The 115,343-nt window shown below is 42.5% G+C and carries 104 protein-coding genes and 1 pseudogene (2 of these 105 only partly in view); 59 read left to right on the top strand and 46 right to left on the bottom strand.

Annotated elements, in window-relative coordinates:
* Positions 1 to 11, top strand: partial view of an acetate/propionate family kinase gene (locus VIM89_RS05570; protein ID WP_488155146.1) — the 3' end only. It extends 1,198 nt beyond the left edge of the window; 11 of the gene's 1,209 nt are visible here — the last part of the coding sequence; the start codon falls outside the window, past its left edge; its stop codon occupies positions 9 to 11.
* On the top strand, positions 1 to 2,418 hold the 3' portion of the coding sequence (locus tag VIM89_RS05565) for a phosphoketolase family protein (protein WP_488155145.1). 6 nt of this gene lie to the left of the window's left edge; only the last 2,418 of its 2,424 coding nucleotides appear in the window; its start codon lies off the left edge, out of view; it ends in the stop codon at positions 2,416 to 2,418. The genes VIM89_RS05570 and VIM89_RS05565 overlap by 17 nt, the downstream gene beginning before the upstream one ends.
* Positions 2,419 to 2,497: 79 nt before the next feature.
* A complete protein-coding gene (locus tag VIM89_RS05560; RefSeq protein WP_488155144.1) occupies positions 2,498 to 2,932 on the top strand; it encodes a hypothetical protein in 435 nt (144 codons plus the stop codon).
* A 163-nt stretch (positions 2,933 to 3,095) separates the two neighbouring features.
* Positions 3,096 to 4,580, top strand: a complete 1,485-nt coding sequence (locus VIM89_RS05555; RefSeq protein ID WP_488155143.1) for a L,D-transpeptidase scaffold domain-containing protein — start codon at positions 3,096 to 3,098, stop codon at positions 4,578 to 4,580.
* Positions 4,581 to 4,600: 20 nt separating this feature from the next.
* Positions 4,601 to 5,455 (top strand): universal stress protein, encoded by an 855-nt coding sequence (locus VIM89_RS05550; RefSeq protein WP_488155142.1) that lies wholly within the window; start codon positions 4,601 to 4,603, stop codon positions 5,453 to 5,455.
* Between the two features lie 81 nt (positions 5,456 to 5,536).
* Entirely contained in the window at positions 5,537 to 7,930 is a 2,394-nt protein-coding gene (locus tag VIM89_RS05545) for a heavy metal translocating P-type ATPase (RefSeq protein ID WP_488155141.1), read from the top strand.
* Positions 7,927 to 8,091 carry a cbb3-type cytochrome oxidase assembly protein CcoS gene (gene ccoS, locus VIM89_RS05540; protein ID WP_488155140.1) on the top strand — a complete coding sequence of 55 codons (165 nt, stop codon included), beginning with the start codon at positions 7,927 to 7,929 and terminating at the stop codon, positions 8,089 to 8,091. The genes VIM89_RS05545 and ccoS overlap by 4 nt, the downstream gene beginning before the upstream one ends.
* A gap of 89 nt (positions 8,092 to 8,180) precedes the next feature.
* Positions 8,181 to 10,307 (top strand): cytochrome-c oxidase, cbb3-type subunit I, encoded by a 2,127-nt coding sequence (gene ccoN, locus VIM89_RS05535; RefSeq protein ID WP_488155139.1) that lies wholly within the window; start codon positions 8,181 to 8,183, stop codon positions 10,305 to 10,307.
* Between the two features lie 4 nt (positions 10,308 to 10,311).
* On the top strand, positions 10,312 to 10,503 hold the full coding sequence (locus tag VIM89_RS05530; RefSeq protein WP_488155138.1) for a hypothetical protein: 192 nt from the start codon (positions 10,312 to 10,314) through the stop codon (positions 10,501 to 10,503).
* Positions 10,500 to 11,426: a cbb3-type cytochrome c oxidase N-terminal domain-containing protein gene (locus VIM89_RS05525; RefSeq protein ID WP_488155137.1), complete on the top strand. Its 927-nt coding sequence runs from the start codon at positions 10,500 to 10,502 to the stop codon at positions 11,424 to 11,426. Before VIM89_RS05530 ends, VIM89_RS05525 begins: the two co-directional genes overlap by 4 nt.
* Positions 11,427 to 11,611: 185 nt before the next feature.
* Positions 11,612 to 12,997: a cytochrome c oxidase accessory protein CcoG gene (gene ccoG, locus VIM89_RS05520; protein WP_488155136.1), complete on the top strand. Its 1,386-nt coding sequence runs from the start codon at positions 11,612 to 11,614 to the stop codon at positions 12,995 to 12,997.
* A complete protein-coding gene (locus VIM89_RS05515; protein ID WP_488155135.1) occupies positions 12,984 to 13,421 on the top strand; it encodes a FixH family protein in 438 nt (145 codons plus the stop codon). Before ccoG ends, VIM89_RS05515 begins: the two co-directional genes overlap by 14 nt.
* Complete coding sequence (locus tag VIM89_RS05510) at positions 13,418 to 14,104, top strand: sulfite exporter TauE/SafE family protein (protein ID WP_488155134.1); 687 nt, start codon at positions 13,418 to 13,420, stop codon at positions 14,102 to 14,104. Before VIM89_RS05515 ends, VIM89_RS05510 begins: the two co-directional genes overlap by 4 nt.
* Positions 14,105 to 14,197: 93 nt before the next feature.
* A complete protein-coding gene (locus VIM89_RS05505) occupies positions 14,198 to 14,548 on the top strand; it encodes a hypothetical protein (RefSeq protein ID WP_488155133.1) in 351 nt (116 codons plus the stop codon).
* 71 nt (positions 14,549 to 14,619) lie between these two features.
* Positions 14,620 to 16,398 (top strand): hypothetical protein, encoded by a 1,779-nt coding sequence (locus VIM89_RS05500; RefSeq protein ID WP_488155132.1) that lies wholly within the window; start codon positions 14,620 to 14,622, stop codon positions 16,396 to 16,398.
* 12 nt (positions 16,399 to 16,410) lie between these two features.
* Positions 16,411 to 17,172 carry a YoaK family protein gene (locus tag VIM89_RS05495; protein WP_488155131.1) on the top strand — a complete coding sequence of 254 codons (762 nt, stop codon included), beginning with the start codon at positions 16,411 to 16,413 and terminating at the stop codon, positions 17,170 to 17,172.
* On the opposite strand, the gene hemN is transcribed toward VIM89_RS05495, so the two are convergent.
* From hemN to VIM89_RS05450, 9 genes are all read right to left on the bottom strand, one after another.
* The gene (hemN, locus tag VIM89_RS05490; protein WP_488155130.1) at positions 17,152 to 18,516 is read right to left on the bottom strand and encodes an oxygen-independent coproporphyrinogen III oxidase; all 1,365 of its coding nucleotides are present in this window, start codon (positions 18,514 to 18,516) and stop codon (positions 17,152 to 17,154) included. The genes VIM89_RS05495 and hemN overlap by 21 nt on opposite strands.
* Complete coding sequence (locus VIM89_RS05485; RefSeq protein ID WP_488155129.1) at positions 18,516 to 19,565, bottom strand: 2-hydroxyacid dehydrogenase; 1,050 nt, start codon at positions 19,563 to 19,565, stop codon at positions 18,516 to 18,518. Before VIM89_RS05485 ends, hemN begins: the two co-directional genes overlap by 1 nt.
* 83 nt (positions 19,566 to 19,648) lie before the next feature.
* On the bottom strand, positions 19,649 to 20,698 hold the full coding sequence (locus VIM89_RS05480; RefSeq protein WP_488155128.1) for a response regulator: 1,050 nt from the start codon (positions 20,696 to 20,698) through the stop codon (positions 19,649 to 19,651).
* A complete protein-coding gene (locus tag VIM89_RS05475; RefSeq protein WP_488155127.1) occupies positions 20,676 to 21,884 on the bottom strand; it encodes a PAS domain-containing sensor histidine kinase in 1,209 nt (402 codons plus the stop codon). The genes VIM89_RS05480 and VIM89_RS05475 overlap by 23 nt, the downstream gene beginning before the upstream one ends.
* Positions 21,885 to 22,010: 126 nt before the next feature.
* On the bottom strand, positions 22,011 to 22,685 hold the full coding sequence (locus VIM89_RS05470; RefSeq protein ID WP_488155126.1) for an ABC transporter ATP-binding protein: 675 nt from the start codon (positions 22,683 to 22,685) through the stop codon (positions 22,011 to 22,013).
* A 2-nt stretch (positions 22,686 to 22,687) separates the two neighbouring features.
* On the bottom strand, positions 22,688 to 23,905 hold the full coding sequence (locus VIM89_RS05465; protein WP_488155125.1) for an ABC transporter permease: 1,218 nt from the start codon (positions 23,903 to 23,905) through the stop codon (positions 22,688 to 22,690).
* A 37-nt stretch (positions 23,906 to 23,942) separates the two neighbouring features.
* Positions 23,943 to 25,049, bottom strand: a complete 1,107-nt coding sequence (locus VIM89_RS05460; RefSeq protein WP_488155124.1) for an efflux RND transporter periplasmic adaptor subunit — start codon at positions 25,047 to 25,049, stop codon at positions 23,943 to 23,945.
* Between the two features lie 214 nt (positions 25,050 to 25,263).
* On the bottom strand, positions 25,264 to 26,196 hold the full coding sequence (locus VIM89_RS05455) for a hypothetical protein (protein WP_488155123.1): 933 nt from the start codon (positions 26,194 to 26,196) through the stop codon (positions 25,264 to 25,266).
* Positions 26,197 to 26,279: 83 nt separating this feature from the next.
* The gene (locus VIM89_RS05450; RefSeq protein WP_488155122.1) at positions 26,280 to 26,495 is read right to left on the bottom strand and encodes a hypothetical protein; all 216 of its coding nucleotides are present in this window, start codon (positions 26,493 to 26,495) and stop codon (positions 26,280 to 26,282) included.
* 468 nt (positions 26,496 to 26,963) lie between these two features.
* On the opposite strand from VIM89_RS05450, the gene VIM89_RS05445 reads away from it, so the two are divergent.
* Genes VIM89_RS05445 through VIM89_RS05415 form a run of 7 tightly spaced genes read left to right on the top strand, consistent with a single transcriptional unit; the run spans position 26,964 to position 33,246 of the window.
* A complete protein-coding gene (locus VIM89_RS05445; RefSeq protein WP_488155121.1) occupies positions 26,964 to 27,446 on the top strand; it encodes a c-type cytochrome in 483 nt (160 codons plus the stop codon).
* A gap of 31 nt (positions 27,447 to 27,477) precedes the next feature.
* A complete protein-coding gene (nosZ, locus tag VIM89_RS05440) occupies positions 27,478 to 29,460 on the top strand; it encodes a Sec-dependent nitrous-oxide reductase (protein ID WP_488155120.1) in 1,983 nt (660 codons plus the stop codon).
* 55 nt (positions 29,461 to 29,515) lie between these two features.
* Positions 29,516 to 30,094, top strand: coding sequence for a hypothetical protein (locus tag VIM89_RS05435; protein WP_488155119.1), 579 nt, complete (start codon positions 29,516 to 29,518; stop codon positions 30,092 to 30,094).
* Positions 30,091 to 30,510, top strand: a complete 420-nt coding sequence (locus tag VIM89_RS05430) for a nitrous oxide reductase accessory protein NosL (RefSeq protein ID WP_488155118.1) — start codon at positions 30,091 to 30,093, stop codon at positions 30,508 to 30,510. The genes VIM89_RS05435 and VIM89_RS05430 overlap by 4 nt, the downstream gene beginning before the upstream one ends.
* Positions 30,511 to 30,513: 3 nt before the next feature.
* Positions 30,514 to 31,755: a nitrous oxide reductase family maturation protein NosD gene (gene nosD, locus VIM89_RS05425; RefSeq protein ID WP_488155117.1), complete on the top strand. Its 1,242-nt coding sequence runs from the start codon at positions 30,514 to 30,516 to the stop codon at positions 31,753 to 31,755.
* The gene (locus VIM89_RS05420; protein WP_488155116.1) at positions 31,752 to 32,477 is read left to right on the top strand and encodes an ABC transporter ATP-binding protein; all 726 of its coding nucleotides are present in this window, start codon (positions 31,752 to 31,754) and stop codon (positions 32,475 to 32,477) included. The genes nosD and VIM89_RS05420 overlap by 4 nt, the downstream gene beginning before the upstream one ends.
* Position 32,478: 1 nt before the next feature.
* Positions 32,479 to 33,246 (top strand): ABC transporter permease subunit, encoded by a 768-nt coding sequence (locus VIM89_RS05415; RefSeq protein ID WP_488155115.1) that lies wholly within the window; start codon positions 32,479 to 32,481, stop codon positions 33,244 to 33,246.
* Between the two features lie 33 nt (positions 33,247 to 33,279).
* Here VIM89_RS05415 and queD read toward each other — a convergent pair whose 3' ends face one another.
* From queD to hemA, 9 genes are all read right to left on the bottom strand, one after another.
* Entirely contained in the window at positions 33,280 to 33,636 is a 357-nt protein-coding gene (gene queD, locus VIM89_RS05410) for a 6-carboxytetrahydropterin synthase QueD (RefSeq protein WP_488155114.1), read from the bottom strand.
* 28 nt (positions 33,637 to 33,664) lie between these two features.
* A complete protein-coding gene (locus VIM89_RS05405; protein ID WP_488155113.1) occupies positions 33,665 to 33,997 on the bottom strand; it encodes a metal-sulfur cluster assembly factor in 333 nt (110 codons plus the stop codon).
* The gene (locus VIM89_RS05400; protein WP_488155112.1) at positions 33,975 to 35,249 is read right to left on the bottom strand and encodes a hypothetical protein; all 1,275 of its coding nucleotides are present in this window, start codon (positions 35,247 to 35,249) and stop codon (positions 33,975 to 33,977) included. Before VIM89_RS05400 ends, VIM89_RS05405 begins: the two co-directional genes overlap by 23 nt.
* On the bottom strand, positions 35,236 to 36,069 hold the full coding sequence (locus VIM89_RS05395) for a DUF2249 domain-containing protein (protein WP_488155111.1): 834 nt from the start codon (positions 36,067 to 36,069) through the stop codon (positions 35,236 to 35,238). Before VIM89_RS05395 ends, VIM89_RS05400 begins: the two co-directional genes overlap by 14 nt.
* Positions 36,070 to 36,115: 46 nt before the next feature.
* The gene (gene ric / locus VIM89_RS05390; RefSeq protein WP_488155110.1) at positions 36,116 to 37,069 is read right to left on the bottom strand and encodes an iron-sulfur cluster repair di-iron protein; all 954 of its coding nucleotides are present in this window, start codon (positions 37,067 to 37,069) and stop codon (positions 36,116 to 36,118) included.
* Positions 37,070 to 37,075: 6 nt separating this feature from the next.
* Entirely contained in the window at positions 37,076 to 38,299 is a 1,224-nt protein-coding gene (locus VIM89_RS05385; protein WP_488155109.1) for a hypothetical protein, read from the bottom strand.
* A 105-nt stretch (positions 38,300 to 38,404) separates the two neighbouring features.
* Positions 38,405 to 38,839: an RrF2 family transcriptional regulator gene (locus VIM89_RS05380; protein ID WP_488155108.1), complete on the bottom strand. Its 435-nt coding sequence runs from the start codon at positions 38,837 to 38,839 to the stop codon at positions 38,405 to 38,407.
* 264 nt (positions 38,840 to 39,103) lie between these two features.
* Positions 39,104 to 39,301, bottom strand: coding sequence for a hypothetical protein (locus tag VIM89_RS05375; protein ID WP_488155107.1), 198 nt, complete (start codon positions 39,299 to 39,301; stop codon positions 39,104 to 39,106).
* 68 nt (positions 39,302 to 39,369) lie between these two features.
* Positions 39,370 to 40,608: a glutamyl-tRNA reductase gene (gene hemA / locus VIM89_RS05370; RefSeq protein ID WP_488155106.1), complete on the bottom strand. Its 1,239-nt coding sequence runs from the start codon at positions 40,606 to 40,608 to the stop codon at positions 39,370 to 39,372.
* 307 nt (positions 40,609 to 40,915) lie between these two features.
* Between hemA and hemH the strand changes: the two genes are divergently transcribed.
* The gene (gene hemH / locus VIM89_RS05365; protein WP_488155105.1) at positions 40,916 to 41,977 is read left to right on the top strand and encodes a ferrochelatase; all 1,062 of its coding nucleotides are present in this window, start codon (positions 40,916 to 40,918) and stop codon (positions 41,975 to 41,977) included.
* 68 nt (positions 41,978 to 42,045) lie between these two features.
* On the top strand, positions 42,046 to 42,438 hold the full coding sequence (locus VIM89_RS05360; protein ID WP_488155104.1) for a cytochrome c maturation protein CcmE domain-containing protein: 393 nt from the start codon (positions 42,046 to 42,048) through the stop codon (positions 42,436 to 42,438).
* Between the two features lie 47 nt (positions 42,439 to 42,485).
* Here the strand turns inward: VIM89_RS05360 and VIM89_RS05355 are convergent, their stop codons facing one another.
* The 6 genes from VIM89_RS05355 to ppsA form a co-directional block, all read right to left on the bottom strand.
* On the bottom strand, positions 42,486 to 43,739 hold the full coding sequence (locus VIM89_RS05355) for a sensor histidine kinase (protein ID WP_488155103.1): 1,254 nt from the start codon (positions 43,737 to 43,739) through the stop codon (positions 42,486 to 42,488).
* Entirely contained in the window at positions 43,739 to 44,206 is a 468-nt protein-coding gene (locus VIM89_RS05350; protein WP_488155102.1) for a response regulator transcription factor, read from the bottom strand. The genes VIM89_RS05355 and VIM89_RS05350 overlap by 1 nt, the downstream gene beginning before the upstream one ends.
* A gap of 5 nt (positions 44,207 to 44,211) precedes the next feature.
* Positions 44,212 to 44,409 (bottom strand): response regulator, encoded by a 198-nt coding sequence (locus tag VIM89_RS05345; protein WP_488155101.1) that lies wholly within the window; start codon positions 44,407 to 44,409, stop codon positions 44,212 to 44,214.
* A 145-nt stretch (positions 44,410 to 44,554) separates the two neighbouring features.
* Positions 44,555 to 45,313, bottom strand: coding sequence for a glucose 1-dehydrogenase (locus VIM89_RS05340; protein WP_488155100.1), 759 nt, complete (start codon positions 45,311 to 45,313; stop codon positions 44,555 to 44,557).
* 28 nt (positions 45,314 to 45,341) lie between these two features.
* A complete protein-coding gene (locus VIM89_RS05335; RefSeq protein WP_488155099.1) occupies positions 45,342 to 45,863 on the bottom strand; it encodes a flavodoxin domain-containing protein in 522 nt (173 codons plus the stop codon).
* A gap of 13 nt (positions 45,864 to 45,876) precedes the next feature.
* Positions 45,877 to 48,306, bottom strand: a complete 2,430-nt coding sequence (gene ppsA, locus VIM89_RS05330) for a phosphoenolpyruvate synthase (RefSeq protein ID WP_488155098.1) — start codon at positions 48,304 to 48,306, stop codon at positions 45,877 to 45,879.
* 146 nt (positions 48,307 to 48,452) lie between these two features.
* Between ppsA and VIM89_RS05325 the strand changes: the two genes are divergently transcribed.
* From VIM89_RS05325 to VIM89_RS05315, 3 genes are read left to right on the top strand one after another with little or no spacing between them, the layout of a single operon-like run.
* Positions 48,453 to 48,833: a hypothetical protein gene (locus VIM89_RS05325; protein ID WP_488155097.1), complete on the top strand. Its 381-nt coding sequence runs from the start codon at positions 48,453 to 48,455 to the stop codon at positions 48,831 to 48,833.
* Between the two features lie 18 nt (positions 48,834 to 48,851).
* Complete coding sequence (locus tag VIM89_RS05320; protein ID WP_488155096.1) at positions 48,852 to 50,315, top strand: MBL fold metallo-hydrolase RNA specificity domain-containing protein; 1,464 nt, start codon at positions 48,852 to 48,854, stop codon at positions 50,313 to 50,315.
* Positions 50,287 to 51,243 carry a 1-phosphofructokinase family hexose kinase gene (locus VIM89_RS05315; protein ID WP_488155095.1) on the top strand — a complete coding sequence of 319 codons (957 nt, stop codon included), beginning with the start codon at positions 50,287 to 50,289 and terminating at the stop codon, positions 51,241 to 51,243. The genes VIM89_RS05320 and VIM89_RS05315 overlap by 29 nt, the downstream gene beginning before the upstream one ends.
* 73 nt (positions 51,244 to 51,316) lie before the next feature.
* On the opposite strand, the gene VIM89_RS05310 is transcribed toward VIM89_RS05315, so the two are convergent.
* Entirely contained in the window at positions 51,317 to 51,682 is a 366-nt protein-coding gene (locus VIM89_RS05310) for a response regulator (RefSeq protein WP_488155094.1), read from the bottom strand.
* A 201-nt stretch (positions 51,683 to 51,883) separates the two neighbouring features.
* Here VIM89_RS05310 and VIM89_RS05305 point away from each other — a divergent pair, with 201 nt between their 5' ends.
* Both VIM89_RS05305 and VIM89_RS05300 read left to right on the top strand, forming a co-directional pair.
* Positions 51,884 to 52,741 carry a universal stress protein gene (locus VIM89_RS05305; protein WP_488155093.1) on the top strand — a complete coding sequence of 286 codons (858 nt, stop codon included), beginning with the start codon at positions 51,884 to 51,886 and terminating at the stop codon, positions 52,739 to 52,741.
* 12 nt (positions 52,742 to 52,753) lie between these two features.
* Positions 52,754 to 53,617, top strand: coding sequence for a universal stress protein (locus tag VIM89_RS05300; RefSeq protein WP_488155092.1), 864 nt, complete (start codon positions 52,754 to 52,756; stop codon positions 53,615 to 53,617).
* Positions 53,618 to 53,890: 273 nt separating this feature from the next.
* Here VIM89_RS05300 and VIM89_RS05295 read toward each other — a convergent pair whose 3' ends face one another.
* The 5 genes from VIM89_RS05295 to VIM89_RS05275 are packed head-to-tail and all read right to left on the bottom strand — an operon-like array spanning position 53,891 to position 58,221.
* Positions 53,891 to 54,295, bottom strand: a complete 405-nt coding sequence (locus VIM89_RS05295) for a hypothetical protein (protein WP_488155091.1) — start codon at positions 54,293 to 54,295, stop codon at positions 53,891 to 53,893.
* 40 nt (positions 54,296 to 54,335) lie between these two features.
* Positions 54,336 to 55,322, bottom strand: coding sequence for a zinc-dependent alcohol dehydrogenase family protein (locus tag VIM89_RS05290; RefSeq protein ID WP_488155090.1), 987 nt, complete (start codon positions 55,320 to 55,322; stop codon positions 54,336 to 54,338).
* 21 nt (positions 55,323 to 55,343) lie between these two features.
* Complete coding sequence (locus VIM89_RS05285) at positions 55,344 to 56,642, bottom strand: L,D-transpeptidase scaffold domain-containing protein (RefSeq protein WP_488155089.1); 1,299 nt, start codon at positions 56,640 to 56,642, stop codon at positions 55,344 to 55,346.
* Positions 56,643 to 56,689: 47 nt separating this feature from the next.
* Positions 56,690 to 57,487: a sensor histidine kinase gene (locus tag VIM89_RS05280; protein WP_488155088.1), complete on the bottom strand. Its 798-nt coding sequence runs from the start codon at positions 57,485 to 57,487 to the stop codon at positions 56,690 to 56,692.
* Between the two features lie 14 nt (positions 57,488 to 57,501).
* Positions 57,502 to 58,221, bottom strand: coding sequence for an LOG family protein (locus tag VIM89_RS05275; RefSeq protein ID WP_488155087.1), 720 nt, complete (start codon positions 58,219 to 58,221; stop codon positions 57,502 to 57,504).
* Positions 58,222 to 58,386: 165 nt separating this feature from the next.
* On the opposite strand from VIM89_RS05275, the gene VIM89_RS05270 reads away from it, so the two are divergent.
* Positions 58,387 to 60,906 (top strand): cation-translocating P-type ATPase, encoded by a 2,520-nt coding sequence (locus VIM89_RS05270; RefSeq protein ID WP_488155086.1) that lies wholly within the window; start codon positions 58,387 to 58,389, stop codon positions 60,904 to 60,906.
* A 57-nt stretch (positions 60,907 to 60,963) separates the two neighbouring features.
* Here the strand turns inward: VIM89_RS05270 and VIM89_RS05265 are convergent, their stop codons facing one another.
* From VIM89_RS05265 to VIM89_RS05255, 3 genes are all read right to left on the bottom strand, one after another.
* On the bottom strand, positions 60,964 to 61,755 hold the full coding sequence (locus tag VIM89_RS05265; protein WP_488155085.1) for a S1 family serine peptidase: 792 nt from the start codon (positions 61,753 to 61,755) through the stop codon (positions 60,964 to 60,966).
* 49 nt (positions 61,756 to 61,804) lie between these two features.
* On the bottom strand, positions 61,805 to 62,419 hold the full coding sequence (locus tag VIM89_RS05260; protein ID WP_488155084.1) for a chemotaxis protein CheB: 615 nt from the start codon (positions 62,417 to 62,419) through the stop codon (positions 61,805 to 61,807).
* An 89-nt stretch (positions 62,420 to 62,508) separates the two neighbouring features.
* Positions 62,509 to 63,330 carry a universal stress protein gene (locus tag VIM89_RS05255; protein WP_488155083.1) on the bottom strand — a complete coding sequence of 274 codons (822 nt, stop codon included), beginning with the start codon at positions 63,328 to 63,330 and terminating at the stop codon, positions 62,509 to 62,511.
* A gap of 282 nt (positions 63,331 to 63,612) precedes the next feature.
* Here VIM89_RS05255 and VIM89_RS05250 point away from each other — a divergent pair, with 282 nt between their 5' ends.
* From VIM89_RS05250 to VIM89_RS05240, 3 genes are all read left to right on the top strand, one after another.
* Positions 63,613 to 63,999 (top strand): hypothetical protein, encoded by a 387-nt coding sequence (locus VIM89_RS05250; protein ID WP_488155082.1) that lies wholly within the window; start codon positions 63,613 to 63,615, stop codon positions 63,997 to 63,999.
* A 397-nt stretch (positions 64,000 to 64,396) separates the two neighbouring features.
* Complete coding sequence (locus tag VIM89_RS05245) at positions 64,397 to 65,233, top strand: universal stress protein (protein ID WP_488155081.1); 837 nt, start codon at positions 64,397 to 64,399, stop codon at positions 65,231 to 65,233.
* A gap of 43 nt (positions 65,234 to 65,276) precedes the next feature.
* Positions 65,277 to 65,771 (top strand): P-loop nucleotide/nucleoside kinase family protein, encoded by a 495-nt coding sequence (locus VIM89_RS05240; protein ID WP_488155080.1) that lies wholly within the window; start codon positions 65,277 to 65,279, stop codon positions 65,769 to 65,771.
* A gap of 112 nt (positions 65,772 to 65,883) precedes the next feature.
* Here VIM89_RS05240 and VIM89_RS05235 read toward each other — a convergent pair whose 3' ends face one another.
* Positions 65,884 to 66,483: a CDP-alcohol phosphatidyltransferase family protein gene (locus VIM89_RS05235; RefSeq protein WP_488155079.1), complete on the bottom strand. Its 600-nt coding sequence runs from the start codon at positions 66,481 to 66,483 to the stop codon at positions 65,884 to 65,886.
* A 343-nt stretch (positions 66,484 to 66,826) separates the two neighbouring features.
* On the opposite strand from VIM89_RS05235, the gene VIM89_RS05230 reads away from it, so the two are divergent.
* On the top strand, positions 66,827 to 67,675 hold the full coding sequence (locus VIM89_RS05230) for a universal stress protein (protein ID WP_488155078.1): 849 nt from the start codon (positions 66,827 to 66,829) through the stop codon (positions 67,673 to 67,675).
* Positions 67,676 to 67,770: 95 nt separating this feature from the next.
* On the opposite strand, the gene VIM89_RS05225 is transcribed toward VIM89_RS05230, so the two are convergent.
* The 3 genes from VIM89_RS05225 to VIM89_RS05215 all read right to left on the bottom strand — a co-directional run bounded on the left by VIM89_RS05225 (position 67,771) and on the right by VIM89_RS05215 (position 69,463).
* Entirely contained in the window at positions 67,771 to 68,190 is a 420-nt protein-coding gene (locus VIM89_RS05225) for a hypothetical protein (RefSeq protein ID WP_488155077.1), read from the bottom strand.
* A 60-nt stretch (positions 68,191 to 68,250) separates the two neighbouring features.
* Positions 68,251 to 68,685, bottom strand: a complete 435-nt coding sequence (locus VIM89_RS05220; RefSeq protein WP_488155076.1) for an Hsp20/alpha crystallin family protein — start codon at positions 68,683 to 68,685, stop codon at positions 68,251 to 68,253.
* Positions 68,686 to 68,809: 124 nt separating this feature from the next.
* The gene (locus tag VIM89_RS05215) at positions 68,810 to 69,463 is read right to left on the bottom strand and encodes a BON domain-containing protein (protein WP_488155075.1); all 654 of its coding nucleotides are present in this window, start codon (positions 69,461 to 69,463) and stop codon (positions 68,810 to 68,812) included.
* A gap of 229 nt (positions 69,464 to 69,692) precedes the next feature.
* Here VIM89_RS05215 and VIM89_RS05210 point away from each other — a divergent pair, with 229 nt between their 5' ends.
* The 17 genes from VIM89_RS05210 to VIM89_RS05130 all read left to right on the top strand — a co-directional run bounded on the left by VIM89_RS05210 (position 69,693) and on the right by VIM89_RS05130 (position 87,458).
* A complete protein-coding gene (locus VIM89_RS05210) occupies positions 69,693 to 70,148 on the top strand; it encodes a pyridoxamine 5'-phosphate oxidase family protein (protein WP_488155074.1) in 456 nt (151 codons plus the stop codon).
* A 25-nt stretch (positions 70,149 to 70,173) separates the two neighbouring features.
* Positions 70,174 to 70,359, top strand: a complete 186-nt coding sequence (locus VIM89_RS05205; protein WP_488155073.1) for a hypothetical protein — start codon at positions 70,174 to 70,176, stop codon at positions 70,357 to 70,359.
* 118 nt (positions 70,360 to 70,477) lie between these two features.
* Complete coding sequence (locus VIM89_RS05200) at positions 70,478 to 71,518, top strand: zinc-dependent alcohol dehydrogenase family protein (RefSeq protein ID WP_488155072.1); 1,041 nt, start codon at positions 70,478 to 70,480, stop codon at positions 71,516 to 71,518.
* Positions 71,519 to 71,529: 11 nt separating this feature from the next.
* A complete protein-coding gene (pta, locus tag VIM89_RS05195) occupies positions 71,530 to 73,692 on the top strand; it encodes a phosphate acetyltransferase (RefSeq protein ID WP_488155071.1) in 2,163 nt (720 codons plus the stop codon).
* An 811-nt stretch (positions 73,693 to 74,503) separates the two neighbouring features.
* Positions 74,504 to 75,049, top strand: coding sequence for a hypothetical protein (locus VIM89_RS05190; protein WP_488155070.1), 546 nt, complete (start codon positions 74,504 to 74,506; stop codon positions 75,047 to 75,049).
* A gap of 248 nt (positions 75,050 to 75,297) precedes the next feature.
* Positions 75,298 to 75,876 (top strand): carboxymuconolactone decarboxylase family protein, encoded by a 579-nt coding sequence (locus tag VIM89_RS05185; protein ID WP_488155069.1) that lies wholly within the window; start codon positions 75,298 to 75,300, stop codon positions 75,874 to 75,876.
* Between the two features lie 36 nt (positions 75,877 to 75,912).
* Positions 75,913 to 78,846, top strand: coding sequence for a SusC/RagA family TonB-linked outer membrane protein (locus VIM89_RS05180; protein WP_488155068.1), 2,934 nt, complete (start codon positions 75,913 to 75,915; stop codon positions 78,844 to 78,846).
* A gap of 17 nt (positions 78,847 to 78,863) precedes the next feature.
* Positions 78,864 to 80,165: a RagB/SusD family nutrient uptake outer membrane protein gene (locus VIM89_RS05175; RefSeq protein ID WP_488155067.1), complete on the top strand. Its 1,302-nt coding sequence runs from the start codon at positions 78,864 to 78,866 to the stop codon at positions 80,163 to 80,165.
* 7 nt (positions 80,166 to 80,172) lie between these two features.
* Positions 80,173 to 81,639 (top strand): alpha/beta hydrolase-fold protein, encoded by a 1,467-nt coding sequence (locus tag VIM89_RS05170; RefSeq protein WP_488155066.1) that lies wholly within the window; start codon positions 80,173 to 80,175, stop codon positions 81,637 to 81,639.
* A gap of 18 nt (positions 81,640 to 81,657) precedes the next feature.
* The gene (locus VIM89_RS05165; RefSeq protein WP_488155065.1) at positions 81,658 to 82,710 is read left to right on the top strand and encodes a cobalamin-independent methionine synthase II family protein; all 1,053 of its coding nucleotides are present in this window, start codon (positions 81,658 to 81,660) and stop codon (positions 82,708 to 82,710) included.
* Positions 82,711 to 82,756: 46 nt separating this feature from the next.
* On the top strand, positions 82,757 to 83,317 hold the full coding sequence (locus VIM89_RS05160) for a carboxymuconolactone decarboxylase family protein (RefSeq protein WP_488155064.1): 561 nt from the start codon (positions 82,757 to 82,759) through the stop codon (positions 83,315 to 83,317).
* A gap of 5 nt (positions 83,318 to 83,322) precedes the next feature.
* Positions 83,323 to 84,582: an MFS transporter gene (locus tag VIM89_RS05155; protein WP_488155063.1), complete on the top strand. Its 1,260-nt coding sequence runs from the start codon at positions 83,323 to 83,325 to the stop codon at positions 84,580 to 84,582.
* A gap of 2 nt (positions 84,583 to 84,584) precedes the next feature.
* On the top strand, positions 84,585 to 85,133 hold the full coding sequence (locus tag VIM89_RS05150; protein WP_488155062.1) for a carboxymuconolactone decarboxylase family protein: 549 nt from the start codon (positions 84,585 to 84,587) through the stop codon (positions 85,131 to 85,133).
* A 10-nt stretch (positions 85,134 to 85,143) separates the two neighbouring features.
* Positions 85,144 to 85,722, top strand: coding sequence for a carboxymuconolactone decarboxylase family protein (locus tag VIM89_RS05145; protein ID WP_488155061.1), 579 nt, complete (start codon positions 85,144 to 85,146; stop codon positions 85,720 to 85,722).
* Between the two features lie 2 nt (positions 85,723 to 85,724).
* A complete protein-coding gene (locus VIM89_RS05140) occupies positions 85,725 to 86,267 on the top strand; it encodes a carboxymuconolactone decarboxylase family protein (RefSeq protein ID WP_488155060.1) in 543 nt (180 codons plus the stop codon).
* A 541-nt stretch (positions 86,268 to 86,808) separates the two neighbouring features.
* Entirely contained in the window at positions 86,809 to 87,063 is a 255-nt protein-coding gene (locus VIM89_RS05135; protein WP_488155059.1) for a hypothetical protein, read from the top strand.
* A 77-nt stretch (positions 87,064 to 87,140) separates the two neighbouring features.
* Entirely contained in the window at positions 87,141 to 87,458 is a 318-nt protein-coding gene (locus VIM89_RS05130) for an ABC transporter permease (RefSeq protein WP_488155058.1), read from the top strand.
* A 78-nt stretch (positions 87,459 to 87,536) separates the two neighbouring features.
* Here VIM89_RS05130 and VIM89_RS05125 read toward each other — a convergent pair whose 3' ends face one another.
* The 7 genes and pseudogenes from VIM89_RS05125 to VIM89_RS05095 form a co-directional block, all read right to left on the bottom strand.
* Positions 87,537 to 91,103, bottom strand: a complete 3,567-nt coding sequence (locus tag VIM89_RS05125; protein WP_488155057.1) for a VCBS repeat-containing protein — start codon at positions 91,101 to 91,103, stop codon at positions 87,537 to 87,539.
* A gap of 39 nt (positions 91,104 to 91,142) precedes the next feature.
* Entirely contained in the window at positions 91,143 to 92,366 is a 1,224-nt protein-coding gene (locus VIM89_RS05120; protein WP_488155056.1) for a multiheme c-type cytochrome, read from the bottom strand.
* Between the two features lie 157 nt (positions 92,367 to 92,523).
* Positions 92,524 to 94,257, bottom strand: a complete 1,734-nt coding sequence (locus VIM89_RS05115; RefSeq protein ID WP_488155055.1) for a RagB/SusD family nutrient uptake outer membrane protein — start codon at positions 94,255 to 94,257, stop codon at positions 92,524 to 92,526.
* Between the two features lie 32 nt (positions 94,258 to 94,289).
* Positions 94,290 to 97,544, bottom strand: coding sequence for a SusC/RagA family TonB-linked outer membrane protein (locus VIM89_RS05110; protein WP_488155054.1), 3,255 nt, complete (start codon positions 97,542 to 97,544; stop codon positions 94,290 to 94,292).
* Positions 97,545 to 97,913: 369 nt separating this feature from the next.
* Positions 97,914 to 102,086 (bottom strand): hybrid sensor histidine kinase/response regulator transcription factor, encoded by a 4,173-nt coding sequence (locus VIM89_RS05105; RefSeq protein ID WP_488155053.1) that lies wholly within the window; start codon positions 102,084 to 102,086, stop codon positions 97,914 to 97,916.
* A gap of 411 nt (positions 102,087 to 102,497) precedes the next feature.
* Positions 102,498 to 102,752: pseudogene (locus VIM89_RS05100) on the bottom strand (phage integrase SAM-like domain-containing protein); the annotation flags it as partial.
* A gap of 14 nt (positions 102,753 to 102,766) precedes the next feature.
* Positions 102,767 to 102,931 carry a hypothetical protein gene (locus VIM89_RS05095; protein ID WP_488155052.1) on the bottom strand — a complete coding sequence of 55 codons (165 nt, stop codon included), beginning with the start codon at positions 102,929 to 102,931 and terminating at the stop codon, positions 102,767 to 102,769.
* A 1,150-nt stretch (positions 102,932 to 104,081) separates the two neighbouring features.
* Here VIM89_RS05095 and VIM89_RS05090 point away from each other — a divergent pair.
* Genes VIM89_RS05090 through VIM89_RS05060 form a run of 7 tightly spaced genes read left to right on the top strand, consistent with a single transcriptional unit; the run spans position 104,082 to position 109,264 of the window.
* Positions 104,082 to 105,041: a fibronectin type III domain-containing protein gene (locus VIM89_RS05090; RefSeq protein WP_488155051.1), complete on the top strand. Its 960-nt coding sequence runs from the start codon at positions 104,082 to 104,084 to the stop codon at positions 105,039 to 105,041.
* A 6-nt stretch (positions 105,042 to 105,047) separates the two neighbouring features.
* Positions 105,048 to 105,545, top strand: a complete 498-nt coding sequence (locus tag VIM89_RS05085; RefSeq protein WP_488155050.1) for a hypothetical protein — start codon at positions 105,048 to 105,050, stop codon at positions 105,543 to 105,545.
* The gene (locus tag VIM89_RS05080) at positions 105,542 to 106,009 is read left to right on the top strand and encodes a toxin-antitoxin system YwqK family antitoxin (RefSeq protein ID WP_488155049.1); all 468 of its coding nucleotides are present in this window, start codon (positions 105,542 to 105,544) and stop codon (positions 106,007 to 106,009) included. Before VIM89_RS05085 ends, VIM89_RS05080 begins: the two co-directional genes overlap by 4 nt.
* Positions 106,010 to 106,013: 4 nt before the next feature.
* Positions 106,014 to 107,279 (top strand): hypothetical protein, encoded by a 1,266-nt coding sequence (locus VIM89_RS05075; RefSeq protein WP_488155048.1) that lies wholly within the window; start codon positions 106,014 to 106,016, stop codon positions 107,277 to 107,279.
* Positions 107,267 to 107,626: a hypothetical protein gene (locus VIM89_RS05070; protein WP_488155047.1), complete on the top strand. Its 360-nt coding sequence runs from the start codon at positions 107,267 to 107,269 to the stop codon at positions 107,624 to 107,626. Before VIM89_RS05075 ends, VIM89_RS05070 begins: the two co-directional genes overlap by 13 nt.
* Positions 107,623 to 108,132: a PulJ/GspJ family protein gene (locus VIM89_RS05065; protein ID WP_488155046.1), complete on the top strand. Its 510-nt coding sequence runs from the start codon at positions 107,623 to 107,625 to the stop codon at positions 108,130 to 108,132. The genes VIM89_RS05070 and VIM89_RS05065 overlap by 4 nt, the downstream gene beginning before the upstream one ends.
* Positions 108,119 to 109,264, top strand: a complete 1,146-nt coding sequence (locus VIM89_RS05060; protein ID WP_488155045.1) for a type II secretion system F family protein — start codon at positions 108,119 to 108,121, stop codon at positions 109,262 to 109,264. Before VIM89_RS05065 ends, VIM89_RS05060 begins: the two co-directional genes overlap by 14 nt.
* Before the next feature lie 140 nt (positions 109,265 to 109,404).
* On the opposite strand, the gene VIM89_RS05055 is transcribed toward VIM89_RS05060, so the two are convergent.
* The gene (locus VIM89_RS05055; protein WP_488155044.1) at positions 109,405 to 109,800 is read right to left on the bottom strand and encodes a hypothetical protein; all 396 of its coding nucleotides are present in this window, start codon (positions 109,798 to 109,800) and stop codon (positions 109,405 to 109,407) included.
* Between the two features lie 43 nt (positions 109,801 to 109,843).
* The coding region (locus VIM89_RS05050; protein ID WP_488155043.1) for a putative Ig domain-containing protein at positions 109,844 to 115,343 on the bottom strand (5,500 nt) is incomplete at its 5' end.

The raw sequence follows: 115,343 nt of genomic DNA, 5'->3' as shown, positions 1-115,343 counted from the left end.
AATCTATCTGAAAAAGAATTAGAGCTGATCAATGCTTATTGGATGGCAACCAACTACCTGGCTGCCGGTCAGATTTATTTGCAGGACAACCCCTTGCTCAAGGAGCCTTTAACACCCGAACACATCAAGCCACGTCTCTTAGGGCATTGGGGCACTTCGCCGGGTTTGAACCTCATCTACGTACACCTGAACAGGCTGATCAATGACACAGGAGCGGATGTACTTTACATCTGCGGTCCAGGGCATGGCGCACCGGCAATTGTAGCAAATACCTATCTTGAAGGCACCTATTCAGAAATATATCCTTCGATAACGGAAAATGAGGCAGGCATCAAACATTTATTCCGCCAGTTTTCAACGCCGGGCGGAGTACCCAGCCACGTAAGCGCTCATACGCCGGGATCGATGCACGAAGGTGGCGAATTGGGTTATTCGCTCGTCCATGCTTTTGGGGCCGTTTTTGATAACCCTGATCTGATAGCGGCTTGTGTGATCGGTGATGGCGAAGCCGAAACTGCTCCCCTGGCCGGGAGCTGGGAATCAGTAGCATTTCTGAACCCGGCCCGTGATGGCGCTGTATTGCCTATTCTGCACCTGAATGGTTACAAAATATCGGGGCCGACAGTTTTGGCCCGCATGTCAGACGATGACTTGTTTAGATTGTTTACCAGTTACGGTTATGATGTACGTTTTGTTGAGGGTAGTGATCCAATGTACGTACACGAGGTAATGTCCTGGGCTTTGGATGATGCTTATTGTAAAATTAAAGCAATACAACATGCCGCCAGGGAGGAAGAAGGGTCATCAAGATGTATTAAATGGCCGATGATCATCCTGCGCACACCAAAAGGCTGGACAGGCCCGAAAGAGTGGAATGGCATTCCGATAGAGGGCACATTCAGGGCGCACCAGGTGCCGCTTGCGGGAGTAAAAGAAGACCCTGCCAAATTAAAGCTCTTGGAGCAATGGATGCGCAGTTATCATCCTGAAGATTTGTTTGACGAGAATGGTAAATTAATTCCTGAATTAAAGGCACTGGCACCTAAAGGCGACAAACGCATGAGTGCTTTGCCTTATGCTAACGGAGGCTTGTTGCTGAAAGACCTGGTGTTGCCGGACTTTAAAGATTATGCACTCGAAGTACTTGAACCTGGTGTGAAAGAAGCCGAAAGTACCCGCAACCTGGGGCACTATTTACGCGATGTATTTAAGCTGAATGACGAAAATAAAAACTTTCGGTTGTTTTGCCCGGATGAAACAAGCTCCAACCGTCTTGAATCAGTTTTTGAAGTGACCAATCGTTGCTTCATGGAGCAAATCGAAATCAAAGACGATTGCCTGTCACCCGATGGACGCGTGATGGAGGTATTAAGTGAGCATTTGTGCGAAGGCTGGCTCGAAGGGTATCTGCTTACAGGCAGGCATGGATTGTTCCCTTGCTATGAAGCATTTATTACCATCGTAGATTCTATGTTTAGTCAATATGCTAAATGGATAAAAACCGCCCGCGAACTGCCATGGCGCAAACCAGTAGCGTCATTAAACTACCTGTTAACGTCGCATGCCTGGCGACAGGACCATAACGGTTACAGTCACCAGGGACCTGGTTTTATTGATACTGTAGTGAATAAGAAAAGCTCGATGGTACGGATTTATCTTCCTCCTGATGCCAATACCCTGCTATCGGTAACCGATCACTGTCTGCGCAGCAAAAATTATGTAAACCTGATCGTTGCCGGCAAACAGCCGGAGCTACAATGGCTGAATATGGACGAGGCTGTAGAGCATTGTGAAAAAGGAGCTTCGGTATGGAAATGGGCAAGCACAGATCATGGCCGCGAACCCGATGTGGTATTGGCATGCGCAGGGGACGTACCGACTTTAGAAACTATTGCGGCCGCGTGGTTGTTAAAACACCACCTGCCTGAGTTAAAGGTCCGGGTCGTCAACGTGATCGACCTGATGTCATTATCTCCTCAGCAATATCATCCACACGGAATGAGTAATGAACAATTTCATGAATTGTTTACTGATGCCGCCCCTGTCATCTTTGCATTTCACGGTTATGTGCGTATCATCCACGACCTTGTTCATGGCCGGCCTTATCCTGCCCGTTTTCATGTGAGGGGCTTTATGGAAGAAGGCACTACCACAACGCCTTTTGATATGACTGTACTTAATCAAATGAGCCGCTATCACTTGGCAATCGAGGCAGTAAAAAGAGTATATCAAATGCATAATGGCATTGGTGCATTGATTGCTTATTGCCAGGAAAAACTGAAACAGCATCACGATTACATCTGCACTAACCTGGACGATATGCCTGAAATAAAAAACTGGAACTGGAAAAGCGAACCTGAGACAATTATCTCCAACCCACTTTTGTCCCAATTATCTGAGCAATTAGGTTTGGAGTGATGAAGATCATTTTTAAAAATGATCTTCATCACATGGATATAAGTATAATAGAAGGAGATTTACTCCATAAACAAAAAATATGGAAACCCTGAATAGTTTATCTGCCCGTTCATTACAATATTTTGTGATCGCCAAAAAGTGGAGTTCGGACCTGGAATTTTATAAAATCGAAATAAAATTTCTGCGTTCATTGCTCGAAAACAATTATTTAATCCTTCAAAATAACGGCGAAAAGGATACTGTAAAACGGATCAATAGCGACCTGATGCAGCTAGATGTGGAAAAGAACCAACTAGAACAGGCCTTAGATGAACAGATAAAACAACTGGAACTAATGTCGGAAGATGTGATCCCGGAAGATGCCACCCAGGTTGCCGGCAAACAGATCAGGCTCGAATATATGGTTACCGATTTGTTTACAGAATATAAAGATTTGAAAAGAGAGATATTTTACCTGGTCCAGGAAGCGTCAGCACAAAACAACCAGTTAGGCCAGTTTGCATTTCCCAACTAATAAATCAATCATATACACAGATCGAAGCGCCACATGTAAGTGTGAGCGCTTTTTTATTGACGGTAATGGCAACCCATCATGCTTTAAATCAGGTCAATAAGTGACATTGGTCATTATTTAAAAGCGAGCTGTCGCCCAACTTTACATTATAAAAACGACAGCTATGGAAAGGTTTTTTAAATATATAAAAGGCAGTAAGACAGGGCGCATCCTGCTTACCATTTTCGGAATTTTTGCGGTTTTGCAAAGCACCGCTTCATGTAATACCGATCGGGTCAGAAGTATTAATAAAATTGTTGAACGCGATACCTCGGTTGCGGCTTTTATTCAGCAATACCTGTCTGACAATAATGCTAAAGCATTGGGCTTATATTTCCCTAATTCTGTAAAGCGCTTTTACGAAGCTAATAATGGAGAGGCAGCCTGGGTAAAAGAACAAAGCAATCCAAAGCAAACCTGGGAAACTATGCTCTTGCTTGATTGCGTTCTGCAATATGGTTTATCGCATGATGACTATCACCCGAAAGAATTATTGTATAAACCGCTCCACGAGATGCTGGAAGAGCCGGGAAAAATCAGTAATAGCGACAAAGCAAAGTTCGACATCCTGCTAAGCGATGCCATAATCACCTTTATGAACAATCTGCATTATGGTAAACTCAACCCTATATATTATACTGATAAGATTGATGCCGGTTTGATGCTGCCCTTTCATGCCGAAGACGCACTGACTGATGCCCGCAAACAAAGCAATTTTATGAATGCTGTATTAAGTGTTCAACCAAAATCAAAACAATACGCAGCCATGCAAGACCGTATGCGCCTGTTGAAAGGCGTGTACCAGGATGATTGTTACGAAGTGCCTGAAAGCGAGGTGCGAAAGATCGCTATTAATATGGAACGCCTGCGCTGGGCTGAGACTGATGAAGATGCTTATATACAGATAAATATCCCTTCCTATAATCTGAAGTTTGTTCAGCCTGATAGCACCTATGAATTTAAGGTAGTAGTGGGTAAAACTACAGCACAAACCCCGTCTTTAAACAGCGAGATCACCTATTTTACAACCTATCCTGAATGGAGGATACCGCAAAGCATATTTGTGAAAGAACTGCTGCCAAAAGCATTAAAGGATACCGCTTACCTGGATAATAACCATTTTACAATTTACGATAAGGCGGGCAATTATGTAAAACCAACAAAGGTCAATCTCAGGAATGTAAAACGCAATACAAAGGCTTACTATGCACGTCAGTCATCAGGCTGCGACAATGCCCTGGGGAATGTGGTGTTCCGTTTTCAAAATATTTACGACATCTATTTGCATGACACACCCGAGCAGCAGCTGTTCAAAAAAGAAGAAAGAGCATTCAGCCATAGTTGTGTGAGAGTGGAAAATGCATTGCACCTGGCCGAATTAATGTTGAAATTCAGCGGGGATGCAAATAAGATAGCCGTTCTGCATAAGGCCTATAATGCACACTTAACCAGGAATATCTCGCTGAAAAAGCATGTGCCCATAAAGATCACTTACCTCACCTGCGAGGTCAAAGAAGGTCTGGTAATAACTTATAAAGACATCTATAACCTGGATAAAAGCCTGGAAATGGCTCTTTACAACACCACGCAAACATTAACCTTAAAGTAGATCTTAAAATTCCTACAGATATGAAAAAGATATTAATAGCAACCGATTTTTCAGCCAATGCAGCCCATGCTGCTAAATATGGGTATGCCATAGCATCGCAGGTACAAGCCGATGTGATTTTATGCAATGCTTTTATAGTTCCGGCGGAAATGCCACAGGCCGGCACACTGGTTTGGCCCCAGATAGAGTACGATGAATTGCTGGAGAGCTCCGCTTCTGAATTGCGGCAATTAAAGGAAGATCTTCAACAAAATCACAATAGCAGCTTTAAACCATATATCACCAGTACATCTGAAGTTGGCGCCGTGGTAGATGTAATAACCGAAATTACCGGAAAAACAGCGATAGAACTGACTGTTATGGGTACACATGGAGCGAGCAAATTGGATACCTTTTTAGTCGGCAATCATAGCCATCGGATGATAAATAACACAAAAACACCGCTGTTATTAGTACCGGCATCAGCCTCCCTTAAACCGATCAAAAAAGTAGCTTTTGCTACTGATCTGAAAGATCCGGATGCAGATCTGAAAGCGATTTATGAACTTATACCTTTATTAAAAAGGCTCAACGCCGAATTACTGCTAACCCATATTTATAACGGTGATGATCCCACCTATAAATTCAAAAAGCATATACAGCAACTGCTTGTTGAACTGTCAAACAAGGCCGATTACCCTAACATATTTTACCGGATCGTGAGCAGCAATAAAGCTGAACGCGGTCTGGATTGGTTGTGCGATCACGGTCATATCGACGTGTTGGCAATGGTTCACCGCAAGCACGACCTGTTAGACAAAATATTATTGGGCAGTCATACCCAGAAAATGGCTGATCACATTACTATTCCATTATTAATTATACCGCAAAAGTGATAAAGATCACTTTTATACATTTTTCAGATCATTCTTTAGCGGCCGACTAGCCTTCATCTTTGAGTAATCAAGAAATTAAAGATGAAACAAGCGGAGATTGATCACAAAACCACTTGCTACCATTGCGGCAATGACTGTGCCGATGAATGTATTGAACAGGACGAAAAAGTTTTTTGCTGCAATGGGTGCAGGGAGGTTTATTCCATCCTGTCGCAAAACGGATTATGTGGCTATTATGCTTACAACGAATATCCGGGCGTAAGCCAGGTGAAAGCAGGCAAACGCCTGGATTATCTGAAAGAACCCTCTATTATCAGGGAACTCACCGATTATTCAGACGAAAAATTTACCATCGTCACCTTTTATGTTCCCGATATCCATTGCAGTTCATGTATCTGGCTGCTGGAACATTTGAACAAGATCAATCCGGCTATTTATCATAGCAGGGTTGATTTTTTGCGTAAACAAGTAAATATCCGTTTTGATACTCAACTGATCACCCTGCATGAAGTGGTTAGCCTGCTGGATAAAATAGGGTACGAACCGCTCATTAGTTTGCAGGATGTGGTGAAAAAGCAGGCCTTTGACAAAAAGGACAACCTGGTAAAAAAGATAGCTGTTGCAGGTTTTTGTTTCGGAAATGTGATGCTGCTGAGTTTCCCTGAATACTTAGGCATTTCAGTTTATGAGCAATCTTTCAGGCAATTCTTTGGCTGGCTTAACCTGGCTTTTTGCTTGCCCGTTCTCTTATATAGCAGCACCGGCTATTTTAAATCAGCATGGACAAATCTTAAAAACAAGGTACTCAATATTGATTTTCCACTGGCTTTGGGTATTACAGTATTATTTGTGCGTACAGCGGTTGAAATATTGACACATACCGGCCCGGGATTTGCCGATACGTTATGCGGCTTAGTGTTCTTCTTATTAGTCGGCAAATTTGTACAACGCAAAACATACTATCACCTTTCATTCGAACGCGATTACCGTTCATTCTTTCCTGTTGCCGTACAAGTAATAGATGGGGCAAATGAACGGCCGGTTCCTTTATCTGATATTCAGGTTGGTCAACGTATACTGATCCGCAATAACGAGATCATCCCTGCGGATGCTATATTATTAAAAGGCGACGCACGTGTAGATTTTAGCTTCGTTACCGGAGAGTCTGTGCCTGTCAGTAAGGTATTGGGCGAGGTAGTTTATGCAGGCGGCAGGCAAACCGGCGAGGCTATTGAATTAGAGGTAGTAAAACCAGTATCACAAAGTTATCTTACACGCCTTTGGAACAACGAAGCCTTTACCCGCACACAGGAAAACCGGGTGCAAACATTCAGCGATAAAGTAAGTAAGTATTTCACTTTCGCTTTATTACTGATCGCATTTGGTTCTTTGTTTTTCTGGCTTCCTTTCGATTTGCCAAGGGCCATTTCAGCCTTTACTGCTGTGCTTATTATCGCCTGCCCATGTGCACTGGCTTTGAGTACGCCGTTCACCATGTCGGCCGCTTTGAGCATTTTCGACAAGAACTTTTTTTACCTGAAAAATACTGCAGTTGTTGAGCAGTTAGCTCGTATTGATACTATCGTTCTTGACAAGACAGGTACTATAACTATTAATGGCGAAACATCAATAACAGCACATATCGCTGCCACTGAAACCGAAAGGCAAATGATCTATTCGGTATGCGCCAATTCAACCCATCCACTAAGTCGGTTGATATGCCAATATCTTGATAACTATATTAAAATCAGCACCAACAACTATTATGAAGCACCGGGCCGGGGCATCACAGCAGATGTGGATGGCCATTTCATAAAAGTTGGGAGTGCAAAGTTTGTTAATGTGATGCAGGCCGAAACCTCATCAGCTAAGAAGACAGAGGTACATATCTCGATAGATGAAAAATATATCGGCTATTTTACTATTCAGCAACGCTATCGCGATGGTGTTACATCTGTCCATTCTCTTTCCCTTGCTTATAAGCTATTTCTTTTATCAGGTGATCATGGCCATGAACGTGAGGCTCTTTCATCTGTGTTTCCGAAAGAAGATATGTTCTTTGAGCGCACCCCGCAGGAAAAGCTCGACTTTATTAAACAACTGCAGCAAAACGGGCATAAAGTTATGATGATGGGCGACGGCCTTAATGACGCGGGTGCCTTAAAACAAAGCGACCTGGGGATTGCTATCACTGATAACGTAAACAACTTTTCACCCGGCAGCGATGCGATCCTGGACGGCCGTTCACTTAAAAAACTGCCCGCGTTCCTCAAATTTTCAAAAGATGCTTTGCACGTGGTTTATATCTCATTCTGCATCTCGCTTACCTATAATGTTATTGGCCTGAGCTATGCAGTTAGCGGGAAGCTATCGCCACTAATTGCGGCTATCCTGATGCCCTTGAGCACATTCACCATCATATCGTTCACCAGCATTGCCACTCACCTGGCGGCAAAAAGAAGAAAATTAATATGAGTATCATTTATTTCCTGATCGGCTGCAGTGTATTGCTGGCGCTGGTTTTCCTTGGAGCCTTTTTTTGGGCTCAGCGTAACGGTCAGCACGATGACCTTTATACACCCTCGGTACGCATCCTGCTGGATGATGACCCCGATGAAAACGATTCAAAAAAGTGACGAATGTCATGTTTCTGTCAAACCAATGTCATTCGGCAGGCAGAAACCTCCCAATAATTTTACACCCGATAAAACAACACTAAATAATTATGCAACCCGACAAATTTTACTACGATAACAAGATCGTCCGGAATTTTGGTATTGCGACGGTAATATGGGGCATCATCGGCATGTTGGTGGGCCTGATAGTTGCAATCCAATTGTACAAACCCGAAATGAACATGCACAACCAGTACACCACGTTTGGTCGTGTACGCCCATTACACACTAATGCAGTGATATTCGCATTTGTGGGTAACGCCATCTTTATGGGCATTTATTACTCGCTGCAAAGGCTTATGAAAGCACGCATGTTCAGCGATGTATTAAGCAAGATTCACTTTTGGGGATGGCAGCTGATCATCGTTTCAGCGGTCATCACCTTACCGCTCGGGCTTACCACTTCGCACGAGTATGCTGAATTGGAATGGCCGATCGATATCCTGATCACCATCGTTTGGGTGGTGTTTGGTATCAATATGTTCGGTACCATCATCAAACGCCGCGAGCGTCATATCTACGTAGCAGTTTGGTTTTACATCGCAACATTTGTTACCATCGCCGTATTGCATATTGTTAACTCGGTTGAGATACCTGTTAGCTTCTTCAAAAGCTATATGGTATTTGCCGGTGTACAGGACGCCCTGGTGCAGTGGTGGTATGGACATAACGCGGTTGCATTCTTCTTAACCACGCCATACCTGGGCATGATGTATTACTTCCTGCCTAAAATGGCGAACAGGCCGATATATTCCTATAAACTGAGTATCCTGCACTTTTGGGCGTTGATATTTATTTATATCTGGGCCGGCCCACACCATCTTCTATATACTACGCTACCTGGTTGGGCGCAATCACTAGGTGTCGTATTTTCTGTAATGCTTATTGCTCCAAGCTGGGGTGGTATGATCAACGGTTTGCTTACCCTGCGTGGCGCCTGGGATAAGGTGCGTGATGACGTGACACTCAAATTCATGGTGGTTGGTCTGACGGCTTATGGTATGGCCACTTTTGAGGGCCCAATGCTATCCTTAAAACAGGTAAACGCTATCGGTCACTTTACCGACTGGATCATCGCACACGTTCATGTTGGCGCTTTAGGCTGGAATGGTTTCTTAACCTTCGCTATCCTCTACTGGCTGGTACCGCGCATTTATAAAACAGAACTGTATTCCAAAAAGATGGCATCCTTCCACTTCTGGATCGGTACGCTGGGTATCTTGTTTTATGCCATACCGATGTACTGGGCCGGTTTCACTCAGGGGTTGATGTTGAAAGAGTTTACGCCAGAGGGTATCCTTAAATACCCAAGTTTCCTCGAAACAACCATGCGTATCCTGCCAATGCATGTAATGCGTTCAGTTGGCGGTGCATTATACCTGACAGGCGTTATCGTAATGGCTTATAACCTGTACAAAACCGCCGTTCAGGGCAAGTTGGTTGCTAATGAAGCTGCAGAAGCAATGCCATTACCAAAACTTAATCCTGAAGCAGGCACCGAACGCTGGCACCGCAGACTGGAACGCAAACCTATATGGTTCCTAATTGCCTCATTGATCGTGATCCTGATCGGAACGTTTGTGGAGCTGATGCCTACGCTCACAATATCATCTAATATCCCAACCATAGCCAGTGTAAAACCTTATACTCCGCTAGAGTTACAGGGACGCGATATCTATATACGTGAGGGTTGTGTTAATTGCCACTCACAAACTGTACGCCCATTTCGGTCTGAAACGGAGCGATACGGTGAGTACAGTAAAGCGGGCGAGTTTGTTTATGATCACCCGTTTTTGTGGGGATCGAAACGTACAGGGCCAGATCTGCAGCGCGAAGGGGGCAAATATGGCAACTCCTGGCACTACAATCACTTGATGGACCCACGCCTGATGTCGCCGGGAAGCATCATGCCAAATTACGACTGGCTGATCACCCAAAAGCTGGATACAACGTCCACAGCCGCCAAAATACGGGCTATGCAAAAATTAGGCGTTCCGTATCCTGCAGGTTATGATAAAATAGCCAACCAAGATTTGGACAAACAAGCCAAAGGCATATCCGCTGATCTGGCTAAGGACCATATTAAAGTAAAAAGTAATAAAGAGATCGTAGCCATTATTGCCTATTTGCAAAGGCTCGGTACAGATATTAAAGCAGGTAAAACAGCAAATAATTAAAATCATGTTCAGACAATTCACAGAGCATATTCAGGGTAACCAGGTTTACCTCTTGTTCTCACTATTTATATTCCTTGTATTCTTTATCGTTGTAACGCTACTGCTGTTCAGGTTACGCAAACAGCATGTGGATTACATGAGCGATATCCCTTTACAAGATTGTACAGAAGAAAACATTAATCTTTTAGAGCCATGAAACCGATCCGTTTAATATTCTTATCACTTTTGGTTCTCGCTATCACCCCGGCATTTGCCGAAGAAGGCAGCTTGCTATCGGGCGATACCATGAATTATATAGGCTTTGGAGCCATTATGTTCGCCCTGATCACATTGTGCATAGCTATGTATGTCGTGTTAAAAGCATTCAGAGTTGTTGCCAAAATCTTACTTGGCCCTGAAGCCCTTGAAGAAAAGAAAGTCGATAAATCGGTACTAAAAGCTGAAAAGAAAGCAGCCAGGGCACAACGTATCAACAAGATATTCTCGCTAAAACCGATGTCGGAAGAGCAATCCCTGATCATACCGCATGAGTATGACGGCATACAGGAATTAAATAATCCGACGCCTGCCTGGTTCATGTACCTGTTTTACGCGACGATAATTTTTGCAGTAGGTTACTTATTGGTATACCACGTGTTTGGCGTTGGTCAATTGCAATATGATGAATATAAAACCGAAATGGCCGTTGCCGCTAAAGAAAAAGCAGCATTTCTAGCCAAGTCAGCCGATAAGGTGGATGAAAACACGGTAAAACTTACGACCGATGCGGGAGTACTTACTGCCGGGAAATCTATTTTCCAGGAAAGGTGCGCGGCCTGCCATGGCAATAACGCACAAGGCATGGTTGGACCGAACCTGACCGACGACTACTGGCTGCACGGCAATAGGATCAATGACATTTTCAAGACTATTAAATATGGCGTGCAAAGCAAAGGCATGCCAACCTGGGAAAGCCAGCTGACGCCAAAGCAGATATCGGATGTGGCCAATTTTATCAAATCATTACATGGCAGTAACCCGGCTAATCCGAAAGAACCGCAGGGCACTAAAATGGCAGATGATAATAGCTCTTCTCCTGTAAAAGAAGTAAAAGCCAAAACGGCCATGGTAGTTAAATAACATTTAAAAAATATGTCATTTCGAACGAACATGGGTAGGGAACAGCAGGGTATGAGGAGAAAACTTATAAATCATGCAAAGACATGTCAGGCGTATAAGTTCTCTCCTCGTTACCCAAACCACAGTCGGGGAGAACTCGTCGAGATGACATTATTTTATAATAATTTTTTTAAGAAAAAAAAGGAATGTCGAATACAGAATTAGCGGAGCAGCCACAAACCACGGAAAAGGGAAAGCGCAGGTGGATGTATCCTATCATCAGGAAAGGGAAGTTCTATAATTACCGTAACTGGTTGAGCTATGTTTATCTTATTCTGTTTTTTTCAGGGCCGTTTTTGCGGATAAACGGCGAACCTTTGTTGCTGATTAATGTGATGGAGAGGCGATTTGTCCTGCTGGGCCAGGTATTCTGGCCGCAGGACTTTTTCCTCTTCATGCTGGGTATGCTGGTCTTTATAGTCTGTATTGTATTCTTTACTATGGCGTTTGGCCGCATATTTTGCGGTTGGATCTGTCCTCAGACCATATTTATGGAAATGGTCTTCCGCAAAATAGAGATATGGATAGAGGGTGACGCCAAATATCGCCGCAAGCTGGATGAAGGTCCGCTGACAAGGGAAAAGATTATTAAGAAAACTGCTAAGCACAGCATTTTCGTGATTCTGTCTTTCATGATCGCTAATACATTTCTTGCTTATATTATCGGCAGTGAGAATTTGATAAAAATTGCTACCGAGCCCGTAAGTCAACATATTGTGGGATTTATCAGCATCTGGGTATTTACAACTATGTTTTACTTAGTTTACAGCCGGGTGCGGGAGCTGGTTTGTACTGTGATCTGTCCCTATGGCCGCTTACAAGGTGTCCTTACTGATAAACATACTTTGATGGTCGCCTACAATTACAAACGCGGCGAGCCTCGTGGAAAACTATCAAGAAAAGATCCGGCACCTAAAGGCGATTGCGTAGACTGTGGCTTATGTGTAGATGTTTGCCCTACCGGTATTGATATACGCAAAGGCGCGCAACTTGAATGTGTTAACTGCACTATGTGTATAGACGCCTGTAACCAGGTGATGGAGAAAATACACCGCGATCTGAACCTGATCGGCTTCTATTCTGAAGAGATGATTGAAGAAAACAAGAAGCCATCGTTTACCGGTCGGATGAAAGCCTATAGTGTCATTATTGTAGTATTATTTGGTGTATTAGCTTATTTTATTTACCAGCGCCAGGATGTGGATGTAACCGTAATGCGCTCTGCCGGGATGCTATACCAGGAGCAGCCGGGAAATTATATCAGCAATATTTACAATGCCGACATCATCAATAAAACCGACAAAGCACAGAATATTAAATTGGTAGCTGATGATCCGCAGGTAAAAATTAAATACATACAAGCGCCAGGAACATTAAATAAAGAAAGCGCTACAAAGACAGTTTTTTTCCTGATGTTGCCTGCAACAAGCATCCGTGCTGTCAAAACAGATATCAAATTAAAAGTAGTTAAGGACGGTAAAGTACTTAACACTATCAGTACAACTTTTATTGGGCCATATGATGAAGATTAAATTAAACTGGGGTAGCGGCATTGCTATCGGGATGTCCGCATTCGTCGCTTTCATAGTTATTTTAGGGGTACAAATGTTCCGGGATTCTCCCGGCGACTATGACCATCAGTACTATGAAAAAGGGCTGGCATATGATTCGGTCTATGCCAAAGAAAAGCAGGTGATCACTGATAAAGTAACACCGCATTTCAAACTTGAAAACAAGAGCATGCTGATACAATTTGCCATGGCCTCTGCCGGGCACATCCGTTTTGAGAGGCCTTCTGATCCGAATCAAGATAAGTTGCTTACGTTTCAGTCAAGTGGTTCTGATCAGGCTGTTATTCCGCTCGAAAAATTTGGTGCAGGCCAGTGGCAGATAACGCTCGACTGGGAAAGCAACGGTAAAAAATATCTGTATCAACGCGAAATGTTTTTGCCATGAATGTTAACGAGATTGCATTTTTTGTAGGATTATTTGGCAGTTTGCATTGCATCGGTATGTGCGGACCATTAGCCTTTGCCATCCCTGTTTCACAAAAAGGCTGGCTCTCCCTATTAACGGATAAATTTATTTACAACCTGGGCCGGGTGCTTTCTTACGCCACACTTGGATTTATAATTGGCTTTATCGGCAGGCAGCTTTGGATATCTGGTTTGCAGCAGGGAATCAGCCTGGCCAGTGGTCTTTTGATAGTTCTGGCAGGTTTTTCGCGGATGTTCAAGATCAGGCTGTTCAATGGCAAAGCATCTTCTAAATTTCTTACGCCAATAAGTAAAGCCATCAACTACGCTATACAACACCGTGCAGGCAATTTTGCTGTTGGCGTACTTAATGGCTTTTTACCCTGTGGATTTGTCTACCTCGCATTAGTTGGAGCAATTAACACAGCATCTCCCTTATCGGCAGTTGAGTACATGTTTTGGTTTGGGGCAGGTACATTCCCACTGATGCTGGCTGCAACTGTCAGCTCGGGCTTTATGAACGCTACTTTTCGCAGGCGCGTAAATAAAGCATTACCCTATCTTATGGTTTGCCTGGGCTTTTGGTTCATCCTTCGAGGGATGGATCTGAATATTCCTTACCTGAGTCCATCGGTCAAAACGGCTACCGGCATTTGCAAATAATATTTGTGATCAAGATCACCTTTTAGGCTGACCATAATCAAGGTTTAACCGCATTCAAACCGGGAAATTTGTATCAGAATAAAATAACTCATTATGGCAACTTTAAAAACACATGCACCGGCCACATGGGCCACAGCTGCACATACCAGCAATACTCATGTTAGTTTATGGAATAAATTCATTGCTTTTGCAGATAGCCAACACGAAAGAAAAATCCTGTGGTATTTCCTGGCCCTTGTGGTTCAAGGTATATTCTTTTTACCGCTTCCGGCATTTTTAATGTATTACTATAATGCCCCTATTATAGTGCTGCTGATCACCTTAACCTGCTTCTTCACCACGATCATTGCTTGTATGGGGGGTGCCGGTATCAGAAGCATTTTATTTTTATCAGCTGCCAGCGTATTCATCCAGGTATTAATGACCATTGCTGTGTTGATTTGACAAATCGTATCTGGATAATTGGAAAGCGGCCTGTGCCGCTTTTTTTATACAACTCTCTTAAACAATAAATTATGTCACACACTTTTCATATACCCGTTTTAGGACTTGCTTATTCTATAGATACACCATTAAAAGTGGCCCGGTATGGTATCTCATCAGTAGTTTCTATTGTGGACGATGAATTAATAGAACGGATGCGCGAATATCATTGCGCACAAAATGATTTGGAATACATCCCGATTAAAAAATCTGAGCACGACAGCAGGGCCAGACGTATTACAGCCTATCTGAACCTCTTAAATAGTTTGGTTGACAATCAGTTTTTAAGACTTAAAGAAGAACAATTTGAAACGGGAAGTGACATTGAACGTTATTTTAATTTATTACCTGAACAATCAGTGCTTAAACAAGGCTTCGATTTGCTGGAGGAATGTGACGCAAATAGCGAGCGGAGATTATTTGAACATGTTCTGAAAAGCAGGTTGATAAAGGGAACAATCGATGTCAATATTATGGCTAAAGTAGATAAGCTGAATTACAACAAGGATGGTAAATATAGCGGAGATGAGAATACTGATGCGCTTGCCGCACTAAGGGGGTTTGCCGAAAGCGACCTGGAATCATCTGTGGTTATTTCAGCCGGCATGAACCCCAAATTATTTAGCTATCTGGAGTCGTTTAATGATTTTTACCCTGATGCAAATGGAAAGTTTCGTAAGAAGGTCATCCTTAAAGTGAGTAATTATCGTTCTGCGATCATACAAGCCAAAGTATTGGCAAAGAAAGGTCTCTGGGTTTCCGAGTTCCGTATTGAATCCGGCCTGAATTGTGGAGGCCACGCATTTGCCACTGATGGCTTGTTATTAGGTCCGATACTTGAAGAATTTAAGATAAACCGCTCGGCTATGGCAACGGAATTATATGAAATATATCGTGCTGCTTTGAACGCGAAGGGGCGGAGTATACCAGAAATTCCTCAGCAAAAAATTAGTGTACAAGGTGGTATCGGAACCGCCGATGAAGATAATTTTCTTCGAAGATATTATCATCTGGATAGTACAGGCTGGGGCAGTCCGTTTTTATTAGTACCCGAAGCGACTAACGTAGACGCAGATACCTTGCATCAATTAACAAACGCCTGTGAAGAAGATTTTTATTTAAGCAACGTTTCGCCGCTTGGTGTGCTGTTTAATAATTTTAAAGGGGGTAGTATTGAAAAACAACGGCTGCATCGCATAGCTCAGAACCGCCCGGGCAGCCCATGTACCAAAAAATACCTTGTCAGTAATACTGAATTCACTGAACAGCCTATTTGCACCGCATCCAGGGAATATCAGCGCTTAAAGATAAAACAACTAGATAGCTATCAACTAACCGATGAGGAGTATCAAAAAGAATTTAACAAGATTACCGAAAAAGTTTGTTTATGTGAAGGACTGACTGCCTCCGTATATATTAAAAACGATATGCTGAGGCCGAAGGAAAAAACCGGGGTTTCAATCTGCCCCGGGCCTAACCTGGCTTATTTTTCGGGAATATATTCCCTCAATGAACTAGTAGGTCATATTTATGGAAAGAATGATCTCCTGAAAAAATCTGACCGAAGCAACATTTTTATTAATGAGCTTAATCTATACATTGATTATTTAGCCAAAGAAATCTCGAATTATAAGTTAGCCATTAATGAAAAGAAGGCTAAGTATATTGAAAGTTTTAAACAGCAATTAAGGCAGGGCATTGATTATTACAGGCTATTAATTCCTAAAATGAAAAGCTTCAGTAAAGAGTATCGTGATAAGATGCTTCATGACTTGTCAATTTCTGAGATAAGGTTTAGTATATTAGTTTGACAGACCAAAACAATGCTCAGACATATCGGTCATAAGCGCACTAATAAACACAATGTACGGCTGGCTTGTATGTTGTCGCTTACTGCCGGATTTGTAAATGGCGCCGGATTCTTATCATTCATGGTATTTACTACCAACGTCACAGGGCATGTTGCCACATTTGCAGAAAAATTAGCTGCCGGCGATTTGCATACTGCATTCGTTATAGGTATGTGGATGCTGTTATTTCTGGCAGGTGCGTTTACTTCCAGTATTATTATCAATATGATCGGGCCAAATCAGCGCTTTGCCTATGTTATACCTATCATTGTCGAGATACTTATTTTACTCATGGTGGCAAATAATATTGATTGGTGGTTACCTGTGCCTGTGCAAAATTTGCGGTTTAAAGCAGGCAGCCTGCTCTTTGCTATGGGGCTGCAAAATGCCATGGTATCAATGATCTCCGGGTCGGTGGTCCGTACCACACATCTCACCGGAATGTTTACCGATCTGGGCATTGAACTTGCAGGGAAAATTTATGATATAAAAGCGGCCAAAAGCGCCACGCTGAACAGCCGCATATTATTAAGGCTGATTATCATTGTCTCTTTTTTTTCAGGCTGTATTATTTCTGCTCTTTTATATAAAGCACTAAAATTGCAGGTTTTTTATATACCTGCGATGCTGCTTTTGGCAGGAATGTTTTACGATATTTTCAGGATAAAAACGGTGCGATATTACCGGAAAATCAAATCAAAATATGGCGCTACTTTATCCGGCCATACTGAATAACTGTGTAGAAGGCTGATCGGCCCACAGGCGGGCATCCAGCGCCATGCATATATTCCGAAGAAAGCGTTTGCCTGTTGGCGTTACGATCAGGTAGTATGAACCCAGTTCAACCAGGTCGTCACCAACTAAATCGCGCATGCGCTCTAATCCCTCCATCAGGCCATTACAAGGTTCAATGTGATGATTCCATTCTGTTTCGCCTTTACACATGATGTTTAATATATGTCTTCGGATAATTATGTCTTCGGCAGATAAGAAATGCCCTTTTATTACAGGCAGTTCACCATCATTTACTATTGCAATGTACTCTTCGACCGTCTTCACATTCTGCGCATAAGCATCCCATGTATCACTTATAGACGAAACACCAAGTCCAACCAATAAACGTGTATATTGATGAGTATATCCCATAAAATTACGGTGAAGCTTTTTATTCTGTTCGGCTATGTAAAGAGTATCTTCCGGCAGCGAAAAATGATCCATTCCTATATCATAATAACCGAGTGCGGTCAGCATGTTATGCCCCAGGTCGTATAAGGCACGTTTCTCTTCTGCTGAAGGTAAGTGTTTTTCAGTAAATTTTCTTTGTCCTGGTTTTATCCAGGGCACATGAGCGTAGCTGTAAAATGCGATGCGGTCAGGCATCAGCAAACCAACTTTTTCTATTGTGTCGGTTAAACTCTCTAAAGTTTGTAATGGCAGGCCATAAATAAGATCGTAATTTACCGAAGTGTAACCTATCTGACGTGCCCATTCAGTCACTTCCTTTACCTGTTCAAAAGTTTGTATCCGGTTGATGATGAACTGCACTTTGGGGTCAAAATCCTGTATACCGAGGCTTAATCTACGGAAGCCCAGGTCATATAAAACCTTCAGGTGCTCATAAGTTGTGTTGGCCGGATGCCCTTCAAAACCAAAATCGGCTTCAGGGTGGACTTCGGCGTTCAGTAAAATGCTTTTGATCAGATATTTCAGATTTGCGGGACTAAAGAATGTTGGTGTACCACCCCCTAAGTGAATTTCGCGTATCACAGGGCGATCGGTAAACAGGTTGCAATACATAGCCCATTCAATCAGCAACGCATCAATATAAGGTTCTTCAACCGCATGATTTTTGGTAATACGCGTATTACATCCGCAATAAGTACAAAGGCTTTCACAAAACGGGAGGTGAATATACAAGCTTATGCCATCCTTTTGATTGCTGATCTCAAAGGCTGATTTTACATGCTCAGCCCACAATTGCTTATCAAAAGTATTTTTGCTCCAGTACGGAACAGTGGGGTAACTGGTATAACGCGGCGCTGCCACATTATATTTATCGATCAGGTATTTCGAAAGCATTATGGTAAGTGATTAAAATTATCCTGAACTATCGGGGTCGGTACCGTTTTTGAGCGGCAATTATTATTGCAAGCGCAAGCATCCCCCACGCATCTCTCTTCCTGCCACAAGTCGAGGTTTTTAATAGTTTGATTAGCTATCTCCTGCAAGGCTTCTCTTGTTAGAAATGCCTGGTGAGGGGTAATGAGCACATTAGGGTAAGCGATCAGCTTTTTCAACAGCGTGTCCTTATCCTTGTCATGCTCATGATCCTCAAAGAACAAGCCTTTCTCAAACTCATATACATCTAAACCCAAATAGCCTACCTTGCCACTCTCAATGGCATTCAATACTTCTTTTGTGTCAATCAGTCCACCACGTGACGTGTTGAGCACCATTACGTTTGGTTTCATGAGCCTAATGGCATTTTTATTAATGAGATGTTTGGTATGTTCGGTTAACGGTACATGAAGCGATATAATATCCGATTGCCTCAGTAAGTCATCAAACTCAGCCATTTCTATATCGATCACATTTTGGGGCAGTTGAATATCATGCCCTATTACTTTACATCCCAGGCCTTTAAAGATATTTGCAACAGCTAAGCCAACCTCACCCAAGCCAATTATACCAACAGTCTTGCCACTGAAATTGAACCCGACAAGCTCATTTAGCCTGAAGTCGAAATCGTGCGCACGTTCATTCGCTTTAATAAGATGCCTGCCCAATGCCAGCGCCAGCGCCACTGTATGTTCAGCGATAGCTTGCGGCGAATAGGAAGGAACATTGGCCAGTTTGATGCCCTTTTTTTCCGATGCTTTTTTATTGATATGATCTGTGCCTTTTGATCTCGTTGCAATAAATTTCACTCCAAGGTCGGCCAGTTTGTTTATCACCTTTTCTGAGACATCATCATTGGTAAACACCAATACTGCATCCTTGCCTTTGGCATATGCTGCCGTTTCTATACTCAATGCATTTGATATCAGTGTAATATCATGCTTTTTTTGATTAGCCCTGATCAGGAATTCCTTCTCAAACGGATTTATACTATAGGCTACAACCTTCATTATCAACAGAATTTATAAGAACAAAAATACCCTCGCCGCTTCTCACAGCCTATGAGGGTAGTCATCAGGAAAAGTGATTGTTGTCAGTTTTTCATCTTCGCCAGTCGGTTCAGATCGAGTATTTGGATGTGGCTACCTTTTTTCTCTATCAGTTTTTCGTCTTTGAAATCGCTCAATGTGCGGCTCACTGTTTCGGTGGCCATACCAGCCATTGAGGCCAGTTCATCGCGTGAAATTTTAAATTGTGAAGGATCAGGCAACTGTTTGCTTAGCCGTACCAACACCTGGGCTAATCTTTTGCGTACAGAATTATAGGCAAGCTCCAATAGTTGATCCTCTTTCTCTTTGATGTTATTTGCCAGTATCTTGATAAATTGCATCGAAATATCTGAGTACTTATTTACGAGGCTGATGATGGCTTCTTTTGGTAAAAGACAAATCGCGGTATCTTCCACTGCTTCGGCAGTTTCGGTAAAGGTTTCATCCAGCAACAGCGCATTAACGCCAATGTAGTCATCAGCCTTATGCAAACCCATCATTAGCTCACGGCCATCTTCAGCCAGCTTAAAAGTTCTGATAGCGCCATCTATAATCAGGTACAAGCCTTGCGGATGATCACCTTCATAATACAACACTTGTTTCTTTTTTATCTGCCTGATCTTACGCCCTGCAATAATGCTTTTCAACTCAGCTGCACCTTGCCCGTTTGCATTCGATAGTTTTTCTATACTTTGCAGCGCCTTACTGTAATATTCTTCCTGGCGGCGCTTTTTTTCTAAGCGACTTTCAATAGCATTCAGGAGTTCAATATCATCAAAGGGCTTGGTCAGGTAATCGTCAGCTCCCATCTCCATTCCTTTTCTAAAATCTACCCGCTCCGCTTTAGCTGTGAGGAAGATGAACGGAATCGACGCCGTTTCAACATTCTTGCTTAGCATGTATAATACGCCATACCCATCCAGCTCAGGCATCATGATATCGCATAAGATGAGCTCGGGTTTATGCTGATAGGCCAGATCGACCCCCTGCTTGCCATTTTCGGCTTGATGAACTGTATAACCGGCTAATTCCAATATCTCGGTTGTACTTTCGCGGATGTCGTTATTGTCTTCAATGATCAGGATCGTTTTCATGATGGTTTGGAAATGAAAGTGTGAATGAAGTACCTTTATTTACTTCGCTTTTAAAGCTGATTTTACCGTTCATGAGGTTGGTATACCGTGTTACGATATTCAGCCCTAAGCCGGTGCCGGGTATGTTGCCGGTATTGTGTGCCCTGAAAAATGCCTCAAACAAATGTTTATGATCGCTTTCCGGTATACCTATGCCGTTATCTCTTATGCTAATGACCAGCTGTTTTTTACTGATCTCTGTATTAAATTCAATAAAAGTATTTTCACCAGAATATTTTATGGCATTGCCAATCAGGTTAAGTATGCAATTTTTTAGCAAGGCCGAATCGAGCAGTACATTGCTATCCGCGCCTGTGTGCTGATACACGATCATCTGGTTTTGTTTAGCCACCAGCTGCATTTCCTCAGTTATTTCTTCAGCAAATTTTACGATGTCAAATTTTGTATAAACAGGCTCCACCTTATCTGCCTCGAGCTTTTCCAACGACAGAAAATCATTTAATATAGATGTAAGGTTACTTACTGCAGCCTTTATCTTAGCGATGTGCTTGGCAATATTCGGGTTATCCTGTTGTGCGGAATACTTTTCGATGAGGACAGCTGAAAGTTGTATCGCGCTTAACGGAGTCCTGAACTCATGTGATGCCATCGACACAAAGCGGCTTTTTAACTGGCTCAGCTCTTTTTCTTTTTCAAGCGAAATGCTGACCTCTTCCTTCGCCTGACGTAATGCTTTTACCGTTTCCTGTAGTGAGAGTGTCCTTTCTTCGACCAGTTCTTCCAGCTTGGCTGCATAGTCCCTTAGCTTTTCTTCGGCATCCTTTTCGCGCGACAAGTCGTGAATAAAGCCGGTATAAATCTTCCGTTCAAGGTATTGTACTTCGCTTACCGCCAGCCGAAAAGGAAATATCGTTCCATCTTTTTTTAGCCCCTGAACCTCGCGTCCGATGCCAATAATGTGAGGATCATTCGTACGCTGATAGCGGGCGATGTAGCCATCATGATTTTCACGATAAGGCGACGGCATAAGTACATTGACATTTTTGCCAATAACCTCGGCAGGCGTATACTGGAAAAGCTCACAGGCCGCGGGGTTTATACTTTCTACCCTGCCACGTTCATCAATTGTAAGTATTCCATCGATGGCAGTTTCAATTATTGCTTTTAATAATGCGGCGCTTTCCATATAAAATGATATTGATCACAAATATCAAATATGGCATAAATTAAGAAAATGCTTGTTGTTAAATAAAAAAGTGATAAAGGTCACTTTTTTATTTAGTCCTGTTTCCTAAAAAAGTTTGTCTTTTAATTAATTCTTGATCCTCCCGTCCACCATTTCTATTACCCTGTCTGCATTTTTTGCAAAATCAAGATCGTGGGTTACTGTGAGTATTGTGATACCCTTTTGATGTGACAGCTCTTTAAATATGTCAAATACCAAACCTGTATTTATGCTATCTAAATTTCCTGTAGGCTCATCAGCCATAATAATGGTCGGATTGTTAATCAATGCCCGTGCAATGGCCACTCTTTGTTGTTGCCCACCGGAAAGCCGTGACGACAACTTTTGGGCAAACTTATCCATTTGCAACTGGCGTAATTTATCAATTGCTTGTTCTTCAATTTCTTTATGGCTCAGTTTGCCAAGCTTTAATGCTGGCAACATGACGTTTTCAAGTACGGTAAATTCAGGTAATAAAAAGTGAAATTGAAAAACGAAGCCTATATTTTCATTACGAAAACGAGCAAGATTATTCTGGCTTTCACCCGTTAGCACCCGATCGTTAATAAAGATTTTCCCATGGTAATCTGTGTCAAGCGTGCTCAACAAGTAAAGCAGTGTGGATTTGCCGCAGCCCGACTTTCCTATAACAGGAACGAATTCGCCTTTATTTACGGAGAACGAGATGTCAAACAGGACCTGAAAGTCTTCTGGTTCATGAAAGAATTTATTCAGATTTTCAACTCTTAGCGCTGTACTCATTTTTAACCTCGCAATATAACTACAGGATCTATCCTGGATGCTTTGATGGATGGCATAAGTCCCGCAATGAAAGGCGTGATGACCCCAAAGACGAGACCAAACAAATAATGCGCCGGGTTAAATATTACCGGGAAATATTTGAGTGAAATAAAATCATTATGAGGAAAGGGCACACGCGATAAGGCATATGAAAGTAAAAAACCCAATATCTCTCCCATCAAGGCTCCAAAAAAACCAATAAACAACGATTGACTTAAAAAAATTCTCACAATATCCTGGCCGGAAAAACCCTGCGCTTTTAATATAGCGATGTCTTTCATTTTATTTTGAATGGTCATATTCATTATATTATAAATTCCGAACCCAGCAACAGTAAGTAAGGTAATGCTGACCACATAGGTAAGCACATCGCGTACAATGTTGGACGCCATGACCGAGGAGTTTGCCGTCTGCCAGTCGTCTGATTTGTAATTGTATTTTTTATACAGTTCACCCGCTTTAGAGGGCGCAAGTTTATTGTTGGTCAATTTAACATTGATGTCCGTTATATAGCTTCTGTCTTTCCCCATTAGCTGCTGAACGTTCGCCAGGTTAATATAGCTCCGGGTATCGTCGATGGTGCCTATGCCGATAGCAAATATTCCCACCACCCTAAAGCTCATAGAGGTGCCGGCAGGAGTAGTTAAAGTGACCATATCACCCACGCCGAGATTCAGCTTATTGGCAAGACCCCTGCCCATGATGATCCCTTTGTCTGTATTTAATAAATCTTCGGGCTGTCCCACAATCATTTTACTCCTTAAATCGAAAATCTTTGATTCGTCGATGATATTTACGCCATTGATGTAGCCATTAATTTGCACCGGGCCGTAGTTGTAAAACACCTGGGTGCTAAGGAAAGGCGACACACGCGTTATTTCCGGGTCATTTCGGAGGTCATTAATAATACCGCTTGCATTTTTAATGTTCAGATTGACTTGCTTGGGTTTAGGGTGACGGACTGACACCAGCAGTTTTTTGTCCTTGAAATAATCCCCGGCTATAGAAACGGTATAGTCGGTTTTTATATCATTGTAAATATGTATATCGGGAGTGGATGATAGCATGGTATCTTCCATAAACTGGTTAACCCCTATCATAAAGCTGATCATCAGGATAAACATTGCTATGCCGAACGTAACGCCCAGCATGGCCACAAGCGTTTGTTTCTTGTTGGCCATTAGGTGGCGTTTTGCTATGAGCGTATCTACCATCATATTATTTGTCCGATGAAGATTCAACTACCTCAGAATGTTCGTCAAGGCCGCTCAATATCTCCGCTTCATCCAGTGTGTGGATGCCAACCTTTACCGGCACAGCCTTTACCTTGTTGCCATCTTTTATTTTTACACTATCTCCATTCAAAATCGACTTCACGGGAATAACCAATGCCTGTTGTTTCTTTTGAATTACAATGTTCGCTTCAACAGAAGTATGGATATAAGGCTGCTTATCCTGGCCCGTAAAAACCGCGTCTACCCTAAAGGTCTGATCTGCCTCGTTCATCGCCGGGTAAATTCTGACTACTTTGGCATTATAAATTTTGTCACCGGTGGCGTCGGTCTTAAGTAATACCTGTTGGCGGGGTTGCACCAAATTGATATCCTGCTGGTCAACAGATAATCTTATTATCCGATCTGCAGATTTCCCAATTAAGATTATCGCTTCATTCGCCCTTACGGCTTCACCTTTTTCTTTCATCATCTGGTAGATCATGCCATTACTTTCCGAGCGGATCATATAATTGCTCAAATCATTACGGGCACTGGCTACACCGCTTTGTGCATTCTTTAATGAAACGTTGAGGTCATTAACCGTTGAATAGTACTTTTCCTGTGCGGATTTTTTTTCATTAAGTGATATGCGATATTGCGTTTCAGCATTATCAAGAGCGCTTTTTGTGCCGACATTTTCGTTCCACAAATTCTTAAGCCGGAAATATTGCAGGGAATCATTACTGTATTTCATGTTAGCATTTTGCATGGCTAATTTCAGATCGTTCAATATTGCCGATCCCTGGGACACGTTTTCCCTGGCCTTTTCATACGTAATGTTTGCAGCATCTAACCTCGCCGCGGGCGCAGTATTGTTAATTACATACAATAACTGGCCTTTCTTAACAACATCGCCTTCTTTGACTAACTTTTTTACAACAGTACCCGGGCTCAAAGCATAAACCGTATATTCGCTATCAGCCATTACTTTCCCTGATGCATAAACTGTTTCAACGATATCCTTACGGACAGGGCGAATAGTATGAGTGTTGCTGCAGCTAAGTAAAAATGCGGATGATATCAGGTAACAAATAACTCGGGCTGTTCTCATTGTGATCAGGGTGTACTGGTATAAATTTATGCAAATTTCTCGAGTGCTGCGATTTCAATTAAACTGGGTTTTGTACAAAATTATAGTGAAGCTAATGCTGACCGACTGATTTAAATCATGAGATAAAATGACATATATCATCCCTACCTTACATATAGCATAGCAATTTCTCAAATCAGCCTGTTGCCTATCTTCAATTTTTTTCAGTATGAAATTAAAAAGACCTAACGATACCAACCTTGATCCTAAATCCTGCTTCATTCTGGTCGCCGTTGAGGTGTTGAACTACCGGCAACGAAAAACTAACGGGGATTCCCCATTTTTTGTAGAACATGTTTGCACCAAGATTGACAAAACCGAGGTAGTAGCCTGAGTTGTCGTCCGGAATACCATCCTCGACTATTTTATCAAGCAATTCGCCGTAATAACCGGCAAATACATTAAGGCCGAAATTGTTTTTGGCAGCAAGCTTTGGGTCTTTAGTGCAGAAAGCAGTTTGTCCACCGGCCAGGCGATAGGATAAGCTTAGATTTTGGACGAAAACGCTACTATAATAATTACCCTCGAATCCTTTTGTTGTATATTTATAAAACAGGTTACCCTGGAGTGAAAACTTTCCCCAGCGATAAGCAGCCAATACGCCGCCTGCCGGGTCATAAGAACCCGAGCCAACAACGACCGTGGTGTTGTCGAAATTGGAACTTTTTTGTACCCCGGTAGGTAGTTCTACACCGGCTTGAAATGCTACGCGGGTATTTCCGTGACTAAGCACCTCAAAAGTGCCTAGTAGCATTGCGTCACCTAATCCCCGGTCATTACCATAGTTGGTATGCAAAAAAGCATAAGGTAGCAGAGCTGAAAGTGTGATCCTGTCGCTCAGTCCATAACGTACGCCCAGCGAAGCAATCAGCATATTTTTCAATGGTGCTTCCTCATCGCCCAGCGGCGCGATGCTGTTTCCGCTTTTTATTGTGCGGAAGTCAGCGTAAGTTTCTAATACAAATTGTTTTTGAGGCAGCGTAAAGATGCCATTATTAAAGTCGCCACTTGCTGAAGCGGCTCCGGCGCAGCACGCGCATTGGCTGTAGGCGATATGTGAGAACAGTATGATAAGGCCCATAGTCAGGACCGTAAGTTTTATATTCATGGTTTTTTTTTATAAAATGAACAGATTATCTGCACTACTTATGGTAATGCGTTTTTGAAGTCAGACAGGTAAAAAAGGAAGGCTTACGATGCTTTTGGCGGTTGGAATATCCGGCCGCAGAAGCTGTCCCGATATCGATCATCAACCATTTGAGAAAGCTTTGATCCGATTACTATGACGGCATTGCAGGTTGCATTGTATTTGACAGGCTCTTCATAGAAGAAGCTTCCGATATCCGATAAATTATCTTTAACAGTCTTGTTGCGCTCGTTCTCCTCTGCTTGCCGAAGTTTCTTCATCAGGTAGCACTTGCCATTGCAGTGTAGCCAGGGCCGGCCCCTGTTTTCACAAAAAGATGCAGCAATATATTTCTGATTAACCCGAAATGCTGCACAAATAATATACCTGGAACAGGTGGAACCTATCAGCGCAATTAAAAGCATATGAGCAATCATTCGGTTAAACATAATCCTGGTTATTAACAGCGACAAAATTATTGGCACCCGGAAAGCCTTGCCATGAGTGCCGTCACTTATCAATATGACTTAGATCATATTATATGATAACAAAAAAAGATATACATGTCATTAATTGTGACCTCAATCATATTTTGCTATGACAGCAGTCATACCACAGTCATTTAATTAAGGACAACTTTGTCTGCAATAAAACATGAAAGGTTTTAGAGGTTAAGTCGCTTGTGAGCATAAAAGCTCTAAACTGCCTATCCAAGAGCCTAAAAAAATTAAAAATTAAAAATCGTAACGATGAAAAAAAATGACTTTTTAGCAGCACTGGCTATCACTATTGTATCCAGTCTTTTTATTTACGGTTGCGGAGGCGGGCATTCCCAGGCATCCTCAACCGACACGGCAAAATCCGTAAGTACTTCGGCGCCTGCTAATGACGATGCAAAAGGGACGGGAAAATTCACCGATGTAAAATTAACCCATCCGCTTGACCAATCAATGGTAAAACAGGGGAGTGCTATTTATGATGTAAAATGCAACGCCTGTCACAAACTTACTTCGGATAAATTGGTTGGCCCGGGTTGGAAAGGCGTAACCGATCGTCGGAAGCCTGAATGGATCATGAATTTTGTGACCAATACCGATGCGATGCTGGAAAAAGACACCGCAGCCAAGTCAATGGTTGAAACGTGTATGGTTCGCATGCCTAACCAACACCTTTCTGATGACGATGCGCGCCATGTATTGGAATTCATGCGGAATAACGACGGCAAAAATTAATTTTTCTCTTTATCTCAATTCAATAATTATCATGAACAAGTTTTTAATAACGCTTAGCTCGCTTGCAGTAATTGCAACTGTCCAAAGCTGTAAAATGAAAAATGCGGATTCGGTCGTTTCCGGGGACGCAGCTGCTAAAGTATATGTGGCGCCGGGTAAATACGATGAATTTTACAACTTCGTATCCGGAGGATTTAGTGGCAACGTAACTGTATATGGTTTGCCATCAGGACGCCTTCTTAAAACCATTCCCGTATTTTCAGTATATCCTGAGAACGGGTACGGCTATAGCGAAGAAACAAAACCTATGCTGAACACCAGCAATGGACCTGTAGCATGGGATGACCAGCACCACCTTGAATTATCACAAACTGATGGCAAACAGGACGGCAGGTGGATATTTGCCAATGCCAATAATACACCAAGGATCGCAAGGATAGACCTGACCACCTTCAGGACAGCAGAAATCATTCAGATCCCTAACAGTGCCGGTAACCACTCGTCACCATTTGCCACTGAAAATACAGAATATGTGGTGGCAGGCACCCGTTTTTCGGTACCGCTTGGTGATGCCGATGTGCCGATCAGTTCTTTCAAAAAGAATTTTAGAAGTACTGCTTCCTTCATTAAAGTCGATAAGGCTACCGGGAATATGAACATCGCTTTCCAGATCGTTCTGCCAGGTATGAACCTGGACCTTAGCCACGCAGGGAAAGGACCTTCACACGATTGGTTCTTCTTCTCCTGCTATAATACTGAACAGGCTTATACCATGCTTGAAGTAAATGCTTCGCAAAAAGACAAAGACTTTATTGTCGCAGTAAACTGGAAAAAAGCGGAAGAATACGCTAATTCAGGAAAGGGCCACAAAATGCCTGCCTCTTATGCGCACAATACTTACGACGAAACCACCCATACCGCAAAGTCAGTGATTGAAAAAGATGTATTGGTGCTAGATCCCAAAGATTGTCCTGACATGGTTTACATGATCCCTTGTCCAAAATCGCCGCATGGTGCCGATGTTGACCCAACGGGTGAATATATTGTAGGTAGCGGTAAACTGGCTGCATTGATACCTGTTTTTTCATTTGAAAAGATCACCAAAGCGATTCAGGACAAACAATTTGAAGGTAGTTTTTATGGCATACCTGTTATTAAATATGAAGCTGCTTTACACGGCGAGGTTAAAAAACCAGGCCTTGGCCCTCTGCATACTGAATTTGACGGACGGGGTAATGCTTATACATCTATGTTCCTGTCTTCTGAAGTGGTAAAATGGAGGCTAAGCGACCTGCAGGTACTTGACCGCGCACCAACCTATTATTCAGTTGGTCACCTGATGATCCCTGGTGGCGATACTAAAAATCCGACAGGGAAATACCTGGTTGCCTATAATAAAATTACCAAAGACAGGTACCTGCCTACCGGTCCCGAATTATGCCAGTCTGCACAGTTGTACGATATATCCGGTGATAAAATGCAGTTATTGCTCGACTTTCCGACTACAGGTGAGCCACATTACGGACAGGCTTGCCCTGCTGCACTGATCAAAGACAAGCAGGTTAAATTCTATGATATCGCTAAAAATAAAAATGATTTCGTAACAATGGGTGAAAAGAAGGCTAACGTAATCCGCAAAGGAAATCGTGTTGATGTTTATATGACCGCGATCAGATCACACCTTGTTCCGGATAATATTGAAGGTGTGTATGTAGGGGATGATGTTTATTTCCACGTAACCAACCTGGAACAGGACTGGGATATCCCACACGGTTTTGCTGTTAAAAACTCCAGTTCTGTCGATCTGCTGATCATGCCGGGCGAAACCCAGACCGTGAAGTTTACTGCGCAAAAACAAGGCATCTATCCATTCTATTGCACAGACTTCTGCTCTGCTCTTCACCAGGAAATGTCAGGCTACATGAGAGTGTCTCCAAAAGGAAGTAATGTTCCTTTGAAATTCGGCACCAATGTAATTGCACCTGACCCAACAGCAGTTGCAGCTACAAAATAATTAAAATCAATTCGGCAGTGCTGCCAATGCGGCACTGTCTTTAAGCTGATTCAATATGAAAAAGTTAACCATACCCGGCAAAGCAAGTATCATTTTAGTGATACTCTTCCTGGCTACATTATGGATATTGCCGATGTGGAGAATCGATCTGCGTGCCCCTCAATACCCGGGCGGCCTGTCTATGAAAATCTGGATCAATGATGTAAAAGGTGATGTGGATATTATTAACGGATTAAACCATTATATCGGGATGAGCACCATCCATAAAAAGGACTTTCCGGAGTTTATATTCCTGCCGACAACGATGATCGTATTTATGCTATTGGGGGTAGTTGTACTATTAATAAACAAGAAAATCGGTTATTATATCTGGACTTTGCTATTTGCTTTTATCGGCACTTTTTCCTTTTATGATTTTTATAAATGGGAATATAACTATGGACACAACCTTAACCCTGCGGCCCCTATAAAGGTACCAGGCATGTCTTACCAGCCGCCGTTATTCGGCTATAAGAAGCTATTGAATTTCGAGGTTCTTTCACAGCCGGATGTTGCTGGATGGTTTTACATCGGCGCAGGGGTGCTTCTAGTAGCAATAACCATTTATGAAATCAAAAAAAGCTTTGCAAAATGAAAAAGACCATACTCCTTTTCCTCGTACTGGGAATTACAGCATGCAAACGACAATTTGAACCTATCAATTATGGCCATGAAGCATGTGCATATTGTAAAATGACCATTATGGACAAGCATTTTGCCGCAGAGATCCTGACAAGCAAAGGTAGAGCCATAAAGTTCGATGACCTGGGATGCTTGTTGAGCTACATAAAGGACGAGCACTTTACAGATGATGACGCCAGCATTTTTGTAGCAGACTACCATAACCCTGACGGAGAGTTTTTGGATGCACACAAAGCTGTGTACATAAAAAGCGATCAGTTGAAGTCACCAATGAGTGGTAATTATGCGTCTTCGGCCACAACAGCAGCGGCGAATAAACTGAATGCTGCATTTAACAGCCCCCTGTTAAACTGGGATAATCTAAAATAGACCATGAAACGCACTTTTGGCCAGATAGCTTTCTTATTTGCCGCATTGCTGATAGCAAGCCAGTGCCGGGCTTCGATAATTAAGGTGAAGCCTGCTCCAAACGCTATTCATAATGCCATCGCAAAAGCTCACACCGGGGACACGGTTGTCATTATGAAGGGCACTTATAAAGAGCACGAAATCACGGTACGAAAGAGGTTGGTGCTAACCGGCGATTCATTCCCAGTCATCGATGGAGAGAATAAATACCAGCTATTTTTGATCCAATGTGACTCGGTCATTATAAAGGGGCTTCAGATCCAAAACGTTGGCAAAGCCAGCATGACAGATATGGCCGGCATAAAAGTCATCAACGCCAAAGATGTAATTGTCGATCATAACAAATTGATCAATAACACTTTTGGGGTTTATCTTCAAAATGCGGCTTTTTGTAGCGTTTCCAATAACATCATCCATAGTGATTTTAAGGATGAGATTAACGGAGGTAATGGAATTCACGCCTGGCGGTCGGATCATTTATCCATCAGCGGGAACATTATTTCAGGTCAAAGGGATGGTATCTATTTCGAGTTTGTAACTGAGTCGAAGATCATCTCGAACCGCTCGTTCGGGAACGCCAGGTATGGACTCCATTTTATGTTCTCACATAACGATACTTATACTAAAAATACATTTAATGATAACGGCGCCGGGGTTGCGGTTATGTACTCGCACGGGGTGAACATGTACGACAATGAATTTATTCATAACTGGGGCGATGCTTCATACGGCTTGTTGTTAAAAGAAATCACTGACAGCAGGATCACTCGTAACCGTTTTATAAAGAATACTATCGGGTTACATATGGAAGGCACAACCCGGGTAGATGTAAGGCAAAATCTGTTTCAGGATAACGGGTGGGCGGCAAGGGTGCAGGCAAGCTGCAGCGGAAGTAATTTTATACAAAATAATTTTATCGGCAACTCATTCGATGTAGCTACAAACGGAACCATGATGCTGAATAATTTCGACAGCAATTACTGGGATAAGTATGATGGCTACGACCTGAATAAGAACAACATCGGAGATGTACCTTATTACCCTGTCAGTGTTTATTCTGTAGTAACTGAAAAGATACCATCAGCGATGATCCTTTATCATAGCCTATTGACGGATATAATGGACCAGGTTGAAAAAGTGCTGCCGACCATTATTCCCGATAAACTAAGAGACGATCATCCATTGATGAAAAAAATTAAATTATGATCTCAATAACTCACCTCACCAAGTCATTTGGAAAGTTCAAAGCGTTGGACGATGTGACCCTGAACTTCGAAAGGGGAACCACCATTTCCCTCCTCGGGCCAAACGGTTCGGGTAAAACAACCTTGATCAAGTCTATCCTTGGGCTTGTCATACCTGAAAAAGGGTCGATAATAATTGACGGCGATGAGATCCGGTCGAATGTCTCCTACCGGTCACGGATTGGTTATATGCCACAAATTGGCAGATATCCTGAAAATATGACTATAAAACAGGTGATTGATATGATTAAGGAAATGCGAAAAGACTGCACTGTGTATGACGATGAGTTGATTAATGGTTTCGGAATAACCGCAATTCAGCATAAAACTATGCGCAGCCTTTCCGGAGGTACCCGCCAAAAAGTTAGCGCTTGCCTTGCATTTCTTTTTTCGCCTGATATCTACATTTTGGATGAGCCTACAGCGGGACTAGACCCATTGTCCAGTGAATTGCTCAAAGAAAAAATACGCAAAGAACGGGCTAAAGGGAAATTGTTCCTGATCACTTCGCATGTTTTAAGCGACCTGGATGATATCACCAGCCATATCGTCTACTTACAGGACGGAAAAGTTATGTTTTATAATGAGGTGGATGAATTGAAGCGCTCAACAGGTGAAAATAAATTAAATAAGGTGATTGCAACCATTATGCAGGAAGATTTATTAATTGATGCTACATACTGATATGAAAACAATTATCAAATACATATTACTGGATCTTTTTAAGAATAAAACGATCCTGGTGTACACTTTTATATTAGCAGTTTTAGCAGTTAGTGTACTGAGCATGAGTGGAAATTCGTCTAAGGGATTGCTGAGCTTACTTAATATTACGTTATTATTTGTTCCCATTATCAGCATTCTTTTTGCCACGATCTACTTTTTTAACTCAATGGAGTTTATTGAGTTGCTACTGGCTCAACCAGTCAGACGCAAAACCATGATCCTGGCTGAGTACTGCGGGGTAGCCTCTGCCCTGTGTATCCCCTATTTGCTGGGTGTCGGTTTGCCATCAGTTTTGCTGAATTATAGCATGGCATCTGTAACATTAATCTTTAGCGGCATATTCCTCACGCTTATCTTCACAGCGATAGCGCTTCTTATTTTTGTATTATTTAAAGACAAAACCAAGGGAATAGGAGCAGCAATCATAACTGCCCTCTTTTTCACCCTTTTGTTTGATGGGTTATTACTCTCTTTTATCTATTCATTTAGCGAATATCCTATTGATAAACCATTAATTGGCCTGATCTCATTTAACCCGGTCGATCTCGGCAGAATACTGGTATTGTTACAGCTTGATGTCGCTGTTATGATGGGTTATTCCGGAGCTTTGTTTAAAGAATTCATGGGGTCGGTCATTGGGAGTGTCTATACAGTTGGTTGCATGTCCATTTGGATTCTTATTCCCCTGGCCGCGTCGGTGGGGAAATTCAGAAGAAAGGACTTGTAATTGCCGTCATTTATAAAAAGGTAAAATCCTTGATTAAATGCCTTCATAAATAACCCCGGAGGTTGGTGTTTCTTTTAATTCAATCTTCTTCAGCATAGGCAAGTTTGGCTTGACCTTGTTCCAAATCCATATCGCCAGCAGCTCGGCCGTCGGATTCTCTAATCCGGGAATATCATTTAACAGATGATGGTCAAGCATGTCGATCACAGGACGCATTATTTTTTTGATATCTCCAAAATCCACAACCCATCCTTCATGTTCGTGAACAGCACCTTCAGCATAAAGTGTCAGGCGATAAGTGTGCCCATGCATCTCCCGGCACTTGTGACTATAGGGTACATTTGGAAGGAAATGGGCCGAGTCAAAAGAAAACTGTTTGTAAATAATCATAAATGTATAAAAAATTAAATGTTCGGCATTACCAGCCCAATTCCTGCCTGCCTGCTTCGCTGATATGATCAGCCGACCATTGAGGTTCAAACGTTAGATTGATGCGAATTTCAAATCCGGGGCAGGCTTCTTTAGCCATTAACTCGACACCGCCTTTAATATAATCGCCCGCCGGACATGCGGGAGTAGACAGCGTCATGGTGATCTCGGTTAGTTTTTTCTCCTTATCAATTTCAATTTCGTAGATCAGACCGAGGTCAACAATATTCAATTCCAGTTCCGGGTCTCTTACAAGTGACAACAATTGCAGTAACCGGGCCTTTTCCTCGTAGCAGGGGTCAGTAATTTTTATATCTTTCATTTTTAAGCTGAAAAACAACGTGAACGGAGTGAGCGCAATAAATTACCGAAGCTACAATCATCATGACGCAACCTGGATACATCAGATATGGCGAGTGAATTAAAATGCCGCTTAAAAAAAACAGGAACCCCGGAAGATATAAACCAAGCTGTAGCATGACCAGGTGCTCATTATACAAATCCTTTGGCTGCAGTTCCTGTAACCTGTCGGGTTTTGTCAAATGCATCCACACAATAAACGGCAGCGTTTTAAAGGTTTGTCCCATGATGAGTGTAGTGATGAAACCACCGAAGAATGAATACCCGTAAGCTGTGATCATAGAAACCGGCGCACCGCGCGAGTGTAAAAGGTAAGCCATCATAATAATGCCCGGAATCGATATTGAACTGATAGCAATGAAGGTAGTCTTCATCCCCGAATCCATTTTTTTCCGGATTGCGCTTTTATAACATTGCCATATATAAAATAAGTAGCATAGTATGCCGCCGGCAATCAGCGATATGAACCATATATAACCACTATTTGTCCGCAATATCATTCCCTCTATCAAAAACAAAATAAGCCCAGCATTAATCAAGTAATAAGCAATCGTCAAAAAGATATTTACTTCCTTCCTGCTAAGCAGGAACATCGGAACCAGTCGAGCGCTGACGCCGATGATGAGCAATAAAAACCAACCAGCCATCCCGATGCTTGCATGAACTTTAAGATAATGCAGGTGATCAACAGGCAAAAAACCGAACCGGAAATTGAACAGCAGGGTTATACCAATCAGCGCCGTCACTATAAGCCACAAATGGGCCGTCATGATAAAATCAATGATGATATTTTTGACCGAAGACCGTTTTACCGTTACAAAAATGTTTATTGAGTGGAGCACGAGCGCTGTTAAGATCAAAAATGCACCAACAAAAATTGGCCATGTTAATTCAAAATTCCAAAAAGAATGGACAAGCACACAGGTCCCTGCTACCAAAAGCAAAAAAACAGCCACGGGTAATCTTTCACTGTAGAGTTTTTTGTCGGCAATTACAGGCATCAGTTGGTTGCTGGCCCCCAGGATGACCATTGTACCCCAGCCAAACACAGTAAGGTGCGTAATGGCCAGCAGATGCGGTTGAAAAAAATGACCATCAAAATCCTTTACTGTGAACAAAACCATCAGGCTGATAATAACCAGGCAAGCGGCCGCAGTTAGATAATAAGGCAGTACAGTTTTCTTTGCCGGTATGTGTCGCTCAGCTATTTCCATTTACTGGTGAATTATCTTTGTGGGATTGGTAGATCAATATCACGACCTCTGATGCCATTTGCCTGAATACATAATTAAAATTCCTTTCCTTGAGTTCTGGCAACAGGTAAACCGGAATTCTTTTATGCCGCACATACAAGGCCTCTCCTTTTTGCAAATGCTCCAACGCTTCTAAAATTGTAATCATTGGCCGGGGCATTTCCATCTCCCGCACATCAACCTCTGTAAATGTTAAATTATAATGCTGAAGGATGCTGTCGAATAACTCCACGTCGTCGGTGGTAGCTGATTGCGGTTCATTCAATATTTCAGCGCCATCTACCCTGGTTATATAAGTACATACCAATTCCGGCTGTTTTCTGGAAACAGTTATAGCATATCCCTTTGCCCTTAATAGCCGGATAAGCGGCGCAGGTTCGAATAAGTTAACCACCAGCATGGTTTGGCCGGCCTTAACCCCGGACAGTTTTTTCAAAATAGTATTTAATGGGTCTGCGCCTGCTGCCAATTGGGGACGGGCATCGTGAGAGATTGCTATATCGATTGCTTCATCAGCAGCCGGTATGCCAACTGAGGCTTCGCCCGCTGACGCCCCAATTCCAACCTCAAACCCGATCTGAGCTAAATTATCCAGTATTTTATTCACCGGGCAATCGCCAATTATCGCTGCTTCGGCAATTGTCACTCTTGGCGCCAGTAATTTCCGAAGGATCGGGTTTTTCAATTTATTAAAATGCGGACTAAGTAATATCAATGTATCGATGGCCAGTGGATTGTTCTTAATAACAGCCCCTATCCTTGTTGATGGCGTGATAATCATATCTTTAAATTGAAAATAAGGCTGATTTTTATTCAGCCTTATTAGGTTATGCGTATACCTCTTTTTCCAGTGCAATTGCCTTTGGAAAAAGAATATTATTTTCGAGATGGATATGCATGTGGAGATCACTTTCGAAATCCTCCAGCATTTTATAAAGAAGTGCATAGCTGTTGCACGCTTTTTCAGGCAATGTATAATTGTGCGTTAATTCTCTGATGTGCCTTGCCAGGTCGCCTACAATGTCATGGTCGTTCTCCATCGCTGCAATAGGCTCTTTCACGGTTTGAAATATTTGTTGATCCTTATTCTTTCCCAAAGCCGAATTTTCCAGCTCTTTGATGTAAGGAAAAAGAACGACCTCTTCCTTTTGAAGATGGATAGCTAATTCACTGGCCATCTCGTCAACAAGATTTCTGATCGTTTTTAGTTCAGCGTGCTGCTGGCCGTGTCTGTCTGCCACTTTCTCGCTTAAATCCCGTAAAATGCGCATGTTTTGTCGTACGTAGGCATGATGGACATTGACAATATAGTCGGCGAGGAAAGAAAGCGACCAGGAATTAAAATCGTGTTGCGGCATCCCTGAACTCGACTGCTCTGTCTTATTGAGCTCTTCTTTTACCTGTAAAATGTCGAGGCCGTTTTCGCGGCAGGCATCTTTAAGAGTTTTCTTTCCGCCGCAGCAAAAGTCCAGTCCCAGTTTCTTAAAAACTTCAGCCTTTCGCAGGTCACCCTTCACGATTTCGCCCAGGGTTTCTTCCTTTATATCAGGGTCATTTTTGCGGATTTCCACTTCCCAAACCAATGGTCCATTTTCCAGGTAATTCCAGGTAAAACAATTTCCTCTTTCACCAAGCAACTGGTAATACAACGGCTTAGGATCATGGTCATTATGGATCACAAATCCTTCGCCGCCTGAAAGCAGGTCAAAATGTTCGAAAATGGTGGGATGTTTTAACCTGGGCTCTATTTTAGTTACATCTAATACAGTTATACTATTCATGACTATTTAATTTGTTGTTTCTAATACTTTCTCAGGAGTTAGTTGTGCAAGAGTTGTTTCATTCAGACTGGCGGAGCCTATAGTTGAGCAAAACAACATTGCCGCGCTGCAGAATAATAAGATTGCCGCAACCCATAAAAGCCAGGGGTAAACAGGGCTGCTTAACATGACCATGGCTGAAAGGCCTTGAGTCATAAGAACCACCTCATTTGCTATTACCGCAACGGTAAAAAAAATAATGGATTTTTTTGACAAGCTTTCTCTTTGGGCAAAAAAACGGATGTGTGACAGATGCGCTAAAAGGTAGAGGCTAACAAACCCAAGCATAACAAGATGAAGGTAACCGATAATAATTGGCCGGTCGCCGAACACTTCGTTGCCAACAGGCGGAATTACAATACCGATCTGCACCGCAGTTTTTATGCAAAATGCTACCATTGCCAGTGCTCCGATAGCTTTTAGAAAAGGTTCTAGCGCTCTGAATTTATCGTTTAGGGAAATGATCAGCCTTATAAAATGATACAGCACTACGGCCAATAGAACACACCCGCTTACGGCAATTCCTCTTATATAGCCATTAGGGAAATGCCACAAATAAGAGAGAAATAGAGTGGGCAGCACAGCTGGCGACAAAAAGAAGGAGAAGCGATCAACTTTCTTTTGCACGGAATTGACTAGTGTGCTATAAAATTGATTGAAGAATATGGCAAATACAGCTAAAGTAAAAAACCCGTTATATTGAAAATGGAGGTAAGTATATATTGAATCCTTATATAGCAAGAGGTTTACATGATGTGTCGCCATCATATAGGCAAGTGTGAATGGGCCAACTGAGGATAGGTCTGCAAAGATCAATGCAGCAATGCTGAGCACTCTGACAGCCTTGCCGGGTTTAGCATGAAGGAGGTCTTTAATGAAAATCCAGCTAAAGCCATAAGTGAATAAAATAAACAGGGTCGAAAATACGATAGCGTAAAGTCCGTAGCCCTGGAAAGGAAAACTAAATAACATTCCCACAGCAGACAAAAATATTCCTGAAAGAAGGATTGTATATTTTCCCTTACTGCTTAATCTTTCCGGCAAAATTTCATATGTCATCAAGGTAAACAGACATAGTGTTATCCATCCCCCGAATGCAAAATGCGAGTGGGCATGAAGCAAATTCTTAAAATCTACCCATGGCAATGAAAACAGTATCTTGGAACGGAGGGCTGTTCCCAGCAGCGCCACAATGGCAAGGTTTGCCAGTGATATCTTTAACCACCTGTTTTTTTCCTTAACTAACATTATTCTATAATATATAAAGACCTTTAAATCCTTAATTAGGCTAAATTTTTATGCGGATCTTAAAAATCCCCTTCCTCTTTTTAATTTGCTTGCCATAGCGCCGATGGTCGATTTCTCCATCATTGTTTTAATTCCCGATCTGATAGTCTTGTATTGTTGATGAAGCGGACACGGTTCTGTTTCGGAACAGGCGTCAAGGCCAAGAACACAGCCTGCAAATAATGAATCTCCATCCACCGCACTGATGATCTCAATCAGCTTGACCTTATGCTGCTCCCTATTCAAATAGTAGCCACCATTGACGCCTTTTTGCGAACTGACAATATGATGGCGCGTAAGAATCTGCATGATCTTAGCAGTAAAATGCTGAGGCGCCAATATGTGTTCACATATTTCAGAAATACCAACTTTTTTGTCCAGGCTGCTTTCTGCTGATATATAGATTGCTGCTCTTATCGCATATTCACTGGACTTTGAAAACATAAATCACCGTATTAGTCAATTCCATTGATCCCTTTTCATGAAAATATGATGCAAGGTAACCCTGTTACGATTGCTATCCGATGACGAGAATCATCACGATAAATGATTTATATCAGTTTTATTTCAGCCCTGGAGTATTTATAGGAATAACAATTTTAGACCAGCCGGGCAGCGGGTCGGCGAATGCATTGCACTATAGAAAGCTCAATAATAGAAGGCCAATTAAAGAAGACCTTATTCGCTTCGGTCCTTGTCCCGGTATCCTCACTCCTCTTCATCCTTCAATTCCGGGTATTTAAACTGAGTGTCTTTTAGTATGGCGCAGATCATCCAAATAAAGATAAACGGCCATAAAATACCCATTAATGCGACCCATAACTGTGGCAGGCTAAGGTTTATCAAAATGGCATATACAATCAGATAAATTGTGGTTAGGATAACAGAACCTTTCGCGGCGTTCATGACTTTTTTATTTAGCCATAACAACCGTTAAATATCAGATTATGTTTTATTTAACTGCGTTTTATATCCTAAAGTCCTACTACCTTAACAAACTCGCTTATTGCATGTATTTGATGACAACCCTGTTGGTTTTGGCTCCGCATATTTTCAGCGGTCTTATTAATGATTTGCCTGATCTGTTGCTCTGCCGAGATGTATGGGCACCTTGTTTTGGGATTGGACAACTCTTTTGCATGTGCTTCAGCAATGTTGTAAAGAACCTTTTTAAGGGATTTTAAAACTGGCGCGTGCTGCCTCATTTGTAACCATTCGGAAAAGGCCAGGGCATGACACGAAATTATTTTTTGTGCTTCCGGTATCTCTGCTTCCCTATTTTTGACGACGTTATCTTTCATTCGCGAAATCTGATCCACATTGATCAATTGTACGCCCTCAAGTTCCCGCAGCTCTGGCTCTACGTTGTAAGGAATGGAAAGATCAATGACCAGTTTTTGTTGTCCGCTGTTAAAATACGATTTCAAAACGGTGGGTTTTTCTGCCCCGGTTGCAACCAGGATAATGTCTGACCGGGAGATTTCTTTTGCCAGGTCTATCAATGGCGCGTAGTTGAGGTTTAGTTCCCTTGCCAGCGATTCAGCTTTTTCTTCAGTCCGGTTAATTAGAGTGATATTACTATTGCCAAGGTAATCAACCAGGTTTTTGCAGGTGTTTTTACCGATCTTACCTGTTCCAAATAAAAGGATTCTTTTATTGCCGTAGTCTTTGACATTTTGCCTGATATATTGAACCGCAGAAAACGATACCGACACTGAACCGCTGCTTAATTTTGTTTCATTTTTGATTTCCTTGGAAGCCTGTAAAACGCCGTTTACCAGCCGCTCCAAGAACCCATTTATTCCGTTATTTTCTTTAGAAAACTTTACAGCCTGCTTAAGCTGCCCAACTATTTCATAATCACCCAGTATTTGTGAATCAAGCCCCGCACCCACATGGAACAAATGCATAACAGCTTCCATTCCGCTTTTAATATAAGCTAACTCTCTGAAGATCTTCTCATCGCCGCGGGTTTGGTCGCAAAGAAGTTTAACCAGTTGATCTTCATTTTGTGCAATCCCGTAAATTTCAGTTCGATTGCAGGTAGATATAATAAATAGCCCGTCGACCAAAGCACCGCCAGCCTGTTCTAATATGCTTTTATATTGTTTCTGGCTTATTGCAAATAAGCCCCTTGCCTCAGCATCAGCTTTTTTATAACTGATACCTGCAACAAAGAATCTGCTTAAATCTGCCTGGTTATTTTGTATCACGTGTCTTAATCTTAGTTGTTTTGCAGGTATTCTTTACCTCTTCTATTTTTATCTGCCGTAAAATTCCGCATTGTTTCCCTACCGGCTCCTGACCCCTATCAAAGCAAAAAGTGATTATTATCACATTTTCAACCGTTCAAAATCTGGTTTTCGTGACTCTGATCACTCCAATCGATGATTGCTGTCATTGAGTATCCCGTGGTCTATCTCCAATTTTGTTTCGATTAGTTTAAACCCGCAGCAGGCTTATGGATAATCATAGACAGAAGACTTGAAGTGACAGCTTGAACACATAAAAGAATACAAAATGTACAAAAAAGGAATATTGTTAGTGAATTTGGGAACACCTGACAGTTCATCTACTGCCGACGTAAGGAAATACCTGAAGGAATTTCTGATGGATGAAAGGGTTATTGACATCCACCCCTTGCTTCGCAGTTTATTGGTCAAGGGGATCATCGTCCCTTTTAGGGGGCCAAAATCGGCTAAATTGTATAAGAAGATATGGAGCGAAGAATCCGGCTCACCCTTACTGCAATACAGCTATATTCAACAACGCCTTTTGCAGCAAAAACTTGGAGTTGATTACCAGGTAGAGCTGGGTATGCGTTATCAAAAGCCATCTATTGAGAAGGCTTTAAATCGATTTAAAGCTAACGGAGTTGAACACATTACGATTATTCCTTTATTTCCTCAATATGCATCTGCAACAACCGGTTCCGTGTACCAGGAGGTCATGCGACTATTAAGCACCTGGCCTGTCATGCCGGGCCTTTCCTTCATCAACTCGTTCCACGACAATGCACTGATGATTGATGCTTTTGCTGAAAATGGGAAGGATTTCGAACCTCACCGATACGACCATGTGTTGTTCAGTTTTCACGGTGTCCCAAAACGACATTTAAGGAAAGCCGGATGCAATGACCTGCACGTGCATAGACAAAGCGATTGCTGCAAAGCCCTGACCGGTCAAAATAAATTTTGTTATGCTGCGCAATGTTATGATACTGCACGGCTGATCGCATCAAAACTCAACCTCCCTACTTCAAAATACTCTGTTTCATTTCAGTCTAGGCTTGGAAATGATCCCTGGCTTGAACCGTATACAACCAGGGTGTTAACCGAATTAGCCAAAGCCGGTAAAAAGCGGGTATTGGTTTTTTGTCCGGCCTTTGTTGCAGACTGCCTTGAAACGATCTATGAGATCAAAGAGGAAGGTTTAGAACTATTTGTAAATGCCGGTGGAAAAGAACTCGACCTGGTACCCAGCCTGAATGACTCCCCTATATGGATTGAAGCGCTTGCTGAACTGGCTACTCGAAATTCTTCGCAAGCCGAATCCGGCGACTTTGTGAAGACTAGAACGTAAACCCTTAGGAAAGCACAGATTGCGACCAATTAACACTGAATAATAAATAATAAAGAAATATCAATAACGTGAAAAAAGGATCCATTCTAGGCATTTTAATTATTTCGATAACTATCGCGGTGATCATAAGCACCTATTCCAATTCCAGCACCTACGGGTCATTTGACGAAGCCAGCTCCGTTAAAACCGAATTACAGATCATAGGCCGGCTTGACAAAAACAAACCTTTGGTTTACGACCCGGCGAAGGATGCCAATTTGTTTTCCTTTTTCGTTCTTGATAAAAATGGAAGGGAATGCCAGGTCAGTTATACAGGTGTAAAGCCCCAGGATTTTGAACGTTCGGAACAGATCGTCTTAACCGGTCAGATGACCGGCAATATTTTTCATGCATCACGGATACTTATGAAATGTCCTTCAAAATACACCAATAAGAGTATAGAATTTACTGCAAGGAAGTAAAAAATAAGATTTGATCAGGTGAACACTAAACGGCCGGGAGCTGACAATCAGAATAAAACGAAAAAGCGATGGAAAGGAGGAGTAAATTGGTACTCCAGCTTAAATCCATATGTCAGACAAATATTTCTTGCTATTGTCAAGCCAAGTCCGGTACCTTCCGATGATGGGCTTTTCTCGAAACGTTCAAAAATCCGCCGCGTGTCCAGCAGTTGTTCATTCCCTGTATTTTCAATCGATAGCATGCTTTCATCGAGAAAGATTGCAGTTTCTCCACCTGTGTAATTGTGCCTGATAGCGTTAGAAAGTAAATTACTGATTAAAATATCAATAAGGTACTTGCTTGCTTTTATCGTTTTTGGCAATAAGTTGAGATTGATTTTGATATTTTTCTCCAGCATCACATCCTCAAATTGGGCGACCTTTTGCTTAATACATTTGCTCAAATCTAATTCGCTAACGTCGTGAATCAGGCCGTTGTCTATTTTCACCAATAGAAGTAATGATTGATTTAAGTGTGAAAGTCTGCGGCTAGCAGAGTAAATATCATTCAGTTGCTCCAGTTGGGCACTATTAAGTGTTTCATCCTGTATCAGGTTATCGAGCTTGGAATTAATCAGAGCAACCGGAGTCATCATTTCATGAGATGCGTTCTCTGTAAAAAATTTCAGGCTTTGGTACTCATCTTTTGCTCTTTCCTCCATATGAACAATAGCCTCATTCAGTTCTACAAACTCCTTAATTTTTGTTGGATTCACTGTGATCGGCTTTGGCTCTCCCGTCAAAGAAAAATCCTTGAGATGCCTCAATAACTGGTAAAATGGTTGCCAAATTCTTTCAAACACAATTCTATTAACTATCAGTAGTGTCATGAAAAGCAAAATGATTAGTGCTAAGGTGATAGTGGAAACCAATTTTAGCACACTTTGCGTTGTTTCTGTAGACGCAGTAATAATCATCCTGTAATTTGTGCCATGGAACCGAACCGTACCTATAATTGCGCGACAGGGGATAGTTTTTTCACCTGAATTCGTCGAAACAATTGTATCTGTAGAACGGGTGGCTTCAGAAGATTGTCCGATGCCTTGAAATTTTGCCTCGTAAGTATCAAATTCAAATGGTTTCGGAAAACGTTGATGCTGATCAATAAAACCAACTTTCTCTGCAAATTCTTCAGTAAGGTCCCGATCGAGCTGCTGATCTGAGAGGTAGGAAATCGTTTTAAAATAGATGATTCCGCCAATCACAAATATGATGAGAGACACAGATAAACTAACCAAAGTGTACTTTGAAAGAAGCTTCATCAATTAAATTTATAACCTATGCCGTAAACAGAAGAAAAATAATCCTTACCTGTCGCCTCCAATAGCTTCTTCCTAAGGTTTTTGATATGGGTATATAAAAAGTCGAAACTCTCGCCCCATACAGACTCATCACGCCATAGGTGGTCGACCAAAGCATTATGACTAACTACTTTATTTTTATTAGCTATAAAATAAAGGAGCATTTCAAATTCCTTTCTTGTTAACGAAAGCGACCTACCGTCGATTCTGACGTCCATCATATCGAGATCTACAGTAATCTGGTCGTAATTAAGTAGGTTTTCTCCTTTAAAATTTCTGCGACGGTAAATGGCCATAATGCGGGCCTTCAATTCAGCAAGGTGAAATGGCTTGACAAGATAATCGTCAGCGCCGAGATTGAGTGCAGTCAAACGGTCGTCAAGCGCATTGCGTGCTGAAATTATAATTATGCCTGCATCTTTACGCATTGATTTTAAAAGTCCAATATTTGAAGTCCTGTACCGTCAGGTAAACCAATGTCAAGAATTATGACGTCGTATTCGTATAATGATATTTTATCAGTAGCCGTTTTTACGTCCCTGGCTATTTCACAAATATTTCCTTCTTCGGTTAAGTAGGTTTTGATACTACTGACCAAAACTTCCTCATCTTCTATAATCAAAAGTTTCAAAACGCTTGTATAAAGATTTGAAGTTAGGCTATAATTTTGAAGCCATTCTGAATTTTTCAGATACAACTCGATTAACTATGTAGTGTTGGCACCCCAAAAGACTTAATTATGACGATCCGTTAACGATATGGAAATGCTTGAGGTATTAATATGCCGTCCATCCACCATCCGCGGTAACAACTGCTCCGTTTACAAAGGCGGCGCCGTCCGATGCGAGAAATAAAGCCAATTCAGCTATATCGTCGGGATTAGCTGGCAGTGGCGTATTGTTCGCGCCTGCCATCATTCTTTCGAAACCAAAAGGATGCGGTTCCATACCATGGGTGATGTTCGTATTTACTCCTCCTGGTGCAATAGCGTTGCAGCGAATGCCTTTTTGCGCATAATCGTAGCCAATGTTTTTTGTAAGGCCAATTAAGGCGTGCTTGGATGCAGTATAGGCGCAACCGGCCCGTCCTCCAAATAGCCCTCCGATTGATGCAACATTGATAATTATACCTTTTTTCTTTTTGAGGAATATTTTAACAGCCCGGCGGCATGTATAAAATGGTCCATTGAGGTTCACTCCTATTACACGGTCCCACAATTCACTGGTGACATCTTCAACCGGAGTGAAGTTGTCCATAATACCGGCATTGTTCACAAGGATATCAAGTGTTTTAAAATTATGGATGGTAAAATCGACTAGCTGATCGATGTCGCTTTCCCGGGAAACATCGGCAGCAAAACACAACGCAGTGCCACCATTTGCTTCAATACTTTTCGCTACCGCCTCAATGTTTATTTGATGCATATCAGCCAGGACAACTTTTGCGCCATTAGCGGCAAACAATGTCGCTATGGCTTTTCCTATACCTGATCCAGCGCCTGTAACCAGCGCTACTTTATTAGTCAATATTTTCATTTTTCCAGGTGTAACTATTACTAATCGGTTAAACTATTTTTTCAGTGTTTGTATAATGAAGTACGCTTTTTATCAGAGGGTTAACATGCTCCCTTTTTACCGCATCATAACCTCGCGTCATCATATACCTTATTTGGCGATCTTTTTGCCTTAGGGCAGCTGCTTTTATCATAAATCTATGAAACCATGATAACTTTGACATATCCACACGGCCTGGCAGAAAATGCACCTCGCAATGCCTGGCCAGATCACCATGTATATTTTGCCTGATGATATTATCCTGCGCACGCTTATCTTCGGCTGAGCCACACACTACAAAAAGTTTGATGCTTTTTGTAAGTAATAGACTTTCATTCTTCAACAGCCAATGTTTTAACAAAAGGTTACCAAAATAAACCGGGCTGCCAATGATCAACATGTCATATTCTTCGAGACTATCCCCAATTTGTTTATCAATGTCCAATACAGGCAAATAGAGCGCTTCAGCTATCCATTTGGCATATTGCTCTGTTGAACCGTATTTCCCCTTATAAATTACAATTCCTTTCATAATACTTGCTCTCCTACATTACCAGGTTTTTAAGTCCGGCCAGCTCACTTTGTATTTCTGTTTCACGTTGCCCCTTCAAAACCTGGTTGATATTGTTTATACCGTTAATCAATGCATCCGGATTAAAAGCGATACTGTCAATTCCGGCTTCTACAAGCATCCGTGTAAATTCTTTCGAATCGCTCGGCGCCTGACCACAGAGTCCAACCTTACGGTGCAGTTTCCTGGCCTTTTCGATCATCATTACTATCAATCTTTTGCTTGCTTCATTTTGTTCGTCAAAAAGATCTGCTATCAGAGATGAGTCACGATCTATCCCTAATGTCAATTGGGTAAGATCATTTGAACCGATAGAAAACCCATCAAATATTTTGGCAAATTCTTCGGCCAAAATCACATTGCTCGGTATTTCGGCCATGACAAAAACCTCAAGACCATTTTTGCCGCGTTTCAAGCCAAATTTTTCCATTCGAGCTATCACTTTTTTGCCTTCGTCAACCGTCCGGCAGAATGGGATCATCAGTTTCACATTCGTCAGGCCCATCTCGTTACGGACAAATTTCATTGCTTCGCATTCCAGCCTGAAGCCTTCACGATAGCGATCACTGTAATATCTTGACGCTCCACGAAATCCGATCATAGGATTCTGTTCCTCCGGTTCGAAGCTTTTTCCTCCGATCAGGCCAGCATATTCATTAGTTTTAAAATCGCTCATGCGGACAATAACTTCCTTCGGATAAAATGCAGCCGCTATAGTAGCTACACCCTGCGATAACTTCTCGATGAAATAAGTTTCTTTAATTGGGTAATTCCTGGTTAGGCCGGTAATTTCCAGCCGTTCAGACTCATCCGTTAACTTATCAAAATTCACCAATGCCAGCGGGTGTACCTTAACATAATTACTGATGATAAACTCCATACGCATCAAGCCAACACCGCAGTTTGGGTAACGCGACAATTCAAAAGCCTGATCAGGTTCGCCGATAATTAATTGCGGCTTTACAAGCTCGGGTAATTCGATGCTGCTTACATCACTAACTGTTTCTTCCCATAAACACCTTCCTCTGTAAATAATACCCCTCTTCCCTTCAGCGCAGCTTAAGGTGATTAATTCGCCATCTTTGATGGTTTCAGTGGCATCTTCTGTACCTACAATGGCTACCGCACCCAGTTCGCGGGCTATGATGGCCGCATGGCTGGTTCTGCCGCCTTTATTGGTCACTATCCCAGCCACCTTCTTCATTATTAGGTCCCAGTCGGGGCTGGTAATATCAGTTACCAAAATATCACCCGGTTGCAGTTTTCCGGCTTCAGCAGGTGATGACAATATGCGTGCACAACCGCTTGCGATCTTGTTGCCTACAGCCTCACCAGTAGTAATAGTTTCTCCCTTTTCTTTGATCTTGTAGGATGTTATTTCAATTGATCTTTCACGGCTATGAACGGTTTCAGGTCGTGCCTGGATGATGTATAGTTGATGATTGATCCCGTCTTTCGCCCATTCAAAATCCATTGGCTTTTGATAATGATCTTCGATAATGAGCGCCCATTCAGCAAGTTTCTCAACTTCTTTGTCATTGAGCACAAAGCGTTCGCGCATTTCCCATGGTGTATCTTTATTAACTGTGGTGTTTACATCATCATCTTCATCGGCGTAAACCATCATTTTGGTCTTTGTTCCAAGGTTTCGTTGCAGTATAGCTTTCTTTCCTTTTTTTAATGAAGGTTTGAAAATCAAAAACTCGTCCGGGGTGACTGCACCTTGTACAATATTTTCGCCAAGCCCCCAAACACCTGCGAGGTGCACTACATCCCTGAAACCCGACTCCGGTTCGAGTGTAAAACCTACGCCTGAGCAACCCAAATCAGCACGAACCATTTCTTGTACACCCACTGAGAGGAACACTTTATTATGATCGAAACCCTTATCCTCGCGGTACTTTATAGCGCGATCGGTATATAACGAAGCGAAGCATTTTTTTACGGCATAAAGCAAAGCGGTGTGCCCCTGCACGTTCAAATATGATTCATGCTGCCCTGCAAAACTTGCATCGGGCAAATCTTCGGCAGTAGCGCTGCTGCGTACGGCAACTTGCTGACTACTATCATCAAAGAGATAATCATAAGCATCTGTAATACCAAAACTTAAGGGTGGAGGCATATGTGCATCCATAATGAGTTTGCGTGCCTGAGCGCCGGTCTTACCGAGATTTGAAAAATCTTTCCTGTCTAGTTTATCCATCAACTCAGAGAGCTGATCTGTAAGGGTATTTTCATCGATAAAATACCTGTAAGCCGATGCGGTTATTGCAAAGCCGTTGGGTACAAGCAAACCCTTTGCAGTTAAATGACTGTACATTTCACCGAGGGAAGCATTTTTACCTCCAACCTCCGCGATGTCGTTTATACCTGTTTCACTAAATTTCCTGATAAATGCTTCCATAATGATTTCGAATAATCTGTTGTTCAAAGCTACTCCGGCTTCTAAGCAATGGCGATGACCTCGGTCAGCCCCGGATGTGACTGATATCACAATTTACTATGTCACAAATCATTAGAGATTCTTCTTATGTAGGCTAATCTTGTATTATGAAACAGATCAATATAAAACACATTGCAAGCCTGCACACTACTACGCTGAATTCGCTTACGTTTTATGAGCAGGAAATTGATATTCTAAAAAAGAGGCTTGAAGAAATAGCATCAAAAAATACAGGGCATGAAGTTTCTGAGGGCATTGAGCATTTCCAAAATCAATTTATTATCCATAGTGAAAAGATCGACGAGCTAAAGCATGCATTTCATTCCAACCTTCAAGCACTCGAAGTACAAATATTAGAAACAACAGCTTATGCAGATGAGGGCTCGCTGGACGACAACGAACATCTGTATGATCAATACCTAATGGAAGAAACATTATTAAATGAACTGCGACACGAATTTCTCCGTTTTGCAGCCAAATGGATGTAACTATTAAATGATATTCTTATGAGCCAGTATCCCGGTATATTAGAAAAAAGCGACCACGGCGTTTACATCGAATCGTTTGGTGCAGCTGAAACGGTAACAGGGTCTAAGCATCTCTTAGCCATGCCCAATTATAACCTACTGATCGATTGCGGATTGTTCCAGGGAATAAAGTACCTGCGTGAAAAGAACTGGGAGCAATTACCAGTCAAGCCATCTTCTATAGATGCACTTATCCTTACACACGCCCATCTCGATCATTGCGGGTATATTCCGTTGCTTGTTAAAAATGGGTTCAGAGGTCATATTTATATGAGCAAGCCTACACGCGATCTTACAGAGTTGATTCTTCGCGACAGTGCAAAACTCCAGGAGGAAGATGCATGGAAAGCCAATAAACATCATTATACAAAACACAAGCCGGCAAAACCGCTATATGATACCGCTGACGTAGAGGCAGCATTACCTTATTTCAGAACGATTGAGTTAAACTTAGCAATTGAGTTAAATGAGAATTTGTCGTTCAAATTTTACATAGCGGGTCATATACAGGGTGCCTGTTCGGTTGAAGTAAAATGTTATCAAAAAACTATTCTGTTTTCAGGTGATATAGGCCGTTATCAATCAGAGCTATTACCGGCTCCCGAGCACCCGGAAAAGGCTGATTTTGTGATTATGGAATCGACCTACGGCGACAGGTTGCATGAAAAGGGAGACGCGGGCGGGGAACTGGCGATGATCATCAATGATACACTTCTAAATGGCGGCAATGTATTAATCCCGTGCTTTGCTGTTGGCCGTGCCCAGGAAATAATACACCTGATATATAAATTAAAACAGCAAAAATCTATCCCGCCAATGGTGCCGGTTTACCTTGACAGCCCGATGGCCTCATCAGCCGACAAGGCACTTTTAAGATATCCGGACTGGCTTAATGTATCCAAAGAGGAATGTGCTCGTATGTTCAGTAGTATTACCATTAACCAAGACGCTCATGGCACGCAGGAGATCATAAAACAAAAAGGCGGAAAAATAATTCTGGCAGCCAGCGGCATGCTCACCGGCGGACGTGTCTTGGAGTACCTGAAGCATTACCTGCACGATTCACGAAATACTGTTCTTATCATCGGTTTCCAGGCAGCAGGAACAAGGGGCCGCGCATTGCTAAACGGCGCTCAGGAATTAAAAATACACGGCCAATATTATGAAGTAAAAGCTGCGGTGAAAGAAATAGGCGAACTATCTGCTCATGCAGACCAGGCAGAGTTATTAACCTGGTTAAAGAAGTTTGACGTAACTCCAAAACGGATCTGTCTTGTTCACGGCGAACCTATTGCACAAGACGCATTACGTTTGAAAATTAAGGATGAATTGGGTTGCACAGCTAAAATATTAAGAGAAGATCAAAAAGAATTTCTCTTCTCAATAACCGGGGAAAATGTTGAATCCACAACCAATGGCGGCGATAATTACTATAACATTTAACCCGGCACTTGACAAAAGCGTAACCGTGCCGGAACTAATCAGCGAAAAAAAACTGAAATGCTCACAGCCTGTTTATGAACCTGGCGGAGGCGGTATTAACGTAGCGCGTGCCATAAAAAAACTGGGGGGCGACCCAACCGCCATTTTTTTAGCCGGAGGCTTTGCAGGCGACAAGATAAGCGAATTGCTTGCAGATGATGGCATCAGGGATAAACGTATCAATATCGCAGGCAACAGCCGTGAAAACCTGATAGTAGCTGATCTTGCAACCAGCAGGCAATACCTGTTTGATATGCCCGGTCCTGCAATTAAGCCGCGCGAATGGCGTGCATGCCTGAACGCATTAGTTTGGGCTGACCTGGTCCAATTTATTGTAGTTAGCGGCAGCATTCCACCTGGCCTTCCCGATGATATATTTAAACGCCTTGCATTTGTTGCTGAAAAGAAGAAGGCCAGATTGATCGTAGATACCTCCGGACAAGCATTACGACAGGCCGCAGAATCCGGTGTATATATGATAAAGCCCAATCTGAAAGAACTCGCATCCCTTGTCGGAGCAGACTCCCTTACACCGGATACTGCAATTGACGCTGCCAAAAAACTAATCGACCATGGTAAGTGCCAGGCTATTGTGGTATCAATGGGCGCGAGGGGGGCATTGCTTGTGACTGAACAGTCAATGGTTGATGTATCTCAGCCTTCGGTCAACGTTAAAAGTACGGTCGGCGCCGGCGACAGCCTGGTGGCGGGCATTGTTTACAGTTTGTCTCAAAATTACAGTTTGGAGGATGCAGTAAGATTTGGCGTTGCCTGTGGAAGCGCTGCCACAATGAACCCGGGCACCGAGTTATGCAGCAAAGCGGATGCCGAACGCATATATGCTGCCATACGCCAGGCTGCTGCTGCAGAAACTATGAATTTATCATAATTCAAAGGAAAACCCGTGTTACATACCATTGCCGCTTTTTACTTTAGAAAGGGAACGTTTGAGTATATTGTATTTACCCTTCAATACAAGCTATGAGCTGCTTTTCATCAAAAGGTTTAAGCAGGTAACAGGTCGCACCCATTTGAAAAGCTTTATCAATCTCATTTTTTTGGGATTGTGCTGTAGAAAATACAAAGCGTATATTCTTGGTTTCTTCGTTACTCATGACATCTTGAAAAACGGAATATCCGTCTATACCTGGCATTATAATGTCACATATAACGACTTCCGGCTTAAGAGATCTTATCATTTGCAACCCTTCATCGCCATTAGCTGCTGTAAAAACCCAATAGCCTTCCAATTCAAGCAATTCGGCAGTGTTTTCTCTTATATCAACATTATCTTCTATGATCAGGATAGTCTTCGAAGCGGCACTCATGTCTGTGGGGGATCGGCTTAAATACACCCTAAGTTCGAAATTAATTGTTACTTAACCAACAACTTTTCTTTTAATATAATAAAGTAATCACCTGAAGTAAAGTATTTTAAAATGTGCTTAAAATCAAATAGTTGACTGACGCCAATCATTCGTCGGGTAAGTATGCATTGCCATATTTGTTATATAAATAATATCAGCGTCATGAAAAATGTGCTTGTCCTTACCGATTTTTCCGAAAACTCCTATACCGCAGCCGAAGCAGGGCTTCTCCTTGCAGGAAAACTGCATACCGACCTGCTTCTGTTTCATACTTATATAAATTATCAAACGATCACCTCTTATGGTGGAGGCGGCTGGATTGTGGATGAGTATACAGAAAGGAAGCATCAGGACCTTATTGGTCTGCAAACAATGACCGAGGGCCTTGAATTATTAAGCAGCCGGTTGGATGCTGAAGACCATAAACCCGTTATCTACAGCGAGTCAAATGACTCCGATCTGGGCCTGGATGTTGCTGATTTAATTCACCGGAAAAATGTTGAAATGGTGGTAATGGGTTCGCGCTCAAACCCGCCGGAGGATATCGGCTTCGGTGCAGACACCAACGCGGTAATTGATTATTCCACGCGGCCGGTATTGATCACACCTGCCGGGACCGATCTCAGGAAAATCCATAAAATATTATTTGCCACCGATTTTGAAGAAGGCGATGTGGAAGCCGTGCATTACATGGCCCGTTTAGCTGAGCTATTTCATTGGAAGCTGGAGATAGTCCATGTCTGTGACACCGGGCACAATCACTGCAACAATAAAGAGGCCGATTTTAAAAATCAATTGGAAAAAATGGATATAACCGGGCTTACTTATCAGGAAATCAATGGAAGAAATGTGATAAAACGTATCCATCGTTTTCTAAGCAGCGAATCCGGAACAATACTGGCAATGGTGCACGTACACAATTCCTTTTTGGTGCGCTTATTCCAGCACAGCCTTGTACGCAAAGCATTGGTGAACCAGGAAACACCCCTGCTCATATTCCCTTCAAAAATGCATAAATAAAAAAGATACGTCATGAAAACAATTCTTATACTGACCGATTTCTCTGAGAATGCTGCTCATGCAGCCGTTACGGGGGTAAACCTTGCAAAAAATTTGCATGCGAATATTTTATTGTTCCATTCGAACACTTCACAAGCACCCAGCCCGTTATACGCCGGGGACTTTACAGTGGTTGATGAGGTCAATTTTCTAGAAAAGGAGAATTTAGAAAAATTAAGAAACTTGGCTAATGCTCTTGAACCATATGTCGAAAGTGAAAATAATGTCTGGAAATCATTCCTTCACTACGATGAAACCATTGGACCACTTGCCTACCAAGTGAGAAATATCCTGGCTACAAAGGATATTGAAATTATTGTAATGGGTGCAAGAGAAGGCAGCCGCCTAGATCACTTCTTCACCGGCAGCGAAACGTTCTCAGTAATCGATCATGCAGATAAGCCGGTACTTGTTATACCACACAATATTTATTTAGATAACTTTAAAAGAATAGTATTTGCGACAAACTTTGCCGAAGACGATGTTAAAGCCCTTCGTTACCTGGCCGGACTAGGTTCGATTTTTAATTACCATATAGAAGTGGTGCATATCAATTCATTTGGCGACGACGACATTACCAAAGAGCTCAGAAAGCTCGAGTTTATGAAACACATTCAAAGGCTTCGCTATCCACATTTAAATATCCAGGAATTACATGGCAAGGATGTGGTGAACCGCCTTAACAGGCTTTGTCAGGAAACTGAAACGGATTTACTCGCATTCACACATTACCGCGATTCTTTTTTCACCAGGCTTTTACATCAGAGCATATCGCGTGAAGCGTTAGAACATCAAAAAGTACCAATGCTGATATTCCCTTCTAAATTTACACTTTAAAGCAAATTGGGAAGGATTAAAAGCTCCGGTTTACTTCCCCAAATCTTTCTGACTTATTTTATTTATGTTTTGTGCCAGGTCTTGGATTAGGGAATTAATTCTTTTGGTTAAAATTTGATTCCCCGCTTTCTCATGTCTTCAGCCAGTTTACCGGCTATTGGCCGGCATGAACAGTTTTTCTGATGTTCTAGATGCCACTCTACTCTCTGCTCAAAACTTGGATTTTTTGGCATAGGGTGTGCCAGATGCCATTCTTTATTGATCTTCATAATCTTATAATTTAGCTATAGCCCAAACAATGAAACCAATTGTTGTAATCAGAAGTATGACGACGTTTGCAATTGTCCCCATTTTTGCATCGTTCCAATCGTTTACTATGAGATACTGTGAAATCACTAATGCTAGAATCGAAAATATCCACCACGACTGACGCCCTGTGGAAAACAGGATAGCTGCAGAAATAAAAAGCAGGCAGGCGATCAACCATAGTAAGCCATTCGACTTGCGTATGGGTTGCACCAATTGAGACAAATCTGCTATTCGAAAGGCTTTGATAAAGCCCATTGAATGAATGGCGCCGTGCAATACCATAAAGACGGCGAACGCTATTTTTATAATCATTGCTTTGAAAATTAATTGTGAATCTATTTGCAATAAAACACAAAAAAAGCCTGACATAAAATGATGATTATCAAGCAAGAACGTGATTATTGTCAATTCACATAACAAGTACGGCAGCGCCTTTTATCTGTCCTTTCCGAAGCTTTTCAACTGCATCGTTAGCCTGGTTTAATGGGAAAAACTCAGTTTGTGTATGGACAGTAACGTTCTGTAGCAAATCAAAGAAATTCAGACCATCCTCACGGGTTAAATTGGCAACAGAGCGGACAGATCTTTCCTCCCAGAGTAAGTCGTAAGAAAAGGCAGGTATCTCGCTCATATGTATGCCTCCGCATATTACCGTGCCTCCTTTATCGAGGTCTTGCAAAGCTTTGGGAATCAGTTCGCCTGCAGGGGCAAATATAATTGAAGCGTCAAGTTTTTCACCAGGTACATCAGAACTTCCGCCAACCCAGTGCGCGCCCAGGCCGCGCGCAAATTGTTGCGATTTGAAATCGCCGTCCCGTGTAAAAGCAAATACTTTTTTGTTTTGTGCCTTGGCTATTTGTATCAAAATATGTGCAGCAGCGCCGAAACCATACATACCTATATTCGTGGCCGAGGGATCGATCATTCTGTACGACCTGAAACCGATGAGGCCAGCGCAAAGTAAAGGTGCAGAAGCAGAATTGTTATATTGTTCGGATAGTTTGAAGCAATATTTGGCGTAAGCGACGGTATATTCTGCATAACCACCATCTATTGTATAGCCCGTAAATTTTGCATTCTCGCATAAATTTTCTTTACCCTTCCGGCAATATTTACAGATGCCACAGGTATAACCCAACCAGGGAACACCAACTAATTGGCCCGTTTTAATATCATTTACGTTACTACCTGTTTTGGTAACAATACCTATGATCTCATGTCCGGGTACCAGGGGTAACTTTGGCTGGGTGAGTTCACCATCGAGCACGTGCAGGTCTGTCCGGCAGATTCCACAAGCTATGATCTTTATTTGCACCTGGTCCTCATCGGGCTCCGGAACAGGTAATTCCCTTAATACAAGTGGACTTCCTTTGCTTTCAAAAACCATTGCCTTCATAAGCGTTCCGAACTTTTAAGTTTATTCAGATACCATGTACTCTGCCGTGTTATATAATGCTTGTTCCAGTTTTTGGTCCAGGTTGTATATATCCTTATATTTCACCACCATGCCATTCTGTACCTCACATGTAATGTAAGTTATTTTTAATGCAATAGGTTTCGTCAGCATAAAATTAGTTATCGCGTAGTCATTTATTGATTTTCGAAGCGAATCAATTTTATCGGCATGGTCATCTGCTCTTAGTAGCAGGAATGCAAGCTGCTCACCTTTCTCAACTTTAATATTGCCCTTACTCAAGGCCCGTTCAGCGGGTTTGAAAATACCGGTTTCAGGACGTCCGCAGATAGAGATACCTTTAGCGTTTTTAAACCAGAAGTATATTACTCCCCTGGGGTTTATGCCCGGAGGTGTGCTCCTATCGCTCGACATTTTTAATTTAGATGCTGTTGTAAAATCGGTTAAGGCGGTATTTAGCTGAGGTGTTGGAGTTGAAGGATTACCTACAATTGCCCTAAACTCATAGCTTTTATCCGATTGATTAACCGTTAATTTGAATGAAGGTATATTCATCTGCAAATAGGGTTCATTGTTTACGGCCATCCATCTCATACGTTCAAGGTTGATGGCCATTTTCTGAACTGCTGTGTCAGGTAATGCATCACAATCCTGCTGAAACTGGGTTAGTTCGCGCATTTGCTCTTCCAGTTCGGCGTATGCTTTAATTTGAGGCTGAACAGCTGTTATCGAACTCATAAAATGTTGTTTCCTGAGTGCGGCCCCAAGTATCTTGCCGGCATTAAAGCTAGTGTCGTTTCCAGCATCAATTTTTGCGGGGGTGAGATATGGGTTTAGTTTACCGTAATGCAAGTGATTGATGAAAGTAATCAATGCATCAGTGATCATCAGTTCGCACCTGGCCTTTTCATTATTGTTTACCTGCTCCGGGTGCTCAAGGATGATGCGCAAGCGCGCGTAGTCAATTTCTTTGGGATGATAATCGGCGTGGCAAAGACCAAACTGAAGCACACAGTTAATCAGCAATACTCCTTCCCAAGTACGTTTTGGATCATCTCCTGGTTTTATCCATACTGGTTGGAAATTATGATACCTGTAAAAGCGAAATACACTATGCGGGAAATGAAAAATTCCCTGATTCTTAAAGTCACCTAACTGCGTCTTAATTTCGGCAGAAACGGAAGTATCCTTCCGTATTTTGGCTGTCAAACCGTAGGAGTCGGCTGCTGTAATCAGCAATAAAATGATCAATCCACTTTTGATTACCAGTCGCGCTGGATATCTATTCAAAATACTCTTCATAGCTCATCAATTAATAGTCTTCATTTTTTGATTTAATAAGCTCCCGATCAAGACGTAATCGGGAAAATCAAGTTAAAGACAGTCCCCTTTTTTGCATTTTTTTCTACCGTCACCTTACCGCCCATTAACTCAGCATACCGTTTCACCAGGTTCAAACCTAGGCCGGTACCTGTGATGTGAGACGCATTGCTCGCCCTGAAAAATGGCTCAAATAACTTGTCTTTCTCTTCATCCGGGATACCTATCCCATAATCCTTTACCCATATTTTGCACCAATCCTGGTCTATTTCGGAACCTACTTCGATATGATCGGCAACATCAGAGTATTTAATGGCGTTTGATATCAGGTTTACCAGGCAATGCTCCAATAATTTTTTGTCCAGTGATATGTGAGACGATGATCCTGTATGCGTATACTTAATATCCTGCCAATCCCTGGTTTGATGTTTCATCTGACTTACCACATCTTCAGTTAAACCTTTCAGGTCAAAAGCCGCTATAACCGGTTGTATTTTTTGTTTGTCAATCTTCTCCGCCGAAAGAAAATCGTTAAGTATTGCGTACATATATGCTGCAGCTGTCTTAATCCCGGTTACCTCATTCAATATGTTTTGTTTGCTCATTGTATCATATTGGCAGCCTATTAAATCGGCTGCAAGCATGATTGTATTCAGAGGAATATCAAACTTGTGGACGGCAGTTTCAAGCGACTTGTTTTTCTCTTTGGATGCTGCATGTTTACGATAATGCGAATAATGATTTATTGGATTTCTGCGCTGATGTTTCGCGCCGGTTCCTAATAAATTGACAGATAAAACTTGTCCAAATTCTTTTTTCCTTCTCATGATGTTATTCATATTTAAACACGTTCAAATAGCCACTTAATGGGCTTTACTTTTTGCTTTGGTTTCAGGTTATATTGCCTGATGCTTTTTTCTATGATCATCGCTTTCGCTTCTTCTATATCGTCGGTAACCAGGAACAGGTGATCATCATTCTTACCTATTGTTGTTTCACTTTTCATTAGTTCGATATGTGCCAATAATTCTTTGTGGTATTCTTTTCCGAAAATGATAACAGGAAAGTGATCGATCTTATGAGTTTGTATAAGCGTCAGTGCCTCAAAATATTCATCCATAGTACCATAGCCGCCGGGCATCACGACAAATGCGAAGGAGTATTTTACCAACAGGATTTTACGGAGGAAAAAATGCTTTACAAACACCCATTTATCCAGGTAAGGATTAGGCTTCTGCTCAACAGGCAATTGAATATTACAGCCTACTGATTTTCCGCCCACTTCCTTTGCGCCGCGGTTGGCAGCTTCCATTAAGCCCGGGCCTCCGCCGGTAAGGATGGTAAAACCTAACCTGGCAAATTCTCCTGCTACCTTTCGTGTCAGTTCATAATAAGGATGGCCCTCTTTGAATCTCGCCGAGCCAAATATTGTTATACAAGGCCCCAGAAAATGCAGTGCCCGGAACCCCCGGATAAATTCGAACATGGTTTCAACGGTAAATTTGAGCTCCTTCCACCGCGAGTGCGGCCCGTCAAGAAATATGATTTCGGATTTGTCCATTTTTACGACGACTGCTTTTTAACTCCTGGTCTTGTTAAGCAAAATTCGTCTGAGTAAACTGGATTATACATGACAAGAATCAAATCCACTTGTGATTTGAGTCACAATGTTTTAGATTATTCAACCGACTTTTGATTTTCTGAACAAATTAAAAGACTTAAGAAAATGTTATCACCGGCTGCAGAAACCGAGCTTTCTGCGAATAATTTCGGTATTAAAGGATTAACTGCAGAACAGGTGTTACAAGCGCGTGAACAGTACGGCAGCAATATCCTGGTTTATCACAAAGAAAATGCTATTTGGAAGGCTATTAAGGGATTATTTAGTGAGCCTATGGTGCTTTTGTTATTGATCGCTTCAGTCATTTACTTTGCAAATGGAGCAACGGGTGATGGAATATTTATGGTCGCTTCTATTATTTTGATATCGGCCATATCCTTATATCAGGACAGAAAAAGCAGGAACGCATTAAAGAAGCTTGAAAAATTTAACCAGCCGCAGTGCAAGGTAATCCGCGACGGAATAACGAGCCTGCTTAATATTGAGGACCTGGTGATTGGCGACTGTTTTATTGCCGAAGAGGGAGTTATGATACCCGGCGATGGTGAAATAATCCGTTCCAATGATTTTTTCGTGAATGAATCGGCGCTAACCGGTGAGTCTCTGCCTGTTTATAAAGGCCAGGATAACACGAGCGACAATATTTATCGGGGAACTGTTGTAGTCAGTGGTTTGGCTATTGCCGAAGTTACTGCAATTGGTAACAACACTCGCTGGGGGCAGATTGGGAAGAGTCTAGAAAATGTCAGCGATGAAAAAACCCCGCTTGAACTTCAGATAAGTCAATTTGTAAGGTTTATGGTCATTGTGGGCTCTTTGGTATTTGTTGCAGTATGGACACTAAACTTTTTGCGCTCACATCAACTCTTAGATAGCTTACTCAAATCCCTTACGCTGGCTATGAGTATACTACCGGAAGAAATACCGGTCGCATTTACCACTTTTATGGCGCTGGGAACTTTTAGGCTGATGAAAATCGGCGCGATCGTTAAACAAATGAAAACCGTAGAGTCTCTGGGTAGCGCCACTGTAATATGTGTTGATAAAACAGGTACCATTACCGAAAATGAAATGGACATTGCCGGACTTTGGGCCTGGTTCTCGCCCCGAGTAACAAAACTTTCTGATGAGCTAGATTCCGATGAAAAAGGGTTAATAGAAACAGCCATGTGGGCCAGTGAACCCATTCCTTTTGACCCTATGGAGATTGCATTACACCAGGCTTATCAATCGATATATTCATACGATGAACGGCATAATTACCGGATGGTTCATGAATACCCGCTTGGAGGCAACCCGCCAATGATGACCCATGTATTTGAAAATAAAAATTCAAGCCGTATCATAGCAGCAAAGGGCGCCCCGGAAGCAATAATTAAGCTCTGCGGTTTAAGCAAAAACGAAAAGAATGAGATAAGCAAGGTTGTTAAAGAGATGACGGCAAAAGGTTACAGAGTGCTGGGGGTTGCTAAATCACTATTTACGGGCTACGATTTCCCTTTGATGCAGCAAAATCTCCCTTTTAAATTTAAAGGGCTTGTTGCATTTTATGATCCACCAAAAAAGAATATAAAATCGGCGCTAAAGGCTTTCTACGATGCAGGTATTGATGTCAGGATCATTACAGGGGATAATGCGCTTACCGCGATGGCTATTGCTAAAGAGATACAATTCAGAGGATATGAAGATGCCATTACCGGTGAAGCCTTGATGAACTTACCAGAAAAAGAGCGAGATCTGAAAATCATGTCAGGTAAATTATTTGCAAGAATGTACCCCGAAGCAAAGCTAGCGGTCATAAATACACTTAAGTCGAATAACCAGGTTGTGGCTATGACAGGCGACGGGATTAATGACGCTCCTGCTCTAAAAGCTGCTCATATTGGCATTGCTATGGGGAAAAAAGGAACAGAAATAGCCAGGGCCGCCGCGTCACTCATATTACTGGATGATGATCTTTCAAAAATGGTGGATGCTGTTGCCATTGGCAGAAAAATTTATGCCAATCTTAAAAAAGCCATTCAGTATATTATTTCAATACATATACCAATCATTCTCACGGTTTTTATGCCATTGGTACTGGGTTGGGTGTATCCCAATATCTTCAGTCCGGTGCATGTAATTTTTCTTGAATTAATTATGGGCCCTACCTGCTCTATTGTTTATGAGAATGAGTCAATGGAAAAAAACACAATGCTCCGACCCCCACGTCCATACACCACAACCTTTTTTAATTGGAAAGAGCTTGCTACAAGCGTTATTCAAGGACTATTTATCACCCTGGGCACATTAACGGTTTATCAGCTTTCTGTAGCTAAAGGTTATACCGAAATAACCACCCGATCGATGGTCTTTCTGACACTTATTACAGCCAACATCTTTCTCACGCTGGTTAATCGCTCATTTCATTATTCAGTTATTACCACGCTAAAAAGTCGTAATTATATGGTGCCGGTTATTATTCTTATAACAATCGTGATCACCACAGGGTTATTTTTAATAAAAAGCTTGGCGACATTTTTCGGACTTGGTACATTGAATCCGCTTCAACTGTTCATCAGTGCCGGTGTCGGCTTCACATCAGTTATATGGTATGAGGTAGTTAAATGGAATAAACGCCGCTAGTTATAGGAGTGGCACATCGATGTTTCAATTCATTTGACCATTGAGCCAATGAAAATATCAAAGCTCATTATAGAGCACTTTTACCAGCTCGGCCCTAATTACACCCGCTCTATGTCTTTTGCTATCGCCGCCAAACAAAAGACCACCGAATTGTAGTTTGTCTGAATTAGGTTTATTGCCAAAGTTGTTTTGGGTGATAAAGTATATGGGCGCACCTGAATCTCCCGGACCCAGGTCATCACTCGTATAACTAATTTCATACACCAGCGGTGAACACGAATAATCATTCCAATCAGGTAAACGGGCTATTGCTTTCGTTGGCTTCAATCCTTTGAACTGCTGTAATGAGATAGTTTGATCATCAGCAACGAACCCGTAGACCAAAATCGTTTCGGGGGTTTTAGAAATAGGAGTAAAACTTAGTATAAGTGATTCCAGACTATTGGTGACACAATTAGAAGGCACATCTATCGGAATAAAATAGATATCATGGCTGTAAGGATCGGCTTTTGTGTATTTGAGCGAGCTGATATCTATGGCTAACGATGTATCCCGCCGTGTATTTTTTAAACCGACTATAACAAAAAGAATATCCGGGTAGCTCCCCTTTTTATCGAAAGATGCAAAAAACCAACCGTTTACAACATGGCTGGCAGTAACCAGGTAGGTGTGGCCCTTCTTTTTTACAAAAAAGCCGGTGGCCTGAACGCTGTTCCCAGACTGGGCGTACCCATATATCAAGTAACTATATTTCGGCAACTGAGATGTGTCGACCATGGTCTCTTGCCCATAAGCAATTGAGAAATTAAGCAAAGTGATAAATGCTATGTATACAAACCTGCCTGACATTTTTATTTCACTAAACTATCTATTTGCAGCCCATTTGCTGACGATTGTTTCAGGCTGATTTTCTTTGTACTGAAATTCTATCTTTTGATTTTTTAAGATAGTCGGCAACACAATTCAGGATAGCTCCAGGCATATGTTCCGGCAACAGTATACGATCATAGTTTTCGGAATCGATGACCTTCAGCGGCAACGCATTGGATTCACAGGAAGAAGGCTCTTGTACAAATACGATGCCTCCTTCTTTTTTTATACTTGCGGCTCCTTCTACCCCATTGCTGCCACCTCCTGATAAAATAACCCCTATTGATCTTTCCTTGAAATCAGCAGCAAGAGAATCCATAAAAATGTCAATAGCACAATTTCGGAGGTCCTTCCTCTCTTTCAAATGCAGCACACCATTCTTTATTGTCATGTAATATCCTGGAGGTAATATAAACACTTTATTATTTTCAACCGGCATATTATCTGTCCCGTCGACCACATCAAGCTTGGAGTGATGTTGCAAAATCTCTTTCAGCATACTTTGAGCATCTGCGGATATGTGCCGGAGTATAACGTAGCTTACTCTGTCATTAATGGTCCGGTCAAAAAACTTCAGCAAAGGCGCCAGGTAACCGCTCGAGCCGCCGATAGCCACAATAAATTCGGGTTTTGATGTATTCATGGCATCATCTGTTATGTTTTCAAAATAACAGGTATTGCAGCGGCTACAATATGATGATTATCAGAAGGAACTTTGACAGTTGTCACAAATTAGCTGGGGAAAACGAGAAGCGGGATAGTTATATGTTTTGGCATGATGTGCGAAATATACCTGCCCATAATTTCTTCAAAATGAAAATGATGATTAACCAGAACCAGCAGGTCTGTATTCATTCCATGTATCAGGATGTCAGTCGCTCTCAAAAGGTCTTTTTCTTTTATATGATCAAATAATAATCGGTTATATGAAATGTTAATTCTGATTACTTCATCAAAAAATTCGCGCGCATAATTCTTATCCATATCCGGTATGCCTTTTTCAGAAACATGGGCAACCATTAGATCAGCTTCATCCGGATCGCCGAGTGCAGCCAGGAATTTCAAGACCTGGAATTTGCAGTAGCGCAGATCTGCCATATACACGATTCGTTCAAAGTTGATATGCAGCCAATTGTCGGGCACCAGCAAAAGCGGACAGGCAATCCTGTTAAGCACCGAATGAATATTGAATTCCTGGATGATTTCCCCATCGTCGCTTGCCTTAATTCCTTTGATAAGCAACTTGATATCTTGCTGAATGACAAGCTGAGCCACCCTTTGGGCATCGAAACCTGACAGATCAATATGATCAACTTTGGGCCGAAACTCCGACAAATTTGGTTTGCCAATTACTGAATCTTCTAATTTTAGCGAACCCTGATCGGCCTGAGTGTGTTGCTCGCCTGCCCGAACCAATTGTTTATCTAGTGTAATCACCTTATTCAGTTCGCCAACCAGTAAGTCCGCATTCATTTTTTGCGCAATATGCAAACCTACCCTGGCTGCGTTTTCAGCTGCATCGGAGTTATCGCTGAGGAATAAGATTTTTCGCATCACAGGCGCATTAAAAAGACTTTAAATTTCGTTAACGACTGGACGTCAACCAATGATTTTGGTCATTTTAAATCGTGATTGAAATCATCAATTTGACCTTCGTATCATTTTCATTTAATACCATAATCCGGAGATAGATAATAAAGTTGATAACAATCAATACTCACTGTGCTAAAGATCATTTAAAAAAGCTTGATTATGAGGCACTTTGACTTGTAATAAGCAATGCTGAATTAACCATAGGAGGTTATTAGGCTGATTTAATCATTAAATTATAAGGCCATGAAAAAAACTAAATTGTTCTTACTTCTGGGTATCTGCCTGGCAGGCATGTCAACCAGTTCGTTTGCCCAAATTAATTTACCTGAGGTTGTTATCAGGGCGGTAAAATATAAATATCTGGATGCCGTGGACTACAAGGGCGCACCACAACCGGTAAAGGTATTACAGGCAACAGCAGCGACATTTAATGTCAAAACATCGGAATATTATGATGATGCTTACGACGGATATTACATCACCTTTTATATCCCTAACGGAAGAATTTTGGCTGCATATGATGCAACCGGTAAATTACTAAGGACCGCAGAAAGTGCAGCTCCCCAAGGCTGTTATAACAGCAGTCGCTACGCGGTTTCCGCAATGGGCTATCGCCAAAGATGTTTATAAAGTACAATTTTATGATTCGAGAGGAGATGCAAAAAAAAGATATAAGCTTCTTCTGGAAAACGGAGATCAGCGAATCAAGATCAATATCAACGAAAATGGAGAGTTTCAGGATTAAGCCTATCGACAAGACATCACATTTATAGCCCAAAAGCAAATAAAAAGCCACCATTCCTGGTGGTTTTTTATTTCAAGAGCGATTTAAAGCAGTTGCATTTGCTATTTTGATAACTATCAAACGCAATCGTGACGGGCATCATATTTATTTTCAAGCATTTATGGTTGTTTTGAACCGTTATTCAGGGCCGTGTCTAAAGCTATCCATTCACTTTTTGATTGTGCGTTGGGCTTAATGAAAATACAGAATAACACTTGTTTGGAGAAAAATTGAATCAAGATCATGAGCACTAAAAAATTTTTAGCCATTTGTGACGGATTGAAGTATTCGACCGCCACAACCACATACGCAATTGAACTCGCCAAGATGGCTAATGCCTACGTGGCAGGCACCTTCCTGGATGATTTCACCTATCATAGTCATTCACTTAAAAGTCGCAGCTATTCAAAATTGCTTGCAGAAAGAAAAGAACTGGTGGCACACGATACGTTAAGCAGACAAGAATCGGTGGAACAGTTTAAAAAAAGCTGCAATGAAGCCGGTGTTGAGCATATTGTCCATCACGATAAGAGCATTGCTTTAAGGGAAGCAATACACGAGAGTGCATACGCAGATATGCTAATATTAAGTAAAAACGAAACCTTCACTCAATATGAACAACACGCTCCCAGTACTTTCGTCAAAGAGATTCTGGCAGGATCGGAATGTCCGGTTATGGTTGTTCCCACAGAATTTAAACCTATCAATAAAATTATCATGCTTTATGATGGCGAATCGCCATCGGTATATGCGATTAAACAATTCAGTTACCTGTTTCCAAATATGAGGCAACTACCGGTTGAAGTGATCACAATAAAATCATATGAATCTGATCGCCATGTGCCCGAAGGTAAACTGATAAAGGAACTTATGAACCGTCACTTCACGGAAGTGGTATATACAATAGTCCAGGGCGATCCGGAAAGGGCGATTATTGAACAACTAAAATACAGGCAGCACGACGAATTGATTGTTTTGGGTGCGTATGAACGAGGCGATATTTCCCGCTGGTTGAAACCAAGCATGGCCGACTTACTGTTGACAGAGTTAAAGGCACCATTATTTATTGCTCATCGCTAATGGTCGAAAAGCAACGATTGTCGTGGAAAGTAACACGAATAAAATGAAAGATTATAAAGGCATAACCAAACGCGACCCTCAGCTTATTATAGTTCTCGGCCTGCCGGCAAGCGGAAAAACAACCTTTGCAAAGGAATTGGCATCTGCCATCGAGGCACGCGCTATTAATAGTGATAACATCAGGGATGAAGTTTTGCTGCGGGGCAATTACACTGAAAAGGCTAAAGAAAAGGTCTACACAGCAATGCTAAAATTGGCCGTCTCCAGGATAGAGAGTGGAGAGTCAGTCATCCTTGACGGAACTTACTATAAGGAAAAGCTTCGCCGGAAAATTGTAAATAAGGCACAGGAGTTGCATTTGATCCCGCACTTTATCCAAGTGAAAGCGGACGAAGAAGTAATCCGCGAACGTATGAGCCCAGCTAGAAAAGAAAGTGATGCTGACTATGATGTTTATTTAAATATAAAGTCACAATTTGAACCTTTGTGCAGTTACCATCTTATTATTCGGATTGCCAGACGCCTGAAGAAATGCTGACCAAAGCCTTGCTGTTCATCGGAATTTATAATGAAGTAATAGGAAATTAAATTTAGAATAAAGCGGCGTAAACAAGAGAGTAAGCTTATTGATAATCTTCCTTCAACCAGTATTATTTAGGCTGGCCTTTTTTGTCTGCTCTCATCGCTAGTATCCAATAAATACCCTTTACGTTTGTTCTATAATCAGGTAAAACCAACACGAGAATCACCTCCTCCAGTAGGTCAATACTTGTTAACACCAGCATAAGGTAGAATAACCAATAAACCGGATACGGCATAAAAAAGAAAGTGATAAGAAAAGCTGCCTGTGAAACTGCTGCAACTTTTGCTGTGTAGGTATGAAAACTCGTCGGTCTTTGATATTTAACAAGAGCAACCACATTTTGTACCAGGTATAATACAAGTAAAACCGCTACCGGTATGATCTCATATAAAAAGAAAAGTGAATGTAGAATACACATACCAATGATGGCAGCCAAAATGGTGCAATCGTCGGCCAGTGAGTCGACGTGCGCGCCAAATGTGCTGGTAATCTTATATCTTCTTGCAAAAAAACCATCTACAGCATCAGTTAAAAAGCTTACAAGCAAGAGCCATTTAAACAATTGGAATCGATCAAAAACTGCCAAAACAATCAAAAACGGGGCTGCACAAAGCCTGTAAAGGGTTAAACTGTTAATAATGTAGAAACTTGTGCTTCGTCTGATCATACTATTCAACGATATCAAAAAACTCTTAATTGTTTAATTTATTAGATGCCTATTTGTCTTTCCGACAAGCAGCATTCCTTATAACAAGCTAAAGATCAAAATACTACAAGCTTATTTAAGTGATATTGGTCACTTCAAAGGCTGATTGTCGTCAGCGACAATTTTATCCATTAGTAACTTACGTGCTGACCGAGAGCACTATACACAAGCACCAAAAAATAAGAAAACGTCATTTTATTTAATGATCGCGGTCATTTGTTTTGAAGCTTCTCTTCGACAAATTTGATCTAAGTTAAAGTAAAACAAATAGTTAATTCCTTTACAAATACTCATTATTCAGGTTATGAAAAATATATTACTGCTGACCGACTTCACAGAAAACACCAAAGCGGCAGCCCAAACGGCACTGATCCTTAGCCAGAAAACGCACATGGATCTCATATTGATGAATACTTATGTATTTTACCCTACGGCAGAAAATTATGTTGGAGGCCCATGGTCCCCGGAAGTATTTAAAGAGGTCGAAGAAGAAAACCAGGAACAGATCTACCAGCTAAAAGTGCAGCTTGAAGATTACAGCCACACTACTCTCGATGCAGGCGACAGGCGCCCGGTGATCCGCACTACGGTCGAAATTATTGGACTGGGACTAGGAATAGGTGACGTGATGGAAAAAAACAACATCGATCTGATAGTAATGGGCGCTCACCAGGACGAGTTTCTTGCGACGAATCATGTCAATGAAGTTATACGTCGCGCAAAAGTTCCGGTAATGATAATTCCGTCGGGAACTCATCTTAAAAAAATAACAGAAGTTGTATATGCTACCAACTACTGTGCAGAGGACATTAATGCAATCAACTATACATCAAAAATGGCCAAAGCATGTGGCTTTGATTTAAAGGTGGTGCATGTAATGGAAGCTGGTAAACCAAAGGTTAATGAACAAGATAAGAGTGCATTTGAAGATCAATTGAAAAAAATACACACAGGCACTATTTCTTACCAAGTGGTGAACGGCAAAGACATGGAAACGAGGTTAACGCGATTGATGAAAACTGAACACGTGGGCTTACTTGCTTTGCTTCATCATCACCACTCATTTTTTGGCCGGCTTGTTACTCACAGTGATACCAGGCAATTGCTAAAGAACAATAAAATACCAATGCTAATTTTTCCGTCAGAAGAATGATGGGCTTTGGCATGTCACATGGACACAAAACCACGCATTCTTTAACGTATAAAGAAAAGCATCTGAAACCTCGGATGCCTTTCTTTTTAATGCATTTATTTCGTGACCAATTTCTTCCTATGCATGGCCTTTTCTACCAGGGCAAACATTTCTTTCTTAACCTCCCTGTAGTCGTTGATGAATTTAAGTAGCAGCACTTCGATGGTGGCCTGCTTTTCAGCTAATTTTTCGGCGTCTTCAGGAATAATACTTTCTGCCGCAAGCTCTACTTCCTTCATATGAGTCATTACTTGCTGTCGCAGATGATTCTCTTCCCTTTCCAGTTCGAACAGCTTTTTGGTTGACCTCTTGAGCTCGTTAACATATTCAGAGCTTAATAACTGAACAAAATAATCACCCAGCAGGCGATGCAAAAAAGCTGTTTCGATCCTGAAAAATTCCAGATCCGAGTCCCAATGCCTGCACAAAACATACATTTGCTGTGAACGTGCGGATAAACTTAATGCGGTTTCCATAACATTTTTTTAAGTAACAATCCCACCGTTTTGACCCGGTGGGATTGTGTGGGTAATTGACTAAGCAACTTTGATTTCCTTTTTTGCGGCAACTGGTTTTGCCGTTTTTTTCAGCTCGATGGTAAGCACACCATTGTCATAACGGGCATTGATCTTATCATCTTCCACATCCTCGGGTAGGCTAAAAGTGCGGGTGAATGAAGAACATGAAAATTCCTGGCGCAGGTAATCTTCCTTTTCTTCTTTCTTTTCGCTGCTGGTTTCAGCACTGATAGAGATCAGGCCTTTTTCGGTACTGATCTTAAAATCATCTTTTTTGTAACCAGGGGCCGCAACCTCCAGTTCGTAATGATTTTTCTTGTCGCGAACATTTACCGAAGGAATGGTTTCGGCGTTGAAAAATGGCGTATTAAAAAATTTGTCGCCGTTCCAGAAATCTTCCATCATTGACCTTAATGATGGAAATCCATTTGATTTTTTTACTAAAGTTGACATGATTGTTAATTATTAACTATTATACCATAAAATCGAAATAACCTGATTGTCATTACATTATAAACTTCGTCCCGATTGAAGACTATATCACCTGTACCGTAAAGCCTCAAGCACAAGCACTTTATTAATAAGAAATCACTATTTTATCTTCTACCAGGGCAACTCCCGGCGTCGACCAGGCGGCGTGGGCTATTGTTTTACGCTCATTCCATGACCTTGCACTTCCCTTGAGAATGACATGGTCACCAATGGTTTCGACCCTGATGTTATCGGCTTCCAGATCGGCTTTGCGTTCGAGAGCTTTCTTAATGTTTTCTTTGATGTTGTCTGATTGCACACGTGGTTTCACGGTAATTTCATTGCTGACACTCCTAACGCCTTTCAACTCGCGGATTGCATTTATGACAGCTTCCTTTTGAAAATTCCAATCGACTTCGCCGCTCAGGTGAACAAAGCCATTTGTTACCTTGATCTTGATCTGTTCATCGGGAATAACGGTGTTCCAACGCAAAGTACTTACAACGCTGGCGGCGACCTCGGTATCCGTAAGTTTATCGCCTTCGCCTAATTGAACAACAAGCTCTTCGGCCACAGCTTTCACCCCTTTAACACGCAAGGTTGCATTTTCAGCAGCAAATTTTTTTGCGTAGTTTGATACGGTCCCTGTTAAAGTAACGACTCCATTTTTTACCGCAACGCCTATTTCAGTTGCATTAAGCATCGGCTCCCCTTTGAGTTCAGCCATTACATCTTCTTGAATTTCTGAATCGGTTTTCATAATACTGAATTTTAATTAACTCGTTTTATCTTCAAATTTTAGATGATTATTTCATAAATCCATTGACGTTGGTCACTTAATCAATTGATATTAAACACAATCCATTTACAAACTGCTTTATTATGCTTTATTTACAGGAAAGTGATCTACATCATTTTAGCTGATGACTGGGGTCATGGAGGCTGTGCTACTATCCGAATATTTTTGTATTAATTCAATCAAAAAGAATATGTTAGGACAACTCAATGAAAAACAGATCGAAGGTCTGTTGAGGGAGCAGGTGATCGGCAGGCTCGCTTGTCATTACAACGGTGAAAGTTATATAGTTCCGTTAAACTATGTGTATAAGGATGGGATGATATACGCTCACTCCGGCCCTGGTAAAAAAATAGATATGATGCGCAATAGCCCCCGGGTATGCTTTGAGGTGGAAGATATAGAAAGTATTTTCCAATGGCGCTGTGTTATTGTTTGGGGCGCATTCGAAGAAATATCTGACGAAGATGAAAAACAGCAGGTCCGTCAGCTCTTAACTCACCGGCTTATGCCACTGGTTTCTCATCCGCAGCACCACGCATCACATGGAATTGCAGCAAATGAACTTGATATTGATACACGGATCGATCCGATAGTATACAAGATCCGTGTCGAAAAATCTACGGGCCGATTTGAAAGGGCGAATTAATACTTATTTAAATCAGATAGATAAAATGGAAGACAAGGTAAAAAAAATGCAGAGTCCCGGGTCAGTAATATATGGCATGGGATTTTTAGGTGCGCTTGTTTATTTTATCGTACATGCCATAAGTTTTTGGGCGGGCGCTTTGGGAATCATTAAAGCTATATTCTGGCCCGCATTTGTTATTTACAAGGTACTGGAACTGCTGAAACTTTAGAAGAAATTGTTTGCATTTTGGCAAGCAGATAAAAACGGACTTACATCATTCCATATCATGACCACCGTCATTTATTATCTGCCACATTCCGGTCAACTTTGCATCCAAAACATACATTATGAAAGCACTTGTTTATCACGGGCCGGGCAAAAAAACATGGGAAGAAAAACCCCAGCCGGCAATCATAAAACCCACTGATGCAATAGTCAAGATTTTGAAAACCACAATCTGCGGCACAGATTTGCATATTCTGAAAGGCGATGTGCCTGAAGTGACTGATGGCCGCATTATTGGACATGAAGGTGTTGGGGTTGTTGAAGAAGTCGGGACGGCTGTCAGTAATTTCAAAAAAGGCGACCACGTTCTTATCTCCTGTATCACATCTTGCGGCAAATGCGGCTATTGCAAAAAAGGGATGTACTCCCACTGCGAAGATGGCGGCTGGATATTAGGGCACCTGATTGACGGTACCCAGGCTGAGTATGTGAGGATACCGCATGCAGACAATAGTCTTTATCCTATTCCGGCAGGAGCCGATGAAGAAGCACTGGTAATGTTAAGCGATATTTTGCCAACCGGTTTTGAATGCGGCATTTTAAACGGACAAGTGAAACCAGGAGATATTATTGCTATTGTTGGCGCAGGGCCAATCGGGTTGGCTTCGTTGCTAACAGGTTTATTCTACTCCCCGGCGGAGATCATCATGATCGACCGTGATGAAAACCGGCTGGAAGTGTCCAAAAAATTTGGCGCTACTCAAACTATTAATTTCGAAAAAGAAGATCCCATTACCAAAATCAAAAGCCTGACAGATGGTAAAGGAGTTGACGTGGCCATCGAGGCAGTTGGCGTACCCCAATCCTTTGAACTCTGTGAGTCGATAATCGCTCCGGGTGGTCATATAGCCAATATCGGCGTACACGGAAAAAGCGTTAATCTTCATCTTGAATCGTTATGGGCTCAAAATATTACCATAACAACACGTCTTGTAGATACAGTATCTACCCCAATGCTTTTAAAAACAGTTAATGGAAAAAAATTGCAGCCGGAAAAGTTGATCACTCACCGATTCAAATTAGGCCAGATATTAGATGCTTACGATACTTTTGAGCATGCTGCAGATAAAAAAGCTTTAAAAGTCATCATTTCTCAGGGTTAAGCAAATATTTTATGGCAAGATCAGTATATGTGCTTAGCACTGAAGCCGACAGTGGAAAATTTGTGGTTTCCCTGGGGTTGATGAATATGTTTAAGAAAAGCTTTAGAACTGCTTATTTAAAGCCTGTGATCACTTGTATAAAACCAGGCGAAGAAGACCCGGATATCCGAACGATTAACAACTTCTTTTTGCCTGGCACTGATGCCGGAAATTACTTTGCTATTAGTGGTGACTACTGCTCGGTAGAGGCCATGGATCGTGGTGAGCTTATCGATACCATTATCAGTAAATACAAATCCCTGGAAAAAGATCATGATTGGATTATTGTGCAGGGGACGGATTATGTTAACACTGCGGGCCCTTTTGAAGTTGGACTCAATTTAGAAATAGCGGAAAACATCGGTGCTCCAGTATTATTGGTTATCAAAGGTGATAATAAGAGCGAAGCCGAGATAACAGCAGAGGCTGATGAAATATGTTTTCAACTGGTTAGCAGAAGTATTCCCCTGGCCGGAATTATCGTTAATAAGGTCACACCCGCTCTGACAAAAAATTTATTTGGCTTACTCCAAAATAAATTCAGCGATAAATTATTACTTAGCGTAATCCCTGGCGTTAAAGAATTGAGCAGTCCTGCAATGGCTGAGATTTGCAATGTTGTAAACGGATTTCTCCTGTCAGGCAAGGAGCGTTTATTAAATCCGGTTTCGCAGATAATCGTCGGAACAGCTTCAGTAAAAACATTGTTCAGGCAGGTGGATGGCTCAGCGCTTATTATTACATCCGCCGACAGAATTGACCTTATCAAGGCCTCAATAGTTTCAAATCAATCCGGCAATAAATGCGTTGCCGGTTTGATAATAGCTGGCAGCATCAAACCAAATGCCCAGCTTTTAAAACTTGTGGAAAAAACGGATTTGCCGGTAATTTTTTCACAGGATACTGTATTCGAGGTGATATTATCAATTGGACGTGTCAGGTCACACATTTCTTTTGAAAACACATATAAAATACGCCAGGCTATAAAAACATTTGATAAATGGGTGGCAAAATCAGCTCTGGAAAAGCATCTCAAACAAAAATACCCTAACACCATTACCCCGCATATGTTTCAATTTCAATTGGTTGAACTGATAGGGAGATCTAAAGCGCGTATAGTTTTACCGGAGGGCGAAGACCCCAGAATATTGAAAGCTGCAGCCCGTATAATTTCTCTAAAACTTTGTGAAATTATTTTAATGGGGCAGCCAAATAAAATTGAGTCGCTCATACAACAGCATCAGATTAACTTAGATTTGAATCAAGTAGAGATTGTCGATCCAATTAATGATCCGGAATTCGAAGTTTATTCAGAGAGGCTTTATGGGTTGCGCAAAAATAGCGGAATATCACGTGATACCGCTGCCACATTGATGTCGGACGCTTCCTATTTCGGGACCATGATGGTGTATTCCGAACGCGCAAATGCTATGGTCTCAGGCGCTGTTCATACAACCAGGCAAACTATCAAGCCCGCTTTGGAATTTATTAAAACAAAAGAAGGGAAACAACTTATCTCTTCCATATTTTTCATGTGTCTGCCCCGCCGGGTTGTTATATTCGGCGACTGTGCAGTCAACCCAAATCCTACGGCTGAACAATTAGCAGAAATTGCTATTTCTTCTGCAGAAACTGCCCGACTTTTCAATATTGAACCGCGAATAGCAATGATATCCTACTCGTCAGGGCAATCAGGAGTCGGAGAGGATGTCGAGAAAGTACGACGCGCCACCGATATAGCAAAAAGCAAGCGACCCGATCTTGCTATTGAAGGCCCTATTCAATATGACGCCGCAGTGAACCCATTGACAGCCAAAGCCAAGCTACCGGATTCAAAGGTGGCGGGCAATGCTACTGTATTGATATTCCCTGATTTAAATACCGGCAACTCAATTTATAAAGCTGTTCAACAAGAAACCGGTGCTATGGCTATAGGCCCTATCATGCAGAACCTTAAAAAACCGGTAAATGATCTGAGCCGCGGGGCGACTGTAGATGATATTTTTAATACTATCCTGGTAACACTGGTACAATGTGGACAAAAGGAGAAAGAACAGCCCAACCTAACTAAAGGTGTCGTCGGAATTGACGAATCCTTTGTTGGAATTCATCGTCAACCTTTGGTCAGGCAGTAGTGAATATCTTTTCTTTATGCTTTCGGATGAAGGTCCAAAAGGGTAATTATCTTTGCATCTACTGCTGAAACTAATGCAACCCGGGCAAAGCAGTTATTCGATAAATTCAATAAACAGCACATCGAGAACGCACCGGTCAGGATTTTCATAATGCCAGCGGATGAAGAAAACATCAACTGGTTATAAAGAAGTTTTCGACCAAACGGAAATTATGTGAAGTGATTAGAATCACTTTTTATATCGGTGCTAAAAATAATATTGTTATCGGCCTGCTGTAAAGCATGGTCAGCGGAAAGGCACCATGGAGGTACTTTCAAGTTGGTTAGAGTCCCTTTACGCGAGGTAAAGGGACATCTTCTTTGTCGATCTGACAAACTATCATAATTAATTAACAATGCTCTCAAGTATTAGGCAACGGTCAGTCGTCGCAAATCTTCTAAAAAGGGGTTCGAAAAGCTTCCCCTACGGCTACTACAAGGGAGTACTCTATCAGGAGTGTTCCCTTTTTTTATATCATAAATGTTTGGCATATATGCTATTAGCACTGAGTCACATGCTGGTTCGATATTCTTCAGTAAAAGTCCTATTTTTTATCTCTGAGTTCAAAAATAGAGTTATAGCATAATCTTTTCATTTTTTGGGGTTCGATTTCCCCTTGGGGTTACTGGTTTTGCAATCATGCATACTAAAGTTCCGAGAAGTATCACATTGTCTTGTCATCAATACCTATTGCACCATTATTTTCTGATTCAAATTTGTATTTTCAAATATTTAAAATACCTTTAGTATCGAACCCATTTTACCTTTTTAATTGAAAAAGCTATTCGCCACATTAATGGTTGCCGCAATTCTGTTCAATGCAGGTGGATATGACTTGTTTTTTCAATACATGATGTACCGGTCGGATGTAAAGGTTTTCGACAAGATCAACAACAATCATTACAGACGTTCGGACTTGGTAGAGGTTAAAATACCCGTCAACATGCCTACGCAACAAGACTGGGACGGTTATCAGGCAATCAGCGGCCAGGTTGAGGTTAAAGGAATTCGATATGACTACGCTGAAATCAAAATCACACACAACATGCTATACCTCCGTGTGGTACCTAACACGGATCTAACTAAATTGGTTAAAGCAAAAGTACTTTACGGGAAACTGGTTAACGACTTGCCGACTTCTAACACCAAGCACTCTAATAACCCTTTAACTAAAAAGAGTTTAAGCGAAAGCGAATACCTTACATTTGCCTATACTGGTTCGCCGGGAATGATGATTAAAAAGCTCAATTACAGCTTTAAATCCGCCGATGTCCTGAAACCCACACTCGAAGTTAGCGGTCAGCCACCCGAAGCTTAATCCCTTTCCTGATTCATTTTTACATTTTTTGTTTTGACAGTTACTACTGCTCGATGTTCGTGCACATCTAAATATGCAATATCTGTGAGAACAAAAATGCAATACCCTGATTTAGGAACTCTCTAATTATTGTGCCCTTTTATGGTTGCGACGCTATTGGCTTCAATAGATCATAACAAGGCCGATTGCAATGCCGGATGATTGACAGGCTCTGTCTATCATCTCTTCATCAATTAAAAATTTTAAAGATGCCACATATTAAGGTAAATCCTGATTTACCGGGAATAAGGTCATTAATGGCCTTTAGTCCGGAAACTGCCGAACCCATGGGGGTTTTGGCAAACCTGCTTTTAAGAACAAACGAAGGCCTTACCATGGCCGAAAGGGAATTGATTGCAACTTATGTATCCCATTTAAATGATTGCTTTTATTGCCAGCATTCGCATGGTGCCATAGTTACTTGTTATTTAAATGACAATAACGAACTGGTAGATGAGGTGATAAAGAACCTTGATGATGCCCCTATATCAGATAAAATGAGAGCCTTGCTGCGCATTGCGGGCAGCGCCCAAAAAGGAGGCAAACTGGTAACAACTGAGCAAGTAGAAACAGCAAAGCAATGCGGAGCAACCGATAAGGATATCCATGATACGGTACTGATCACAGCTGCCTTTTGCATGTTCAACCGCTATGTGGATGGCCTGGCTTCCAATACGCCGTCTGATTTGTCTACTTATCCCCTGAGAGCAAGACAAATTGCCGAGAATGGTTACGGCAACCACATTTTCGCAAATAAGCAACCTGTTGCTGACAAGCAAGAAATATGAACTAAAATTTAAACTATTCATTCAACCCAAATCACAATGAGAAAGAAATTACTCTACTTATTAATATGGTCGCTCATGGCCGTATTCCCATTTACTCTATTTGCGCAAAACCGAACCGTGAGCGGTACAGTAACGGCTGCTAATAATACGCCGATACCCGGCGCTACGATTACAGTAAAAAGTACAACCCAGGCAACCACTACCGATGCCAATGGGAAGTTCACCATCCGGGTACCGGATAATGCTGTGCTGATTGTAAGCATCATCGGCTATAAAACACAAAACGTCAATACAGCCGGTAACACTACGTTTAATATCAAACTTGAAGAAGACGTATCGCGCCTGGATGAGGTAGTGGTAACGGGTTTGGCAACTTCAGTAAAAAGAAAGAACCTTGCCAATGCCGTCGAAGCGATCGGTGCAAAAGAATTAAACGGTGTTGCGCCTGCACAAACATTTGATGCAGCGTTGGAAGGAAAGATCACCGGCGCAAACATCAATGCCAACTCCGGTGCCCCGGGCGGTGGTATCTCTATAAAGTTACGCGGGGTGACTTCTGTTTACGGAAATACCCAGCCGCTGTATGTTGTAGATGGTGTCTACCTTGATAACTCGGCAACATCCGGAGGGTTAAATGCGGTGACACTGGCAGGCAGCACTGGCCCTACATCTACCCAGGATAACCCTTCGAGCCGTATAGCAGACCTAAGACCAGAAGATATTGAGAACATCGAAATATTAAAAGGTGCATCTGCCGCAGCTATTTATGGTTCAAAAGCAGCAGGTGGAGTGGTTATAATAACTACCAAAAAAGGGAAACAGGGCAAAACCAATGTAACGTTGGCGGAGGATATAGGATTTTCGAGCCCTATCAAACTATTAGGTGTCCGTCAATTTACTGCACAAACCGCAGCCACCTTGCCGGGCGATTCAGCTAGTCTGGTAAATGCATTTAACACAGCTCAATCCAAAGGACAGATATACGATTATGAGAAAGAAGTTTACGATCATAAACCATTAACCACTAACACCCATGTGAGTATGAGTGGCGGTACTGAAAAAACAGGTTTCTATTTTTCAGCCGGCCATGAGAACGACGGTGGTATAGTAAACAACACCGGTTATGAAAATACCAGTGTCCGCCTCAACCTAGACCATAAACTTACTGATGATATCAAATTTGGGGTAACTACCAATTATATCAATTCATCAGCCGATAGAGGGATTTTTGGTAATGACAACTCGGGAACAAGTATCGGCATAGCTCTTTCATCAACGCCTGGCTTTGTACAGTTGCACCCGGACGCCAGCGGAAACTATCCTAATAACCCGTTCGCTGCATCAAACCCTTTGCAAACCATCGCCCTTATGACCAATAATGAATCAGTGAACCGGTACATTATGGGCGGCAACCTGGAGATCAATCTGCAAAAGAGCGATAAAAGCAATACCAAATTCATCGGTCGCGGTGGTTTCGATTTTTATAACCTGGAGACAAACGTGATTATGCCAAGCGTATTACAGTTTGAAGCCATAAACAAAGGGCAATCGATACAAGGCTTTACCAAAAACCTGAACACCAACTATATTTTCTCTTTGGTAAATACCTGGTCGCCATCCAGTAAATTATTGTTAAACACATCGGCGGGCATTACCCAGGAAACCGGTAATTACAATAACTTGCTTAATGTCGCCAGCCAGGTGATCTCTGGTCAGTCAAATGTTGACCAGGCAGGAGCATTAAGCGCAACGCAACTCCGCACCAAATATCTGAATAGCGGAATCTTTATACAGGAAGAAGCCACCATAGTTAACTCTATCACCTTGACCGGCGGCTTGCGTTTTGACCGCTCAAGCAATAACGGCGATATTTCCAAATACTACTTATATCCAAAAGGCGGTATCTCCTGGAACTTGACCGACATGGGTTTGATCAAACAGGGATTGTTTGAAAGCATTAAACTGAGAGCAGCTTACGGACAGGCAAATAACGTACCTGCTTATGGCAGTAAATTCACTGCGTTTGGTATATCGAACATTTCCGGTTATCCAGGCCTGCTTGTAAACACCGTTGCGGGTTCATCAGACATTAAACCTGAAAGACAAAATGAATTTGAAACAGGTATTGACTTCAGCTTATTGAAAGGTCGTTTAGGTTTTGAATTGACTTATTACGCTAAGGATATCAATGACTTCCTGCTATTGACTACTCCCCCGCCTTCATCAGGTTTTGCACAACAATGGATCAACGCGGGTAACCTCACCAACCATGGTATAGAGTTAGGAATGAACGCAAGGCCGGTTGAGGCAAAAAATATTGTTTGGAATACCTCGGTTAATTTCTGGCTCAACCGTTCGAACGTTACTAAACTAATCGTTCCACCGGTACAGCTGGGATCAGTAGGCGGTGTTTTACTGGGAGAATACCAGATAGAGCAAGGCAAATCCGCCTCGCAGATCATAGGCCTTAACGGACAGGGCGTAGGTGTTTTAGGTAATGCTGAACCTCGCTTCCAGATGAGCACTTATAACGAGATTACCTTCTTTAAAGACTGGAGCCTTCGCTTTCTGGTACATTGGAAATACGGAGGCCAGAACGTGGACGTGACTTATCTTGAAAACGTATTTGGCAGCACAAGTGCCGACTATGATAAAAAGACTCCATCAGGTCTGCCTTTAGGCGTTACCGAGTTAATGAAAGTAGGTTCCGACGCGCACCAAACAGTTGAGAACTCTTCTTACCTGCGTTTTAGGGAAATAGGATTGTATTATACTATCCGCAAAATGCCGATGTCTTATATCAAATCGGTCAATGTGGGCGTATCTCTGCACAACTATATCACTGTAACCAAATACCGTGGTTACGATCCTGAAGTTTCCAATTTTGGTACCGGCTTTTCACAAGGTATAGATATCGATCCATATCCATCAAGCAAGCAAGCCGCCCTGCACGTTTCACTTAATTTCTAATCCTTAAAACGATGATCATGCAACGAAATATTAAAATCTACATAACATTATTCTCTGTCTCGCTTCTTCTTTTGGGTTCATGCAAAAAAGATTATGGCGACCTGAATGGAGAAACCATTGAAGACCTGACCAAGAACGCTTCACAGGCGCAATTAAATAATCTGGTAAGCGGCACCGAGTCGGGCATGAGAACCTCACTCAGTTTTTACCTGGATGACGTAAGTATTATTGGCCGTGAAACCTATCGATTCTCTAACTCAGAGCCGCGATACGTTCTCGACCTTCTGGGTGCTAACGGCGCTACATTACAAGGTGCCAACTTCTATATTACTTTCCCATGGGCCGCCAGGTACAGTGTAGTAAAGAATTGCAATATCCTGCAGCAGGCTGCTACTAATTCCACACTGATAAACAGTGCACAAAAATCAGGCTATATCGGTTTTGCACGCACCATAAAGGCTTATCAGCTTTTGATGAACCTTAACCTGACTTACAACAACGGCATCCGTGTAAATGTAGTCGACCCAACTCACCTGGGACCGTTTGTTGATTATAAAGGTGGCCTTGCTGCCATTACCGCTCTGCTCGATTCTGCTAAAACTGACCTTAGCAATGCGACCATATCTTTCCAGTTAGCCGGCTTTACCGGGTTGGATGATGCAGCCGGATTAACCAAATTCAACCGGGCGCTTGCTGCAAGGGTGAGTTTATATCAATCAAACTGGCAAACGGCATTGGATGACGTGAATGCGTCCTTCCTTAACCTGACCGGCAACTTTAACACCGGAGTCTACCATATTTTTGGAACAGGCTCAGGTGACCAGTTGAACCCGGTGTTTATCCCTCAAAATCAGAATGGCGAAATACGGGTGGCACATCCATCTTTTGCAGCCGATATACTAGCCGGGGATGACCGCATCAACAAAACATCCCTTCGTACCTCAGTTGCATCGCTTAGCGGGCTTAGCAGCGATCGCGATGTATGGTTGTATACGACCAGCACAGCGCCAATTGGCATCATACGAAACGAAGAATTGATACTGATCTACGCCGAAGCCAACATCCAGCTTAACCACTTTACCGAAGCTGTAAATGCGCTTAACACTATAAGAAATGGCCACGGGTTGGGGAATTATAGCGGTGCAGTAAACCAGGCTGCCTTGATCACGGAATTACTGTATGAGAGAAGGTATTCATTGTTCTTTGAGGGCCATCGCTGGATCGACCTACGGAGATATAACTTGTTAAATACCCTGCCTATCGACAGAACAGGCGACCAGGTATGGTCAGAGTTCCCATTGCCGGTAACCGAACAATAAAATCATTATGAAACCAATCCTAAAAACCCTATTACTTATTTCTGCGTCCATGGCCTCCCTACAGGCCATGGGCCAGAAATTTACTGCCAGTTTCACACCTGAAGCATCTGGTGAAAACTTTTCGGGTAAGGTTATTTTATACCTATCGAAAGAGTCGAAGAGCCCAAAAGATGATATGGTGGGCGTTCATAGCTTTCCATGCTTTTCCGTTGACGTTAAGAATGTGAAGCCGGGACAAAAGGTGGTATTTGACGATGCTGCCCTATTCTATCCCACTGTCCTTTCCGATATTGAGAGAGGTACTTACTATGCACAGGTAGTTTGGGATAAAAATGAAGGGGGCCGCTCAATTGGCGAAAGTCCGGGCAATTTATATAATAATCCGATTGTAGTAAACATTACCAAAGACAGGGCGAAATCTTTTGACATCGTTTGTGGTGAAGTAATCAAAGGACAATCTTTTACCGAAACAGAATTTATAAAAGAGTTGAAAGCGCCATCCAAATTGCTGACAGCTTTTTACAAACGACCTACTTCGGTAAATGCTGCTGTGCTATTGCCAAAAGAGTATTACAGTCAACCTAACCGCAAATTCCCTGTGCTGTACTGGATATCAGGTTATGGGGGGGATTATCATGGCTATTCTGGCAAGAACGCCCCGAGCGAACCGCTTGATACAACTGCCTGCATCCGCGTTTTCCTTGACGGAAATTGCTCTGGTGGGCATTGCGTATATGCCAACAGCGATAATAACGGCCCCTGGGGCGATGCTTTAACACAAGAGCTTATACCGCTTGTAGAAAAAACTTATCGTACCAATTCAGCGCGGTTGCTAACCGGCCACAGTAGTGGTGGCTGGACGGTTCTATGGCTGCAAACACATTATCCTAAAATTTTTGCGGCGTGCTGGTCAAGCTCGCCTGACCCGGTTGACTTCAGGAGCTTTCAGCAGGTAGATCTCTACAGCGATAAAAACATTTACTACGGCAAAGACAGCACGTTGCGCGCAGCGGGCACCATTGCCGGTCGTTTCCCGTGGATCACCATGAAAAACATGTGCTCGATGGAACACGTGATCTATCGTGGTGAGCAGATGCATTCGTTCAATTTTGTATTCAGTACCAGGAACCCGGATGGCACACCACGCAGTCTTTGGAACGATGAGACGGGTGATATCGATCCGGTAACATTTGATCACTGGAAAAATTACGATATCTCGCTTTACCTGAGAAGTAACTGGCAACAATTAAAACCTGATTTGCAGGGGAAGATCCGTGTAACCGTAGGTAGCCTGGATAACTTTCTGCTGAACTATTCTGTGCAATTACTGGAAGGCGAAATGAAAAAGCTGGATGCCGGGTTTGTATTTGGATATTTTTCTGCGGATCATTTTACGATACATACACCTGAATACAGGCTGGCCGGATACCGCTTCCTGGAGCAAAAATATAACGAGTTGGGAATAAAGAATTAATATCATAAAGCATATACCATGAAGATACCTACCGAACCAATAGGCAGCATCCCAAGGCCGGATGAATTGATCGACGCGCTTGCCGGAAAGCCTAACAGCGCACCCTTTGACGCGCTTTATGAACGTGCTATTGATGATACCTTAACGGAATTTGTAAAAACAGGTTCGCCGGTTATCACAGATGGTGAGCAGACCAAATCGAGCTTTGCTACTTACCCGCTTGAAGGATTAACCGATCTGGCTTCAAACGGGGTTACCATCAATTTTGACGATGGGCATACGCGGCAATTGCCTATATTAACCAGTGGTCCTTTCAAGTATGGGACCTACGCGGTGAAATATCTGAACGCAACAAAAAAGAAAACCGATATGCCGGTCAAGCAAGCTGTAATTTCAGCTTCTGCATTAAGTTTGATCTATCCTCAGGACGGTATACCAGGCTATAGTCAAACTGAATTTCTTAATGATCTGCTTAATGAATGTGAGAAAGATATCCGCCAATGCCTGAAGCATGGTGCTTACAAAGTGCAAATGGATTTTACCGAAGGCAGGCTATCATTAAAGCTCGATCCGACTGGAGGCGTTTTGAAACATTTCATTGGCCTGAACAACCAGGTTTTTGACCGCTTCAGTAAAGAAGAACAGCAAAAGTTGGGTGTGCATGTATGCCCGGGCGGTGATCATGATTCGACCCATAGCGCTGATATTGATTATGCAGATTTCCTGCCGGAACTTTTTAACTTGCATGTGGGCAGTTTCTACCTGCAATTGGCCAGCGAGCCGGACAGGGTTAAAGTGCTGAAAATTATCAGGCAGCATCTTAAACCTGGTCAAACTGTATTTATCGGTGTGATCGATGTGCTTAACCCGATAGTAGAGACCAAAGAAACTGTGCGTGACAGGATACTGGAAGCGGCAAAATATATCCCGTTACAACAACTGGGCACAACCGACGACTGCGGATTCTCACCATTCTGCGATGATGTATCCACCAAACGCGAGACCGCCTTTGCCAAAATAAAGGCCCGTGTAGAAGGAACCCGGCTAGCTGAACAAGAACTATTTAATTAACCAATACAACACAACTGCAACCATTACAACTACTTCAACTAACACTATGCCACATATTGAATTAGAGTCTCATTTACCCGGAATTACTGGTTTACTGGAATACCGGAAAGATACCGGTCAGCCTATACGCGACCTAACCCAGATACTAATGCGTGGGCCTTCCACTTTATCTGAAGGCGAGCGCGAGTTGATAGCCACTATTGTATCCCATGGTAATCAATGCCGGTTTTGTACTACGGCCCACACCGCCGCTGCCGATCTGCTGTTGGGAGATAAAATCACCACCCAAATAATGAAAGATGATATCGAGTCGACGCCGGTAAGTGAAAAAATGAAGGCCTTGCTTACCATAGCCGCGGCAGTTGGCAAAAACGGGAAACTGGTTACCCCGGAAATGGTAACGAGAGCAAAAGCCGAAGGCGGAACAGATGCAGAAATACATGATACGGTGCTGATCGCAGCATTATTTAGTCTTTACAACCGCTATGTGGATGGAATGGCTACCAGTATGCCCGATAACGAAGCCTACTTTGATACGCTGGCAGACAGGATCGTGCATCATGGTTATCAGCGTTTGCCGCAGGGATATGATCATTTAAAAAAGTAAGAATTATGGAAACGACACGGGTTAGTGATACCATTATTAAAAGAACAACATCGGCCCAATTGGCTATGCTGTTCATCGTTTGTTTTGCCGGGAATATGTTTGCAGGTGTGGTGTCCACATTAATGTCTGTTTATTTACCGGTAGTAGTTAAAGAATTGCGCGGCAGTCAAACCGACAGTCAATTCAACGATATGAGTGCCTACATTAACTCCATTTTCATATTTGGCTGGGCCGCAGGAGGATTCCTTTGGGGCTTTATCGGGGACAAGGCAGGACGAAAAATTTCGCTTTTACTATCAATCGCCTGCTTTGGCATTTTTACATTGCTCATTAGCCAGGCTACCCAATGGTGGCAGATCGTTGCCTGCCGCTTTTTGAGCGGGGTAGGTACGGGAGGCTTACTGGTCATTTCATTTACATTGATCTCCGAAGTTTGGCCTGAAAAAACAAGAGCAGTTTATACCGGTATCTTATCGATCTCTATTCCTGTGGGCATTTTCTCTGCCGGAGCGATCAATTACATGGTCAATTCATGGCGACAGGGCTTTATGGTAGGCATCATTCCGATAGCAGTAGCAATCATTGGTTTTTGGGTGATCAGCGAATCCGGTTTATGGCTGAAAGACCACGAAGAGCATAGTCACGATAGTAACCAAAACGTTGGCTTGTTTCATAGCTCGAATCTTAAAACCTTACTTATAGGCTCCATTATATTTGGTACTATGCTCATCGGTCTTTGGGCCATTTTTTTGTGGCTGCCTACCTGGATACAAAGCTTGCTTACCACTGATGCCAATAAAGAACGCGGCATCAGCATGATGTTTATGGGCATGGGCGGCCTGACAGGCGGCTTCATTTCCGGCTGGGTGGTAAATCTGCTTGGCCTTCGGAAATCGTTGATCCTGTCGTTTGTGGTATGCTCGGTGGTGTCATTCGTTTTGTTCAAAACAAATACCACTTTTTCAAGCGTAGTTTATATCGAAATTGCGGTACTGGCGTTATTCTTTGGAATAAGCCAGGGAGTACTTTCACTTTATATCCCATTACTTTTCCCTACGTCTATCCGTGCTTCGGCAACAGGATTTTGTTTCAACATCGGCCGGATATTTACAGGGATAGCTGTATTGGGTGTGGGTATATTGGTTACCACATTAGGCGGCTACGGCAACTCGCTCTTTATATTTTCACTAGTATTTGTGATCGGTTTGATTGCCATGCTGGTGATCAAAGACATACAAGTTGGCACTCAATCTTTAAAGGAATAAATATGGCACATATCGAATTAAATAATGATCTACCGGGCATCAGGGGCCTGATGGCTTACCGTCCTGAAACTGAAGCACCTTTGAATTTCCTTGCTGAAACTTTGCTGCGTGATGATAACAATACGTTGAGTCGGGGGCAACGGGAACTGATAGCCACCTATGTATCCTATCTGAACGACTGCTTCTTTTGCCAGAATGTTCATGGAGCTATAGCAGGTCACTACCTGGAATGTAATATCGACCAGATAGATCGTATCAAACAGGATGTCAAAACTGCAGAACTGGACGGCAAAATGAAGGCATTGCTCAGCATTGCGGCAAGCGTTCAGAAAGGCGGCAAAAACGTAACTATAGAACAAGTAGAGGAAGCACGCAAAAATGGTGCATCAGACGTTGAGATACATGATACGGTTCTGATCGCCGCAGCCTTCTGCATGTTTAACCGTTATGTAGACGGCCTTGCTACCTGGGCGCCAGAGGATCGCCAGTTTTATGTAAATCGTGCACCTCAACGCGCTTTGGAAGGATATCAATCCAGCGTTTATAAATAAAATTAGAAATATGCCACACATTGATTTACCAGCAGAATATCCCGGTATCCGGAACTTATTCGTATATCGCCCGGAAACGGCTGCACCATTGTGCAGCCTTGCGCAAGTGTTATTGCACGACCCGCACCCTACGCTCAGCGCGGGCGACCGCGAACTGATCGCCTCTTATGTATCAAACCTAAATACCTGCAAGTTTTGCACCAGTTCTCACAGCGCTATTGCCAAACATCAGCTTGGCAGCGACCTTACATTGGTTAAGCAAGTGCTTGCTGATCCTGAAACGGCGCCAATCAGTGACAAACTCAAAGGATTGTTAAAAATTGCCGCTAAAGTACAATCGGGCGGAAAGAACGTACTTCCAGAAGATGTTGAAGCTGCCCGAAAAGAAGGTGCAACCGATATGGAGATACACGATACAGTGCTTATTGCAGCTGCGTTTTGTATGTTCAATCGTTATGTTGATGGTTTGGCTACCTGGCAACCCGATAACGAAACGTTTTATGATAAAATGGGCGAACAACGTGCAAAAGAAGGTTATAAACCTACATCCATTAATTTTACACTTACCGAAGAATTACAAAAATCTTAACCATGGCTCATATTAAATTATTAAATGAAGAACTACCAGGAATAGTAGGCCTATTAAACTATCGGCCTGAAACTGCCAAGCCATTACTTTTATTGGCGGAAACTTTACTTCGTGGCCCATCGTCGTTAACCAGCGGGGAGCGTGAGATCATAGCTGCATCGGTATCTTACCGTAATGACTGCCATTTCTGCCATACTTCGCATGCGGCAGCAGCAGCAGCACACCTTGGCAGCGGACTTGGTTTGATAGATGAAATTAAAGCGGGGCTTCCCAATACATCCGTTTCTGACAAATTGAGAGCTTTATTAGACATCGCCCACCAGGTACAAAAAGGAGGGAAGCATGTTACCGAAGCACATATCTCTGCAGCACGCGAGCAAGGGGCTACCGACCAGGAAATACACGATACAGTTTTAATTGCTGCCGCATTCTGCATGTATAACCGATATGTAGATGGATTAGGTACATGGGCACCGCAATCCAATGAAGCCTATAAAGAAATGGGCGAACGAATGGCTTACGTAGGCTATGGGAAAAATACTTAAGAGATGGCTTGAAAAAATATTATGTTAAGTTAATTGAAAGTATTCGATCCCATTCCGCTAGTGTGATAGGTTAAATTACAAATATTTACAATAAGCATCAGACTGCCAAACGTCGTAAATCTTCTAAAAAGGGGTTCGAAAAGCTTCCCCTACGGGCTACTTATAAATAACTTACTGGCTTACAGTAAGTTATTTTTGTTTTTATCCTACCCGGAAGAATCAAGCCAAAAATCAATTAGCCTGAGTCAGCCAGTCTTTTAACCAGATAATTAATAATACTTTTACATTAAAAATAAAGCCGCCAAACCCTGGGCGTACCACCTCGCCATGTAGTTTCGAACCAGGAGAATAGCAACGAGATTGGGGATTTCTAAAAGGACTGTTGAAAACCAAATTACAACACTGAATATGGGAAAACATTGGGGTGGCAGTTTAAGGACGGGCGCGATTTTTCGATCAAATTTCTCACCGATTCTTCGGGTGTTGTGTTGAACGAGGCGGCTGTAAAATATATGGGCTGAAAGACCCGGTTGGTAAAACAATGAGTTTTCCGAATAGAACATTTCACATCATCGGCGTAATTAAAGATATGGTGATGGGTTCGCCCTACGAGCCTGCCAAGCAAACCATTTTTTATATCGGAGCCGAGCAATTTGACGCGGTCATCATCAAAATAAATCCGAATGTAAGTACACATGATGCTATACAGAAAATCGAAACTATTTATAAAACTTATGCCCCTTCGTCCCATTCTCCTATCAATTTGTTGACGAAGAATATGCAAAAAAATTTATAAATGAAGAACGTATCGGAAAGTTGGCCAGCTCATTTGCAGGGCTCGCCATTTTTATAAGCAGTCTTGGCTTATTCGGTATGGCAACGTTTATGGCAGAGCAGCGAATTAAAGAGATTGGCGTGCGGAAAGTGTTAGGCGCTTCTGTTTTTGGTTTATGGAGATTGATGTCAATGGATTTTGTTGTATTGGTGATGATTGCTTTAGTTATTGCCGTACCCATTGCCTGGTTTTCGATGGAAAGTTGGTTGCATCAATTCACCTATCATGCCCATCTATCCTGGTGGGTATTTGTCGAAACAGCAGCCGATGCAGTCATTATAACTTTGCTCACAGTAAGCTACCAAAGCATAAAAGCCGGATTGGCCAACCCTGTCAAGAGCCTTCGCTCCGAATGAGCTATCGCTCTCCAAGAGAGTTTGACAAGCCAGTAGGGCCCTGAATCGGTAATACTATTTAACAGATATTAATTCCGATTATTTTATTCTTCTTAATCTGCCGTTATCATCATAAATAACTACGCTTGTCATATCATCATCCAACTTTATAAATCTTGATGATTGCGACAAAAACGATGAACCATAGTAAAATTCCTGCTTCTCTGTTTTTCCGTTTCTGTATTTAATCAAAACGTAAGCATCTGTTGGTTTGATCGGTATTGCTTTTATCAGTGCGTTCAGCTTGAACACTTTCAGCGAATCTTTATTTTGACTGGCTGCTAAAAGCAGATCGCCACTTTTGCCGCGCATTTGAACCAGGGCTTTTCCATTTCCGGGAATGTAAATACCGCTTTGTAAAATGCTGAGCGGCTTAAAGTTTCCGTTGCCATTACCTTTTAACATCAAGCCGTTAAGTGCATCGTATCTGCCAATGGAAACATCCGTACCATAATCATTCCCGTTGATCACTACATCCAGGTTGCCGTCGCCGTCAAAATCACCGGTCTGCATACCGTTCAGGACAGACACCTGCGCTTCTATCGGCAGCGGGATAAGGGTGAACTTGCCATTGCCGTCATTACGCAGATAGCATGATTTAAGCATATTAGCTTTTAACCGCAACGCCCCCTGTCTTTGTTCAGATGATAAGACCTCGTTCATGGTCGCCGTCGCATATGATTTATAGTTGGTGAATTTCTTTTTCAGGCTGATCATTTGCTTCAGGATATCCTCTCGCCCCTGCAATGGGAATTCTTTTTTCTCTCCATTCCGATCTGGCAAATACAAGGATGGAATAGCAGAAAATCCGCTGTTGTCAAAGTTCTTGGCAGTGATGTAAACCGGATACTGATCTGTGGGTTGGAATATGGTGTTTTGACCTGTATTGCCAACAATATAGTCCATCCGGCCGATGTGCCTGAAATCTCCTGCCACAACTGAGTTCCACCAGCCAAATTTGTCAGCCACACCTGAATTATTGGTCACATTAACATATTTGCCATGCTGATTTTTCAGGAAGGTAACGGGCATCCATTCGCCTGCCAGGATCAGGTCGGGCCAGCCGTCGTTGTCAAAATCGGTAAACAGGGCATCGCACACCATACCGATGTTTTTTAATGCAGGAGCAACTTCGGCCGTTACATCGGTAAATTTCACTTTGCCGTCTTTGCTGTCGTTTCTTAATATGATGCTCGATACCGGTTTTGGATAGCTCCATGGTTCAACACGACCCGATATAAATAAATCCAATTTGCCGTCTTTATTAAAATCACATGCCCGTACGCATAACTTGCTTGTGAAATTGGTTGGGATGGCATCGTTGGCAATGGTGAAGTTTCCCCTGCCGTCATTCAGGTACAGTCGATCCTGGTAGGAATTTGTATTAGGTGCCGACGCATAGCCTCCGCTTGCTATATACAAGTCGGGTTTGCCATCGCCGTTGGCATCAAAAAGCAGCAGACCGGCATCTTTGGTAATCCTGGTTTGATCGTTTACTACCATCAAATCCCGCTGCCTGAATTTACCGTTTGGCAATTGAAAAAATATCTGCGCCGGGTGCATCGAATTGCCGCCGACAATGAGATCGTCCATCCCATCGCCGTCCACGTCACCAGCAGCTAAAGCAGGGCTATACTCCGATAACTTATGCGGCAACAACTTCTGAATATTGAAATCGACAAAGTCTTTAGTATTGTCCTTAAAACGAATGCCCAGCGAATCGGTCACTTCCTTAAACAAGGCCTTCGCGTCGATCTCCGGATGAGAATAACTGTAATTATCCCTGGCATCAGCAATATTGACTTTGATCTTCTGATCGGCCTTTACGTTAGCCAGCTTTTGTTTTTTACCATTCTGCCAATGGATGATCACTGAGTCAACCATAGTGATCTTCCCAAGCCCGAAATGAGCCATCGCCTCATCCGACGATAAATACCCCCGGTATGGAGCATTTTCATATACCTGGTGTTTGCCGTGATCGTAATAAATATCAGCCATTGCTCCCAGGCCATTTACATTCTGTTTATTGCCATTAAAGCTGATCTGCAGAAAATGTGCTTTATCAATATTCTTCTTATCGTCCCGGCTTGTGTTGCGGTAAACCAGCGCCTCGTCATTGATATTGTTGATGATCATGTCCATCGCCCCGTCGTTATCCAGATCGGCATAAACCGCACCGTTAGAGAAGCTTGGAATATTTACACCCCAATCCTTGCTGACGTCCTTAAAGGTCAGATTGCCATTATTCTCAAAAGCATAATTGTGGATTTTGATCTGTGGGATCTGATCCAGTATTTTCTTTTTTGCAGTCAACGCATAAGCATCGCGCCTGTAAGTGATGAAATCGCGGTCGGATATGTCTTTGGGGAAACCATTGGTTACTACAATATCCCTATAGCCGTCATTATTAAAATCGACTACCAGCGGCGTCCAACTCCAGTCGGTTTGTGAAATACCACTTAAAAAGCCCACTTCGCTAAATGCCGGACTACCGATCCGTCCCTGCTGACCTAAACGCGGACCCTGGTTGATCTGCAAGGTATTACGCACATACTGGTATTGCGTACCGAATGCATCGAAATACTGAAACATCTGGTAACTGTTGGGGCCGAGGATCATCTTTTTCCGGTAATTATCTTCCGGGTTCATGTCCAGTTCTACCACATCCGCTAAACCATCGTTATTTATGTCGACGACATCCTGCCCCATAGCGTTGTATGAGGTATGCTTAAAATACTCTTTGGTTCGATTGGTAAAAGTGCCATCGTGGTTGTTGATATAGAGAATATTTTCGGACACAAAATCGTCAGAAACATAAATATCCTTCCAGCCATCATTATTGATATCTACCGTTGTAGCACCATGACCGAAGCCATCAAAACTTATCCCGGCCTTATCTGATACATCATGAAATACGGCATGATGCAATTTCTCGTCCCAATCGTTCCGGAACAGCCTGCCCCTGCTATGTTCCACCATTCCGTTGCGAGGGCCAAACAAGTTTGGATTGTAACCCGAAGAAGCACTGTTGACCGTCAGGTACATATCCAGGTCGCCATCGTTGTCATAATCAAAAAAGCTGGCCATAGTAGATAGTCCGGTCAGATCAAGGCCATACTCTTTAGCCATCTCTTTAAAATGCGGGACACCATCTTTATCCACTCCTTGATTTACATACAACAAATTCCGGCGTCGTGTCGAATCGCGATAGATGGTATTACAAACGTAAATATCAATCAGCCCGTCATTATTGATATCGATAACTGATATCCCGCGTCCCCAACGCCCCATGCCGCTTACTCCTGCTTTTTCGGTAACGTCCTCAAACTTGAAGTCGCCTTTATTCAGGTAGAGTTTGTTAGAAACCATGTTGCCTGTGAAATATAAATCCTGCAAGCCGTCATTATTAAAGTCACCTACGCCCACTCCGCCGCCGTTGTAAACATTGGTCACATCCAGGGGGTTGATGGAATCATTTTCAACGATCTGGTTATTGAAATGAATGCCCGAATGCGACGAAGATATCTGCTCAAAAAGCGTGTGCTTTTTGCAGGAAAACAAAACAGTCGAAATCAAAACAAACAGGGCTAAGTAAAATTTATTCATCGGGACTAACAGCTAAAAATTACGCATTATTTATCAATATCATTTATTAATAAAGGCCAGTATCTTCTTCACCTCCTGCGGATAAACCGCTATATGGTGCGTATGAACAAAAAATTGAACAGGCTGTGTCTTGTCAGAAACCTCCACAGAGATCACCTTGGTTTGCTGTGCAGGCATATGGCAGTTGATGCAATTAGCTTTTAGTACATTGCCGGTAAGCTTCTCCGACATTTTGCAGTAATTATGTTTCTGTGCAGTATGGCAAGCCAGGCATTTTTGAGTGTAAACAGCATCGTTACCACGGGTATTTTGATGAACATCATGGCATGTGGCACAATCCATTTTGCTGTAGATAAAGCATTTGCTGCTTTGCAATAATTGCAGTTGATTGCCATGAACATCTATATGGGTAGTATCTGCCAGGCGTGACAGGGCAGGCATCTTGAATTTAGCAAGCGTGTCACCAGGTAAAAATCCAAATGTCGAGCGAAGTGAAACGCCGGGTTTGCCTGAATGGCATTGAGCACACATGTCCAGCCGCTGTGTTCTGCCTAAAGATTTGTAAGTAGTATATCGGCCCGTTTTAACTTCCGGATTATTGGTTTGGAAATCGATGTGCCGGGCTCCCGGTCCATGGCAGCGTTCACAATCAATGCTATAAACCAGTGTATTCTTATCAAATTGTTCGCTGTTGGCCAATTGCTGCTGCTGATCTTTTTGATCAGCAATGTAAGAGGCATGGCATTCCATACATTGGCTGCCGATGGCCCTTGATCGAGAGAAATCTAAAAAACTATGCCCATATCCGGGGCTGGTAGACCATCTGTGCTGGCTGCTAAAGTAAGAAAGCGGCAATTGGTGAAGCTCGTTCCCCTGCCAATACAAATAAGTCTCACCTTTAACACCTCCAAAAACAATATCAAACCGATGCCTTTGTTTAGCCTTGCCATTTAAGTAATACGTTTGGAACAACCCGCTGTCCCGTTTTTCCATAACGATCTTTTCAGTTTCGTTAATTCTAAACTCGTTGGAACTATCGGCAAAACTGCCGTGTACAGTTTGCTCAGTTGCCGGTACCGATGCAATGTAGTGGGCCGTATGCAGGTAAGAATTGTAGACACCGCGGTGGCATTTGGCACATGCTTTAGAGCCTGCGTAGGCGTTGCCGCGCGGATCAGCTGAAGCTTTTGTACCCCGAAATTGCAGATATACAATGACGAGCACAACTATCCCAATACCTGCTACTATCAGTACTTTTTTCATAACAGGCTATTATTTTGCCACATTCGCAGATACATTCCCAACCCTGATCCTATCATAGTCATTAAAGCCAAAAAGGCTTTCCCCATTTGAGGAAAGCCTGATCAATAAACTGATCAACTAACTATTCTTTATTATTCCGTTTTTACTCATTATATGCTTAATAGCCAGGGTTCTGAGTTAAGTTTGGATTCAAACCTATCGCGGCTTGCGGGATAGGTAATATATCATGCCCGGCTGGCAGCGAAGTGCGCCATACACCATGCAGCTTACCATCGGCAGTGGGGCCATATGGATATGGTTCAGGTAACAGCGAATTATCCGTATTGTAATTGGTATGGATAAATGCAGCAGCAATACCCGGACCAGCGCGGCGCAGATCGTACATCAGTGAATACTCACCTGTAAGCTCGTGCCTGTATTCGCTTAATACCATTTGCAGCGGATCGGTAATCGGCTGGGTTGCTTTACCATCATAAGTAAGCCCGTCCTGGACAAGTGGTTTTCCGGAACCATCAACAGGCGATGATCCGCCCCATGCCCTATCTCTAACTGTTTTCAGGTCAGCCATTGCACCAGTTATATCGCCGGTATGAACTTTACATTCTGCCCTGTCTAACAAAACCTCAGCATAACGCATCAATATCTGGTTTTGTGAACCGAAGATGGCAGATGAACCGTTAGCACCTGTCAAATTCGGATCGCGCCATTTTTTTGCGCAGTAATATCCTGAACGTGTTCCGTCATCACCATACCATGGGTGGCTAAGTGCTCCGCAGGTATTAATAATATTGCCGTCATCGCCGATATAAACTGGGTTTCCGGCCGCAAAGCCTGATTGCACCACGGCATAGCCTTTTATACCACCCCATTTTGCGATAATGCCGGGACTAACAATCTGATCGCCGGGACCAATAATAGTGGCCAGTTTACGGGTGTCGCCGGCCTGGTATGAATACCAAAGACCAGGGTTTGCATAATCGTAGCCGAAGCCGCTGATTTCCCAGGGCCAGCTGAAATCATCTATCCAGGCAACTTCGCCACCATTTTGCCAGCCGCCATCCCAGCTTTGTGATCCCTGTATATCGAACTGGATTTCGAATAACGATTCATCGCTGTTCTGGTGATCGAATTCACCTACATCGATAAAGTTTGGCAACAAATGATAGTTATTGGTCAGCTCAGGATTGTTAAAAGCAGCCAAAGCAGCTGTGTAGTTTTTCAGCCACATTTGTGCTGAGCCTTCGTAGGCATAAGCAGCGCCCGTGGTGGCACGACCTATTTCGGTTGAAGGAAGCGCTGTTTTTGACACTAATAATTTTTCGGCCTGCTGCATATCTGATACTACCTGCTGAAATACCTGGTCTTGTGTACTTCTTGGAGTCAAACCGTTCGTTATGGCTTTCAATTCCAACGGTACGCCACCAAAAGTACCGGCTAGATAGTAATAGGACATTCCGCGCAGAAAGTATGCTTCACCGGTTAAACGATCACCTAAAGCTGGCGTAACCACACCATTGGCTTTTGCAGTAGCGATTATGCCCAAAGACTGATTTGCCCTTCCAATAGCTATGTAAGCGTTGTTCCAGAATGTGGAAAGCGCCCCGAAATTGGAGTTGATAGTATATGAGTTCCAGGCAATATCTGCGCCGTCATTATACCAGTCATGAGTAAGGAAGTTGGCATAGTACCAGATAGATTTCTTCAGCAGGTCGCTGTTTTGATAGCTATCATAAATGCTGTTTACCAATGCTACCACATCCTGCGATTTTTGGAAACTGGCGTCGGCGGTAGAATTCTGCGTATTGGTTTGGGACAAAAAGTTTTTCTGACAGCCTATCGGTATTAGCAACGCGGCAAACAAGGCTATAAGGGTAATATTTTTCTTATTCATTTTCATATCTTTAATGTTTATCATCCTCATAATTAAAACGTTACATTAAAACCAACTGTGTAATATCTTGATGAAGGATAAGTACCGTTATCTATACCGGTTTGGGTTGCATAACCGCCCTGGGCACCAATTTCAGGATCGAGGCCTTTGTAGCTTGTAATGGTGAACAGGTTCTGAGTGGAAACATATATCCTGATCTTGCTAACCGATAGTTTTCTCACCACATCTGCAGGCAAGGTATATCCAACTGTAAAGCTTTTTAATTTCAGGAAGCTGCCATTCTCGATCCACGCACTTGAAGGGTAAGCATTACCAATTGAGTTATCATTGTAATAGATCCTTGTATAAGTGTTGGATGGGTTTGAAGGTGTCCAGGCGTTTGCATAATACTGCTGGCTGAGGTTCTCAACTCCTACGAAACCACGGTTCTGGAATGTTTCCAGGTTGCTTTCTTCGTAGTTCAGGATCTTGTTACCATAAACACCGTAGAAGTAAGCGTTAAAATCCCATGATTTGTAAGTAGCATCAAGAGTAAAACCACCAAAGAATTTAGGTTGAGGACTGCCTAAGCTGGTTTGGTCTGCTGCATTAACTACTCCGTCGCCGTTGGTATCCGCATAGTAACGGTCGCCCGGTGCAGTAGCCGCTTGCTGATAGAATTGTGTTACCCCACCTGTTTTTGCCGCTGCGTTAGCGTTCAAGGCCGCTATCTGAGCTTGCGACTGGAAAATACCCAGGGATTTATATCCATAAAACTCGCCCACCGGCTGACCTATATATGTGTTGGTGAATGTTGTCCAACCGTTACCGCTAAGAGCGATCTGGCCATTTTGTCCGGGAGTAATAATTGGGTTGGTAATGGAAATGGCACCTGGAAGCAGGGAAACGAGTTTGTTTTGAATAAATGAAAGTGTCAAACCTGCGCCAAAACGGAAATCCTTGTTAGCCGAATGACTGTAGTTCACCGCGAACTCCCAGCCTTTGTTGGTCATCGTACCTAAGTTCTTACTTTCTGTAGAAAAACCGGTTTGGGCAGGAACAGCGATATCCACTAAGAAGTCTTTTGACTTTCTGCTGAACCAGTCAACAGTAACGGTCAAATCGCCATGCAGGAAGGCAGCGTCCATACCAATGTCTGTCTGGTAATCAGTTTCCCATCTCAGGTCAGGGTTTGCAGGCTGAGTGGCCGCAATACCTGATTGGTATATTCCATTGCTGCCACCGGTTTTACCGAAAGGATAACCCAGATTTCCGCTGGTGCTTGGCAACGATCCGGTTGAATACAGCGCCTCGTACTGGAATGCCGGTATAGAGCCCTGGTTACCTACCTCACCATAACCGCCCCTGAATTTCAGATCGGTAAGCCAATCGACATCTTTCAGGAAGAACTCATCTTTTGCTTTCCACATCGCTGAACCTGATGGGAACACACCATATTTTTTTCCAACGTCGAATTTAGAGGAACCGTCACGCCTGATAGTACCGGTAATATAGTACCTGCTGTCATAGTTGTAACCTAACCTGGCAAATTGCGACGCTAAAGCTGTTATAGTTTGAGCTGTGGTATTCAGTTTCAATGTACCGGTTTCTACCTGCGACAAGTCCTTAATATCGGTATTCGGGGGAACACCACTACCGCTGAACGGGTTATAAGTGTTTTTCTGTTCAGAAACACCGCCTACGAAATTGATGGTGTGCTTGCCGAATGTTTTGTCATAGGATATGGTATTTTCCCACAACCAATCGAATGAAGTATTTAAATATTGGCTATACTGCGCATTTTGAGTAGCGCCTGCCTGGCTTCCATATTGGTTAACCAACCGGTCATCTTCCGGCTGATAAAAATATCCGTTAGAGCCTGTATATGTTATACCTGCGTTGGTCTTGATCTTTAACCCATCAATGATTGTAGCCTCTAATGATGAATTGGTTAACAGGAAATGGTTCAGGTTTGAATAACGATTATTTTCAATAGCAAAAACGGGGTTGCTGTATTTAGCAACGTAAGTATATATCGGGTTAAAAAAGCCATAGTTGCCTTTACCGTCACTTATCTGGCTGGTTACGTTGCTGCCACCATCCAGTGTTGGCGGCAACTGGGCCAATTGGGCTAAAGAGCTGGTTGCATTAGCATTAGTACCAAGTGGGTTATTTGAATCCTGGTAAGTATATTTAGCGCTTGTTGAAGACTTCAACCATGGCAATGGCTGGTAATCGAGGTTAAGGCCAAGGGTTATCCTTTTAAAGTATGAACCCAGAACAATACCTTTCTGATCATAATAGCCAACCGATGTTGATGATTGTACTTTATCATTACCACCCCTGATGCCCACGTTATAGCTCTGAGTTAAGCCTGAACGGTAAACTGCGTTTTGCCAGTCGGCTTCAGTAAGTGACGATGGATTGTTCCAGTTAGATAATACGGTAAATTGTTTAGCCGGGTCATCAGCGGCTTGCTGTAAAGCCAGTGTAGCAAATTGCTGAGCGTTCAGTACTTTGTATTCTTTTGGTTTGGATTGAAAAGCGCTATAGCCGTCAACTGAAACCTGGGTGCCATCTTTTTTCCCTTTTTTGGTAGTGATGATTACTACACCGTTGGCAGCACGGATACCGTAGATTGCCGTTGCGGAAGCATCTTTCAATACGTCAATGGAGGCAATGTCATTGGGGTTGATATTGTTGATGCCGCCACTTTCAACCGGGTATCCGTCAATAACATATAATGGCCCGTTACCATTTTGTGCCAAACTACCAGTACCCCTGATCAACACCGATACGTTACCACCAGGAGAGGCGTCATTATTAGTAACCTGCACCCCTGCGGCGCGTCCTTGCAGGGCTTGATCTAATGTGGTAACCGGCGATTTGGCAATGGTGGCTGCAGACACTGAGCTGATCGCCCCGGTCAGGTCTTTTCTTTTGGCAGTACCGTAACCGATAACCACCAACTCAGTCAGGGTCTTATTCTCTTCAGTGAGTTTTATATCGACTTTGGTACGGTTAGCCACCGACACCTCCTGGGTGGTATAGCCCACAAAAGCAAAAACAAGTTTGTTCGTTGGGCCGGCTTTAATGGAATAATTTCCGTTTACATCGGTGGAGGTGGTTGCCCCCGGGCTATTCAGGACTTTAACTGTGACACCCGGCAGCGGCGATCCGCTTGTACCATCGGTTACCGTGCCTGTCACCGTTCCGTTTTGTGCATAACCGGAAAGGCTCATCAACAAGAGAGATAAGCTTACCCCGATCACAACCACAAAATTTTTAATTTGTAGCTTTCTAATCATAAAGTTTGCGATTCGTTAAAAAGGTTAATATTGGTTTTGAACTGGTATGAGACATCGCTTTCCCGGATACCAGAAATACCACGTGCATCATATCGAAATAAAATTATGGGAGTAGCGAAACGAATTGTAACACAAATGTTAATGTTTATGATACAAATGTTAAAGCATCAAAATATCATTGATAATCAATCATATACGAACTATATAGTGTAAAATGATGACGAATCCGCATTGCACAACTGCAATAAAGCTGCGATAGCGATACGGCATCTCCAGGAAGAGAAAATTTGTAAATGGCAGCACTTATCCTACGATAGTAGATTTGACAACTTTTAAAAAGTTGTCAAATCTTTAGATGGAAATTTAGGCTTATTCAAACTCGTTAACTACCTGCAATGGCTCGCGTTTACGGAGCTCATTAAGATACTCTGAGGGCAGTGTTCCGTACTCTTCTTTAAACACTTTTGAGAAATAGGTTGGGTTATTAAAGCCTACTTCATAAGCTATGCTGGCAATGCTGAGCTTGCTTTTCTCCAACAGTTGCACAGCACGCTTCAGCCGGATGGTACGGATACATTCAACAGGTGTTTTGCCTGTCAGGGTTAATAAACGTTTATAAAGCGATACCCTGCTAAGTGACATCTGTCTACTAAGTTCTTCTACAGAGAAATTCGGATTGGTAATATTCTTTTCGATGCAGGCCAGCGCATTCTTCAGGAATTTTTGATCTTCGGATATAATATCCATATCCTGGGCCTGGATTTCCACTTGTTTCTGATAGGTCTTTTTTAGTGTTTGCTGCATCTGCAACAAGCCATTGATTTTTGACAGTAAAATCTCAAAGTTGAATGGCTTAGTGATATAGTCATTGGCGCCACATTCTGTACCGGCCAGCAGATCAGCTTCTTCGCTTAATGCTGTTAGTAATATGATCGGCGTATGGGCTGTCCGCTCATCATGCCTGATCTTGGTGCAGAGGTCGAGTCCGTTCATTTCAGGCATGGCGATATCGCTTACTACCAGATCGGGGTGCATCGCGAGGGTTTTTTGCCAACCGTCCTTACCGTTAACAGCCTCAATGATATGGAAGCTTTGTTTCAGGTTGTCTTTTAGATAGAACCTCAAGTCATCATTATCTTCTATTAGCAGGATAATAGGTTTTTTGCCCGAATCGAGGATATGTTCATTGGATTTTGATGTACTGGCTGAATGTTTAATCGCAGGCGCGGTCGAACTAACCTTTTCATGATCGGCACATACCGGAATGCGTATGGTAAAGCAGCTACCATCTCCCGGCTCGCTCTCTACATAGATTTCGCCATTATGCATTCGCACAAATTCGCGACTGATGGACAGGCCTATACCGCTGCCCTGGTTAAGCAGGCTTTCCGGCAAATTGTCCTGGAAAAAGCGCTCGAATATCTTTTCCTGTTTTTCTTTTGGAATACCGATACCGGTATCCATTACCTTAATTTCAAGCAGTTGCTCAGACTCGTTATCTTGATTATCGGTCAAACTCAGGAAAACACTGATATGTCCGCCGGACGAGGTGAACTTGAAGGCATTTGACAGGACATTGAATAGCACACGTTCGATCTTATCCCGATCAAAATTAGTGGTCAGGTGCTCTACCTCACTATCAAATATATAGTTGATATTGTTCTGATCAGCCATATCAGCGAACGAGAAGCAAACTTCTTTTACAAAGTGAGCTATATCTCCTTTTTGCAGGTTCAGCTTTAACTCTTTAAATTCCATCTTACGGAAATCGAGCAGCTGGTTTACCAAATTCAGCAACCGGCGACCGTTTCTTTTGATCATCAAAAGCTGTTGCTGATGTTCCGGCTTGTCATTATGCTTGATCAGCGTGTCTATCGGAGATATGATTAAAGATAATGGCGTCCTGAACTCATGGCTAACGTTAGTGAAGAATTTTATCTTCATTAAATCCAATTCATGCATGCGGCGGGCTTCTTCGCGTTCTTTGGCCAATTTTCTTTCTGCCTCAAGCTCATGTTGCTTTTGTTCAAATTCCCTGCGGATTTTAAGGATACCTCTATGACGGATGTACAATAATACCCCCACAAACGCTGCCATATATAACAGATAAGCCCAGGTAGTCTTCCAAAAAGGAGGCAATATTTTGATATTCAGCGTAGCATAACTTTCGTGACCGGGGTCGTTCGGGTTGCTTGCTTTTACTTTCAACACGTAATCGCCCGCATCAAGGTTGGTGTAAGTAGCTTTACGCGAGCCTTTTGGGGCGAGCAACCATTGTTTGTCAAAGTTTTCCAGTTTATATTGATAGATGATCTTATCCGGGTTAAAATAATCGCAGGCAGCAAACTCCACACTAAAAACATTCTCGTTATGTTTAAGCACCAACGATTGTGTTTCGGTAATCGATTTGGTCAATACAACCCGTCCTTCAATCGTATCACCTACTTTGGCACTTCTATTAAATAACTGGAAGTCGGTAAATATGAGCTTCGGCTTCAGCGAGAAGGCATGAATGTTTTCCGGATTAAACCAATTGAAACCATGGGCACCGCCGAATATCATTTCACCATTCCTGGTTTTATAAGCGGCGTTGGCATTGTATTCCCTACCCTGCAAACCATCAAACTCATCATATTTATGTATCTGGTAGCTATTTGGGTTGTTCGGATTATCGAGTTTTATGCTGACCAAACCATTAGCCGTACTGATCCACATGATTCCGCTTTTATCCTCCAGCACATTCAGCACACTATTTGTCGGCAGGCCTTTTCTTTCATCAACATTGGTAAACGTGTTGGTTTTAGTATTCAGGATGCTCAAACCATCCTTGGTACTGATCCAGAAAAAGCCGCGGCTATCCTGTGTGATGCTATTTACATCATTATCGATCAGGCTATTGGCGTTTTTAGGATTATTATAATAATGCTTTACTGCGCCAGTTGCTTTTTCGATAATGTCGATGCCTTTATCCCTGCCAATCCAGATATTTTTTTGCTTATCCTCATAAATCACAGCGGTATATTCAGATGTCATTGCATAGTGCGGGTGAATAAAGCTGTCTGTCTTCGGATCATAAATATTCATCACACCAGCAAAAGTACCTACCCATAATTTTTGCGATGAATCTTCAAAAATGCTGTAAACCCGGTCATCCGAAATACTTCCGGATACCTGGTCGTTATGCCGGTAGTGAATAAAAGTATTGCCGACCAGGCGTTCTAATCCGCCAAAATAAGTTCCTATCCACAGTCTGTTTTCATGATCGACGAATAAGCTAACGATCACATCATTTGATAAGCTTTTTGGATTTGCGGGATCATGTTTAAAGCGGGTATATTTTTTGGATGCTTTATCATAAAAAATCAACCCGCCGCCATTAGTGCCGATCCAAAGATTTCCTTTCGCATCTTCCACAAAGCAATCGACATCTTCATAAGGCAAGCTGGCATTATTTGAAAGATAATGCTTGATCAGCGGGAACTGGATAATCCCTTTATGAAAATAGCTTACTCCCTGCTTGTAAGTTCCAGCCCAGATAATGCCGGTGTTATCTTTATACAGCTCAACACAATCGCCGCTTAATGATTTGCCGTCATCTTCTTTATTAAGCAGGTAAGTTATTTTATGAGTTTGAGCGTCGACCAGGTTAATACCACCATGATCGGTACCGATCCAGATATTGTTATCGTTGCCTTGTACTATGCTGTTGATCACATTGGTATTAAGACTTATCTGCGGCGTATCTTTGCCATAATGTGTCAAAGTTTTGCTTTCAGTATTATAGGTATAAACACCCTCGAATGTGCCTGCAGCGTATATCCACAGGTTTTGATCGTTACCTAATATTGCCGAATAAACTTCCGGACGGTTTTTGGACAATCTGTTTAAAGCAAAATCTCTCGAAAGCAGGCGGTTGGTCCTGATATCGAGTTCATCAATTACGCCGTCGCTATAAACAAACCAAATTTTGTTATTTCCGCCATCAACAACATCTGTCACGTTATCGGAATGCGGTATTGCCGGAGAATTTGCCAGTATGCTGTAAGAGTGTGTTGTTTTGGTGTGGACATTATAAAGGTATACGCCTTTATTGTTTGTCAGGAACCAAAAGTTGCCGCTGTTATCCTTTCTTATAGCAGTCAGCTGATCAGTGGGAACTTTGTAACGGGATAGCTCATGCAATACATCATTGGCAAATGATTCGGTATTGGAATTGTAGACACTTATGCCGCTGTGGGTGTATAGCCACATGCTTCTGTCCGGCCCTTCTTCAATACGCATCACATTATTATCGATCAAAGAATTGGGATCACCTGGCTCATGTTTGAATACCTTGAATTTATAGCCGTCGTACCTGTTCAGGCCTGATGTAGTACCGAACCACATAAAACCATTAGCATCTTTAAAAATGCAGCTAACGCGATTATTGGAAAGACCGTTTGAAATATCGAGGTGCGAAAATTGGTAAATATTTTTTTGGGCGTACAAGTACTGATGCACGGTAAAAAACACTAGAAGAGCTATAATAATCCTGAAACGCATAATCTATAATTGGCCCGGCAGTATCCTGGAGCGAATACTAATGTACTAATATATCAATAATTGTATATTAAACAATTAATTAGACGGAAATAAAATTAATCCCCTTTTAAAACAGCTCCGTCATGAGCCAAATGTTGGTGGAAAAATAATTAAAAGGATTTTTGCGCCGCAGGTGCAAAACCCGATATACATGCTCATTAGCAGTGGTGGAAACATATTGCACCTACGGCACAAAAAATCGGCTGTTGCCATTTTTTCTACCAACATATTGCCCCGATGGGGCAAACAATCAATAATGACGGGTTAACCCAGTTGCTCGTTTATTAAAGATTTAACGTGTGATCAATGATGTCTGCACAATAGTCGGCTTTACACCAAAAGTAGGCCCGCCCCAATCAGCCTCATCGCCATTCAAAATACGCAGCGATTACATTTCGATAAGCTCATCCATTTCCAATGATCACGGTCCGGGTCTTTGTAAGGACATTTAAAATTCGCAATGGGATTTTGGAGGATCATTCCTTCGTTGACCGCTTTGGTGATCACCTGTTTAAATGTCTTTACATATTTCATGGAAGCGTTCTCATCAATATCTTCCATGAGGAGGTAATGGTAAAACCCGGCGGCAAATGCATATTTAATTTCTTCGAGGATAATGTCGGTCGCTTTAAATTTCTTTTTTAGGCAGGCTTGGGTTTTCGCTGCAGGCGTTCATAGCGCATCAAAGTTCCTGGAGATACTTTGCCTTTAGCCACCCTTTCGGCGAACTCATCATTGTGGACCTTAAACGCTTGCATCAGCGTAGGTTTGGGTTCGGGCTTAAACAGGAACTCGTCTTTTATCATTTTGGTAACGTCTTCATGCTCATCGCAAAGGTTATTGTAGCACTTTTCCAGCTCCTTTGTGCTGTTAAGATATGGGTATTAGGTTTTTCAAGTATTGCATTCGCAGAGTGAAACGATGTGAAAATAACCGGATCGTTATTTTTTCGACTCTTCTTAAATATTTTACATATTCAATGGCATTACCAAATTTTAGTTTGGTATTATCTGATTTGGTTATATAGCAGTCTCAATCTAAATAAATTAATTTAGCCATTATGTGCAGTTGTTTAAGTCAAATTTAACGTTAAATTTTAAACCGTTAAAACACCCATTCTGCTGGTGCCTTCGCTTTTTAACTACTTATTCTTACCTTAGCAAATAGCCTTGTTACAGTGAAGCCGATTAAGAACCTGGAAACCGCTCATGTCAATGAATTGAAAAGCGACTTGAAAGCAGGCTCTTCCATTTTATATTTCGCGGGAGCAGGACTTGAACCAAGTTGAGTGAAAACATGTCCTCTGGCATTTTTTTAAACTGCCATTAACATATACCTTTTCTTTTGGTACTATTCTTTAAGGCGCTTGAAGAAAAGAAAAATACGGCCGCCATTAGAGCGCCAGACCTATGCCAAGTTGTGCCTCGTATAGAATACAAATTAATATTTAAACGATATGTTATGTTAACTAATTCGCGACATAAGTAATTGAACGAAAATCTTTAATCTACTGATTATAAATTTTTTGCATCGATTTAAGAAGCAGCTAAGAGCTTTAAATCCGATAAAAAGGGGTTCGAAAAGCTTCCCCTAGGCGCTACTGAATTATAAAATTCACCCTTGTAAGCGAGGAACTTACGAGGGTTTTTTGTTTTTACTGTCAATAAAAGTACTACGCCAGAACGGATAGTAAAGTTTTTTATAAAAAAATCGCTTAAGCACATTCCTGTTAATATTTGTCTCTTTTTATTTCTCTCATTCTTTCGTCTGTCTAAGCAATTTTACGCACACTATGATTATCTGCCGATGGTAAAAAATCAATTAATTTTTGATTTGCCCTTCAATTAAAACAGGTAATAACTTGATAAGTAAGCGATAAAGCAAGTCTCGGTTTTATTAAAAATTTTCCTTGAAATTAATTTGAAATTGCCGAAAAATTAATAAATTTATTTCTATATGAAACCTTATCACTTTGCCCCTAAAGCTTTCTTATGGCTATTTATGTTAGGCCTGTTTTACTCTTGCGATGCCATCATTGAACCATCTATTTCAAACAAAACCGTTCAAGCCGAAGCACCAGCAGAGCACTATCAAAGCGCCAGTTATACCGTAGGTTTCTGGTGGGACGAAGTGGATCATGCCCTAAGCTACCACTTACAAGTTGTCGCTCCGAGCTTTAGCTCTCCTGGCAGCCTTGTATTAGATACAGTGATAAAAAAAAATACATTCTCCTTTAATTTCGTACCGGGAAATTACCAGTGGCGTGTGCTTGCGCAAAACGGCAGTTCACAAACCGCCTACACTTCGCCCAGGGACTTTTCCATAGCCTCTACTTCAATCAAGCAGCAATCGGTCTTATTGATCTCACCTGTGAACAACCTGCTGACAAATCAAGGCACCCAGCTTTTTCAATGGGAAAGTTTATATGGTGCAACGAAATACCAGGTGGAAATTGACACGAATAACTTTGCAGACGAAAATTCGGTGCTTTACAACCAAACAATTCCCGGCCAAAACGTAAGCTTTACTTTTCCGAGGAGCCAGGTTTATCAATGGAGGGTAAGGGCAGAAAATGATACGGCACAGGCACAGTGGTCGGCGATTAGCCTGGTGACTTATGACAATACGCCGCCCGTGCAGGTGACATTGTCCTCACCCACCGATGGCGCTAGTGTATCCTTGCCGGTGTTGTTACAATGGGGCAGCGTTACTTCGGCAACAAAATATAAATTATATCTATACCAGGGCGACGGCGTCACCTTATACAGTAAGGACTTCCCGATGCTACTCACCGCAACAAGCTATAACTTCAACTCAGGCAAGTCAGGTGACAAAATTTATTGGGTTGTAACGGCTTTAGATGCAGCAGGGAATGAAAGCCAGGCCGGCGCTCTCAGAAGTTTTGTTTTACAGTAACACCGCATGAAGAATAAAAAACTTACCTATTTTTTGATCGCTGCGGTAGCTGCTTTATGGGGGCTGATCTTCTATCGTGTTTTTGACGCTGCGGCTGCCGGCGATCTTCCGGCAATTCCGGCAGCTGTACAAGCGGTCAAACCATTGTACAAGCCCTATCGCCCTGAAAATGATACGATGAAACTATTGCTGAATTACCCTGACCCGTTTGGTTTAAAGGAGCAAAAGGATACTGTCGCTAAAATCAGAACACTTATTGCTGCGCCAGTCAAACTCCCACTTAAATCCGCAATAAATTGGCCTTTTATCAACTATTCTGGTTATGTCCGTAACCCTGTATCAAAAAAACTGATCGCTTTGGTAAGCATAAACGGGCAAAACCTCACCATGATAGAAGGTGAAACAAAAAACGATGTTAAGCTGCTAAGAAATCTACGGGACTCAATAAAGATAAGTTACCAGGGAAGAACCAAATTTATTTCTATGAAAACCTCATTACTATGAAGACGTGCTGCCTGATATTTTTATGTTTTATTAGTTATAATGTGTATTGCCAGCAAATACCCGCGTATGATATAAACAGGGTTAGAATTACACAGCCCGACAAAACGATTGTTGCGGAGATCGAGCCTGGATTCACTGTAATGTCAGCGAAGCCGCTTTTAAATTATTACTGGTATAGTGCAAATGATATTCATTGCACACAGGGTGGGTACAGCGGAAAATTGCTCAATGGCACCTATATCGAATATTACCCGGACAAGAATCTCAAGGAACAAGGAAGTTTTAAAAAGGGGCTTAAATCAGGCGTTTGGAAAAAATGGAACAACGATGGTACACTTGCTTCTGTCACTACCTGGAAACGCGGATTGCAGCGGGATGATCACCGAATCCCGATCTGGAAAAGAATTCACCTGTTTAAAAAGAAACGCAATAGGGCCGATACCTCTACTCCTTCCAAAAAATGATCCAATGTTAAAAGCTTCGGCCTTATATCTGGTCATCTTGATCGCTTTAATCATCGCATTGCTGTGTTCATCGCTTCTCGTAGCTGCAGGCTTCTACCGCGCCGAAAGCATTAGAAAAGCCCGGTATGATCAGTTGGAGACCAACCTGGAGTCGGGCATAAACTTGATGCTTTCAGGCCACGATTCGAGCTATTTGCAGAAAACCATGTTCGCTCTTTTCGGTGAACAGGCTGATTCCATTACTCTTCAGAAAATTCATTGGGGGATTTATGATATCGGCATCAGCAAAGCCTTTATACAGGGGGATACCCTTACTCGTGTGTTTAGTATGGGGCGCAGCATTGACTCTGGTAGCCGGGCGGCTATATACCTGGCCGACCAGGACCGACCGCTTTCCCTTTCAGGGGCGACCTCTATCGCCGGTGATGCTTTTTTACCTAAGGCAGGCGTAAAAAAGGCATTTGTTGATGGCCATGGCTACCAGGGTGATGACCGCCTGGTAACAGGCAAAATCAAGAATAGCCAAAAGACATTGCCTGCTCTTGATCAGGCCCGGATAAAGCTGCTTCAAAACTATCTTTCAACGGCTGGTAAAAATACTGCCGTGGACAGCGCTTTCGAAAAAGCAGATACACTCCGTCAGTCTTTTTTGAAGGCCACAAGGGTTATTAATTTAGGCAGACGAATACATGAACTACGTAACCAACTGGTAAGCGGCAATATTATACTTTATTCAGATACTACCTTAACGGTCGACGCATCAGTAAGCCTCGATGGGATTTTGGTCTTTGCCAAAGCAATCGTCGTAAAGAGTGGTTTTCAGGGCCGATGTCAACTATTTGCCAGTGATTCGATCCATGTGCAAGCGGGTTGCCGGTTTCAATATCCGTCCTGCCTGGCAGTCTTTAATCCGAATAGCTCTAAGATCAGTCCTTATGTGCGGATTACAATCGATAAAAATACCGCATTCTCAGGAACCATCGTTACGTATCGTCAAAGTGAAGAAGAGATTATGCCCGTACTTGCCCTGGATAGTAATGTTACCGTATCAGGGCAAATATATTCGCAGGGGATGCTTCAATATAAGGATGGCCTGCATGTCAACGGCGGCGTTTTCACCAAACTGTTTACATACCAAAGCGGCTACAACTTAATGGAAAACATGCTGATCAACTCAACAATAAGCTCAAAGGCGTTGTCGCCTTATTATTTAAGTGGTGAACTGTTCCAGATGTCCAATAGAAAAAAAGTATTGCAATGGCTGGAATAAAATTACATTTAAGAAGCAAGGTAGCCGGATCAACCATTGCCGAGGTGATGGTCGCTATGGTTATCCTGGTAACCATCTTTGGTATTGCTATGATGATCTACGCAAGGGTCACCGGTCTATCGCCATCGGCGCAGAATATACAGGCCAGGGCAATATTAAAAGAGCACTTGCTTATGGCCGAACACATATCTTATTCTACCGATAGTTTGATTGATACTGCAGGCTTGCATATCGAGATTGCAACTAAACCTTACGATCGCGATACTTCTTTGCAGGTTATCCGGTTAACTGCCTATGACCAAAACCGGCAAATAGTGGCTGAATTACAAAAACTGGAGCTTAAATGATCATAAACAGAGTAAAAGGATTTACCATTATGGAGGTCATTGTCGCCATGTTAATCGGTGCATTACTTGTTGGGTTAACCTATGAGTCTTACCAGATAATCAGTAAGTTTTACAGGACATTCCATGCAAAAAACGAGGAAATGGCCTCACTTGAAAGACTGGATGGTTTGTTATCAAAGGATTTCGCTACCTCATTGTTAATCAAAAAAAGCGACGCGCAGGAAGTAGTCTTCCAGCGGTGGCAAGACAGTGTGCGTTACCAATTTTCTACGGATTATGTCCTCCGTGTTTCTACCATTACTGATACGTTCAGGTTTAAAAGCACCATTCCCGTTACGACGTTTGAAGATATGCCTGTTGATATCAGTCCGGCTTCTGCTGAAGCCGGGCGCATAGACGCATTATCATTCGATGTGACGGTTGAAAATAAACTAATCCCAATGCGTTATCACAAAACATATAGTTCCGTCAACCTTATTAACCGAATTCCCGATGCCAACCATTGACCTTAGCAGGTATGAAAAAAAGAAGGCTGATAAGCCGCAAAAAAACGGGCAAGTTAACCTGACCGCTTTACTTCATAAAGATATCCGCTTTGGCGGTAAAGAATTGAGCGACAAAAAGAAGGAAGCTTTTTACCTGGAACTAAGTTCGCTGTTAGAGGCCGGCATTAACCTGAAAGGCAGCCTGGAACTGATTACATCGGATCAGCAGAAAACAGCTGATCAAATTCTTTTCAAGGGCATCCAGGATGCAGTTATAAAAGGTGATGCTCTATCGCACGCTTTGCAAAATAGCGAAAGATTTTCCCTATACGAAGTATACAGCCTGCAGATCGGAGAAGAAACGGGTAAGCTGAACGAAGTATTGCAGGACCTGGCCCGTTTTTATCAAAACAAGATCAGGCAGCGGCGAAAAATTATTTCGGCGCTTACCTATCCCTGTGTGGTGTTATCTACCTCAATGGGTGCTGTGATGTTTATGCTAAAATTCGTAGTACCCATGTTTGGCGATGTATTTAAACGATTTGGCGGACATCTGCCATGGATCACTGAAAAGATCATAGCGGCATCACAAGTAATGGAAGATAATTTCTGGCGTGCACTAATTGTTATCCTTTTAGTGACCGGGATCATCTTCCGAAACAGAAAAACAGATGGTTATCGCAGGTTATCGTCGCGACTGGTATTGAAAATACCGATGGTGGGCAACCTTGTACAGAAGATCTACCTGGCGCGATTCTGTAATTCGATGCGTTTGTTGATCAATGCAAAGCTGCCGCTACTGCGTGCTATCGCCCTGAGCCGGCAGATGATCGGCTACTACCCTGTTGAAAGCACTTTGCAACAGGTGGAAGATGACATCTTAAAAGGGAAGCCACTACATCAAAGCCTGAAGCAATTTAGCATCTATCCATCCAAGTTGATACAACTCATCAAAGTTGGCGAAGAAACCAACCAACTGGATTATTTCTTCGCCCGGATATCCGAGCAATACATCGACGAAGTAGAATATAAAACAGCGACCCTTAGCAGTATGCTGGAGCCACTGATTATTATCTTTTTAGGCTTGGTTGTTGGGGTTATTCTTATTGCGATGTATTTGCCGCTGTTTCAGATGAGTAATAGCTTTCAGTAGCGAACCATAAATTGATTAAAGTGCCTGAATTAAGAAACATTAATTTCTCATAAAAAAATTTAAAACAAATAAAAACCCTACTATAGCAGGGTTTTTATTTGTTTATGAAAAGTTCAGAATCTATATCCACTCTGAATAACCTAGTGTTTGTTGCTCAGGCTATCCTTGCAAATAGAATGAAACGGGAATATTGTATCCTTGCCTGAAGCTTTGAAAATTACTTTGTAATAAATAGTACTCTTTTTCTTAATAACTGAGTCTCCGACGTTTATCAGATCAAACATATCGTAAAACTCTGGTGAAAAAATCATCGATCCTTGCTGATAACCATTTATTCCTGAAAAAACAACGGTCTGATAATTGTGATTCTTCGCATCTACGTACTTCTGTAGGACTCGTCCGTTTATGCTCTGGTTGTATACTTCCTGATGCTTTCCACACCCCTCGTATTTGTTATGCATATAGGGGATGAGATATCTATAAAGTATATAAAACACTATTAAAGCAATGATGATTCTTACTATTCGTTTGGTCATTTTTTAAATTCTAAATCTTATACTAACATACTTTTATTTTTTATTATTTAGAAAGATATGTACGGGTAACTGACCAAGTCGCCCCTGCTTTGAACTTCGGAAGTAATAATGAAGCCGGGTTTACGGCTTCAGGGGCATCTCCGCCGAGAACTCCTCCAGTTTCGGTGAATTTTTCTCCCAAGGTAAAAGGGTTGAAGTGAGCAGGGTCACTTGGATTGGTATCGCCACCGTAAGATCCCCCGAATGCTTCAATATTACCAGCAAAAGAGCTGCCGGTCCCTTCATAATCTCTGACTCTAAAATCTTCCCCTTTGTTGCTTTTGATTATCCTGTGATTTATACCGGCACCTACAGAAAGCCCCAGGTTTCCTGATATCGAGAAAAACCATTTACCTTTTCCTGTCCAGTCTGTCACATGACCTACTTCCAGGCTCATTCCTGCCACAAAAGTCAGATCTACGTTAATGGAGTTTACAACACCATCTGCATTCCCTGAAATATTATGAATATCCATTAATGTCGTTACTCCATTTGGACCGCCTACCCAACTATATACCCATTTACTACCGTCTGCACCACGTGAATTAGTAGAGAAGGCGTAAACATCTCCAACATCGTGGTATTCCTGGTTGTCGATTGTTTTGGTAGCCTCATTGCCTGATAACCAAATTACAGCTCCTGTATCATCATTTTTATACCAATCATATTCTTCGCCACCTGTAGGATCGGTTCCGGTGACGGGATTATTTCCCATTCCTTCATAAGGTGAGGCGAATTGCCCAGCAGGGTCAGTCATAAGCCACCTACCAATTTTGCTATCATACATTCGCAGCTGAAAATTATTCCAACCGGTAATGGCATCCTTTTCCGCATAAGCACCCTGATAATCATATCGATACAGATCAGACCCCCCACTTTGAACTATGCTGCCGTATGGGTAATAGTCATTGTATTTTACGATGTCCGCCTGCCCATTGCTATTTTTAGCACCATTCATGACAACTCGTACGCTCCCTATATTGTCCCTCAGTTCATACTGATAATTACTGCTACTATAAAAATAAGTCCCTAAACGGTTACTGCCATACACAGGCGTCTCACTAATCGATGTACCGTTATAAATCGCCATTACATTGCCAGAAGCATCATAAACATAATAAGTGGTTCCGTTAGCATTGACAGTTTTCACCCTATTACCAAGTTCGTCATAGCTAAATGTTTCCAATGGCGTACTCATAAGCTGATCGCTGTAGATACCTGTGACTTTGTCCATTACGTTGTATTGTAAATAGTAAGGACTTGCCGCTCCTGTGAGTGTTTCGCTTTTTAACTGGCCTATCTCGTTATATGTATAATTAGCATAATCCGCATTTTTAGTGGCATCGTGTACGTTGGTTAATTGGTTTGTTCCAACACCATATGTATAACCATCACTGAAATCGTCAGGATTAGTACCTGTGCGCTTCAGGCTAGTGATGTTACCGTTTGGATCGTACTTAATGTTACTTTCGTTGAAAGTATTATTCGCTGTAAAGCCTGCACCTGTAAAGGATGGCGTTCCCCAAATAGCGCCGGTCAACTGATATTTAGAGTTATAGCTATAAGTATACATTACCGGGTTCTGAATTCCCGGGTTACCTGTCAATACTGAAGAGGGCTTATTACTCTGCCAGCTAATCCCGTTCACGTTGCCATTATAATAAGTTTGCTGACCAGTTAATACGCTGTTAATATTACTATTGATACGGCTGTAGTCCCCGGAAAAGTATTCCAACTGCATACCGAAGGCATCGTTGGCAAAACCATTAGTTGAACCATCCTGACCAGGGTCGTTCGAGGTTACACCGGTAGCTGTATTGATACTCTTAAGCCAACCCTGCGCTGTATACACATAATCGATCCCTTGTAGGTGATCTCCCAGTTCTACCCGCTTTAGCGGTCCGTGCAAATAGTAATAATAATTCGCTTGTTGTTTTTTTGTAACATCATCCCGGCTGGTCTCTACACTGGCGAGTCTGCCGCCTGCATCGTAGGCATAGTAATGGATAAATCGCTCAGCTGGCGTATCTTTCTGGTAATCTACCTTAATTACATTTCCCTTTTCATCATATGTATAATTTATAGTTTTGTACCCCAGCCCATTAATGTATTTGACCGTCCAGATTATTCTACCGTGATCATCATAATTATACCATGTGGTGCTGTTAGCGTTGCTCGTATAACTAATCGCACCTTTCAGAAAGCCAGCATCCTGTATATAGCCGTTCAAACTGGAAATGTAAGCCGGGTTTGGATCGGGTAAATCGTAATAAGTATTAACTTGTGATTGTTTAGTTGCACCGGTAATGTTTGCCGTCGCGTCCGTAGCATCCAATAAAGATGTGTTCGAGTACAATCCGGTAAAAACGGCTGATGTGCCATTCGGAATTACATACTCCCCTGACTCTACCGGTCTGCCAACATTATCATAGTTCGTGTAGGAAATTTTCTCTACAAATGAAAGGTCTTCCTGCCCACCGGTGGCAACTGTATTACGCTGAACCGCGTTTTGTGAAAAACGCAGGGTACCATCTGTAGTATATATGTAGTTTGAAGTTCCACCATCCGGTGTTGATACAGATGTTAAGTGCCCTTGCAGGTCATAGCTATATAAGGTCACAAAAGGTAACTGACTGGCCGATGTGTAGCCGCTATAGCCATTTGCCAACAGTTTCTGCACGCCATTCGGTGTAATACTGCCGACCAATTCGCCTAGTTGATTATAAAAAGCATAAGCAATATCCGAATAAGTGTTAATGTAAGAAACCGTCACTGTATTGGCAGCCAGTCCTGCATTCGCCGTCGGCGCTGTTGCCACTACTTTGTAATATCCCGGCTGCAGCGTATGGTTTGCCTGGTAAGCGCTGGTGATGTCCTGCTCTGCGGTCATATCCCACAGTGTATAGGAGCCCCCTGTTATCGTGACAGCCGACTGGCTTGTCAGACAGAAATACTGATTAGCTGCAGCCGACTCACTGATAGTCACAGGGGCATCCGTGATTTTAGCTGCCGGTGTTGTCGGATCGGCATAGCTGTAGCTGAATGGGGAAACCGATGTGATAAGGTAAGTCCCGGCAATACCGTTACTGTTAATATTATAATTGTAATTATTGCCCGATCCGGTATATTGTGGCGTAGCCGAGCCGTTATAATAAATGTTTACCACCTGGTTGGAATTGATCGTGAAGGACGAATATTGGTTCGTCGTTACCGACACTTCAAAGTCCGGTGGGTTGGTCGTTGAGGTAACGGTATTGGTTACCGATAACCAAGCTGATGCGCTGCCATCGGCCCGAGCCGTCATTAATGTATTCTTTCCCGACAAGTCAGTAATAGTAATTGCTGAGGTGCCGTTCTGGTCGGTTGATATGGTTTGCAGTGCCTGCCCGGCCATACCGGAAGGACTGCTGCCAACCACTGCCGAAGGGAAAAACTGGTTACGTATTGCCAGGTAATTGTTCAATTCGTTTTGTACCTGGAATGTGTTGCTCCTTGTTTCGTGCCCCGTCCCCATTTTGAGCTGACTGCCAACTCCTGCTGATCGTTTTGCTGCGGCCGTACCATCGTGATAAAAATCGCCGCGGCTATAAGGATACCCGGTGGCCGCCACATAAGGTTCTGATGTGTTATTGTCGCTATAATACCAGCCAAGCGTTCCCTGCGTTGCATTGTCGACTGCATCAGGGTTGTTCAGCTTAGCGTAAGGCGCTGATGTATTGGTGGGATCACCATCGAAGTTCAAATAACTGTAAGGAAGATTATTAGCCGTCACAAAATCTGTTCTATAGGCAAAGGCTGAGTTATTTGTAGGAGCAGGCAATGTCGACACCACCGGCCTTGACTGCAGGTCATAGATCGTTTGCGTTGCCAGTATATCCCCTGTTGTCTCATTCTTCGTTTGCGTCTGCGTAGCCTTGGCATTATTATCGAAAAAGCTCTTGGTCGCCCCTGTTTCAACACCATTCTCATCATAGGTCCTTACGTAAACCCAGTTCCTGTTATAGTCACCGGCCGGGTTGTTAGGCAAGCCGGCAGATGCTTTTATATTGAAGGTACTTGTTGAATATCCGTATGCGTTATAAGCCGTTACCGAAAATTGGGTGTTGGCTGTCTGTGCTGTGGGTGTGCCACTGATAATGCCTGTGGCCGGATCGAAGGTTAGTCCTGCAGGCAGTGTGCCTGTCAGCGAATAGCCCGTCAAATTGATCTTCCGCACCCGGTTACCGCCAAGCTCCGTGATGTAACCCGTTCCCGTTCCGTCAAGGTACAGGTAGTCCGGCTCGTTCAGCCCGGCTGCCGTTCCTATCCCGTCCGCATCCCCCGGTACCTGTGCCGCACTCCCTACCACCAGGCTTACCGTCTGGTCCGGCATGATCCGGCGGATATTGTTATTAAACATGTCCGCCACGTAGATCACTCCTCCCGGAGCCATGGCTAAACCCGTCGGGTTGTTGAATACCGCTGCTGTTCCTACTCCGTCTGCAAAGCCCGGCTGGTTGCCGTTGACCAGGCTGCCTGCAAACGTGCTCACCGCGCCTGCTGGCGTGATCATCCGGATCGCGTTGTTCTGAAAGTCTGCCACGTAGATATTTCCCGTAACAGGGTCTACCTTCACATCACTCGGGATATCGAACTGTACTGCCGACCCCGAGCCGTTGTTATATCCCACCGTGCTCCCTGCTACCGTGCTGACAACTCCGGCAGGGCTGATCCTTAGCACCTGGCCCAGGTCCTGCGCCGCTACCAAAAGGTTTCCGGACCCGTCAAAGCACAACCCGCCAGGACCGAAGGTCGACAAGCTGCTGTAAAACGTCGTCACTATTCCCGATGGAGTGATCTTCCGGATCGCATTGTTGTTATAATCCGATACGTACAGGTTATTGTTTGCATCGATCGCTATTCCGTCAGGATAGTTAAACTGTGCCTGCGTGCCTGTGTCATCTGTATATCCCGCATAGCCCTGAATGTTCCCTGCAAAGGTCGTCACATCGCCACCAGCGGTGATCTTGCGGATCACATTATTATTACCGTCTGCTATGAACAGGTTACCGGTCGACGGGTCCCGAACCAACTGCTGGGGCCAGTTGAACTGTGCCGACGTGGTTGATGCATCTGAATAACCTGCTACCCCTGTTGGGCTCCCCACAAAAGATGTCACCTGACCGTAAGGTGCATTAGGCACCGTCCCTCCGCTGTTTACCGGGCTGATCGTTGCCGCTGTGCCTACCGTCAGGTTGTTTGATGAAGCATAACTTATATTCGGTGCCGTTTGGCTGACCGGTGCAAAGTTTACTGTAGCTGTTGAATATCCGGAGGAATTGTAAGCCGTTACCGTAACCGTGCTTGACGCGATCGTACCTGTAGGTGTGCCGCTGATAATGCCTGTGGCCGGATCGAAGGTCAGTCCTGCAGGCAGTGTGCCTGTCAGCGAATAGCCCGTCAAATTGATCTTCCGCACCCGGTTACCGCCAAGCTCCGTGATGTAACCTGTTCCCGTTCCGTCA

The sequence above is a fragment of the Mucilaginibacter sp. genome, assembly GCF_036568825.1.
Classification (GTDB): Bacteria; Bacteroidota; Bacteroidia; order Sphingobacteriales; family Sphingobacteriaceae; genus Mucilaginibacter.
The sequence above is the reverse complement of the archived record's forward strand: the minus strand, read 5'-3'. Positions and strand labels throughout refer to the sequence as shown.

Coding starts and splice junctions, on each gene's coding strand:
- VIM89_RS05560 (WP_488155144.1), top strand. CDS start 2,498: ATGGAAACCCTGAATAGTTTATCTGCCCGTTCATTACAATATTTTGTG.
- VIM89_RS05555 (WP_488155143.1), top strand. CDS start 3,096: ATGGAAAGGTTTTTTAAATATATAAAAGGCAGTAAGACAGGGCGCATC.
- VIM89_RS05550 (WP_488155142.1), top strand. CDS start 4,601: ATGAAAAAGATATTAATAGCAACCGATTTTTCAGCCAATGCAGCCCAT.
- VIM89_RS05545 (WP_488155141.1), top strand. CDS start 5,537: ATGAAACAAGCGGAGATTGATCACAAAACCACTTGCTACCATTGCGGC.
- ccoS (WP_488155140.1), top strand. CDS start 7,927: ATGAGTATCATTTATTTCCTGATCGGCTGCAGTGTATTGCTGGCGCTG.
- ccoN (WP_488155139.1), top strand. CDS start 8,181: ATGCAACCCGACAAATTTTACTACGATAACAAGATCGTCCGGAATTTT.
- VIM89_RS05530 (WP_488155138.1), top strand. CDS start 10,312: ATGTTCAGACAATTCACAGAGCATATTCAGGGTAACCAGGTTTACCTC.
- VIM89_RS05525 (WP_488155137.1), top strand. CDS start 10,500: ATGAAACCGATCCGTTTAATATTCTTATCACTTTTGGTTCTCGCTATC.
- ccoG (WP_488155136.1), top strand. CDS start 11,612: ATGTCGAATACAGAATTAGCGGAGCAGCCACAAACCACGGAAAAGGGA.
- VIM89_RS05515 (WP_488155135.1), top strand. CDS start 12,984: ATGATGAAGATTAAATTAAACTGGGGTAGCGGCATTGCTATCGGGATG.
- VIM89_RS05510 (WP_488155134.1), top strand. CDS start 13,418: ATGAATGTTAACGAGATTGCATTTTTTGTAGGATTATTTGGCAGTTTG.
- VIM89_RS05505 (WP_488155133.1), top strand. CDS start 14,198: ATGGCAACTTTAAAAACACATGCACCGGCCACATGGGCCACAGCTGCA.
- VIM89_RS05500 (WP_488155132.1), top strand. CDS start 14,620: ATGTCACACACTTTTCATATACCCGTTTTAGGACTTGCTTATTCTATA.
- VIM89_RS05495 (WP_488155131.1), top strand. CDS start 16,411: ATGCTCAGACATATCGGTCATAAGCGCACTAATAAACACAATGTACGG.
- hemN (WP_488155130.1), bottom strand. CDS start 18,516: ATGCTTTCGAAATACCTGATCGATAAATATAATGTGGCAGCGCCGCGT.
- VIM89_RS05485 (WP_488155129.1), bottom strand. CDS start 19,565: ATGAAGGTTGTAGCCTATAGTATAAATCCGTTTGAGAAGGAATTCCTG.
- VIM89_RS05480 (WP_488155128.1), bottom strand. CDS start 20,698: ATGAAAACGATCCTGATCATTGAAGACAATAACGACATCCGCGAAAGT.
- VIM89_RS05475 (WP_488155127.1), bottom strand. CDS start 21,884: ATGGAAAGCGCCGCATTATTAAAAGCAATAATTGAAACTGCCATCGAT.
- VIM89_RS05470 (WP_488155126.1), bottom strand. CDS start 22,685: ATGAGTACAGCGCTAAGAGTTGAAAATCTGAATAAATTCTTTCATGAA.
- VIM89_RS05465 (WP_488155125.1), bottom strand. CDS start 23,905: ATGGCCAACAAGAAACAAACGCTTGTGGCCATGCTGGGCGTTACGTTC.
- VIM89_RS05460 (WP_488155124.1), bottom strand. CDS start 25,049: ATGAGAACAGCCCGAGTTATTTGTTACCTGATATCATCCGCATTTTTA.
- VIM89_RS05455 (WP_488155123.1), bottom strand. CDS start 26,196: ATGAATATAAAACTTACGGTCCTGACTATGGGCCTTATCATACTGTTC.
- VIM89_RS05450 (WP_488155122.1), bottom strand. CDS start 26,495: ATGAAGAAACTTCGGCAAGCAGAGGAGAACGAGCGCAACAAGACTGTT.
- VIM89_RS05445 (WP_488155121.1), top strand. CDS start 26,964: ATGAAAAAAAATGACTTTTTAGCAGCACTGGCTATCACTATTGTATCC.
- nosZ (WP_488155120.1), top strand. CDS start 27,478: ATGAACAAGTTTTTAATAACGCTTAGCTCGCTTGCAGTAATTGCAACT.
- VIM89_RS05435 (WP_488155119.1), top strand. CDS start 29,516: ATGAAAAAGTTAACCATACCCGGCAAAGCAAGTATCATTTTAGTGATA.
- VIM89_RS05430 (WP_488155118.1), top strand. CDS start 30,091: ATGAAAAAGACCATACTCCTTTTCCTCGTACTGGGAATTACAGCATGC.
- nosD (WP_488155117.1), top strand. CDS start 30,514: ATGAAACGCACTTTTGGCCAGATAGCTTTCTTATTTGCCGCATTGCTG.
- VIM89_RS05420 (WP_488155116.1), top strand. CDS start 31,752: ATGATCTCAATAACTCACCTCACCAAGTCATTTGGAAAGTTCAAAGCG.
- VIM89_RS05415 (WP_488155115.1), top strand. CDS start 32,479: ATGAAAACAATTATCAAATACATATTACTGGATCTTTTTAAGAATAAA.
- queD (WP_488155114.1), bottom strand. CDS start 33,636: ATGATTATTTACAAACAGTTTTCTTTTGACTCGGCCCATTTCCTTCCA.
- VIM89_RS05405 (WP_488155113.1), bottom strand. CDS start 33,997: ATGAAAGATATAAAAATTACTGACCCCTGCTACGAGGAAAAGGCCCGG.
- VIM89_RS05400 (WP_488155112.1), bottom strand. CDS start 35,249: ATGGAAATAGCTGAGCGACACATACCGGCAAAGAAAACTGTACTGCCT.
- VIM89_RS05395 (WP_488155111.1), bottom strand. CDS start 36,069: ATGATTATCACGCCATCAACAAGGATAGGGGCTGTTATTAAGAACAAT.
- ric (WP_488155110.1), bottom strand. CDS start 37,069: ATGAATAGTATAACTGTATTAGATGTAACTAAAATAGAGCCCAGGTTA.
- VIM89_RS05380 (WP_488155108.1), bottom strand. CDS start 38,839: ATGTTTTCAAAGTCCAGTGAATATGCGATAAGAGCAGCAATCTATATA.
- VIM89_RS05375 (WP_488155107.1), bottom strand. CDS start 39,301: ATGAACGCCGCGAAAGGTTCTGTTATCCTAACCACAATTTATCTGATT.
- hemH (WP_488155105.1), top strand. CDS start 40,916: ATGTACAAAAAAGGAATATTGTTAGTGAATTTGGGAACACCTGACAGT.
- VIM89_RS05355 (WP_488155103.1), bottom strand. CDS start 43,739: ATGAAGCTTCTTTCAAAGTACACTTTGGTTAGTTTATCTGTGTCTCTC.
- VIM89_RS05350 (WP_488155102.1), bottom strand. CDS start 44,206: ATGCGTAAAGATGCAGGCATAATTATAATTTCAGCACGCAATGCGCTT.
- VIM89_RS05340 (WP_488155100.1), bottom strand. CDS start 45,313: ATGAAAATATTGACTAATAAAGTAGCGCTGGTTACAGGCGCTGGATCA.
- VIM89_RS05335 (WP_488155099.1), bottom strand. CDS start 45,863: ATGAAAGGAATTGTAATTTATAAGGGGAAATACGGTTCAACAGAGCAA.
- ppsA (WP_488155098.1), bottom strand. CDS start 48,306: ATGGAAGCATTTATCAGGAAATTTAGTGAAACAGGTATAAACGACATC.
- VIM89_RS05325 (WP_488155097.1), top strand. CDS start 48,453: ATGAAACAGATCAATATAAAACACATTGCAAGCCTGCACACTACTACG.
- VIM89_RS05320 (WP_488155096.1), top strand. CDS start 48,852: ATGAGCCAGTATCCCGGTATATTAGAAAAAAGCGACCACGGCGTTTAC.
- VIM89_RS05315 (WP_488155095.1), top strand. CDS start 50,287: ATGGCGGCGATAATTACTATAACATTTAACCCGGCACTTGACAAAAGC.
- VIM89_RS05310 (WP_488155094.1), bottom strand. CDS start 51,682: ATGAGTGCCGCTTCGAAGACTATCCTGATCATAGAAGATAATGTTGAT.
- VIM89_RS05305 (WP_488155093.1), top strand. CDS start 51,884: ATGAAAAATGTGCTTGTCCTTACCGATTTTTCCGAAAACTCCTATACC.
- VIM89_RS05300 (WP_488155092.1), top strand. CDS start 52,754: ATGAAAACAATTCTTATACTGACCGATTTCTCTGAGAATGCTGCTCAT.
- VIM89_RS05295 (WP_488155091.1), bottom strand. CDS start 54,295: ATGTCAGGCTTTTTTTGTGTTTTATTGCAAATAGATTCACAATTAATT.
- VIM89_RS05290 (WP_488155090.1), bottom strand. CDS start 55,322: ATGAAGGCAATGGTTTTTGAAAGCAAAGGAAGTCCACTTGTATTAAGG.
- VIM89_RS05285 (WP_488155089.1), bottom strand. CDS start 56,642: ATGAAGAGTATTTTGAATAGATATCCAGCGCGACTGGTAATCAAAAGT.
- VIM89_RS05280 (WP_488155088.1), bottom strand. CDS start 57,487: ATGAGAAGGAAAAAAGAATTTGGACAAGTTTTATCTGTCAATTTATTA.
- VIM89_RS05275 (WP_488155087.1), bottom strand. CDS start 58,221: ATGGACAAATCCGAAATCATATTTCTTGACGGGCCGCACTCGCGGTGG.
- VIM89_RS05270 (WP_488155086.1), top strand. CDS start 58,387: ATGTTATCACCGGCTGCAGAAACCGAGCTTTCTGCGAATAATTTCGGT.
- VIM89_RS05265 (WP_488155085.1), bottom strand. CDS start 61,755: ATGTCAGGCAGGTTTGTATACATAGCATTTATCACTTTGCTTAATTTC.
- VIM89_RS05260 (WP_488155084.1), bottom strand. CDS start 62,419: ATGAATACATCAAAACCCGAATTTATTGTGGCTATCGGCGGCTCGAGC.
- VIM89_RS05255 (WP_488155083.1), bottom strand. CDS start 63,330: ATGCGAAAAATCTTATTCCTCAGCGATAACTCCGATGCAGCTGAAAAC.
- VIM89_RS05250 (WP_488155082.1), top strand. CDS start 63,613: ATGAAAAAAACTAAATTGTTCTTACTTCTGGGTATCTGCCTGGCAGGC.
- VIM89_RS05245 (WP_488155081.1), top strand. CDS start 64,397: ATGAGCACTAAAAAATTTTTAGCCATTTGTGACGGATTGAAGTATTCG.
- VIM89_RS05240 (WP_488155080.1), top strand. CDS start 65,277: ATGAAAGATTATAAAGGCATAACCAAACGCGACCCTCAGCTTATTATA.
- VIM89_RS05235 (WP_488155079.1), bottom strand. CDS start 66,483: ATGATCAGACGAAGCACAAGTTTCTACATTATTAACAGTTTAACCCTT.
- VIM89_RS05230 (WP_488155078.1), top strand. CDS start 66,827: ATGAAAAATATATTACTGCTGACCGACTTCACAGAAAACACCAAAGCG.
- VIM89_RS05225 (WP_488155077.1), bottom strand. CDS start 68,190: ATGGAAACCGCATTAAGTTTATCCGCACGTTCACAGCAAATGTATGTT.
- VIM89_RS05220 (WP_488155076.1), bottom strand. CDS start 68,685: ATGTCAACTTTAGTAAAAAAATCAAATGGATTTCCATCATTAAGGTCA.
- VIM89_RS05215 (WP_488155075.1), bottom strand. CDS start 69,463: ATGAAAACCGATTCAGAAATTCAAGAAGATGTAATGGCTGAACTCAAA.
- VIM89_RS05210 (WP_488155074.1), top strand. CDS start 69,693: ATGTTAGGACAACTCAATGAAAAACAGATCGAAGGTCTGTTGAGGGAG.
- VIM89_RS05205 (WP_488155073.1), top strand. CDS start 70,174: ATGGAAGACAAGGTAAAAAAAATGCAGAGTCCCGGGTCAGTAATATAT.
- VIM89_RS05200 (WP_488155072.1), top strand. CDS start 70,478: ATGAAAGCACTTGTTTATCACGGGCCGGGCAAAAAAACATGGGAAGAA.
- pta (WP_488155071.1), top strand. CDS start 71,530: ATGGCAAGATCAGTATATGTGCTTAGCACTGAAGCCGACAGTGGAAAA.
- VIM89_RS05185 (WP_488155069.1), top strand. CDS start 75,298: ATGCCACATATTAAGGTAAATCCTGATTTACCGGGAATAAGGTCATTA.
- VIM89_RS05180 (WP_488155068.1), top strand. CDS start 75,913: ATGAGAAAGAAATTACTCTACTTATTAATATGGTCGCTCATGGCCGTA.
- VIM89_RS05175 (WP_488155067.1), top strand. CDS start 78,864: ATGCAACGAAATATTAAAATCTACATAACATTATTCTCTGTCTCGCTT.
- VIM89_RS05170 (WP_488155066.1), top strand. CDS start 80,173: ATGAAACCAATCCTAAAAACCCTATTACTTATTTCTGCGTCCATGGCC.
- VIM89_RS05165 (WP_488155065.1), top strand. CDS start 81,658: ATGAAGATACCTACCGAACCAATAGGCAGCATCCCAAGGCCGGATGAA.
- VIM89_RS05160 (WP_488155064.1), top strand. CDS start 82,757: ATGCCACATATTGAATTAGAGTCTCATTTACCCGGAATTACTGGTTTA.
- VIM89_RS05155 (WP_488155063.1), top strand. CDS start 83,323: ATGGAAACGACACGGGTTAGTGATACCATTATTAAAAGAACAACATCG.
- VIM89_RS05150 (WP_488155062.1), top strand. CDS start 84,585: ATGGCACATATCGAATTAAATAATGATCTACCGGGCATCAGGGGCCTG.
- VIM89_RS05145 (WP_488155061.1), top strand. CDS start 85,144: ATGCCACACATTGATTTACCAGCAGAATATCCCGGTATCCGGAACTTA.
- VIM89_RS05140 (WP_488155060.1), top strand. CDS start 85,725: ATGGCTCATATTAAATTATTAAATGAAGAACTACCAGGAATAGTAGGC.
- VIM89_RS05135 (WP_488155059.1), top strand. CDS start 86,809: ATGAGTTTTCCGAATAGAACATTTCACATCATCGGCGTAATTAAAGAT.
- VIM89_RS05130 (WP_488155058.1), top strand. CDS start 87,141: ATGGCAACGTTTATGGCAGAGCAGCGAATTAAAGAGATTGGCGTGCGG.
- VIM89_RS05125 (WP_488155057.1), bottom strand. CDS start 91,103: ATGAATAAATTTTACTTAGCCCTGTTTGTTTTGATTTCGACTGTTTTG.
- VIM89_RS05120 (WP_488155056.1), bottom strand. CDS start 92,366: ATGAAAAAAGTACTGATAGTAGCAGGTATTGGGATAGTTGTGCTCGTC.
- VIM89_RS05115 (WP_488155055.1), bottom strand. CDS start 94,257: ATGAATAAGAAAAATATTACCCTTATAGCCTTGTTTGCCGCGTTGCTA.
- VIM89_RS05110 (WP_488155054.1), bottom strand. CDS start 97,544: ATGATTAGAAAGCTACAAATTAAAAATTTTGTGGTTGTGATCGGGGTA.
- VIM89_RS05105 (WP_488155053.1), bottom strand. CDS start 102,086: ATGCGTTTCAGGATTATTATAGCTCTTCTAGTGTTTTTTACCGTGCAT.
- VIM89_RS05095 (WP_488155052.1), bottom strand. CDS start 102,931: ATGATAAAAGACGAGTTCCTGTTTAAGCCCGAACCCAAACCTACGCTG.
- VIM89_RS05090 (WP_488155051.1), top strand. CDS start 104,082: ATGAAACCTTATCACTTTGCCCCTAAAGCTTTCTTATGGCTATTTATG.
- VIM89_RS05085 (WP_488155050.1), top strand. CDS start 105,048: ATGAAGAATAAAAAACTTACCTATTTTTTGATCGCTGCGGTAGCTGCT.
- VIM89_RS05080 (WP_488155049.1), top strand. CDS start 105,542: ATGAAGACGTGCTGCCTGATATTTTTATGTTTTATTAGTTATAATGTG.
- VIM89_RS05075 (WP_488155048.1), top strand. CDS start 106,014: ATGTTAAAAGCTTCGGCCTTATATCTGGTCATCTTGATCGCTTTAATC.
- VIM89_RS05070 (WP_488155047.1), top strand. CDS start 107,267: ATGGCTGGAATAAAATTACATTTAAGAAGCAAGGTAGCCGGATCAACC.
- VIM89_RS05065 (WP_488155046.1), top strand. CDS start 107,623: ATGATCATAAACAGAGTAAAAGGATTTACCATTATGGAGGTCATTGTC.
- VIM89_RS05060 (WP_488155045.1), top strand. CDS start 108,119: ATGCCAACCATTGACCTTAGCAGGTATGAAAAAAAGAAGGCTGATAAG.
- VIM89_RS05055 (WP_488155044.1), bottom strand. CDS start 109,800: ATGACCAAACGAATAGTAAGAATCATCATTGCTTTAATAGTGTTTTAT.